The following is a 113975-nucleotide window of genomic DNA, read 5'->3' as shown; positions in this document are numbered from 1 at the left end:
CATATTAACATTGATAGGGCAAATCCTATTTTTCTTTGTCCAAACAATTTATGCCACAACAAACCCCGGAAAGCTGAAGGTTCTGAGTTTGTTTGTCGAAAAAGAAATACTATACAATGAGTCCACTCCTTTGGATAGTGTCATAGCATGGAGCGAAGACGTTCTTTCCGACATGAGTCCCACAGAGCACAAAGATCTGTATTTCCTGCTGCAACTACAATTGGCAGAAGCATATACCCTGCGCGGAGATATCAGCTTAGCTTCAGACAGAGCACAGCAAATGTATGAAGAAGCTCAGGCATCCAATAACCGGTTTGGCATCGCCATCGCCAATCAGGCTATAGGCAACGCCTATAACACGATAGCCCAATTATGCTCCAAAGCATTGGAATCATATCAAGACGCCTTATACGAACTTTCACAGGCATCGGACATCCCGGTATACAAAATGCGCCTACTGCTAAAGATTTCTCATACCTTGCAGTGCCAAGGACGCATAGAAGAAGCCCGAGAAGTGTTGAAAGAATTGGAAACGATGCTGTCGCAGACGCCTAATTATCCGATAGAATTTTTCTTCAACCTTGTGCAAGCCGACTGTGCCATCTCTCACGGATTATCGGAACAAAGCCATTTGAAAGAAGCTGCTGCATATCTGCACAAGGCAGATTCCATCTACCGGTTATATCCGGAGAAGTTCTACCGTTTTCATCTGGATTGTGTCACTGCCGACTACTATCACCTCATGGGTAATAAAGATAGAACCTATTGGGATAAAGCCCAAAACATCTATTCCCACCTACAAGACGAATACAAACACAACAAACGCTCCATCTACTATCGCCAAACTGCTTTAGGAAAAATAAACTTGTACTATGCGCAAGGGAAAAACGCCGAAGCCTGCCGCATCTATCAGGAGCTATATCCGCTGATCGACACGCTTGCTTCTCAAAGCTACATCCGACAAATCAATGTCATAAAGGCCAAATACAAGGTAGACAAAGTAAAAATAGCCAGCGAGAAGATGTATAATAAGGCCATAATCAGCATTGTGGGAGGATTCGTTATTCTGGCTGCATTGTTTTCACTCCTCGCCATCCAACTGCACAAACAACGAAAGAAGGTAAAGCTATCTACCCGAAAGTTAGACCTATCGCGCATCAATGCAGAGAATGCCATACGAACCAAAAGCATGTTCCTCTCGAACATGAGCCATGAAATACGCACGCCCCTCAATGCCCTGTCCGGTTTCTCCGGTTTGCTGACCGAAGAAAGCCTGGACGCGGAAACTCGTCTTCAGTGCAACGAAATCATTCAGCAAAATTCCGAATTGCTGCTGAAACTCATCGGCGATGTCATCGATCTGTCGAGTCTGGAATTCGGCAAACTACAATTCAGCATTGCCAAACACGATGTCGTAAGCATTTGCAACAATGTGATAGACACAGTGAACAAGGTAAAGCAGACACAAGCCGATGTCTTGTTCATTACAAAACTGGAATCCATGGAGATAGAAACCGATAAATCGCGCCTGCAACAAGTACTAATCAACCTGCTGATAAACGCCACCAAGTTTACCCGGCAAGGCAGCATCACGCTGGAACTGAAGAAGGAAACCGATGAGATGTTGCTGTTCTCTGTGGCAGACACCGGTTGCGGCATTCCAAAAGAAAAACAGAGGAATATCTTCCGGCGCTTTGAGAAAGTGAACGAAACCGTTCAGGGAAGCGGCCTGGGACTCTCCATAAGCCAACTCATCATAGAACACATGGGCGGAAGTATCTGGATTGATACCGATTATACCGAAGGGGCAAAATTTTGTTTCACACATCCCATCAATCAATCTGAAACAAACGGAAAGGAGGCAGGAAAATGAAACGGCTCTTTCTTATATTGCAAATGTTGTATTGGCTGTTGTCACCATTATTATATGCAGGAAATCACCAATCGCATACCAAAGACAGCTTGCTGCGTATCTATCTTTCCACCCCACCTGACTCTACCAGACTGCAAGTTTTGTATCGGCTGGTCGTATTAGAACAGCTGTCTCCCACTTTCCTATACTATGGAGACAAGCTGCTGAAAGAAGCTGCCGCACAGAAAGACTCGTATTACCGACAGAAAGCTGTCTTTGCGCACATCGCTTATTATTATAACCAATTAGACCGGAAACACGCAGAACAATGGATGCTCCGATTGGAGAAACTGGCCGAAGAAGAGAACTCATACGATTTTTATTTCAAAGGAAAGAAAATGATGATAGAGTTCGACCTCTTCAACCAACAAATAGAGTCGGCTTATGTAGAAGCCGAAGAGATGCTCCGGAAAGCCACAGAAATCAATAGTATCAAAGGACAGCGCGAAGCCCATCTCGCATTGCTTGGCGTATACTTCGACACAAACCGGTACAAGGACGGGGTAGCCGCATTGAATAAAGCCCTCGAATTAGGTACTGACAACATAAGCCTCGCAGACAAGAAAGACCTGCTGGTGAAAGCTGTGCTGGTTTACTCACTCCTTCGCGACAATGACCAGCTCTTGAACTATACAGACCAATTAAAAGCCGTAGTAGATGCCATGCAAAAAGACGGCGGTCACAGTATTGCCAATGGCCTCAGAAATGTCAATTTATTAATTGAGGTAAAGTATGCCTATTATTTTATACGTAGCGGTCAAGCAACAAAAGCATGGAAACATTTGCAATCGGCAGAAAAATACCTGAACTCTAAAACATTCATCCCTTATCAGATGCAGCGTCTCGGTGCCTATGCCGAATATTACCGGCTGATTGGGGAAAATGAGAAAGCATTGAACCATCTGAATGCAGCTATCGACCTTACAACCCCGATTTCGCTCGAAGACGCTTTGAGATATCAACTGCAAAAGGCCGATTTATTAGTGGAAATGACACGAACAGACGAAGCAATATCCCTTTACCAGCAGACTGCAAAGAAGAAAGATTCGTTATTCGCCGTTTTCTCTGCCACACAAACGAAGCAGATTCAAACATCATATAGTATCAACAGACTGATTTGGTATAAAGAGCACCGACAAAGAATCATTAACTATATCTTCCTGTTTGTGTCCATTGTTGTCGTCATAGCACTCTTACTCTATAACCTGCACATGTACAAAAGCCGTAAGAAGCTGAAATTCGCAGAAAAAGAAATGCGCAGGCTGGCAGATGTTGCTGAAGAAGCCAATGAAGTGAAAAGCCGCTTCCTTGCCAATATGAGCTACAACATCCGCATTCCTTTGAACAATGTCGTAGGATTCTCCCAATTGCTATCCAATGAAAACGAAATAAGCGAAGAAGAACGAGACGAATATACCGGCATCATCCAAAGTAATGCACATGAACTAATACAATTAGTAAACGACGTGCTGGATCTTTCGCGTCTGGAAGCCGATATGATGAAGTTCCAGCTACAAGAGTGCAACTTACAGGAGTGGTGCAACGACTTACCGGGCAGAGTGCGGATGCAGAGCGAAGGTAACATCCACCTGAATATGCAAGCTGAAACAAATGATGCAAACATACATACAGATGTGAGACGTCTGACCGAAATCATGATGTCCATGTTGCTCTATCCTGTTGATTGCAACGAACAAAGGGATATAGAGATGGATATCATTCATCACACAGAAAACAAATTTGTAGAGTTCCGTATAAAAAACAGTCCATTGGCCGACCCGGTCTTTTCCTCCTCCAAAGTAACTGTAAGACGAAGAATCGGACAGCTATTCTTCGAACACTTTGGCGGAACATGCCTGATAGAGGAAGGAGCGGAAATCAGATGCACATATCCTGCAAATCAAGAAACTGCATAATTCCGCCCCTGCCTGTGTTATTTAGACTGCATACAAATTAGCGGTTTTTAATGAAGAACAGCAACAACCAACGGGGAAAACTGTTACTTTTGTCGAACTAATTAGTACTAATAACAATTTAAATCTAAAAAAAATGGCTTACGTAATTAATGACGATTGTATTGCTTGCGGCACTTGTATTGACGAGTGTCCGGTAGGTGCAATTTCTGAAGGTGATAAGTATTCTATCGATCCTGAAGCATGTACAGAATGCGGAACTTGCGCAGATGTTTGTCCGTCTGAAGCAATTCATCCGGGAGAATAATACACACCTCCTTAAAAAACAGAAGGCTCGGTTTCTTGCGAATCCGAGCCTTTCTATTTTTGCAATAAAACATTATTTCAATTCTGCCAATGCCTCCTTCATTCTACGAATAGCTTCAACTATATTCTCGTCACTGGTGGCATAGCTCATACGGATGCATTCGGGAGCACCGAAAGAAGCACCACCCACACAAGCTACATAAGCCACCTCCAATAGGTACATGGCCAAATCATCCGAGTTATTGATTGTACGTCCACCCGCAGACTTTCCAAAGAACGAATCGCATTTGGGGAACAAATAGAAAGCTCCTTCCGGTACATTCACCTCGAAGCCCGGAACTTCTTTAGCCAGTTTCACTATCAAGTTGCGACGACGCTCAAATGCCTTGCGCATATCTTCTACCGGTGCCTGAGTACCGTTATAAGCGGCTTCGGCAGCTTTCTGAGAAACAGAGCAAGGACCGGAGGTATATTGTCCCTGCAATTTATTACAGGCTTTTACAATCCATTCCGGTCCGGCAATAAAGCCGATACGCCAACCCGTCATGGCATACGCTTTGGAAACACCATTCACAATAACAGTGCGCTCCTTCATTTCCGGAAACTGTGCAATACTTTGATGTTTACCGATGTAGTTGATATGCTCGTAAATCTCATCAGCAATCACGATAACCTGCTGATGCTTTACCAATACGGCAGCCAGCCCTGCCAACTCCTCCTTACTATAAACAGATCCTGTGGGATTGGAAGGAGAACAAAGAATCAAAGCTTTTGTCTTCGGAGTAATGGCAGCCTCCAACTGCGCAGGCGTAATTTTAAAATCCTGATCGATGCCGGCAGTCACAATGACCGGCGTACCTTCGGCCAACTTCACCATTTCGGGATAACTAACCCAATAAGGAGCAGGAACAATCACCTCATCTCCCGGATTCACCAATACCAAAATCGCATTGCAAACCGACTGCTTGGCACCATTAGCACAAGAGATTTGTGCAGCAGTATATTCCAGACCATTTTCTTTTTTCAACTTTTCTACGATTGCATTACGCAAAGCCGGATAGCCGGGAACGGGAGAATAGCGAGAGAAGTTATCGTCTATCGCCTTTTTCGCAGCCTCTTTAATGTGGTCAGGAGTATTGAAATCCGGTTCTCCCACACTCAGGTTGATTACGTCTACGCCTTGAGCCTTCAGCTCGGCGCTCTTTTGAGACATAGCCAGTGTCGCAGATGGCGACAAACTGTTTAAACGATCTGATAATTGGTTCATTTTGTTTCTATTTAATGGTTGTTTTGCTAATTCAGCTACAAAATAAGCGTTTTTATTCGACATATTAAAACAAAAAGACAGTTACTTATTAAAATGAAGCGTATGCCCCATACGTTCCTTTTTTGTACGGAGGTAACGTTCGTTATACTTATTCGGAATCGATTCAACAGGAACATTCTCCGTAATTTCCAATCCATAGGCTTCCAAACCGACGCGTTTCACCGGATTATTGGTCAGCAAGCGCATCTTATGCACACCGATCTCACGAAGGATTTGTGCTCCCACTCCATAATCGCGCTCATCGGCCAGATGGCCCAGACAGAGATTGGCATCTACGGTATCCAGTCCATCTTCCTGCAATTTATACGCCTTCATTTTTTCCATCAGACCAATGCCGCGTCCTTCCTGATTCAGATAAACAATCACACCTTTACCGGCTTTCTCTATCATCTCCATTGCTTTATGCAACTGCTCACCGCAATCGCAACGTTTAGAACCAAAAATATCTCCCGTCGCACAAGAAGAATGTACACGCACCAAAATAGGTTCTTCCAACTCCCATGTACCCTTGAACAAAGCTACATGCTCCAAGCCATTTGACTTCTGACGGAAAGGAATCAAACGGAAATGTCCATGCTCAGTAGGCATATCCACCTCCACACCTTTCTCTATAATAGATTCTTGTTTTAAACGATAAGCAATCAAATCGCGAATAGAAATCAGTTTCAAACCAAACTCATCCGCCATCTTACGTAATTCGGGCAAACGCGCCATGGTTCCGTCTTCATTCATAATTTCCATCAGTGCACCAGCCGGATATAGTCCCGCCAGACGAGCCATATCAATAGCAGCCTCAGTGTGTCCGGCACGCCGAAGTACCCCTTTTTCTTGAGCATACAGCGGGTTAATATGCCCGGGACGGCCAAATGTGGCAGGAGTAGAAGCCGGATCGGCCAATGCGCGAATAGTAGCTGCACGATCGGCAGCAGAAACACCGGTAGTACAACCTTCCAGCTTATCAATTGTCACAGTAAAGGGAGTGCCCAGCACCGAAGTATTATCCGACACTTGATGCGGCAGGTCCAGCTCCTTGCAACGTGAAACAGTAATCGGAGCGCAGAGTACGCCACGAGCATGTTTCAGCATAAAGTTCACTTTCTCCGGAGTTATCTTCTCCGCCGCAATTATCAAATCGCCCTCATTTTCACGGTCTTCATCGTCTACTACGACCACAAAATTACCGGCCTTGAAATCTTCAATGGCTTCTTCTATTGTATTCAATTTTACATTTTCCATAATCTATATCTTTTTTATCTATTTTCTCTTTTTTCTATTATCGCAATGACCTCCTCGTTCGTCTTGATAATCCGCTCCATATCCTTATTCAAGCGAATACGGAATATCCAGATACGGAAGTAAAAGAACAAGCCTATCGGGAAAAGCACTCCACAGAGCAAATTCAACCAATAACTACGAAACGGGCGGACATGTGCATGAATAGGAATAATGGGATAGTTGTTCAACTCAGTCAGCAAAGTGATAGATTTCGTATTCGACATTTCATCTATCAAGGTTTCCAGCCGTTCGTTAATCTTCTCCATCACCTCATCCCTATTACCGGCCATCCACAACTTAAAATAATTAGACGCACGCTTCAGAGCTTTCTTCTCGGCATATGCGCGACAATCAACCGACAATGCCCGTAAATCTCCGGGGATGCGTACATAATCAGGATCATGAATGATGACTTCCTTGCGAAACAGATGGCGCACATTACGAATCCCCACTACTTTCTTGAACCAATTTATATAAGCATCTGCGTTCAACACCACAGAATCGTTATTCGATTTATAAGTAAGGAATGCCCCCAACGGCGCCAATACAGCCGTACTGGTCCACATTCCCATCCATACAACCCACTTACCGTCACGAGCCATCTTATAGCCCGTGTTATTGATTATATAATAAACAATGAAAATCAATACAGAAACAACTACCGGCATTCCCAACCCACCTTTACGGATAATTCCTCCAAGAGGAGCACCAATAAAGAAGAAGATAAGGCACGCCAACGAAAGAGTCAGTTTTTCGTGCCAGGAAGTCATGTGCCGACGAAGGTTATTTTCTGTCATCGATATATCGTTGCTTTTAAAACTCCAATCGCTTCCGGCGCCTTCAGCCCGACCAATAGCTGTAGAGATGATCTTCTGTTTCTCTACTAACGTAGCCATATTGAATATACTGTCCACACTGTACTCGCCCAAATGAACTTTTTCTATTTTCAATGTATCTTCCTTGGTCATGCCGGCCGTAACCCTATATGTTCCCCGCATAGCCTCTTCGTAATATACACGAGCCAGACTGTCATTCTGAACTTGCATTGAATCAATGTCCGTCTGCAGTTTCTTCATGTTCTTACTATTGGAGTAATTGCTCATGATACCGGCATCTACCATATTAAAATCCGAGTCAAACTCAATTATTGCATGTTTCTCACGAAAAGCCTCCCGGCGATAAGGCACATTTCTTTGATCCATGCTCTGCGACTTCAGGTTTTCAAACTGTTCGCCACTATATAAGTGTAAATACAAATGTTTCTTATCAGCAGTCATTTCCAGACGTCCCGAATCAGCTTTTATAATTTGGGCATTCTCAAAGCCTTTCTCAAAGTTATATATAAGGACATCATACAACATTCCCGTGTCACGATTCTTCCGTTTCACATATAGATTATAACCATCTATTTCATCATAGAATACTCCTTCAGGGATATCAAGTTCAGGCGCTTTCTGCTTCATGGAAATAAGCAAAGTACCTAAATCAGTCTGGGCTTTAGGCCCTATCACATTTTGGAAATAAAAAGACAGACAGCAAATAAATACGATAAAGATGATCAGAGGCCGCATGATTTTCAGCAACGAAATGCCGGCCGCCTTCATGGCAAGCAGCTCAAAGCGTTCTCCAAAATTACCGAAAGTGATAAGAGCAGCCAGCAGAACAGCCAGCGGCAATGAAACAGGAACCAAGGTCAGTGCTGAATAAAAGAAGAACTGTGCCATGACAGTCATCTCCAAGCCTTTCCCGATCAGTTCATCCACATACCTCCACAAAAATTGCATCATGAAGATAAAAAGGCAGATGAAAAAAGTCCCTATAAAGAGTGTGCAGAAACTCTTCAGGACAAATATATCTAACTTTTTTATGCGCAACATTTTACTTGTTTCATGCAATAAGAACACAAAAGTAGCATAAAAAGGGGAGTAGAGGAAATTTTTAATCGAAAGTTAACTAAAAACCGCAAGTTCTACGCAAGGTATCTACTTGAGTCTCCCATAATTCACACAAATCAGCTACCTCGTCCGCAGCCGCAAAGTCGATTATTTCCAAAACAAAATCGTTAGTCAACTCATTATTGGTCATTTTCAGTTCAAAGAACTCGCGCTCATTCTCATCATCCATCCATTGAAAACGAATAAAAGAATAGGCTCGTACAGCCACAATCTCCGCATCTCGTTTTTCCGTCTTTCCCCAAAAGAAGGTGACAGTTTTGTCGTCCGATTGAACCCTATCGGCAAACCAGCCCTCCAAACCGGTAGGAGTACTTATCGCTGCCCAAAGAATGCTTTTAGAAGTTGCATTCAAGAGAAACTCCAAATGTATTTTTTCCCTTTCCATAGTGTATTCGTCTTTGTTATTGCGCCAGCCAAGATAAAAACTTTTTTCTAATTACAAAAAACAAATCCTCTATTTTATTTAGGTTTATCCTCCCTTGTAACTGTAACCAACTGACAATGTTCCACAAAGCTCCTTTAAAAAAGAGTATATATAATATAATCTCTCTCTCCGACGAGAGAAAAGAGATAAAAATCCCACAAAAGTTTTGGCATTTTAAATAAAAGCTCTATCTTTGCACCCGCAATCGAGAAACGATGGCGGGATAGCTCAGCTGGTTAGAGCGCATGATTCATAATCATGAGGTCCCCGGTTCAATCCCGGGTCCCGCTACCAAGTAAGATTTAGACTGTTGGGAGGCTTCCACTCTTGGCGGTCTTTTTTTCTTTTTATCCCTCGTTTGGCGTTATGGTGGGGCAATCAATTACGCCCCCTCCGCTTACAAACTCTCTCGGTTTTATGCCGAACTGTTTCTGAAAACATTTTGCAAAATAAGACGGACTATTGAAACCCACCATGTAGCATATTTCACTAATCCGGTATTGATTCTCCATAAGCAATGCTGCCGCTTTCTTAAGCCTTACAATCTGAATCAGTTCATTGGGGGTAACATCTGCCAACGTTTTGATTTTTGCAAACAGCCCGGAACGACTTATGCACAACCGCTCTGCCAAAAAATCGACAGACAACTCCGGATTAGAAAAGTTCTGCTCTATAATCTCATTGATGCGAGTAAGAAATTTGTTATCCATCGTATTGCTCGCAACGCTGGTCAATGGTATCATAGGCATTTTCGAGAATTTGTTACGCAACAAATTACGCAAATCAAGCAGATTCTTGATACAGGCCTCCAGATATTGCACGGAAAAAGGCTTCTCTATATAAGCGTCCGCCCCGCAATCCAAGCCTTCCACCTTAGAGTCCACATCCGTCTTAGCAGTCAACAGAATAAGGGGAATATGGCTTGTGGTTTGATCAGCCCGTATCTTCCGACAAAGCTCTATTCCATCCATACGAGGCATCATCCAGTCGCATACAATCAAAGCCACATCATTCTCTTTCATCTTTTCCAATGCATCCAACCCATCTTCTGCAGTCAAAACAATATATTGCCCGACAAAACTATTCAAGAGAAAATGCCGCATCTCCTCATTATCATCTACAATCAACATCACCGGCCTATCTTTGGGGGCAATCACCTCCGGCAATCTTTCTGAAAGAATATCCTCCGGAATTGCAGGGTTAAGGATATCCGAACTTCCGTTCCCCGCCTCTGTCTTGCTTTGTTCTATAGGGAGCGTCACAATAAAGGAAACCCCTTTGTTTACATTCGATTCCACCTCTATGCAACCATTATGAGCTTCTACAATACTCTTCACGATGCTAAGACCGATGCCTGTGCCCGGCTTATTGTCCGCAGCCTGATAGAAAGGTTTAAAAATCCTCTCTTGCTCTTCCTTGCTGATGCCGATCCCATTATCCGTCACTCTGATGACAAACGTGCGCTGTTCGGGCTGTATCGTGCAAGATAAGAGCACCTTGTCTTCCGTATATTTACTGGCATTAGTCAATAGGTTGCTTATAAGTTTTGTAATCGCTTCGCTATCCACCATAGCCACAAAATCCACATCTGGATATTCCACGTCCAGCCGGACACCATGATGAGAAATAAAAGGTCCAAACCGTTCGCATACAGTTTCCAGCAATTGACGTATGTTTTGCCAAGCAAACCGAATAGTCATACCCTCTTGCTCCACCCTGCGAAAGTCTAACAACTGATTCACTAAGAATAACAATCTTTGGCTGTTACGGTTTATTATGTTCAAATCGTTACGTACTTCCATTGGGATCGGAACGGTTGACTTCATGATTTTCTCCAAAGGTCCTATGATAAGCGAAACCGGAGTACGTATCTCATGAGCTATCATTGTAAAGAACTTGATTTTAGCCTCGTGTACTTCCTTCTCCTTGGTCACTTTCAACCGGTTGATTTCCTCCGTATGTTTCTTCTCTGTCCATTTCAACAGAAAACGTATGAAGAAGGTCAACACGAAACATACTAATATGGAATAGATGATTTTGGCAACCATACTCCAATAAAAGGGCGGATAGATGATTATTTTTAGGGTGGCTTCCTTGTCACTCCAAACCCCATCATTATTAGTCGCCCTTACCCTGAATATATAATCTCCTGCGGGCAGATTAGTATAAGTAGCCTTATTTTGGGCCCCCACATAATTCCATTCCTTGTCAAACCCCTCCAATTTATAGGCATATTGATTCTTCTCCGATGTGCAATAGCTCAACGAGGCATATAAAAGACTGAAAACATCCTCTTTATAAGAAAGCTCCAATTCCGTCATCGCACTCAAAGCCTTCGGAAGCAACCGGTCTCCTATTCTCATTTCCTTATTAAAGACCTCCAGACCGGTTATAACCACCGGCGGGAGTACTTTGTTAATCTTTATCTGATAAGGATAGAAAGCATTGAAGCCATTCACCGAGCCGATGTAGATTTTCCCATCTGAAGCTTTCAATACCGCATTTGGCAAAAACTGTTCACTCTGCAACCCATCACTGACAGAAAAAACCTGAGTTCCCTCTCCCGGTACATAACGAACCAGCCCTTTGGCAGTAGTCAGCCATAATACTCGCTGTTCCTCCACTATTCCACAAATATTACTGCTGGGAATATTCAAAGGAACAGCCTCAAACGCATCATGTTTCACATCATATCGACATAGACCATTCATCGTTCCAACCCACATATTCCCGTCACCGTCAATCAAGGTACAATTCACCTGATCGCTGAGTAAAGCACCAGAAATGCCGTCGTGTACGTAGTTCTTCCAAGTTTGTCTGTCCGGATTATATCTGAACAACCCTTTCCCTTGTGTAGAGAACCAAATGTCCCCATTCGCATCCTGATCTATATCAATGGTCAATGAACCTAAGTCCATCACTCTTGTAAAATTATCCGTTTTCCGATTATACAAATTTACTCCGGACATAGATGCCACCCAAATATTCTCATCACGGTCTCTGAAGATAGCGTAAGAGCTCGTTCCATCAAGCGTTGACGGATTATTCCGATAAGAAACATAGACTTTAAAGATTCCTGTCTGCAAATTCAGCACATTTACTCCTCCTGTATAAGTACCAATCCACAGATTATCATCGTCCATGCACAGTGCATGCACATTATGATAAGAAAGACTGTTTTCCTTGCCGCTTGCCCGATAACAAATAAATCTTCGCTCTTCCGGCACATAACAATTCAACCCTCCATCATCCGATGCAATCCATATACGTCCATATCTATCTTCACAAAAACGCCCGATAATAGTTCCATTCACCGAATTGGAGAAACGAGAATGAGCAAAGCTCTCAAATTGCCCCGTATTGGGCGAAATGTAATTCACTCCACCGTAATAGGTACCTATCCATACCCCTCCCTCACGGTCTTTCACAATAGGATAAACAAAGCGGTTGGAAATGGAATGAGGTTCTGTCTCATCTTCTGCAAACAAATGATGTTCTCCAGTAAGCGTATTGAACAATAGTAGTCCATCATCCGAACCTATCAAAAGCTGGTGAGGAGCATATTCCATCAAGGAATGGATATGCGATACTCCTTGCCCGGTTGACGGATGCAGGAACGTTGTCACTTTTCTCGTATACCTGTCCACTTTCTGCAACCCGCATTCCCAAGTTCCCAACCAAAGCACACGCTCCATGTCTTCCATAAGAGCCAATGAATTCGAACTCTGTCCATCCGTCTCATAGACAAGCTGATAAGGTTCAAACTTGTTTTCCGCCTTGTTCAACTTAGTCAGTCCTGCTCTTCCCCAATTTGTTACAGTCCATATCTGATTGTCCGCATCTACCATAACGGCAGCTACCAGATTATCCGCATCTCGAAACTCATATTGTTCCAAATAGCATTTGTTCGCATTATACTTGAAGACTCCTTGCCCCACAGTCGAAAACCACAAGTTTCCATCTTTGTCTTCCGCAATGCAACTGACAGTAGTCTTGAGGCTTATCCCACGCAAAGTAGTAACATTAAAAGCTCTTAGGGATTCCGTCTCATAATCATAGATCAAAACCCCTTTATCCGTTCCCACCCAAATCCGATCTCCCGTATCATACAACGCCGAAATGTATTCATTCTGCCCTTGCGGATTAGATTTATAGACTTTTATGTTAATTCCGTCATAACGGTTCAATCCATCATCACTTCCAAACCACATAAAGCCATATTTATCTTGTATGATGGCACGTACAGTATTAGAAGATAATCCATTCTCCACAGAGAAGTGGCGAAATCTAAAGTCTGCTGAAGCTACGACCGATACGCAAAACACGATTAGAACCATTATGATAAGAATCTTTTTTTTCATTCCTTTATTTATAAGATTTCGCTTCCCGAAATTTTAATGCAATAAGATCACCGAGCATTCTCCTTACCATTTCCCGGATTAATCCTGTGTCCGGGCAGGTATCTCCCATCGCGACCAATCATAAGTTTGTCGACAGGCTGTCTTTCGAGAGTGTAAAAATAATGCTTTCCTCATTATGTTTACACATTTCTTCATAAATAGATTTTCTATCTGCTTTTTCAGTCCCACATATGGGCAAATACACCGTTTTCCCTCTATGCCATCTCTGCATTACCTGAGTTCGGGATAAGAAACAGGTCGATAGTCTCATCCGCCGGCTTGTGTTCCAAAGCTAAACTCCACTGGTTATCAATAGTTTACATCTCCCTTGTCAGACACTTGCCTCTGACGGCTCAAACACTTGTGTCTGTCACGACAAAGGCTTGCGGCTGTCAGACAGGGGGAGAGAGCGGTCGGCCTGAAAGGCTCTCTTCTCTTCTGCCCAATCACCGTAAACCGGTGCATCCGGGAAATATCCGCCCGGCAGGATGCAGCACCGCATCTTTAGCAAAAGTAACCACTTATCCCGAACCCAGGTCTGTATTAGAGCAGTATTCACTCCGTATAAAGAGACCTCTATATGTACGAAGTAAGTACGGGATCTGCCCACAGCCTTAGCTGATACAGGTACTTCATGAGACAAACTTAAAGTGCTACCACGAACTCCAATTAAGTCACAACTAAAAAAACATAAAAAGTCATCGTTCATTGTTCCACCACTATTTTCAAACGAACTATAGCTGTCTCTATCATATCTTTTGTCCCACTACCGTCAGCTACGTATTTCATAACCATTCGAGCGTACTCCACAGCTTTTTTCAGAATCGGTTCGGTGGAGTCATCCACCGTTCCCACACGCCTTAACAAGGCTGATAAAGGACGTAAATCTTCCATCTCCGGCAAGTTGCCCGGACGCATTGCATTGATGGCCATATTCAGTGTTGCAGCCGCCGCATCAACTTCTTCTTGCGAATAAATCCTATCTTTATTATCATAGATATTTTGTGCTTCTTTCAGTGTATGTTGTAGACGAAGGAAGCCGAAATGTGCCCAAGGCGCATGCTCCGGAACTTTTACGGCAAGAGCTTTCCACCTCTCCTGCTCAGCTATCCGCTCCATACCAACATTCAGAAGTTCTTTCAGCGAACTCTTATCTACACTGCCTGCCATCACCAGAGCAGTAATAACATCTTTCAGAGCCAATGTTCGGCGATCGATTATCTCCTGCTGATTACCGCTATCCATCACCTCGTAAGCCGCACTAAGCTCTGTCTGCAAAGCTTCAAAACTGACCGTAGTATAAAGAGAAGAATCTTGGCCTTCGGCAGAACGAATAGCCGCTTGCAGATTACTTTTATCCAACCTGAAAGCATTCAATCCTTTTACTGCTTCGTCGATAGCCGCCATACTTGTCGAGATTTCGGTTTCCGTAACCATAAGTTTTCCCATTATTTTTTCTCCTTCTTTCATAGTCTTCTCCAGGTGTTTGAAACTTGCTTTAGTATAATTCTTCTTATTATAAGCCGTAAGCTCCCTCAACTTAGTAAATAAAGCCATCTTCAATTCCGAAGATGGAGAATCGATATGATTAATACGGAAATAATGGGTTGAATGGTCATGGCGGTAATAGTCCGGCAGGAATACGTGTCCACCCTGAGTAAAACTATATAAATTACCATCAGCGCCAGCCCCTACACCATCCGATTTCACTGTCACAATAGTAGCTAAGCGAGAATCGATATTCAAGGTGGCTTCCGACCAATTGTTTATATTGGTGGCCGTCATAGCAAATGGCCCATACATTAATGTCCCCACCCAAGAAGCTTCCGGTTGTGTTCCGCTCTGACCGGCTAACTCGACAGGAAGTTTATCAGGCCCATAGTCTATGTGTTTAGTGAACGGCATGGTTATTTCCACAACATCTCCTTCTTCCCAATGACGAGAAGGAATTACCACATAAGTACAAGGTTGATAATAACCGGCCACCGACACCCCGTTTACTTTTACGTTAAATCCCTCGGTTGCCCAATAAGGTACACGCAGCTTCATCGAAAAGTCGGCTTTTCCACTCACCACCTTGACTGTAGAACTCTCCGCCGGCCATAAGCATTCCTGTTTCAACGTTATTCCTTTCTCTTTCCATTGAAGAGTGGTTGGCATGTATAAAGCCACCCATAATGTATTATCCGAGACGAAGCACGTAGCTTCCTGATATTTCACATGATTTTCAGATCCGGTACCTCCGCAGCAGGTAGATTGCGGCGTCTTGTTACCCCAAGGCTTAGAAGCATCCAGCCCTACCGCATACTGGTAAGTGGTCTGATAGCATGTAGGATGCAACGAACCGATAATCTGGTTATAAAGAGTACGCTCATAATAATCCATATACCGCGCATCGTCAGGGTTAAAGCAGTTTAGTTCCTTGGTCAATTTCAGCAGATTATAGGCACAACAAGTCTCATTGATATTTGGGTTCGGACGACTCTCTCCTTCAGAAACCCCATTCATGGCCATACTCAATATCTGGGAATAGGGTTGACGGAACATTTCTCCGTTACCCACACCACCGGTAGAATAGCGGTAGCGACCTTGTATCAAACTCCAAAAATTCTCAGACAAATTGTAATAGAAGGGGTTGTTATTGGTCAGATAACTTCTCAACGCACCGATAATCATCGGAATATGCTGATTGGCATGCCGGTTACGTATATCATCGATGTTTTTCGATAAAGGTTCATAAAAAGCCGGACTGTCAAAACAATTGGAAGCTTCTATCAAGCGCATACGCTCTTCCGGATTATCAACCATCTCTGAAAGACGTGCCAGAGATTCCCCGATGCCGCCTACCTCTCCGGCAATGTACATGTTCCACATTTCATAGCGATTGCCCGGGCGTGCCCTACGCTCATTTTGCGTACCATCTGTTTTTACATAAGTGCGATAGTGCATTCTGTTCCATACCCACAACCCCATGTCCTTGGCTATCAAAAGAGCCTTGTCGGCAACGGCCTTGTCATCCATGTAAGTGGCTATATCTATCAGCCCGGCCAATTGTTTGTGAATGGAATAGTAAGGCGCCCACACCCAATCGGAGTTGTTGTAGGCGCGATACATCTCTATAAGTGCCGGATGATGAGCCGGAATGGCATTCAGGTAACCATAGCCATAAGTGGCCCATTGAGTCTTGTACTTATCAAAGTCCTCCCACGTTCCTTTCATTTCCTTTAGCATCTCCTCGGGAGCAAAGTCACGTGCTTCAAGATACCTTCCCAATTCCTTGCTCCATACAAAAGTACGTTCCTGACATTCACGCAGTTCATCAACCATTCGGGTGATATTTCGCCGCAAAACAGACTTTTGCGCGGTGTCCGCAACAACAGCGTAGGCCAACGCCAATGCTGACATATAATGCCCCGAGCCGTGTCCTTTCAACTTGATATCCGGCGAGTCCCATCCGTCGGAACGAGTATACCCTTCCGTACTCAGTCCATATGTATCTCGATAATTATACAACTGCTGAGTAACATCCCAACCTACAATCTCTTTGATGGCCAAATCACGGTTCGACACCAACCGATTATTGCCGTCAATAATCACATCAGTCAACGGAAGGGTGTTTGCAATGGGTCTGGTAGGAGTTTCGTACCCTTCGCTTATCACTTCTATTCTTGCAGAAATAGGATAACCGTTAGCTGTTGTATCGTCGCCTATGATATGACCATTTATCATATATATGCTTCCAGCAGGATGAGTGCAAGCATCGGCCTCTTGCAGCTCCGTGGCAAGTGCGGCGTTGCTCCATTTGGTTTGGCGAAATCCGGCCTGCCCATCCGAATAAGTCACCCATACTTGATAGGGCAGTCGAGGCACCGTCCCTACAGGGCAATGAACAACTATCTGCTCTACCGAGGCGATGGTCCGCATCCCAGAATCACTTGTTTGTATCATCTTATAAATATCAAGCTCTCCCAAGCTCAAGGCAAATATATCAGCTGAGATTGCCCATAAGCATAATCCCATTATGAAAGAAAAAGATTTATTCATTCTTTTCTGTTTTTAGTAAAAATCAGTATAAGCCCAATCTCAATAAGCAAAATCGGGCTTTTACACAACATCAATTAATCATGTATCAATTCTTTTATCTGCCGGCATAACCCGGATTCTGTTGCAGATTAGGATTTTTATTCAAATCTTCCAAATGGATAGGAAATAAAATAGAATTTCCATTCAGATCATTCTCTACTGGGGCATGATTAAACCAACTCTTTTTTTGGAAAGTTCCAAACCGAATCATATCAATACGACGACGAGCCTCGGCTGCAAACTCCCAACCCCATTCATCATAAAGTCCACCTAATTCTACAGGATCAGTATTGCCTACGGAATCAATATTACCATTCTCATCAAGTGTGCCATATTGTATATGCGTATCTCCCTTCAACCAAGCTGCATCAACCATCGCTTTTTCCGGATGGGCTGATTCACGGAACGCACGTTCGCGAATTTGTGATACGAGATTAGCGGCTTCCGCTTCATTCTGTCTTAAACGGAGTAAGCATTCTGCTTTCATCAGCAATACCTCTGCGTAACGAAAATATGGGAAGTCATTGCTCAGCAAGCTTTTGGCTCCTATTTTAATTTCATATTTACCTATACGATAACCGTCATCTGTCCCTGTCTTATAGATACTCGGCAATCTATTGGGAAATGTTGTAATCAAGACCCCGTCGGGGCTATACTGGTCACCTTGCAACCAAGAGTATTTCAAACGCATATCACTCTTGTCATAGCTATTGATAAACTGGGGATTTGCAGCTGATCCTCCCCAAGGTGTGGACTGCATATTGAAAACTTTACGACTGTTTGAAGACAAGAACTTCATGTGTGCCCCGAATACCGGACCATTGTTGGTACCTGAATTGTAAACCTCATCGTATGGAATGGCGAAAATAGTTTCCACACAAGTAGCATTGTCTGTCTTGAAAATATCCGCGTAGTTCGATTCCAAACGGAATAAATTGCTATTGATAATCTCATCACATTGTTCCAGGCACTCACTCCACATCGGAGTACCTGTATACACACTGGCATTCAAATACATACGGGCCATCAGGCATTTGGCTCCCCACCTGGTAAGTCGTCCATAAGTAGTCTTATCTACAGCAGCAGACAAATCCGGTATCACCTCTTTCAATTCCCTGATAATGAAATCAAAAACCTCTTTACGGGCAGATTGCATAGGAATATCCTCACTGAATGCGGTCTGAATCGGGACATTTCCGTGAGTGTCGCAAAGAATCGAGTACCAGAGCGCACGAATAGCCCTTACTTCAGCCACGACTTTCGGTTTGCTATTTTCCGCAAAGAAGCCTTCATCGGCACGTTTTAATATCTTATTGGCATTGGCAATACCCTCGAAGCACACAGACCAAGTGCTTTGAGGTTGCCCCTGTTGGTTATCCCATGTATGCTTGTGCATCTGTTTGTAGGTACCGCCATCGTCCCATCCGTTGGGGCGAGTAGGGGTGACAATTACGTCAGCAGGCTCTTCTTGCAGGTCGAACAAGCCATACCAGTCCATAACATAGCGAAGTTTGGAATATGTGGTAGCCAACAGCGAGACTTCGTCGGCTTCAGTCGGTACATATTCTTCTTCAACAATTTCCGAATAAGGTGTCTCATCCAAGTTAAAGCAACCGCTCATGCCGAGCATTGCAGATGCGCAGAGTGCATAAGCGCTATATTTTAATCGTTTCATGACAGTTCTCTCTTTTATGTATGATTAGACTTAAAATGTAAGGTTAACGCCGAAAGTATACGTGCGATTGGTAGGATACTTGTCTCGGTTGTCCGTGCCAGCATCCAGCAATCCATAGCTGCTACTGCTCAATGGGACTTCAGGATCCATGCCTTTATAACCGGTGATGGTAGCCAAGTTCAGAACCGACGCATATACACGTAGATTTTTGACAACCTTTTGTTTGGGCAGCTTGATGGTATACCCTAAAGTTACATTGTCTATTTTCCAGTAGTCTCCATCTTCAATGTAATAACTTACATATCGTTGTTCGTCTTTCAGCTGTTTTTTTCCATAAACTTTGTCGAAAGCGGAATTCAAGCGGTTGTATTGGATTTCCGGCTTTGCATTTTCGTAATACATACGTTGAAAATTCAATATCCGGAAGCCAAAAGCCCCACGCATGTTTACGCTTAAATCAAAATTAAAAAAATTGAAAGTATTGTTCCAGTTCAGATAATGTTTGGGAATGCCGTTACCCAGAACCTGCCAGTCTGTAGCATCAGCCTCTGTTGCCTGCACATGTTCTCCTTTCTTGTTTTCAACCAGCCATAAGCCATCTTCAGTAATATCAACCGATTTCAAACCATAGAATGTGCCGATTGCCCTGCCTACCTGTACAATATGGGTGGTTGTCTGGATAGGCTCACCTGTATAACCGGAATAGAAATAATCCTGTGTCATGGAAAATTTATCGCTCGACAAAGCAACGATTTTATTCGTATTGGTAGAATAAGAAACGTTGGTATTCCAAGTAAAATTATCTGTCTGCACAGGAATGGCGCGGACCAGAATCTCCAGTCCCTTATTTTCCATTTCCGAGGCATTGGCCAGCATGGACGAAAACATAAAAGGCGGAACAGGAACAGGATAATCCCAAAGCGCATCTTTGGTTTTACGGACGTAATAGTCGATAGTACCTCCCACCCGTCCGTTCAATATATCCCAATCCAAACCGATGTTGAACTCATGCTTCTTTTCCCAGCGCAAATCCGCATTATTATTTCGAACCGTCTCCAGCGCTTTTACCCATGTGCCTTTATATAAGAAAGCGCCTTCATAATTCAATCCGGAAAGCGATGTGTAGGGAGCTGCCACATTGATGCCGGTCACGCCGTAACCCACACGGAACTTCAAGTTGTCCAGCCAATTCAAGTTCTTCATAAAGTTCTCCCTATCAATTCTCCATCCTAAAGAAATGCCTGGAAAATTACCCCATTTATGATCTTTACCAAACTTGGAAGAGCCTTCGTGACGAAGAGAAGCCATCAATAAATAACGATCATTGAAATTACAGCTGACGCGTGCAAATACGCCAATCAGTTTATCGGAACTCTTATAGCTGCTCATGGAGGCCTCGCCACGCTTCAATGCCATGCCAGCCTCCATTTTATTATACGAATAAGCATCTGTCGGGAAATCATAGTTAGTCATTGACATGTTGGAATTCGTATTGTCCTCATAATTGTAACCTACCAATGCACTGACATTATGCTTTCCAAAAGCTTTCTGAAAATGAGCCGTCAATTCTACCAAATTATTGTCGAAATCAGAATCATAGCGGTAGGCATAACCGTTACGGCCGCTCTTGGTGGTAGATACATGTTTCTTTGTCTGGTAATATCCGTCAGTGGTTGTTGTGCTACGACGGGCATACATAGCTTTCAAAATCAAAGACTCAACCGGTCGAAAAGTCAAGCCGCCATTGAAACGAATATTTTTACGCTTCATTTCACCAATCGTTTCACAGATATAGCTTACAGGGTTATCGTAGAAATACAAATCACGCTCAAACCAGTTACCCTCTTCATCTTTTATCGGCTCCGTCGGATTATGAATTAAAGCTTGCCGGTAGGCGTATGTATTCCAACTGCGAGGCATTGTATGCTGGCTCACAAATACACTGACGTCAGCAGTTAACTTATTGTCGTACATGGAATGACTGATGTCCATTCGGACATTCATAGCTTCAAAGTCTGTTTTTATAAAAGTACCTTGACGCTTGGTATAATTGGCCGATGCCGTATAGTTGGTGTTTTTGCTACCTCCTCTCAAAGACAAATTATGCGAATGAGAGACTGCCGTACGAGTCAGCTCTCCCAACCAATCGGTATCAGCACCGAAATCTTTCAGGTTGGCACCATTGAAAGCATACCCTTCATTCCATTTCTGACGAAGATCATCGGCGCTCATAAAGTCCGGCCTCTTTAAAATATTTGAGACAGACATGTATCCGTTATAATCAATAGTAGGAGGCATTTCTTTACGGCTTTGTTTCGTTGTGATAATAATTACACCGTTTGTACCACGAGTGCCATAGATAGCTGTTGCTGAACCGTCTTTCAATACATCTATGGATTCAATATCTTCCGGTGCTACCGTATTCAGACTGCCGGGCACTCCATCTACCAGCACCAATGGAGAAGTTCCTCCCTTCAAAGATGAAATGCCACGAAGCATTATTTGGGAATTTCCGGTAGGGTCTCCTGAAGGTAAAGAGATGTTCAATCCGGCCACTTTACCTTGAATCAGCTGTCCGGCATCAGTCACTGCTCCTTTTACGAAATTCTCGGCTTTCACGCTTGAAATAGCACTTGTCACATCCCCTTTCTTCTGAGTGCCGTAACCGATAACCACTACCTCATCCAGAAGCTCCGTATCATCTTGGAGTGTGACATTAATCTGGCGGTTATTCCCGATAATGATTTCTTGAGTCTTATAGCCAATATAAGAAAAGGATAATACAGAATCTGCATTCCGTACTTTCAGCGTGTACCGGCCGTCTATATTGGTTATCACCCCATTGGTCGTCCCTTTTTCAAGCACGTTGGCGCCAATGATTGGCTCTCCGTTCTTATCTTTCACAACACCTGTAACTGTAACAGATTGTTGCTGCACAGCCTCGACACCCATCGTTCTCACCGTTTCCGCGAAAATTTGTACGGGAGTGATTCCGACGCCTGTCACAAGAAAAAGACCAGTTGCAACCCGTAAGACAGCTCTGCCGAATAAGGCTCGTTTCTCATGTGTCTTCATATTACATCATCGTTTTAAAGGTTAATATTTCATTTTCAACTATTCTCCCGTCATCTCTAACCTAATATTGAAATTGTTATAGCAATCCATATCGGTGTAGCACAAAGAAAGAACTTTTTCTTTTAACAAAACGCAACAATAATCCACAAGAGTAGTAAAATAGTCGAAAAAACAATGCAGTAAAGTACTTTGGGAATTGTATCATCGGTTTGGACTATTTTTTAGTCAACGGAAAAGCAACTATCCCGACTCTGTTACAACGAGGATACCATGCTCTGATGCTTTCATACCAACAACTATCAGACGCATTCTCTCTTTGGGGGACAATTCTTTCATTATACTACCTGAGCTCGGGATAGATAGTTCCTTTTGCTAAAGATGAGGGGCTGCATCCTATCGGACGGATATTTCCTGAATGTACCGGTTTACGGCGATTTGGCAGAAGAGAGCCTTTTACGCCGACCGCCCCCCCTGTCTGACAGCTACAATCCTTTGTCGTGACAGAGGCAAGTGTTCAAGCCGACAGACACTTGTGTTTGACGTGACAGACACTTGTGTTTGACGTGACAGACACAAGTGTTTGAGCCGTCAGAGGCAAGTGTCTGACAGGGCAGGGATAAACAACTGATAATCAATGAGCATTGACTTTAAAACACAGGTGCCGGGTGAGATTATCGACCTGCTTCTTATCCCGAATCAGGTATTATACTATTCAGTCCCTTCGTTCACTCTTTTTTTCACTTTCTTTGCAACAGAAAAAAGTTATCCTATTATGAAACAGCATTTGCATAAAAAGCATCGTAATCTCTTTATTATTATACCTCGGACACAATCCGCTTGGCGCAACTCCGGAAAAGAATTATATGCTTGTCTCGCCCAATGGCAAGCTGAAAGTAGAAATCATCGCAATCGGTGGTCTTTCCTATCGGGTGACGCATGAAAACGATACAATACTCCCTCTTTCCAAAACAGGAATGATGCGGAAGAAAAAACCTATACCACACGTAAAGAAGTGTGCATCAACCGACCGCTAAAAACGTTCCATGACTTCCATGCACATCCGTCCGTTGTGATAGGGACATTTCCAGAAGCCAGCTTTATCATCATCGGTGTTTATCGTACCATCTATGCGTACGCTCCAATGCCACTCTCCGTTCTTGTAATCAATCAGGTTCTTTTTGATGAACTCCCAGCAGCGGAGTGCTTTCTGCATGGCAACCTCGTCACCAAAATGCTGGTAAAGGTTTACATGGCCTACTATGTTCTCTGCCTGCACCCACCAATGGCGGTCCGCCTCATCTTGCTTCTTGTCCAAGAATGTTTCGTAGATCATACTTCCGTCGGACATCAGACCTTCGTCTGCAGCGGCTGCAATATATTCCACTAAAGGTTCTACTTTTGCCAGCACCTCCTTGTCGCCGAGCACAAGCGCTGCTTCATGTATCAGCCAAGATGCCTCGATGTCGTGCCCATAAGATACAATGCGATACTTACTCACCCAGTCTTCATTGAAAAACAAATCAAGATGACCGGTCTTGATGTTCAATATCTTATCTACAAAAATAGAAATCAGATTACGAAGTTGCTTCTCCAGCTGCGCGTCCTTCCATACTCTGAAGAGGTTTGTGTAAGGTTCCAGAATATGCAGATGAGTATTCATCGTTTTACACTCGTTCGCATCCTTGGCACTCAGGCGCATGTCGGCTATCTCACCCCACTCACGAGTCAAAGCTTCGCAATAACCGTTTTTCAAAGCATCAAAGCTGTGCCTCTCAATGCTCCCAAAAAGACGGATTGCATAGTCCAATGCTTCTTTATCGTCCGTGGCACGGGCATATTCGCTCAAGCCATAGATGGCAAAACCTAACGCATAAATCTGCTTCTTCGTGTCGAGCGGACGGTTTTCATTATCGAGCGACCAATAGACTCCGCCAAACTCACTGTCGTAGAAGTGGTCGATGATAACACGCTTGGCACGTGTGGCTACCTCCAGATATTCAGGTTTTCTCAACAAACGATAGGCTGCCGAGAAAGTCCATAGGATGCGTGCATTCAAGACTGCTCCTTTCTCTGCTTCGGGCTTCAGTTCATCCATTCCGGTGATGCGTCCATAGAAACCGCCATGCACTTCGTCCGTCATCTTTTCCATCCAAAAGGGAAGGATGTTCGAAACCAACTCCTTCGCCATCTCCTGCTTTATATTCTTTACATCCATTGATTTCGGTAAGCATTTATTTTCTTCTTTCTTTCAATTCGGCATTAATGGCCGCCATCCGGGTGTTGTTCAGCGGATAGATGAACATCACCAATGTGGAGAGTGCCGCAATAGCGGCAGGAACAAAGCTCATCAAATACTTCAGGCCGTCCATAGCTTCGGGAGTCTGCACGGCGTCTTCGGCTGTATTATAACCGAAAAGAGCCAGCAAGGCCATCACCGCCCAACCGGCAAATGCACCTCCGAACTTCTGTGCCATAGAACCTGAAGAGAATATCAGCCCCGTAGATGCCGTACCGTCCTTTTGCTCGGCATAGTCCGCCACATCGGCGTACATACTCCATACAAGCGGAGAGATGATACCGGTACAGATGGATATGAGGACTTGGAAAACCATCATCAACCACCACCCCGCTTCATTGTTCGGAACAAAGAAGAAGAGTATGCTGAACACTACCAAGCCAACCAACGAGAGGATATAGGCGGGTTTCTTGCCAAACTTCATCGAAAGGGGCACAGCCAGCGCCACACCAATCATGTTGCACACCTCGCCCACCATGAGGAACAGTCCGGCATAAAGCATCAGATTGAAGATGCCGAAATCGAGGAAAGCCGTGGCGCTGACATAATCCTTGAAGAAATAGGCAGCAGTGGCGCCACGCACTGTGTTAAAGAGGTTGGAAAGCAAGGCAGCACCGTTCAATATCCACCACGGAGAGTTGCGGAGAAGAGAACCAACATCCTTACTCACAGACTTGGAAGCAACGTTCTTGACGTGCTCGCGCGTCATACTGAAACAGAGCAAAAAGCCCAAGAAGCAGAGCATTGCAATACAAATCATGGCATATTGCCAACTGATGGAATTGCTGTAATTCATTCCCTTAAACCAGTTACACAACGGTTCCCATGCCCCTAACGCAATGAAACTCCCTCCATAGGCAAAGAACATGCGGTAGGAAGAGAAAACCGTTTTCGTATTCGAGTCATCGGTCATTACTCCCAACATAGCTCCATAAGGCACATTGATAGCGGTATATACGGTCATCATCAGGATGTATGTGACATAAGCCCATATCAACTTGCCCGTCGTACCCATATCGGGAGTCGTAAAGAGTAAGATACCCGCCACGGCAAACGGCGCTGCAACCCACAACAGATAAGGGCGATACTTGCCCCACCGCGTTTGAGTACGGTCGGCAATAACACCCATCATCGGGTCCGACACAGCATCCCAAATGCGTGTCACCAGCATGAGCAGTCCCGCATCGGCCAGACTCAATCCAAAGATATTCGAATAGAAGAACGGCAAATAATAGGAGAATATCTTCCAAAACATGGAAGATGACATGTCTCCAAAGCCATAACCGATTTTCTCTTTTAATGTTACCATAGTTTTTTGATGTAAGATATAAGATGTCAGACTTTAGACGTAAAGCATTAGATGAGATATAAGACGTTAGATTTAGACCTCTAAAACTCTGTTCTTTAAAGCCCAGAGGTTCTAACGCCTTATGTCTAAATTCTAACGTCTAATACCTTTCAAAAGATTTTTATCTATAAGTTTCTTCAAAGTCTCTACTGATGCCGATGAAGACAGACCGTCGGCAGGGGTATTCATGCAATAATCCACCAGTCGGTCGATGGTAGAAGTTACCACATGCATCCGGGTATCGGAAGAAGCATAATAGATGAATACCTTTCCATCTTCGTCGGCAATCCATCCGTTGGTGAAAAGCACATTGCTTACGTCACCGATACGTTCCTCACCCTCGGGTACCATAAAAGCACCGGCAGGAGCAGCAATCAGCTTGGTCGGGTCTTCCAAAGATGTCATATACATGTAAAGCACATAACGCAATCCGGCGGCGCAACCGCGAACTCCATGAGCCAGATGCAGCCAACCTTTCGGGGTTTTAATGGGATGCGGACCTTCACCATTTTTCACCTCCTTGACGGTGTGATAGTAACGTTGGTCTATTATCTTTTCCTCCTTTACTTCGGCATGGGTTATATCATCCACCAATGCCCAACCAATGCCTCCACCGCTTCCGGCATCGATGAAGCCATCTTGCGGACGGGTATAAAGAGCATACTTGCCCTGCACAAACTCAGGATGCAACACCACGTTGCGCTGCTGGCTCTTGGTCTTCAGGTCGGGCAACCGTTCCCAGTTTTTCAAGTCCTTGGTGCGGGCAATGGCAGCCGTGGCCGTGGCCGACGACAAATCGCCGGCAGGTGCCTTGTTGTCGTGGCGTTCGGCACAAAAGATACCATAAATCCATCCGTCTTCATGGGCCGTGAGACGCATATCGTAAATATTCGTTGCCGGAATCACGTCTTCGGGCATTGTGACGGGATAGTCCCAGAAACGGAAATTATCAATGCCGTTAGGACTCTCGGCCACAGCGAAGAAAGATTTACGGTCAGCGCCTTCCACACGCACCATCAGCAGATACTTCCCGTTCCACTTGATGGCACCCGAATTCATCGTGGCATTCATGCCGATACGCTCCATCAAATACGGATTGGAAACCTCATCCAAATCATAACGCCAAAACACAGGCGTATGAGCCGCCGTCACTACCGGGTATTCATATCTGGTGAAGATACCATTTCCGCCTTCTATCGCCACATTCTTCCTTGTGATTAACTCTTCATGCTTCTGAAAAAGCTCCTCTACTTTTTTCTTAAAAACATCCATCTCTATTATCAAGTTTATATATTTTTATTCGATTATTTGCCATGGGGCTTCATTGATACAGATTGACATCTGCCGAAAACAGGGTTTTGGGATTGTTGTAAAATTCCACAAAATCTTCGGCCGACGTTTGCCTCGGATAGGGGGCATAATAGTGCGTCGTCTTCTCACGGGCATTACGCCACACCAGTACATAAGCCACCGGATATTTCTCCAATGCAGGGAGCAAGGTTCCCGTCCACCATCTCGCATCGGGAATGCCTTCATACCCTATTTCGGTCACAGCAATCACCTTATCGTGTGCTTTGGCCACTGTGTCTGTAACGGCAAGCGCCCTGTTCAATCCGGCCAAAAACATATCACGGTCAAACTGATATGTATCGAAACCTACGACGTCGATCAGTTCATCTCCCGGATAACGCTTCAGATATTGTGCCGTATCTTCGGGCTCTGCACCCGGAGAGTAGGCATATAGCGCATTGTTCACCCCTTTTGCCCGCAAGCTGTCTGCCGTCATATGCCACAAAGCCTTGTATTCTTCGGGTGTGCATAAGTTTTCTCCCCACCAGAACCAGCTTCCGGTATGTTCATGCCACGGACGGAAAAGAACAGGCACTTTGGTTCCTTCATCTGTTTGCAGCGAATTGAGAAAACTTGCCACCCCATCCAACCAAGCAGCAAATTTCGGGTGATTCTCTCCTCCCGGCAAAACGGATTTTACTACCGTATTATCCGAAACATCCCAGGCATCGCCTCCGGTCTTAGGATTACGCGCATGCCAACTGAGCGAAACCAACCCTCCTCGCCGATATTGGTTGACAATCTCTTGTCTGATTTTTTCAAAGGGAACTTTATCCAGATTGGTTTCATTCCCCAGTTCCAATTCTCCCAAATCAAAACTGATGACGGCCGGATAATCGCCGCACACACTCTTCACATCCGAACGGCCTTCGTCGCCTTCCCAGCCGATGCCGTAGACCGTATCATCATGATGACCGAACATGATGCCTTTTGAAGAAATTTTCTTCAAATTAGCCAGTAATTTCTCTGTTTCGGAAGTACGTGCGGAAGCAGCCTCTTCGTTCATCGCTTGTTTTTTGGAAGAAGGGCTGCAAGCGGCAAACATGCCTGCGGTAAGAAGCATTGCGGCAAATTTAAGTTTTTTCATATCCATGTTTTTCTATCTTGTATTGCAATAGGTATAACATTTGAATCTTTAGTGCAAAGATAACAGATTGCAGTAAGAGAAAATGATACAATTTTATCTCTTTGCTATATTTCCCTGACGAATAATCGATATACAAAACAATGGGGTCTGTATGAAAAGCTTGCCTGCGATTTATATACTCAAGATTTACATCGCTTAAAGTGCAAGGACAGCTTCCTTAAGGTGCGGGCTTACCTTCCCTGAGGTGTGGGCTTATGCCTCCTAAAGTGCGGGCTTACGCCTGCTGACGTGTGGGCTTACGCCTGCTGACGTGTGGGCTTACGCCTGCTGAAGTGCGGGCTTATGCCTGCTGAAGTGTGGGCATATACCTTCCCCGTTGCATGCACACAACTACGCAAGCGTAAAGCACTGAAAATCTTAATGCCTCACTCTTACCGGAACACGCTTTGCAGAAACAATCTCCCGCTCCGCTTTCCGACGTTCCAGCTTCACGGGTTCGCAGGTGAAATCGGGTACATTGTACGAATAGGCCAAGCGGTCATAGTATTCCCACGGATTCTTTTGAGGCAACAAGAAAGGTTTGCTTATCATCCCGTTCTCGTCCATGCTTGCCAGATAAAGGCGGGTATAAAGCCCATCCCCTCTGCGGCTACTGAACACAAACCAGCGCGAATTACTGCTCCAATTATGAAAACTCTCCGTATCATTGCTGTTTACCTCTCTTATCGGGCGCACTGCACCATCTTGCAAATCCAGCAGCCATAGGTCGGCTTCTTTGTGCCAGATTGAAAAGTTACCGTAATCCGACAAGGTAAACATGATATACTTTCCGTCGTACGAAGGTCTTGGGAAAGAGATACTTTTTTTCATTGCCGCCGCATTCACCAGCGTATCCACCTGTTCGCCGAATGTCCCGTCTTCGGGATTAAAACCGATGCTGCACAGGTTGTAGCGTATCTCTTTGTATTCTGCCGGTATCTGTCTGGCCTCCGCAGCACAGAAATAAAGTTTACGTCCATCCGAGGAAAACACGGGAAATGTCTCGAAGACCTCTTTTTTCTGCAACAGAGGAGAACGCAAAAGCTCGTGTGTTTCCGGATGATACACCAGTACGTCCGATGCCAAGTCGAGAACTTCCACACGCTCCTCTTTCACCGTATGAAACGATTGACGCGTATTGTTGACCGAATAAGCGATATACTTCCCGCCGGGATGCCAATAAGGATATACGCACGCCGAAAGCGTAGAGTCCGTTTTCGTATTCAGCATTTCGCGTTTTCCATCAATCTGCATCAAGGTTCCGCCATTCTTTCCGCGAATGTGCAGGCTCAAATAATCGGGATTGGTTTTATTGAAAGCATGGCAATTCAGGCACATCCCGGTTACCATTGTATTCTCCAGCAAAGGACGCTCGTCGAAAGATGAAAGATTGCGCTCGTAAATGCCCATCTTGCTATACACCTCATAGCCCGGCGCCAACTTACGATATACCACTCCATAATCTATCGGATAAGGACTGACATACATAGGGAAAGGGCGGTACTGCCTCCATATTCCTCCTTGCCTGATACATACCGTAAACAAAAGGCTGTCTCCCTTGTTTGCTTCCAAAAGAGCCCGCCATTCGTCTTGCGAGAATGATACTTTTTTACCATCGATATGTATTCTTCCCGATTTCCCTCCGGCCACCGTCACATCCACACGCTCATGCTCTCCACCGATACAATCGAAGTTCATGGGAGCAATGGTTGCAGGGATAGTCACACCGATGTAGTCGGGATAAATGACCGGCCATGCATCCACCTTTTCCGGATTGGTCACCGGGTCACTGCAAGCGGCAAACCACAATATGGTCGTTATGCAAGCAACTACTCTTTTCATCTCCGTTCTATTCCTTTAATAACAAATAATTCCAGTATGTATTGCCGAAACGTGCCTGCAAAAGCTGTCGGGCATTTTGTTGGGAAGTATATATGCGCGCAAAGTCGGTTACGCGCTGTATCACTCCGGGCGAGATGCTCCAAGGCATCCCTTGGAAGTTTTTGTGTGTCTGCGTCCATACATATACCAACGCTTCTTGGTAGCTGCGGGGAATATGCTCATAACCGGCATCCCTGCCCAGAGGATAATATTTCATGAACCGTTCCAAATCGCGCTGTTGCAACACGTATGCCAGCATATACTCAAAAGCCATCCGGTTACGATGATTCTGTTGATACAACAGTCCCAACATAACGTCTATCTCCCGGTTACTGAACAAAAAGTCTTCCGTATATCGTATCTGCCTCAGCCAGCCCCATTCTTTATGAGCATTGATTCTCTCTTCATTATAAAGGTAGGTCATGGCATCTTCCGCCCACTCTCTATAAAAGAGCGTTTTTCTCAATGCCCGCAAATATTTGGCAGCAACCTCATACTGCCCGTTAATCAGGTTCGTTTCCGCCAAGCGCTTGTAGCAACGCCCGCTCTTATTGAAGTTGGGTATCGCTTCCATTGCTTCGAAAGCATGACGTTGAGCCGTATTGATCATTCCTAAATGATAATATGCCTCACCGGTGGGCAATGGAGAAGTGAAGTCACGTTGAAATTCCGGCAACAGCCCTTCCGTACCGTTCTGGTAGAACTCAAACATACGGTCTCCCATCTGTCCGGTCTTTGCCAAAGCAAGATTCAGGCAGGTTACGGCAAAAGGCGAGGTAGGCGATTTCTTTTCAGCCGTCTCTACAACCTTCCGCCACTGTTTGTTACGCACCAGCTGGTCGTATCTCATCGCTTCTTCCTTGTCCATATCACAACCGGCGGCAACAAAGTAACAGCCGAACAAAGCCACCAATACCGACTGCACCCCGCCATATAACATCCGTTTCTTCGGCACAGGGAGAGCAGCCAATAGGAAAGGCATAAGAACCAGTAGAAAGGCAAGGCCTATCCCCACCCAAGGTATGACAGCCGGAAAACGGTAATAACCGATACCTGTCATCAATCGGGATATGGGGTACTGTGCCCAGATACTTGCCAACAACGGACAAGCCACTCCCCACAATCCAATTCCCGGAATCACACCCATACCGATCCGGAGATGCCTGTTTTCAGAGTTCGGACAGAGCTCACGCATCATCACCCAACTCATAAAGATGAAATGAACCGCCCCGGCTGCCCAATAGAGCAATGGAAGAACTACCAGAACATAAGCTATGCGCCCCTTCCTACCTTTCAAACGAGCATATGAATAGCATGCAACCAACGTAAGCAATAAAGCCACCACAAATGAGAGCATCACATTTTCGTCACCCATGAAATGCCACAAAACAACAACGGGCAAGAAGCTGAGCGGATAATAGACATCGGCCGTTCCTTGTTCCTTTGCCAATGCCCAAACCAAGCGCTGCAACAGCACATACAAAAAAGCCAGAATACAGGCACCTGCCTCTATATAATAATAGAACTGCGTCAAATATTCGGCGACATAGTCGGCCGGTCCGCCCGGCACAGCCATCCGTTCCTGCCAATAATCCATATCGAACAAGAAGAGCTGAAACTGCTCCTGATAGGAAAGGTGGGCAGGATAAACGTATCGCCAGAAAAGAAATACCATCGCACCGAAAAGGATCGACAGTCCGATCTTCCAGATACTTGCTGCCATATATTTTTTACCGAAGACTTTCATCCAATCGTTTTTGTTGCTCTTCCGTCAAGGTACTTCGTAAAAAGTTTTGCATGAATCTCCCCAACGTATTGTTTCCTTGTTCCTCCAAGAAGAGGAAATTCATCTCCCGTTCCTGTTCCCTTAAACTATCACAGCGCCGTACCATTTGTAACGAATCTTCTCCGGTAGCTGTCGGCAGCCTCTTCCGAATAAGACGATAGTCCATTTGCATCTTTTCCCTCTCTTCCTTCCATCTTTGCAGTGCATCGTTCTGCGGAGTCCCCGCCACAGAACCGAGTGTATCAGCCGTCACGTATATCGTACCCGGTTCTGTCACTACCAATAACTCTTGTATGTCGATACGCAAAAGAGGCCGTACGCGCAATACCTTCATTTCCTCTCCTTGTCCGGAGAAGGAGAAAGAGGCGTTGGCTATTTTTACGGAGTCTACCCGTCCCGGAGCATTCTCCATAGGTACGAGATATATCCATTCGCCATCGTACTTCACCGAGGGCAATGTACCTTCAATCACATAGCCATGTTTGGTATTTCCACAACCGGCTCCTAACAGGCATCCTATACACAAAAGAAATCGGAAACACAGTTTCATCATATCATCCGGATTAAAGTTCTCTTACCGCCATACATTCCATCTCGACCAGCCATCCCGGACGGCAGACGGGAGCCAGCGTAATCATTCTCGGCACATTAGGGAAACGCATGTCGAACATTTCTTTTACCACGGTATAATCGGCCATATCGCGCAGATAAACAATGATATGCCCCAAATCCTCAAAGGAACAACCGGCCTCTTTCAACAAAGCTTCCACATTTTCCCACATCCGCTGCGTCTGCCGACGAACATCACCGGCATGCATTATTTCTCCACGGTTGTTAATGCTTGCCGTGCCGGAAATGAGCACCAACCTGCGGCCTTCATAATCCACAGCCGTGCCTCGTTCAAAGCTGACCCCATATTCGTAAGTGGGGCTGAGGTGGGTACGGGCATACAAATACTTGATTTGTCCGGGCTTCAACCCCTCTATGGCAAAAGCATCGAGCATCACCAATATTTTCGGGTCGGCATGCCGCCCGCCGATACCGGTGCTGGCAATGTAGTGTGTCTTTTCCGTCAGGTTCTGAGTAGCGAATACTTCATTGCGCGCCTTGACCACGCCGGCATAGTTGCAATCTACATTCTGCACAAATATCCAAGTACGCAAGCAGTTATCAGCCAAAGAACAACCTTGTTCCATCAACTGCATGACATAATCATTGAACAGCAACCGCGTCTGATATTCCGAATTGGCTGCACGGTTAAAGCTGCCTCCCATCCATAGTTGACGGTATGCTCCGTGCCTTACTTCATAAAGTCCGTTCGACAACACTTTGGTCTGCACATTGGTTTGCAGATACGCCCACAAAGCAATTTTAGTTCCCCCCAACGGCGGTTGCTCCACCACAGACAGGGCGCAATCGGAGGTTTCCGCCATAGTAGCGAGCAACAGTTCCGACTGATTGGCAGTGTCGCTCAAGAAGAATCTTTTGAATACGGCTATGGCACCGGGCAACTCATTCTTCACTAAAACAGCATACGTATCCAGCACAGCATTCATCTGCTCGCAATAAGTCTGCTTCGGCTCGATGGCATGTATCATCACGTGATATTCTGTCACTCCGCCATCTACAACAAATGCAGATACTTCGGCTCTACCGGAAGGATAAGTGTATGAGGTATATTTCATATAGTTGATTCAATGTTATTTACCTACAAATATAGCCAATTATTACTGCCTGCTAAAACTTTTTCCGGATATTCACGGGACATTCTACTTTTTCTTCAATGCATCACGGCGTTTAAATGCGTCCAAGTAAGCCGATAAGCCCACAACTTCACTTTTCAGCCCTGCTGCTCTTTTATTCCCGAATGTCTGTTCGCACGGCACGAATATCTGTTCGCACGGTGCGAATGTTTATCCGCAGGTTGCGTTTTTATGTTCGCACGGCGCGAACAGAGATTGATTCAAGTTGCAAACAAGTTTACTGCTTGCCTCGCGCAGTTTTTTTCTTTGATTCCAACAACTTTATTCCTTATATCCAACGCATCAATCCATATAGGGGTCGCTGAGACTTAAAAGTGCATAGGCTCGGTATTTGCAGTATCTGTCGACAAGCATCGTGAACTGGATTACGAAACAGTAGGTTCTCCAAGATGCCCATCTCTCGGCTACCGGATTAATTCAGATTTATCATGGGAGGTTGGCGCTTACTTTTATAATAAAGAATGGCTGCATCTATTCACTGGCTTTGCAGGGACTGTCGGCATACGTTTGAAAATTTAGCATACACCAATAATAGCCAATATTCCATAAAGAGAAGAAAATTCCGGAAAAGAAGTGAAAAGGTGAATCTCACGACTCACCCTTTCCTGTTTTAACCATAAAAAACTTGTATCATTCGATTTTTCTTCTGCAAACGCCAAGTGCCACGAACGACCATAGGACGAGTGTAACAACAAGTGCTTGCACAGAAATAGTCCGATTGACAATTCCCTCTTCTGACTACTTTCTCTTGAAGTTCCAGAACCAAGCAGTTCCCCAATCTCCGGCTCCCGGCTCGCCGGCACAAAGCCTGAGATGTTCGCCATCGGCTTTCAGTATCTGATAAACATACTGGGGAGTGTTTCCATGGTTTACCATAATCCCCATCAAAGGATAAGTGCCGCTGAAAGTCATGGTACCTTTGTCCCAACCGGCCTTAATCACGTCCTCACTCACTTTGACGGAACCTTTGTCGCCACGGCTCATCTCTACTCCGGTCAGGCTGATCTTCATCCATCCGTCCTTGCCGTCTTTGGGTAAACCTTTACCTGCGGCCTGTTCATCAATGTCTTTCAACTGAACAACCCACCAGCTGGGGCCGCTATTTTGCAGATAACCGCCATTACCCCATACACCATCGCCGGCAGTATCATCCCATACCCATGTATGGGTGGTAAACCCGCCGTTTCCATCGCCAAAGATGTCATTAAAGATGGCCGGCAGGTCGGTAAATTCCTTCACATTGATGCTTTTCGTTTCGGATTTCGTAATGGAGCCGTCCTGATTCATCGTAGTGATATAGAAATCAAGGCTGCGCGCAGGAGGCACAATCTGGCAAGTAGGTGCAGTGCCCATAGCCACACAGATATCGGTGCTCGCATCGTAAACCTTTACATAACGGGTGGGAGAAACATTGAACGTCAAGTTGTTATTCCCCTCGCTCTTGGCAGAGATAGTAAATGAATTAGTTAATTCTTCAGCGGTTATATTGCTGTTCTTTCCTATCTCGTCCACTATCGGGTCGCAGGCAGCAAAGAACAAAGACAACAACGGAGCTGCAAATAATATCTTTTTCATATCGTAAATTGCTTATTAAGATTAAACATTCGGTCGGGTTCTATTTCCATCCGGTGTACTCGCTATCGGCACCCGTCCAACCCTCATTCTGCACAACGCTTCCGATGGCAACTTGGCTTTCGGGCATCTTTTGGAAACCGGCCGTAGCCTTATAACGAACCGCATATCCTCCATTGTGGGCCGTATTCTTATCGGGCTGACCGCAATAATAAACCGGCTGATTATCTTGTTTGGAAAGTGCCTCGGCTGCAATATGCCAACGACGGATATCATTCCAACGAATACCTTCGAGAGCCAATTCCCAACGACGTTCGTTCTGCAAGGCCTCGAGCGAGTAAGAAGCAATGGGGGCGAGTCCGGCCCGTGCACGCACGCGATTGATGCCCGCCACATCCTCTTTCAGCTCGCTCTGCATCAACAATACATCGGCAAAGCGAATCAAAACCAAGTCATGGATGTTGTTAAGCTGCATATTGTTGGCTCCTTGAGTCCATCCCGAAGCACCATACATCAGATTCTCAAAGCAGCACACATACGGATTGTCTTTTACCGGAATCAAATTCTCCTGCGAACCATCGTTTATAGCAGAAATCGGCGACCACTTCTTAGAATAATAGTCGGTTTCCTGCACGAAGTCTGCCCAACCGCCCTTTACATAAGTGGTGCTTTTCGACCAATCCACAATAGTGGCTTCGCGACGGATATCTTTCTCATCACGGTCGGCACTTTTCCAGTCGTTCACCAAATTGGGAGCCACAGGGCCTGCCCCCCAACCTTGCCCGAAGGGGAAAGTCTTATCATAAGACTGACCACCGCGCACACCCATGTGCAGAGCAACACCGTTGCCATAACCGATGGTAGTTTGCCAGTCGGCCAACTTATTGAACTTGATGGCGAACATCGATTCGGGATTAGCGGCATTATCGTCCTCTGCCCATTTCAGACCTTTCCCCTTGGTATAATTATAATCTTCCACCGTATAGCGGTTGGTATAAGCCCAGAGGTTGCGGAAATCGGATACAAGTTCATAACCGGAGTTGTTCACACAATCGTCTACATAGGCTATAACGTTCTCTTTGGTCAGCGTCGTGCCATCGGGCAATGCCACCGAAGTAAGCGGTTTGTAAGTAGTGCTGGTCAAAGCGGCCATATCAGTTCCGTTGCCGTACATACCGGTGTAGAATAAGAAAATACGAGCCATCAAAGCCTCTGCCGTGTACTTGTCTACGTGCCCGTCAGTCTTACGTGTGGCAGACATCATCTCAACGGCATCACGCAAATCCTGCAACATCTGTCCGTAAAGCACCGCCACATCACCTTGTGTCACCAGTTCGCCTGAAGGAACAGTCATCAAAGGCACATTGCCATACATGCTTGCCAAATCGAAGTGATAGTAAGCGCGCAGGAAGAGGGCCTCACCCAGGAATTGCTTCTTTATCTCTTCATCCATAGCCGTGTTCGGCAAAGCAGTAATCAATGTGTTAGCCCGGTTAATACCTTCATAACGCAACACCCAGAAATTGTTAGTCATGTCGGCATTATAGTTCGTAATCAAGTCCATGGCCTGCATCAGTTTATCATTGGTTCCGCCACCGCCAAGCGCATCGTCGCTGGCCAGTTGCGCATAGTATATAAATGACTCCTGCGGATACGCATGCGTGGCATTCAAGTTTTGATAGACACCTGCCAAGGCTGCAATACCGTCGGCTTCGGACACGGGGAAGTTCTCTGTGGAAAGCTCACCCATATTCTCCACATTGTCGATGTCGCAAGAGGCCAATCCAAGTGCAACACAAGCCGAAGCGAATAAGTAGGTTATATTTTTCATATATAATCAGTTTTAGAATTTAACATTAACACCAAACATATAGGTACGAGGAGTAGGATAGTTGCCTACATCGACACCGGTCAGCCAAGGTTCTTTGCTGCTAAGAGCACGGCCGTTCTCCGGATCCATTCCCTTATAGCCGGTAATGGTGAAGAGGTTTTGCGCTGCAGCATACACCCGTAACTGCTGGAACGGACAATTCTTCCAAATACGCTTAAAGTCGTAACCCAAAGTCAGATTTTGCAATCGGAAGTAGTCTGCATTTTCCACGTAAATGTCAGAAATAGACTGCCAATTCACGCCTTCATTCATACGGGCCAGCAAAGGATATCTATTTGAAGTACCCTCGCCATTCCAATACTGATAAACCTCGGTGGTGTAATTTTCTTGTTCGCCGTCGGTGAACTTACGATAAGAACGGGCCACTTGTTGTCCCAATGCAGCGAAACTTGTCACAGAGAGGTCGAAGCCCTTGTATCCGAAGTTAAGGCTGAGTCCCATCGTCACATCGGGATGAGGATTACCCAAATCGGTCTTGTCGTCGGCATTGATAACACCGTCTCCATTCACATCCACAAATTTCAGGTCACCGGGTTTCAGCGTATTACCTTGCAGCGAGTTGGCAGCGTTTTTATCTTTCAATCCTGCTACGTATGCAGCCAAATCTTCTTGATTCTGAATAACACCGTCGGTCTTATAACCCCAGAAGTAACCTATGGGATGTCCTTCCTCGAAGCGTGCCATATAGCCGGTTCCTTGCGCAAGATTGTCAAGCCCTCCATTGTTATACTTGCGGGTACTATTTACTTTGGTCACCTCATTCTGGTTGTAGGCAATGTTCCAGTTTATACCATAAGTAAAGTCTTTACCCACATGGTCATTCCAGTTAAGAGCAAGTTCTACACCACGGTTGCGAACCGTACCTGCGTTTTTCAGCTGTTCCGAGAATCCGGTAGTGGGTGTTACGGGAACCAGCAGTAACAAATCTTTAGTGGTCTTTTGATACCAATCGAAAGTAACGCCCAAACGACTGTTCAAGAAACGGGCGTCGAGGCCCATATTAATCTGTTCGGAAGTTTCCCAAGTTATATCGGCATTGGCCAAACGAGTAGGAGCGGCACCCGAAGTATAACCATCCTTATTATTTCCGAACGAGTAATTGGTCTTTGCATTGTAACCGAATGTTGCCTGATAAGCAAAGTTATCAACAGCATTCTTATTACCGTTTTGTCCCCATCCGGCACGAATCTTCAGGAAATTGAGCCAGTCTTGTGCTTTTTCCATAAACTTTTCGTTCGAAACCACCCATCCGGCAGAGAATGAGGGGAAGTAGCCCCAACGCTTGCCCGGTGCGAAGATTGAAGAACCATCGGCACGGATAATGGCACTGAACATATAGGTTTCGTTGAAGTTGTAGTTCAAACGGCCAAAGTAAGACATGCCGCGAGAGTCACCATACGGACTTCCCGATACGGTAGCCAATGCCGTATTGTTCTTCATGAAACTCATATAGGCGTGTTTCAAGTCACCAAATACCGAATTAGTAGCCGTAGCATTCAATGAGAATCCGTAGTTGGGACGCGATTCGCCGTATTCGGTCCCGGCCAATACATCAAAATCGTGTCTGCCTACATTGAACTTATAATTCAATGTATTGGTGGTGCTCCATCCCCAACCTTGTCCTATCTGGTTGGTGGCTTGGTCGATGGAACGACTGTCGCCTTGATCATTCAGCTTGTAAGCGGGAAGATAGCTGCGCCATGACCATGAGCTTTGATTGTAGTTTAACTGACCGCGATAGGTCAACCCTTTGACGGGTTGTATTTCCAACCAACCGCTAACGTTAAGTCCGTAGCTGATACTTTTATTATTGGCACTTTGTCCGTTCATCATCGAAGCAATAGGATTGGTTGTGTAAGAATTAAAATTAAACCAGCCTTCCTTACCCGATTTCTTCAAATCCTCATAACCGAAGTATGCACCGTCTTTGTTATAAATAGGAATCAATGGGTTGGCCCGCAACATATTCGACAACATATTTCCATATTGATTTCCGTTGTCAAGGCCTTGTCTTTGAGAGTGCTGATAGTAAAGATTCTGACCGATCTTCACTACATCGAGCCCCGCATCGTTACGGTAAATTACATGCTCGGCATTCATGCGCAAAGTGAAACGACGATAATCGGATTTCGCCATATTGCCAAATACACCATCTTGATATTGATAACCCACACCGGAAGAAAACTTAGTGCGATCGGTACCGGAAGTGATATTCAGTGAATGGCTGGTGGTAACGGCATTCTTGTTGCGAATAGCCTCAACCCAATTCGTTCCCTCGTTCGCACCACTTTGATAAGCAGCCAACAAGTCGGCATCTACAAACCGAGACCAATCGTGCGCATCCACGCCACTATTGAAACGAACCAAGTTCTGTATCTCCATATACTGTTTGGCATTCAGCATATCAGGCAACTTATAGACATTTTGCCAACCGATATTACCATCGTAGCTTACCTGAATTTTGCCTTCTTTGCCCTGTTTGGTTGTCACCAAGATTACGCCATTGGCGGCGGCAGAACCATAAATGGCACACGAAGCGGCATCCTTCAACACGTCTATACGCTCAATGTCGGCAGGGTTCAGGTTATTGATATCGCCTCCCACGCCATCGATGATATAAAGGGGTTTGGTATCGCTATTCGTACCGGCACCACGAATGGTTACTTTAAAACCATCACCCGGCTGACCGGAAACAGCTTGAATATTCACACCGGGAGACTGGCTCTGCAAAGCCCCCAAAGCCTGAGTCGTATTCAATTTTGCAATATCCTCTCCTTTCACTTCAACCGTAGCACCCGTCACCAGCTTCTTTTTCTGTACGCCGTAACCCACCACGACTACCTCGTCCAACAATTCGGAATCTTCTTTCAACCGGATATCGAAGTTAGCCTGATTACCTACCACTATTTCTTGTGATTGATAACCGATAAAAGAAACGACAATAACAGCTCCCGGCTGAACATTCAATGTAAACTTGCCGTCAATATCCGTAATAACACCATTAGTCGTACCTTTTTCCAAAACATTGGCACCGATAACCGGCCCCATTGCATCTGTTACAGTACCTGTGATTTTTTTCGCTTGCTGCACAGCTTCGATTACATCAATCGACGCGGCGAAAAGTTGTGGAGTATAGCCGAATCCCAAAGTCGAACATACCCCTACGAGCAGCGCTGTTTTTCTGAAATTAAAATTCATACTTGTATCTTTCTTAGTTAATGAATTGGCGTTGCCACATCGGCAACAAATGTTTTTATATAAGGTTAAACTATTCTTGAGAAATAAATAGTCCTTATTAAATAAGGCTGGTGAATATTTATTATTCCTTTCTCATAGGCATTTTTCATTTTGTTAATGGTTCGTTAAACAGTATATGATGAGTTTTATTTCACTTTCCTTCGCGAATACAAATGTAAATTTTCAGCCTGAGACAAACAGACATTATTTTATCACATAATGATACTTCTTTAACATCCGTTATTATTTCACTTTCAGAAACGCCCCATCCGGCACTTTACACAAAGCGGTTATAGCCGAAACCCGTCTTTTCAAAGCAAGTTTTTGGCAATAGAGCAAAAGAATGATTGATTTAGCGTGAACGGGCAAGCGTCATTTCTTCAGTTCATCACGCACCATACGTCCCCACTCTTTCAAATCTCTCTCTTCCCAGCTTCCTTCCGAAGAGGCCGTAGGATAGAGCATGGAACAAGTTTCATCTTTATCGGAAACAGACCACGCCACCCAGCTGATGGAATGCCGTTGCATCCAATCCAACCAATTCCGCCATTCTTCAGGATTTAGAGGGCCATCTCCGCTGGCTTCCATACCCGCACATTCGGAAACGAAAACGGGAAGCCCCTCGGACATGGCATAATCAGCTCTGTCGCGTAGCCATTGCCCATGGGTGTTGGCATAAAAATGAAGTGTGTACATGATGTTCTTGTATCCGGTGATAGGGTCGTCCGCAGCCAGATGTATATCTTGATCCCAATGCGGACTACCCACAAGAATAACCGCCTCAGGCTCTATGGCACGAATTGCCTTGATGACTTCAATGGAATATTCCTTATCCTATAAAGAGCATCAGCCAGCATACCGCCACGACAATTATCCAACTATTTTTCATTGTATTTCAATTTTTGGTTTTCCTCTTTGATTATTTCAATAGTACTATCCGTAGCAAAAACAGAGTTCAGCCCTTGCTCCTCTTGTGCCGGATCACCGGTATAATCATCTCCTTTTTCCCAAAACACATGTCCGGGATTCTGTTCGGCAAAACCTCCCCATGCCCAGAAGTTGCATCCGGCAAACAGGCCGCCGCTTTCACGGTCTTGACGGATGAGGTCGAACACGTAACGATAATACTCGTCACGTGCCGTAGTCGGCACTTCTTTAGAGAACCGGAAACCGTCACGCGGAAAGCCGAATTCCTCAAGCACTATCGGTTTATGGAGTTTTCGGGCGACAGTCATGTGTTCGTCTATGTATTTCTTGGTATTTTCTTTGGCACGCGGAAGAAGTTCCGCCAGACTGTCCGCCTTCACCCATCCCCAATTATACGGCCAGATGTGAATATTAAGATAATCAATATTGGAGTCCGCATGGATTTTTCCGAAAAGCGCGATGTCGTTCTCGCATCCCCAAGCGCCTTCACTGCCCGAAGACACCATGTGGTTCGGATCGAGCGACTTGATTTGTGCAGCCACATCGGCCATCCAATGCGCAAAAGTTTCTTTGTTTTCCTCGGCAAAAGCGCGAGGCTCGTTGCCAATCTGCCAAGACATGATGGTGGGATCATCCACATATCTTATCTGATTATACCTATTTGTTCTTGTCACAATATACTTGACGTGATTGGCAAACAAGGCCTTCGCACTGTCCGACTGCGGAAACTGCTTTACATATTCCATATAGGCGGGCCATCCATCTATGGCAGGCACCACGGCATCTCCGTGCCCCGTCCACTGCAGGTAAACGGAATAACCTCCGCTCCATTCCCACGAATTGTTCAAATAAAGAACGGCTGTCATGTCGCGTTTGCGCAATTCATTCATGAAATAATCCAGTCCGGCTAAAACAGTATCGTTGTAGACGCCGGGAGCTGTTTGCAAAGAGGGTTCTACCCGTGTCTTCACGCCGTTTTCACCATCGGCTCCCACCAATACGCGGAGGTTGTCCACGCCGATGCTTTTCAAGAAATCCAGTTCTTTGTGCAAACGCTCTCGATTTCCGCCTTCGCCTTCCGAGCCAAGAATGGCACCGTACCAGAAGTTGGCACCAATGAAATAATAGGGCTTTCCGTTGCGGACAAACTGTCCATCGGGACTGACCGTAATAAACGAATGTTCCGTATGTCGGGGAGTACACGAGAACAACAGGAGAAAGAGAAAAGACAAAGCTCCTCCTACCCCTCGTCTCTTTCTTCTCTCACAGAGAAAAGAATGAATGCTGTCTTGATTAGTTATCTTCTTCATGCGATTATTTTTATTCATATACACTTTCTATTGATTCTGTTTTATATCTGCTTCCGCATTCTCATCTTCTCGTACAGATTGCCAAGACATCATTAATATCATAATGCAAGAAGTTTTTTTCGCAACCACTCCAGCCACTCGTCCCACTGCTCCTGATACCAGTAATGACCGGTTTCAAGATAAGGATGGAGTTCTTTCGAAGACGAAACCACATTATAGGCGGCATACATGGAGGTAGGAGGACAGACATCATCATTATATCCCCAACTGAACCAAGCAGGCACAGTCAACAAACGGGCAAAATTCGCCGTATCATAATAACGAACCGTTTCGAGTTCTTTCACATCGGGAGCACCTCCATAATAGAAATAATGAGGCCATCCACAAGCACGTTTTTGGAGGGAAGCCTCATGGTCGCACAAAGCAGGATGAACAACGGCCAAAAAAGTGACACGTGAATCGAGAGCGGCAGCTATCACGGACAAAGCGCCTCCCTGGCTGGCACCTGTGACACCTAAAGCCTGTCCGTTATATTGCGGCAGAGAGCATATAAAATCCACTGCACGCAAAACGCCCACAGTCACACGGTTATAGTAAAAGGAATCTTTATTGTCGCGACAGAAAGTCCAGTAATTATTCAACGCGCCGCTTGCCAGCGCATCATACACCGATTGCTCCATCGTCACGGGAATGCCGTGAATCCCTACTTCCAGTGTTATCACTTTTCCGGGAGCGGTATAGGTATCGCCCATATAGGGGCGCACACCCGCACCGGGCACACGCAGCAATGCCGGATATTTCCCCTCTTTCTTAGGGATGCTGAGGACACCGTAAAAACGGCCTCCCCACTCCTTGGTGCGGAAACTCACCTGATAGACATTATCTGTCATCGTACAACGTTCGGGAAGTAAAGTCATCACAGGCTCCAGCGGAGTGTTGCGCGCCTGTTTCAGGGTATTTGCCCAATAATCGCGGAAGTCGGCAGGGAGTTCGGCAACCGGCCGTAACTGTTCGGGGGCATAAGCTGCAGTCGCCATGCCTTCGTAAGTGCATCCGCCCACATGTGCTTTGACTTTACAACGAAAGAAACCGGAAGTTTTCATCACTCCTTGAAGTTTCAGTGTGCCGTCTTTCAGCAACACATCCTTTTTTGCCTCGGTGGGATACATCTCCGGCCCCAGCTCGTAGTCGATCCTTACATCAGACAAAAGATTCCGGGCCTTTATCACCCTGACAGTAAACGTACACTTCTCATTCAGCCTATAAGTCCAGTCGGTACGATCGGGTGAAACCACCACACGAATTTCATTGCCACGTATCTGCGCAATAATAGTCAGCCCACAGAAGAGAGACAGTAAAAACAGACAAATTCTTTTCATAATATCAAATCTTTCTAATTGCAAAGATACTAATCTGCAATAAAGGAAAACGATACTATTTTATCATATTACCATCTTCTTCTTTCTATAATTCTCACGAAACTCTTTCGGGGAGCATCCTTTTTTCCGCTTGAACATCCTGTTGAAGTTGGAAAGATTATTAAATCCGCAATCATAGCAAATCTCGGCAATGGTACGGGTGGAATCGACCAACATACGAGTGGCAAAGCCCAAACGGAAATCTATAAGATAGTCAGAAAGCGTCTTACCGGTACGCAGCCTAAAGAAACGACTGAAGGAAACGGGTGTCATACCCACCATGTCTGCCAACGTATTCAGCCGTACTTCCTCCTGATAATGCTCGGCGATATACTTCTGCACTTTCTGCACGCGACGGCTATCGGAGAAAGTCTCTATTTTGGCAAAGGAAGACGAAGACAACATCCGTGCATCACTATACAGCGACAGCTCGTAGAGAATACGCAAGAAACTCATCACCGCATAAAACCCTTGTTCTTCAGAAGCCAGTTTGTCCAGCCAATTGTACACTTTCATGATGGCCTGCATGGGGAAACAAAGACCGCATTGAGCACGCTCCAACATTTGACGGATACTGTCGAACTGACTCTTATTGATAAAGTTCCCGAAGAAGAGATTCGAAGAAAACTGTATCGTAATCTCCCGGATGTCCTTAGAAGTACATTCGTGTTGCTCCCACACATGCTCCAATTCCTTGCCGGTAATCAGTACCAAATCATAATCTCCGATGATTTCAGCCGAATCGCCCACTACCCTGCGCACACCGGAGGCATGCTCCGTGAAGTTCAGTTCGTACTCGGCATGGCAATGAATGGGATAAGTGAATTCCGTTTTATGCCGATCGGCTATGTAAAAACAATCACGCTCGGATAGGGGCGTAATCTCTCGCATTATATAACTTTGGTTCTCCATCATGACTACAGGTTAATCTTGTATCATTTATATTCCGGTTCTCGCTTGCCGTTACAAAAATCTAAGGTATTGCAAAGATAGCCATTACTTACAATACCGGACAGCATTATTTGTTTCTTTCAGATGGAGAATTTGTTATATATTCATGCAGCATTCCTCTCAGAATCCGCTTATTCCTGCACCTTCAGCACGAAGGATGCGGCAGGTATATGCTCCGCACCGACTGTCAACACGGCTTCTCCCGCCTCGCCGGTACTTTGCAACAGAATTTGGGCAAGCCCGTTAAAGGCCTTCACCTGAAAAGTACGGGCAGAAGCATCCATAGGACGTTCTGCATCCTGATAGGCAGGGTCGCCATTGCCCACACCAAGAATGCGTACCGGGCCGGCAACGGTAATCGCCAACTCATCGCAGGCAGTGGGCACAAAACGTTTCTTCTTGTCCTGCAACTCTACACGAATAACGGCTACATCCCGTTTATCTGCCCGGATAACCGTACGGTCGGCCGTAATGGAAATACGATTCGCGGCATCGGCAGTTTCAACCTTTTCCGTCAACATCTTCCTGCCGTTTTTGTAGCCCACGGCTTTCACCGCACCGGGACGATAAACGGCTTTCCAAGCAAGGTGTCCGTTTTTCTCCATCGGTTTGCGCCCCATACTTTTACCGTTCACAGCCAGTTCCACTTCGTCGCAGTTGCTATATACCCACACGTCGATACTATCCCCCTCATGTCCGTGCAGATTCCAATGGGGCAGAATGTGCAATACCGGTTCGTCCGTCCACCAAGATTTCAGATAGTAGGCTTCATCTTTGGGGAATCCGCAGTAATCCAACAGGCCGAACTGCGACCCCGTGGCCGGAAACTTCATGGGATTAGGCTCTCCGCGATAGTCGAACCCGGTCCAATAGAAAAGGCCGGCCAGATATGGACGTTCGTCGTAGAACTTCCAGCCCCGCTCAATGCAATTCAGCAGACTGTCCGGCCCGTTTGGCTTGCGGTTATGGGCCATCATGTGCCCTCGGTCGTGAGCATCGAAATAGATGCCTCGCGTGCCGCAACCCGTGGTTTCTTCCGAACCGAGCGCCCGCCGTTGCGGATAGTCCTTGCGGTGCTGCTCCACGGGATGTTGGAGGATATAATTGTAACCGGCCACATCGGCGGGAATCAGAATAGAAGGGCCGCTGCTCGATGCAACCGTCATCGGGCGCGTAGGGTCGAAGCGGTGGCAATACTCACGCATTGAAGCCGCAATGCGTGTTCCGCTCTCTTCCCATTCGATGCCCCATTCTTCGTTGCCCACGCTCCAAAGGATGATGCAAGGATGGTTGCGGTCACGCTCCATCATGCGCCTCAACAGGCGGATGTGTTCTTCGTTGACTCCCGTCAGGCGGTTCTCCTCAATGACAAGAATGCCCATCCTGTCACACGCATCCAGCATTTCGGGTGTCATCGGATTGTGGGACGAACGATAGGCGTTGCATCCCAAAGCCTTCAACTGCCTGAGGCGGTACACCTGCAAGGCATCGGGAAGTCCCGTTCCCACTCCGGGATGGTCTTGGTGCATATTCACGCCTTTCAGCTTCAAAGGCTCACCGTTGAGAAGAAAGCCTTTGTCGGCATCGAAACGCACCTCGCGGATGCCGGTTGCAGTGACGAACGCATCTACCTGACGGCCACTCTGATACACCTCTGTCTGCAATGTATATAAATAAGGTGTATCCACACTCCAAAGAGCGGGGTCATCCAATTCCATCTTGCCTATGCTGAGCTTCCGCTCCTTTGGCAACACCTGCCCTCCATCGGTTTCACAACGCGCAACTACCTTGCCTTCGGCATCTTGAAGGACGTGGCAAAGGCGATATGTTCCCGCTTCTATTCCTGAATTCTCCACCGTTGTTTCTATCGTCAGCACGGCCTTGTCAAAAGCGGGAGAAAGCTTGCTATGCACAAACGTCCCGAAAGGAGCCACATGCAAAGGAGCCGTTTTGTTGAGCCACACATGCCGGTAGATGCCCGCCCCTTCATAAAACCACCCCTCTTCGAGCGTAGCGTCGGCGCGGACGGTTATCAGATTCTCACCGCCATAGTTCAGGTATTCCGTGATGTCATACGTCTGTGTGGCATAACCGCTCGGCTCGTGTCCCAGATAGAAGCCGTTTATCCAGACACGGGCATCACGGAAAATGCCGTCGAACTGAAGATAGAGATGCTTTCCAAGGTCTTCTTCGGGAATGGTGATGGTCTTCCGATACCACCCCACGCCGGTTTCGGGATATTTATAACCCACCGTCTTATAACCGTGGCTGTGGCTGGCTTCGGCTGCATAAGGCAAGTCCACCGCCCAATCGTGCGGCAGGTCGACACTCTTCCATTCCACACCCCATTTGGCGGCATCGAACTTCAAAGAATAAGGGCCTTCATTATGGATAGAAGCCGCTTTTGTCAGATAGTTGAAATATTCCGTTCCGCAACCGAAATCCTTCTGCGAAGAAGCGGCATTGCCGAAAGCAAACTGCCAGCCGTCGTCCAGCAATATGCGTTCGCGAACGGATTGGGCGGAAAGAGAAAGTGAAGCAGCGCAAAGCATCAGCAAGGCAAACAAGTGTCCCATAGCAGTCATTTCTATTTAAAGTTCTCCCAATAGACATCGTTCCGGAACATTCTCAGGGAGATTTCGAAGCCGGCCCATATCACCTCCCTGCCACCTCCGTATCCTATAAGTACGGAGCAGATACGGAGGTGGTATAGGGTTGGTCTATCGCAAAGATAGAGCAACCCTGCCGGATTCGTCTGTATTTTTTTATCTTTTTCTGATACAGAAGCTCTTGAAGCCGGAAAAAGCCCTCCGGCAACTTGGGGCAATCGGAGAAAAGTTTATAAATTTGAACCGCTTTACCTTCCGGAAAGCACAAGAGCCTGCCGGGGCTTTGTCCGGCATTGGTTTGCGTCTGCTTCCGGAGGAAACGGCAAACAAGATTTAAAGGTACACAGATTGTTTCATCAACCCCTACCGCAAACGTATGGAAAACAAAAGATTCGGATATTTCGACGACCAGAACCGCGAATACGTCATCACCGACCCCAAGACTCCCTGGCCATGGATCAACTATTTGGGCAACGAGGATTTCTTCTCGCTCATCTCCAACACCGCCGGCGGCTATTCTTTCTACAAAGATGCCAAGTTCCGCCGCATCACCCGCTATCGCTACAACAGCGTGCCGATGGATAACGGCGGGCGTTACTTCTACATCAACGACGGCGGCACCGTATGGTCGCCGGGATGGAAACCTTGCAAAACACCGCTCGACAGCTACGAATGCCGCCACGGCATGAGCTATACCCGCATCAGCGGAGCAAAGAACGGCATCGAAGCCTGCCTGCTGTTCTTCGTTCCCCTCAAGACATGGGGGGAGGTGCAAAAGCTGACACTGAAAAACCTCACCCGACAGACGAAGCGCATCAAACTGTTCTCCTTTGCCGAATGGTGCTTATGGAATGCGGCCACGGACATGGAGAACTTCCAGCGCAACTTCTCCACCGGAGAGGTGGAGGTAGACGGCTCGGTCATCTATCATAAAACGGAGTACAAAGAACGCCGCAACCACTATGCTTTTTATAGCGTCAATGCTCCCGTCGACGGTTTCGATACCGATCGCGAAACGTTTATCGGACTGTACAACGAATTCAGCCTGCCCGAAAAAGTGAGCGAAGGCAAGGCCGGCAACAGCATAGCTCACGGTTGGAGTCCCGTGGCTTCGCATTACATCGAGGCAGAGTTGAAACCGGGCGAAAGTCGCGACTACATCTTCTTGCTGGGCTACGTAGAGAACGGGCAGGACGAAAAGTTTGAAAGCAACGAAGAGAAGACCGCCCACCACAACCCTATACTGCAAAGCGTATCGAGTGGCGCGCTTATCAACAAGAGCAAAGCCGAAGCCATGATTTCGGCACTGGACACCACAGCCAAGGTAGATGCCGCCTTTGCCGAACTGAAAGCTTATTGGGACAGGCTGCTGGACGTCTACGTGGTGAAGTCCCACGAAGAGAAGCTGGACCGCATGGTCAACATCTGGAACCAATATCAGTGCATGGTCACTTTCAATATGTCCCGCTCCGCCTCCTTCTTCGAGAGCGGCATCGGACGCGGCATGGGTTTCCGCGATTCCAATCAAGACCTCGTGGGGTTTGTGCACCAAATTCCGGAACGCGCCCGCGAACGAATCATCGACATTGCTTCCACCCAGTTTCCCGACGGCGGATGCTACCACCAATACCAACCGCTCACGAAGCGCGGCAACAACGACATCGGCGGCGGATTCAACGACGACCCGATGTGGCTCATCTTCGGCACAGTGGCCTACATCAAGGAAACAGGCGATTTCGGCATCCTGCAAGAGCAGGTTCCGTTCGACAACCGCGAAGGCTCCGAGCTGTCGCTCTTCGAACACCTGCGCGTATCCTTCAACCATGTCATTGAGAATCTGGGACCGCACATGTTGCCCCTCATCGGCCGTGCCGACTGGAACGACTGCCTGAACCTGAACTGTTTCTCGTGGGATCCGAACGAGTCGTTCCAAACCACGGAGAACATGACGGAAGGTTCCAAGGCGGAATCGCTGATGATTGCCGGCCTGTTTGTGGTGTGCGGACGCGACTATGCGGAACTATGCCGCCACATAGGCTGCAACGAGGAGGCCGCACGGGCGCAAACCTGCGTAGACAGCATGGTGGAGGCCGTGAAGAAACATGGCTGGGACGGCGATTGGTATCTGCGTGCCTACGACTACTTCGGCCGCAAAGTCGGCTCAAAGGAGAATGAGGAAGGACAAATCTTCATCGAGTCGCAAGGATGGTGCTCCATGGCGGGCATCGGACTGGAAGAGGGCATGGTGCAGAAAGCGCTGGATGCCGTGAAAGAACGGCTGGACTGCGAGCACGGCATCGTGCTCAACAATCCCGCCTTCACCAGATACGTGGTCGAATATGGAGAAATCTCCACTTACCCTGCGGGCTACAAAGAGAATGCAGGCATCTTCTGCCACAACAACCCGTGGATCATCATCGGCGAAACCGTATTAGGTCGTGGAGACCGCGCTTGGGAGTATTTCCGCAAGATATGCCCGTCGTACACGGAAGAGCGCAGCGCCCTGCACAAGGTAGAACCGTACGTCTACTCGCAGATGATTGCGGGGAAGGATGCCGCCCGTCCGGGCGAAGCCAAAAACAGTTGGCTGACGGGAACTGCCGCATGGAACTATTACGCCGTCACCCAGTTCATCCTCGGCATCAAACCTGCCTACGAGGGCTTGGAAATCAATCCCTGCATCCCGGCCCATTGGAAGAGTTTCAGCGTAAAGCGCAAATTCCGGGGAGCGGAATACCACATCACGGTAAAGAATCCCGACGGCGTCTGCAAAGGAGTCAGGACAATCATCGTCGATGGCCGGCCGGCAGAGGGCAACACGGTGAAACACCTTCCGGGCACACACAACGTGGAAGTAATAATGGGATAAAACGAGAAAAAGGATTCTACAATAACACGTTCGATATCACATGTGCCGTAGCTTCTACTATCCGATACCTACGGCACACCTCGAGGACTATTTTCTGCGAGATGTCCGTCACCATCGGCCGTGTCCTTCCGTCTTCGCCGGTCACGTGCCGGAGGGGCAGTTGCGGGTATATGGCGTGCAATATCAGGGCCGAGCGGTCGTAGGCCGTGAACGCCTCTCCCTTCATGTCGATGTTTATAAGGCTGTTTTTGCGGAATTCCGCCGCTTCCTGCATTCTTTTGCTGATTCGATAGGATTTCATGGATAATGGCGCGATTAGTGATGAGTGATGAGCGGTTAGTGATAAGTGGTGAGTTGTCAGCGGTGAGCGATTAGTGCTGTCCGTGTGGCTTCGAGGCTTTCTGTTTTTCACTCACCACCCACTAATCGCTCACCACCGGCAACCAACCGCTAACCGAGCGGATTCTCTCCTTGGCCGCCCGAGCCGCCGGGAGTACTGCCGCCCGTGCCGCCCGGTGCAGGCGTGGGCAGTCCTTTCGCTTTGCGATAATCCGCCAGCGAGGCGTAGTTCACGCCGGCTTCCAGCACGCCGCCGTTCTCGAAGCTAAGGCCGTGCAGAATCTTGTCTCTCAGTTCTTTGGCGGGGGTGAATACCACACGGGGCGATTTTATCATCAGCCCGGCGTTGAACTTGTCGATGTCCTCCACGCCGTCGCTCTTGAAGGTGAGGCGGAATGTACCCATTCCGGGCACGTTCACCGTGTGGCCCTGTTGCAACTGTTGGGGGATGAATGCCGCCAGCAGCTCTATGGCCGCCTCCAGTTCGATGGGCGCGGTGGTGGTGTTTGCCGTGGCCGCGCGGGTCAGGGCTTTTTGCTCCAACGGCCGTGAGCTGTTGGGCACGGCATACCACTTGACGGGTTCACTCTTCTTGGTCGGGTGCTTCTTCTGCACCAATTTGTAACTGATACTCATGTTTTACAAAGTTTTAAATGTTTGATGATTAATGATATGATTCTCGTTCGGCGCATTACCGCCTTATTCTTTACATGCCCTGTCGGGAGGCCTCCGGCAGGGGTGGTGTTCTCTCGCCGTATCGACGCCGCCCATGTCGCTATAATGAGGCTGCCTGCCTCACTATGGCGACGTTGGTTATCTCGCCATAGCGACGTTGCCTGCCTCGCTATGGTGACGTCTCCATGCTCGCCATAGCGAGGCAGGCAGCCCCGCCGCGACAATGCTCTCATGCCTGCTATGATAGTATAAAAGGTGAATGAATTCCACGCGGTCGCTTCGCTCCCTTTTTATTCTTGGGCCGCCCTCACCCCGAAGCCGTAGCACCGATGGTAGTTGCCCAGCGGGTACACGCTGCCCGGGTAGAAGCTCAGGGACCTCCCGTAGTACGTGCCGTTCGGCCCCGCCGCCCAATAGTAGGCGTTGCTCCCCACGTTGTAGGGCACTGCGGAATTGTCGTACCGATAGCCCGAAGCGGGGAAAAAGACGGTTTGGGTCTTACTTGGGTCGCAATAGAAGTTCCAACCGTGATTCCAAGCACCGCTTACATTGAATTGGCTGGAAGTACTTGTATTGCTTCCGGTTGTAGTGAAGCCGGTGTAGACATTGCTTGGCGGCATTGTGTAACCTGCGGGGCAAGGGTCGTAGATAGTCTTAACAACAGGGTTGTCGTTGGCGGAAATTGTGTTGTTGTCTGCGCTCCAAAGGTTATAATATCTATTGTCCATGTAATAATTCACACAGAACGTATTAGGATTGGTGATGCCTGAGGTGATGCAGGCATTTTGGTATGAGAAGCTGCCTGTCGGAGGAAGCTGGTTGGTCTTAACATTCCCATCGGCGTCATACCATGTCTTATTCTTAGTTGTGGAGCCGTCGAGTATACCCCCCACGAACGGGTCTTTGCGCCCCCACTGATAATAGGTATTGTTGCCAAGCTCTGTAAAGGTATGCGCTTTCTGCTTCACGGTAAACGTCTTTGTCGCCGCCGGCGTGTATCCTGCCGTAGGCTTTTGCTTGAAGCGCACCTGCACGGTGCGTTCGGCGTAGGTCTCCTCCTTTCCGTCGCACCAACCGAGGTTGACGGTCATAATCTTATAAGGTTTACCCTGGCGGTTGGTGATTTCCTTGTCGGGTGTGGTTGTCCCCGTTGTGCCGGGCCTGTAGTCCGTCACCCAGATGTGCCAGCTCCAAAGTATGGTGTTCGAGGCGTCGCGCACCGCCACTACGGCGTTGCCCTGCCGGATGGTGGCCTGCCCCACGGTAAACTCGAGGTAGTGCCCGTCGGAAGAGAGGGATATGTCCGTAACAAGGTTCGGCTCGTCTTGCCAAACCAGCGTGCAACTTGCCGGTGTACAATAGGTATTGTTGTAAATATACGGGTCGGTAATACCTGATCCACGGTGGTTGATAAAGGGACTCAATATATTGCTGCCACTTGCCCCGGCGATATATGCCGATGTATTCTTCCCCGTGCCGGGCACCTTGACGTAATCCACCGCGTTTCCGTACACCAGTGGTAATTTATACCTCCCGGCGGCGTTCACTATGTAGCAGTTGGCCGTACGCATGGGGGCGGTATTGCCCTGCCCGTCGTGGGTGGAGAGGTCGTATATGTCGGCGTTTGTCCCGTCGTTCACCGGTGCGGCGTTTTTCAACGCCTCGTTGTGCGGGTCGGCCGGGGCGCTGTTCACCTGCGCCGCCACGGTGGCGGTATATGTAGAGGGCGAGGTTCCGCCCGCGCCGCTTTCGGTGAATGTCGTGAGCCATGTGGGCTTGGTGCTGTTCCAGCTCACCCCGTCTTCGGAGTATTCCACTTCCCAGGCTATGGGCACGTTCGCCGTGCTCCCTCCGCCCGACACGGAGGCGTAGCTCTTCACGGTGTAGCTGCCGTTTCCCCCTTGGTAGGTGTAGTCAGCCGGCGGTGTCACCTCCAATGTGGATGTAATCACGATGCTGCTCGTGCTGATGCGGTAGGTCACCGTCTTTCCCATGGGCCAGGTCTTTCCGGCAATATTCGCCGTAAGGGTGCGCTGCGTGTTGGTCAGGCCGTCGGTGTACCTCACCTCTATCTTCGCCCCGGCAGGCAGCGTTTGCGGCAGCATCATAAAAGTGGCCGTTTCGGGCGTCAGAGGCGTATCCGGCGCTTGCGGGTCGGGCGCCACGGCCTCGGGCGAGAACGTCTGTGCGAAGTCCCTCGCCCCGCCCAAATCATACCATGCGGCCGAAGCCTGCAGGGGCAGCCTGCCCGTACTATGCACGCCTTTCAGCGTGATCTTCGATACCGTTCCGGCCAGCATGTCGTCGCCCGTGACGAAGCGCACGGCCGTCAGCGCATGCTTCATCGTCAGCGGCTCGGCGGCGTTCGTGTTCCCCGGTTTGTCGGTCGAGGCAGCCACCAAGAGGTCTTTCTGGTCGGCAACATCGGCAGGCACAGCATAGCTCAGGTAGGGCAGCGTGCTTCCCGAGCCGTCGGTCAGCCTTGTCAGCCCCGGGCTGTCGTAGGGCGCCACGGCGAAGAAGGAGATTCTGCGCGCAGCTCCCGGCCAGCGGTACTCGGTGCTCCAGGCATCGCTCTTCTTCACCCTGACGGTGCGCATGTAGCTTGTGGCGCTGCCGCCCGTAAAGGCCGCCGGCCAGCTCTGCACCACCGGATAGACGAAGGCCGTGACGCACATCTCGTCGTACATCGTGGCATTGTCCACGGGTGCGGCCTTGGTACGTGCACCGCCGGTTTGCGGGGTTGCGTCGTCCCCGATGCCGTCCGTAGTCACGGCGTGCAGGTAGAGCGGCTCCATCTGCCCGGAGCCGTCATCTTCCAGGGCGATGACGCTCACGGCGGGCAGCGTGTCCGGCTGCGTTGCACCGCCTTTTGTCTGTGCACCCTTTGTCAGTGCGGCCTGCGCCGCATCCCCATCTTTCCGGAGGTCGACCGCAAACCCTATCCTCCCTCCCGGGGAGGGAATCTCATCCCGCCCGTCCGTGCAGCCGGCAGGAAGCGTCGAGAACAGCAATGCCGCCGCACCCGCGGCAAGCATACCCATGAAATGTTTCTTTTCCATATTATTTGGCGTTAATGATTAGTGATTAGTGATTAACGGTTAGTGATTAGTGGTTAGTGATTAACGGTTAGCAGTTAGTGATTAGTTGTTCACGGTTGGCAGGGCGCAGCCCGCCGGCCACTCATCGCTGACCACTAACCGCTATATTACGTGGACGGAAAGGTATGGAGGGCTTGCGCGCATTCCCTGCGCCGCGCCCTCCCCGGAAAGACTCACAAAGGTCATCGGATAAGAAGAAGTCCGTTCCGGTCCCGACCTTTCCGCCCGGTTTCGTGATGCGGGTTACTCACGCGGCCTTTACATGTTCACGCTCTCCGACTGGTCTGTCCAGTTATCCACGGTAACGGTGAACTTGATGGGCTTGTCCAGGATGGGGTCGCCCGGCGTGCTCGGGTTGGGAGGCGTCGGAGGCGTAGGAGGAGTAATCGTCGGGTCGTTCGGGTTTTCCTGGTTGGGCGGAACGATACCGCCGCCGTCGCCGAAGGTCAGCGTATAGATGTACTTCTTGCCCGGCAGCCACTCGGTGTCGATGCCCACGGCAGTAAAGGCGTAGGCGTTGGCATTTCCGCCCGGATAAATCTGCGTGAGGTTGCCCTCGCCGTCGTCGCTGGAGATCTGGCAGAACACACCGATGTACGCCCCTCCGAGCTTGGTCTTGCTGAAGGCCTCCAGCTGCTGGGGAATCATCAGGAAGTTGTCCGAACCGAACATGATGCTTTGTGCAGCAGCAGTCAGCGTCAATCCGGTGCCGGCAGCGTCTTCGGCCAGATAGTCCTTTGGAGTGGACAAGTTCGACCAATTGGCGCGAGGTACGACGTAAGCTGCGGCTGTCTCCGTCTGCGGGAAAGCGAAGTCCGCCTTCGAGTTGACCGCTCCCAGCTTCACGCCCATCACCTTCACCTTGAGGTTGCCGTTGGTACATTTGGCCTTCACCTCTATCTGCGAGAGGGCATGCTTGAAGTTCATCGGCACGCCCGTGGCTCCGTAGGTGGTCTTGCCTCCGGCGTTGAAGGCCACCACGATGTCCTTCTGGTCGGCCACTTTCTGCACGGGCGAGTAGGCGGCTATCTTCTGCCCGTCTTTGTCGATGGTCACCAGCGTTTTGATGTCGACCGGTGCGTAGGCCGTGAAGTTCAGTGTCCCTGCGGGCCAGTAGTAGGTAGCAGCGGTGTTCCAGGTGGTTCCGTTGTCGGGCGAGGCCACCTCCAAGTTGGTGAAGTAGTTGGTCCCTCCGGTGGGGAAGGCCGTCACGTTGAACTTACCCATGTTGGCCTTGGTGGTCACGGCACGGGTGGCTTTTCCCAGCATGGTGCGGAAGCCGATGGCACCGCTTCGATCCGCCCGGGTGGTTTCGTCCTGCGAGCAGGCGGCCAGCGCCAGAAGCGCGAGGCCCGCGCAGAACAGTTGTCTCATTGTCTTTATAGTTTTCATACTTTCATTCATTTAGAGTTAGTTGATTGATTATTTATTTATTCACTTATTATCGGGCCGGAGGCCCGCATCACGATCTTGTTTATCTTTTACATCTTCAGCTCTTCGTTTTCCGTCTCCCACTCGTCCACGTCGGGATGGAACCCTCCTCCGTTGACGATGGGCTTGGGCAGCGTGAGGCCCTCGAGCAGGATGTGCACGTTGCGTTTGTCGGGCGCATTGTTCACCCGGTCGCTCACGTCGAAGCGGTAGTAGTGCTTGCTGCCGTCGGCCAGGATGAAGACGAGGGTGAGGGCGCGCGAGGTGTCCGTACCCGTGGATGCCCCGAAGACGAACGTACGGCCCGTGACCGTCTCCTTGCCGTCCGATGCCGCGGGAAAAGGAACCATGCTCCGCCCTTCGGCGGGCTTATCCCCGCCAAGGAAGAGCGAGCCGGCCGTTCCGGAGAAGGCGGCGCTCACGGCAGAGGCGTATTTCAGGTTCTTTATCCCCTTCAGCTCGAAGCTGTAAGTGCACACCCGCGGGTAGACGGGCAGCACCAGCGTGTAGGTCTCCGCCCCGGGCTGCAGGTCGATGTCTGTGCGGCTCCCTCCCCACACGGCTTCGGGAGCCAGTACCACGGGTTCGCCCGCCGGGTTGGCACCCTCGGGCAGCGTCCCCGGGAGGTTGAGCGGTTCGAGCAGCCTGCTCGGGCGTGTGTACAGCTCGAAGGTGGCGTACTTCTCCGTCCCCCGCATCAGGATGGTCTCTGTGTCGTTGTTGATGTAGAGCGCCCGGTAGCGTCCCCACGGAACGGTGACGGTTCCGCCCTGCGGGTTGTCGAAGTCGTAGGGGATGGGCTTCCCGCCCTCTTCGGGGAAGAGCCAGAGGGCCATTCCCGAGACTTGGGCTCCCGTAGCCCCGCTCCAGTCGAAGCGTACGCTCACCTGCGCCCCTTCTGCGGCGGGTATGCCCAGCTCCTTGTGCTCGCACGAGCAGAGCGTGCAGGCAACGAATGCGGCGACGAGCGCCGCGCAGGCCGTCAGTATGGCGGCGGCAGCCACGGCCTTCATTGTTTCCATCATTTCCTTCGTTTTCATCGTTTGCCTCCTTTCTTTTTGTTTACGTTATCGTGCCCCAGCAGCCACACCAATGACACCTCGGCCTTGGTGGGGCCGAACCAGCGCCTCTTCTTGGTGGCTTTCCACACGTAATGCCCCTCCTGCGGGACGTACTCGTAATACTCCCCGTCCAGATAGCCGATGCCGAGGGTGAAGTCGAGGTTGAGACGGCGTCCGACAGGCGCGGAGTAGCCGTAGGAGATGCCGCCTCCGTAGCTCCAGCGGTCGCCTAAGTAGCCCTTGCCGCCCCATTCGAGGTCGTAGGTCAGCAGCAGGCCGTAGACGCCCATGTGGTGCCCCGTCAGCGGCTTGCGGCCGTAGCTCAGCCAGCGCCGCACCTCGAGGTCGCCGCCGTAGACGCGGTGGTAGCGGTAGCGGTTGTCATCCTTGATCCATGTGTACATCCAGTTGCCCGCTATGGACCAGCCCCGTCCCAAGTAGAACTCCAGCCCGAGGTTGGGAACCACGACGGCGTCGTAGAGCAGGTTCGTCTTCACGGCCATGTGGAAAGGCTTGCGCGGGGCGGGGAGCGGGCTGTCCTGCGCGGCGGGCGCCGTGCCGTAGAAGCTGTTGTTGACGGCCGTGTTCCCCCCGGCGGGCACGGGTACGTACACCGTGTCCCGCTGCCTCTCCGGCTCGCGGACAGGCAGGGAGATATAGAGCGTGTCGCGCGCCGCGGCCGGCTGTCTGTCCGACTCGTACCACACGTGCAGGGTGGAGGCGCGCAGTTCGGGGAAGAACCACCTGTCGAGGTATCTCCACACGGAGCCTCCGTTCATCAGCATCAGGCGGTGCTTGCGCCCGTCCGTCACGACGCCTCCCTGCGTAATCCACTCGGGCGTGTGGCGGAGCATTTCCAGCACCTCGTAGCGGTAGGGGATGGAGTGGTCGGCATCCACCAGCCGTTCCAGCCCTTCCCAGTCGATGCCTTTGGGAACGGTGGCAAGCCAGCCCACCTCACGGGGGAAGTAGTCGTACACTAACCTTCGGATGGCTTCCGCCCTCTCCTCGGAGAGACGGCGGTTGATTACCGTGCTCCCTTCAGGGGAAGCCCCGGCCGTGACGCGCAGGCCGAGGATGCGACGCGAGGGGTCCTGAAGCAGGGTTCGGAAACGTTCGGTGAAGGCATGCAGTCGCGTACCGTTCTCCCGGAAAAGCGGGTCGAGGGTCGATTCGCCCTGACGGAAATAGACACGGACGGAGTCCGTACCCCGGCGAGTGCCGGGCTCCTGACCATGGGAATGCCCCAGGGTAAGCAGGAGAAGCAGAAGAATAAAGGGTCTTTTCATTGCCTGTGAATAAAGGGTTAATACATGTATTACAGAGACTTGCCTCTTGCTAAGAGGGAGGGGAGGATAGCGCATCGCCGAAAGCGGGAAGAAAACGCTCCCGGAACCCGCCTCTTGCTAAGAGGGAGGGGAGGATAGCGCATCGCCGAAAGCGGGAAGAAAACGCTCCCGGAACCCGCCTCTTGCTAAGAGGTGTGGAAGGAAGGGCCAAAGCGGGAGAAGGAAGGCCTTACAGACAGGCGGAACAAGCCGGAGCGATGGTGGAGAAAGCGGTCGGGCCTCCAAGGAAAGAAGGTCGGATGCACAGGCGAAAGGAGGGGAATGGAAAAGGGTATGGGGATACTCGGATATGGGTACCCGTGTGAAAGAATATACAAGTTTCTGTCAAAAAGCTTGCTTGTATGGAATAAAAGACGTTAATTTGCAGGCGCTTACAAAGATTGGTACACCTCTTAGCAAGAGGTGGCATCGGAAAGCCTGTTCAGCAGTTCACGGTTGGCCTCCGCCAGCCGTTCGTCTTTTATCCCTTCGATATATATGAGCGTGGTCTTGGTATCGGTATGTCCCAGCGCTTTGGAGATGACGGGCAGGTCGACGCCTTGTTCGTAGGCGATGCTCGCCCAGGAGTGGCGCGCCACGTAGGAGGTGAGGTTGACCGTAATCCCCGCCTGCCGGGCCAGCTGCTTCAACGAGCGGTTGTAGCGGCGCAGGGCGCAGGGATAGGAGACAGGGCATATCCGTCCATCCTTCACCTTATATAATATAGGGAAGAGATAGTCCGTGCCCTCCGCCTTGTACTTCTCCAAGATGTCGAGCATGCACTTTTCGAGTTTCACCCTCACCTGCCGTCCCGTCTTGCAGCGCCGGTAGGTCAGCACCCCGTCCTTTACCTGCCGCTTCCTCAAATGCGCGAGGTCGGTGAAGGGCATGCCCATGGCGTAGAAGGAGAAGAGGAAGAGGTCGAGGGCGGAAGCACCCGGAGCCGGTGCGGCCTCTTTCTCCTTTCCTCCCCCGCAGGGAGGGGGAAAGGGGGTGAGGACCAGCCTGCGCATCTCCTCCGCCCCGATGCTACGCTTGACGGTGCGCTCGTTGCCCGTGAACAAGCCCTTGAACGGCGCCCTGTCCTTCACGAGCCGCTTCGAGGCGGCTTTGTTGTGGATGGCGCGCAGCGAGCGCATGTAGCAGGAGGAGGTGTTGGGACATACGCCACGATCCTGCAGCCACCGCTCGTATGCACGCACGGTGTCGGCGTTGAGTGCGGATAGCGGTATGTCCCTGCCGCCGTTGAAGCGGACGAACGAGCGCACCGCCGTGCGGTAGTTGTCGGCAGTGGAGCGGCTCACGCCACGGGATGCCGCATGGACAAAGCTTGAAAGCGTGGGCGAGCACCTCTGCGCCTTGCTCATCCGCTCCGCCTTGTCTGCTTTATCCGCCCTCTTCGCATTATCGGCTTTACCGACCTTTTCTGACTGACTTGTTTTTTCCGCTTTACTTACTTTACCGGCTTTATCCGCCTCCGGTTGCTCCGTACTTTGCTTCCCGATGAAACCCGCCCGCGTGAGATAGGATGAAATCTTGAACATGTGCATTACGTTATTTTAAATTAGTTGATTTGCACACAAAGATACTACAACCACGTCTTTCCATCGGAACACAAAGGAAGCGGGTTGCCCATAAGAGCCACAACGTAACGGATAATATTACTTGCTCCCTTCTTCAGAAACACGGGGCAACAGCGACTTATACATCGCCTCCTGAATCCGTGTCCGGATATCCAACTGCATCAGTTTGTTGTTCCACGCATTCGGATATATACGGTTGCAGAGGAACACATATACCAGATTATTCTCCGGATCTACCCAAGCACAAGTACCGGTGAAGCCCGTATGCCCATAGACGGAAGCAGGTGCAGATTCCGCACAAGGGCTGTTCTGCGGATTACGGGTATCCGGCTTATCAAAGCCTAAACCTCGACGGCTGATTTTAGAAACGGTCGTGGTGAAAACCTTGCAAGTGGCTTTACTTAAATAGCGTTTTCCATCCAGCTCGCCGCCGTTCAGCAGCATCTGATGAATCTTCGCCACTTCTCCGGCATTAGAGAACAAACCGGCATTGCCCGACACGCCGCCCAGAAAAGCCGCGGATTCATCATGTACAAAACCTTGCAGAGTTGTTTTCCGTAAAAACGGGTCGATGGAAGAAGGTACGATCTCGTCCTTGTTTAAGAAACGCAAAGGCAAGTAGCCCGTATGCTTCAGTCCCATAGGCATATAGAACTCCTTGGCAAGGAACTCACTCAATGCCATTCCCGTACGTGCTTCGACCAATTGCTGCAACAAAATGAATCCCACGCAACTGTAACGATACACTTTCCCCTTCAGAGGTGCATCAGCTATCTTTTGCAGATATTCTTCTTTGAAAGAACGATTCAGCCATAGGCTGTCCGCTACTTGCATGGTGCACTCCGTTGTTTGTTCCTTCGAGGTCAATCCTGCCCGGAAACGGAATTTCGGATTGGCCCACGTCCGGCTGCCAATGCGCAACGGATGGCGGGCATCCTGTTTCCCCCGGAACAGGCTGCCGGAATAACTCTTCGAATCGATGGCATCCTGATAGAACAACAAAGTGGAAGGCAAACCGGATTCATGCAGCAGCAAATCGCGCACCGTGATGTCTTTCTTATCCGTATTTCGCAAGAAAGGCAAATAATCGGAGACACAATCCGTCAAGCTGATGCGTCCCTTATCATATAGTTTCATCACAGCCAGCAAAGTAGCCGTAGTCTTGCTCAACGAAGCGACGTCATATACATCCGTCTTCCGCACCTGTTGCGGACTATTTGTTGCTACCCCGCCTCTGGTATGCGTACCGAAAGCCTTGTTGTACATTTCCCTGCCGTCTTTCAGTATCACTACCTGACAACCGGGATAAGCTCCTTTGCGAATGCCTTCTTCAGCTATCTCACCTATCTTGGCCAGCAGGCGAGAGTCCATGCCATACTCTTCGGGGACAAAGTGCGGTACAGAATGAGGGCCTAAAGTTTCTCCCATCCCGGCCGCAAACAATCCGCCTATCGCAGCAGAAAGACGTCCATCCGCCCCGGCACGGCCATACAGCACTCCGGCCACCTGTTGTTGAACCTCTTCATCGGCAGAGTGAGCCAGCACCACAGCCTCTGCCGCCGAGATGCCCCGATGTATTTGCAAGAGCTGCTTTCCGGGAATAAAGGAGAGGTAAACCACCGGCACTTCCGGTGCAAACTTGGCAAAGAACGCCTGATAAGCAGCCAACTTCTGCTCTGTGATACAAACCAATATGCGTTTGTAATGCACCAAACTGTCGCGCAACTGCCCATATTCCGCTTCCGGCAAATTCTCGCCCAATTGATGCACCACAGGATGAGTATATCGGGAAAGCTCTTTCAGGAAAGGTGCCACCGTCTTAGCATCACCCACATTAAGCACCGCCACATCCTTAACGATAGGATCTAATGGCAACACGCCCGTTTGATTGCCCAACACGGTAATCGCCGCCAGATTCAGACGTTTTATCAAGGTCTGTGTAGCCGGTGTATTGATGCGATTTTCCAAACCTGCCAGACGGACATGAGGCCTTCGGCTCAATCCCAATGCATATTTGTACATCAATACTTTCCTGCATTTCTCATTGATGTATTCCTCTGCCAACTCTCCACTTCTCACCGCCTCTACCACACTCTCCAATTCCTCCTTGATACGGCGGGGCACCAGCAGCAGGTCATTGCCCGCCTTCAAGGCTTGCAAGCAGACCGACGAATTGCCCGAAACTCCTTTCATGGCAAGTGCATCTGTGAAGATAAGTCCTTTGAACTTCAACTCATGCGTCAACAAGTCATAAACCACATTACGGGAAAGGGAAGACGGCAAGCCACTTCGTGTCTCAAACACCGGTACCTCAAGATGCCCCACCATAATGCCGCTCAGCCCGGCCGATATGGCTTGTTTGAAAGGGTACAGCTCCACACTGTCCAGACGCTCGCGGGTAAAAGATAAAGTAGGCAATGCTTTGTGGGAATCCACATCCGTATCTCCATGTCCGGGAAAGTGTTTGCACACTGAAAGTACTCCTCCCTCTTCCAGCCCTTTGGAATAGGCAAAGACTTTGTTAGACACTCTGACCGGGTCTTCGCCAAACGAGCGGGTATTAATCACCGGATTCTGAGGATTGATGTTCACATCCGCTACCGGAGCGAAGTTTACTTGAATGCCCAATTCCTTGCATTGGCGGGCCATTTCACGGCCGTACTCATATACCAGACTGTCGTCTTCAATGCAGCCCAACACCATATTTCGCGGAAAAGCCGGCGTTCCTTGCAGGCGCATGGACAATCCCCACTCTGCGTCAGCAGTAATCAGCAAGGGCACATCAGCCATTTGTTGCGCCTCGTTTGTCAGCATGGCCTGATTTTGCAGCAGTCCGCCCGAAAAAAGCAGCCCGCCTACTTTATACCCATCCACCACTTTGCGCAAGAGTTCACGGTTGCGCTTGTCGCGTTGAGGCGCAATCGTATAAATAAAAAGCTGCGCGACGCGTTCTTTCAGGCTCAATCGTTGCATAACGGAGTCGGCCCATTCACTGCACTTGGAGTCATTCAGGTAAGGCCGCATCAGTATGGTCTCTACCGGCGGCACCGGAACAGGTGGTGCAAGAGGACGCTTGCCATCCGTAACAAAGCGGGCGGAACAAGCCACAACAAGCAATGCAAACAAAAAGGCTCTTCTCATTATTTTCTCAGACTTTCATAAATCAACTCCTGTATATTCTTTATTATATACATATCACCCAATTTTGTATTCCACGCATCGGGACAAAGACGATTACTAAGAAATACATATATAATCTTGCTGTCGGGATCTACCCAAACAGCTGTTCCGGTAAAACCGTTATGCCCGTACACGGATACCGGAGCGGATGCGGAACACGGACTGTTCTTCAAGACAGAAAGGTCCGGTTTGTCGAATCCCAATCCACGACGACTGATGGCTGACTTTTCCGTCGTAAACAAGCGGCAGGTGGCCTCACTTAAGAAGCGCTTGCCATTGAACTCGCCTCCGTCAAGCAGCATTTGATGAATCTTGGCCACCTCTTCGGCCGTGGAGAACAACCCAGCACTGCCGGACACGCCACCCATGCAGGCGGCTATTTCGTCGTGCACATATCCGCAGAGATCCTGACGACGCAGGAAATCATTGGCTGCGGTGGGCATGATTTCGCTCTTGCCAAACTTGGTCAAAGGCAAAAACAAGGTACGTTGCAACCCCATCGGGACATAAAACTCTTTGTCAAGATAGGCATCCATGGGCATCCTTGTACATGCTTCCACCAACTGCTGCAAAAGCACGAAACCCAGGTCGCTATACACATAGCGTTTTCTATCCAAGTCCGATTTGGCAATCCGCTGAAGGATGGTATTTTTAAAATTCCTGTTCAACCACATGCCATCTGCCATGTGCAGGCTGTGTTCCGAAGTCCGTCTGGAGGAAACCATGTTCCTCTTGAATTTGAAGTCGGAACTATAATAACCATTTTCGCTCACCCGGGTAGTGTGCCACTTGTCTACCCAACTCTGCAAATACGGGCCATGCACAGAGTTCGGCTCAATGAGTTCCTCGTAAAAGCGCTCGTAAGGACTCAATCCCGACTCATGGAACAACAGCTCACGGATGGTGATATGCTGTTTGTCGCCGGCACGCAGGAAAGGCAAATAAGCGGATACTTTATCGTCCAACCTTATTTTCCCCTCGTCATACAACTTCATGACGGCAAGCAGGGTGGCGCTTGTTTTTGTCAAAGCAGCCAAATCAAAAAGATCGGAAGGGCGAACAGCCGTGGTGTCTTTGTCGGAATGAGTTCCGAAACGCTTGTCATATACCGGTTGCCCGTCTTTCCATACCAATACGCAACAACCGGGATAGGCGCCCGCTTCCAATCCCTTCCGCACAATGCCGTCTATCTTTTGCAGCACGTACGATCTCATGCCGCAGTCTTCCGGGATGTTTCTTCCCGGCTCCATGCCCGATTCAATCGCACAGCCTGTGCCTGCCGGGAAAAGTCTGCCGATGTCTACCGGTATCTTGCCATTGGCCGGTGCTTTTGCAAAGAGCACATCCGCCACATATCGCTGCAAATCGGCGTCTGCCGTATGGGCCAAGACCACAGCACTCGATTTGGCAAGTGCCGGAGTAAAAAGTTGCAACGTGCGATGGGAGGTGAAGCATGTATAGACCAAGGGAGCCTGCAAGTGCAGCCCCTCGAGGAAAGCCATGTCGCGCTCACCGATATAGACCTCTCCCACAACGCTGACAACCACGCGGCGATAAGCCCTCAACTGCTCGGCTACCACCTGCCTGGCAGCCTCATCGGCATCTCCCGATAAATAAAAATGATCAATGCCGACATGCTCCTTCATGCGTTCCACAAAAGGAACATCCCGATGCCGCTCTCCAATACTGAGGATGGCCATATTGCTTTCTACAGGAGTCAATGGGAGCACATCGAAATAGTTGCTCAACACCGTAACCGCCGAACGACTCAACTTGCCGGCCAAGACCCGCGCCTCTTTCGTATTGACACGATAGCTCATGCCGCTGACCTGAATCTGCGGTTGCCGGTTCCGCAAACCCAACCTATATTTATAAGTCAAGATTCTGCGACACTTGACCTCCAGCTCTTTGGGGCTCAAACGACCTGTCGCCACGGCAACAGCCAACTCGTGCGTCGCCTGCTTCACGTCGGATTCTACCCGCACCACATCGTTTCCCGCCAGCAACTTTTCAACCACTTCATGCGAATTCTTACTGAAAGACCGCACATGCGCCACAGGTTTCAATAAGTCCGCATCGGCATTCACATCAGGTGCAAGATTCGCATGTATTCCCAATTGACGGAACTGGCGGGCTGTCTCACGCCCGTATTCCTCTACTAACTCCCTGTCTTCAATACATCCCAAAGCCACGGTGCCGGGATATTCCGGACTATCTTTCAGCCGTACGGATGCCCCCCACTCTCCATCGATGGCCATCATGACAGGAACTTTGGACTCCTTTCGGGCTATATTGGCCAGGATGGTCTGCTCTTCCGGTGTTCCTCCGGAGAAAAGCAAACCGCCCACCTTGTATTCCCGCACCCATTCGCGTACCTGCTTTTTGGCCGCTTTATCCACTTCGGCCGGCATAGTGGCAACAATGAGTTGCCCCACCTTCTCTTGCATGCTCAAACCGGAGAAGACCGAATCGACCCATTGGCGGCACCGGTTTTCTGCGTCCAAAGGCGAAATAGCAACTTTCGTCCTGGCATAAAGAGAAGATGTGCCTATGACAAAGCCTAAAATGCACAATAAAGATTTGGTTGATTTCATTGTTCTTAGAGGTTTCGAGATAATCCACAGGTTATTTTGGGGTCAGGGTAAGTACCATTTCTCCTACGAAAATACCATTTCTTCCGGAATGCAACAAGGAGACATTCTCCCCGTTGGCATTCAGATATACCATCGGCTTCTCCATAAAGGTGTGCGTATGTCCGCCCAAGATGACATCAATGCCATGCGTCTTGGCCACCAACTGCTCATCATCTACATCGCCGGGCATCAGTCTTTGCAAGCCCAGATGCGACAAACAAATCACGACATCGCACCCTTCCTTTCCTCCGAGAAGGTCGCTCATTTCCTGTGCCACCGCTATCGGGTCTTTATAAACCACCCCTTCGCTTTTATCGGCTTGTACCAAGCCCTCCAACTTCGGAGCCAGGCCGAAAACACCAATCTTCAGACCCTCACGCTCCAAGATGATATAAGGTTTCACCAACCCTTCAAGAACCGTACCCGCCACTTCATAATTGGAGCAAACTATCGGAAACCGAGCCAGACGAAACAAGCGTGCCATATTTTCCAATCCGAAGTCGAACTCGTGATTCCCTATCGCCATAGCGTCATAGCCCATGAGATTCATCATCTTGATTTCCAATTCACCTTGAAAGAGATTATAATAAGGTGTGCCTTGCGATATGTCTCCACAATCCAACAACAACATATCGGGATGCTTGCCACGAAACTGTTTCACAATTCCGGCACGGCGCACTGCCCCACCCATTCCGGCGTACTTGTCGGCAGCTTCCCGACTGATAGGTTCTATGCGACTGTGTGTATCGCTGGTATGCAGAATGAACAATTGCTTCTCCAAAGCGCCGGATTTTCCTTGCTGCGCCGATAGCGAAAGGGCCAAAAGCAGTAGAACTGCTAAAGAATATATACGTTTCATCGAACTTCTGTTTTTTAAATCCTTATTCTTTTATTATCACTCTCCCCTCCATGCGCGAGGTTATCTTTTTGCCGGCCGCCGCATGCCTCTCTACATATTTTGTGAAAATGTCGCGCACAGTGGCTCCTTGAGGACACACCCTCTTGTCGGCCTGCATGAATGCCGTCAACCCATCGTTCCCGTCGGCCAGATAGTCCACGGTGGCAACCGTATATGTCCGGTCATCCTCAACCGGTTTTCCGCCCACGAGCGCACGCAGCACCTTACCTTCTTTGGTTATTTCCAGCTCTATGCCGCTCACTCCTTCACCGCCCCGCACGGCTATATTATCAAACAAGAGTTTCATGGCAGTGCCTTTCATGGTGAGCACGCAAAGAGAGTTTTCAAAAGGCAGCACTTCAAAAATGTTCTCAATGGTAATGGGGCCTTCACTCAAAGAGTTACGAATACCACCCATATTTATCAGCCCCATGTCGGCAGGTGCGCCCTGCACCTCCATAGCCACCTCACGCAACACGTCCGCAATCAAGTTGGACAAAGGACTTTCCGGCCTGAATCTGTCCATAGATACTTCGGCACTTCCAATCACACGCCCCATTACGCTGTCTATCTGCTGTTTATAAGGAGCCAGCAAAGCCATTGCTTCGGCATCCGGCTCAACGTCCCACGTAGAGTCTACGGGAATTCTACCACCTTCCATCCGGGCCACTTTGTAAGAAGAATGGCAGGAAGCCAACAAAAGCGCCACAGTCATTATCCCTCCGGAAAGGAAACGGAAAATTTGTTTTTTCATACATCTTCAGTTTTAAACTGCTACAAATATACTTCTCTTTTATGATTGAACCGCATAAAAGAAGATTAAAATGGAGATTAACGATAAGCGATTAACGGTGAGCGTAAGTGATGAGCGGTAGGGTATCGTTTGGAAACGGGAGAAGGAAATCTCTCCGTTTTATTCGTCACACAGCCCGCCATGGCCCGCCTGAAAACAGACCAAGAACTTCAAAACAATGCCTCGAAGAAAGATGAAATAAATCCTAAGCAGTTTCTTATTCATCAACATTTTTCAAAGCAGAAACTTCCGTGATCCACCCCATTCAGAACATGCCACAGCAGGGGGCAGTGTCCGACACCAAGATACGATGGTTCCTCACCGGGGAACGACCTCTTCCTCACCGAGATCCGATGCCTTCCTCGGTGAGGAAGAAAACGAGTCGTTTCAGCATATCGCTGTTTGTAAAAAGATTTGGATTGCCAAAACACTACATAAAAAGCGGCTGCCCCACAAAAAAGGAATTGATAAACGGACTTTATTCCTCCTCCAATATAAGCGCAAGCAAATCCCACCACAAAACGCCCATCACAAAAAAGCGGGTTAACGCTTGTGTATCTGACAAATAATTCGTTTCTTTGCACCGCTTTCGCGCAATCGCTGTCAGGAGAAAACTGAGAGAAGCCTGGTATGTTGCGTTGTAACGATCAAACAATTTAATAATAAAAAGACAATGGATTTAATTAAAATTGCAGAAGAAGCATTTGCTACCGGAAAACAGCACCCGAGCTTCAAGGCTGGTGACACAGTGACAGTAGCATATCGTATCGTCGAAGGTAACAAAGAGCGTGTACAGTTGTACCGCGGTGTTGTTATCAAGATTTCCGGACACGGAGACAAGAAGCGTTTCACAGTACGTAAAATGTCTGGAACCGTTGGCGTAGAACGTATTTTCCCGATCGAATCACCGGCTATCGACAGTATTGAAGTGAACAAGGTTGGTAAAGTTCGTCGCGCAAAATTGTACTACCTCCGCGCTCGTACCGGTAAGAAAGCAAGAATTAAAGAAAAAAGAGTTAACGGATAATTCCAAACTCCTATTTCGAAATAAAAAGGGAAGCCGGCGTAGCGTCGGTTTCCCTTTTTTATCTAAACCTCTTCCATAAAATTGCCCCCGCAATAAGGCCAAACAAAAGCCGCAACAATCTATCAAGTAAGATGTTGCGGCTTTATTGTGTGACCCCGGTGCGATTCAAACGCACGACCTTCAGAACCGGAATCTGACGCTCTATTCACTAAGCTACGGAGCCGAATGCGGACGCAAAAATAGAAAAAATACCGGCATCTTCCTAATATTCCTTTTGGTTTTTCTAACAAGCCCGACTTTTTCCACCCACATTTTATTCCATTGCATTGTTATTTTGCGAGCAACACGCAGTCACAACCAAACATTATGCTATTTTTTCATCCAAAACACAAACAAGTATAAATATTATTTCTATCTTTGCCTCGCAATTTAATAGAAGAACAAATAAGTTTATGAGTTATCTAATAAAACCAGAAGGGTACAAACCTTTACTAGATCTGAAACAAACGGAATTAGGAATTAAACAAATCAAAGATTTTTTCCAATTAAACCTTTCTTCCGAGTTACGCCTGCGCCGTGTGACAGCCCCTCTCTTCGTCTTGAAGGGGATGGGAATCAACGATGACCTCAATGGCGTGGAGCGTGCAGTAACTTTCCCTATCAAAGATTTAAAAGACTCCAAGGCAGAAGTGGTACATTCTCTTGCCAAATGGAAGCGTCTTACGCTTGCTGAATATCATATCGAACCCGGGTATGGCATCTATACGGACATGAATGCCATTCGCGCCGATGAAGAATTGGGAAACCTCCATTCACTTTATGTAGACCAATGGGATTGGGAACGGGTCATCACTGCCGAAAATCGTAATGTGGAGTTTCTGAAAGAAATCGTAACCCGCATCTACGCTGCCATGGTACGTACGGAATATATGGTATATGAAACATACCCGCAAATCAAGCCTTGCCTTCCTTGCCCCCAAAAGTTGCACTTCATCCATGCGGAAGAGCTGCGCCAACTGTATCCGAACTTGGAACCCAAAGACCGCGAACATGCCATCTGCAAAAAGTTTGGAGCCGTATTTATCATTGGCATCGGTTGCAAACTGGGTGATGGGAAGAAGCACGATGGACGCGCCCCCGACTATGATGACTACACCACCCCCGGATTGAATGGTCTGCCCGGTCTGAATGGCGACCTATTGCTATGGGACAATATTCTACAACGTAGCATAGAGCTTTCGTCTATGGGTATTCGCGTGGACAAAGAGGCATTGCTACGCCAACTCAAAGAGACGAATGAAGAACGTCGTCTGGAGCTTTACTTCCACAAACGCCTGATGGAGAATACACTTCCGCTTTCCATCGGTGGCGGTATAGGCCAATCGCGCCTGTGCATGTTCTACCTTCGCAAAGCCCACATCGGAGAAATACAAGCCAGCATCTGGCCGGAAGACATGCGTCGGGAATGCAAAGAGCACAATATACATTTGATTTAACCGTAAATCAAGACAGACATGTTTTTTAAGATCGACAAAGAAAGCTCTTTCGGGAACTACCGAAAGAAAGAATAAAGAAGGAGCGTTTCATTTTCTCGGATTGAAATGCTCTTTTTACTTTTTTATTTCGTACTTTAGCAGTCTGAATCCATTAAGAAAAGGACCTTTATGAATGTTCAAATAGAAGATAGCTGGAAAGTCCGCTTACAATCAGAATTCGAAAAAGACTATTTCAAGCACCTGACAGATTTCGTACGTAATGAGTACGGAACGTATGCCATATATCCGCCGGGGAGATTGATCTTCAATGCATTTAATCTATGCCCTTTCGACAAAGTGAAAGTGGTGATCATCGGCCAGGACCCCTACCACGGTCCGGGACAAGCGCACGGCCTTTGCTTCTCCGTAAATGACGGCGTTCAATTTCCGCCGTCTTTGATCAATATTTTTAAAGAGATAAGAGATGATATCGGTACCGAAACTCCTGCCACCGGCAACCTGACACGCTGGGCAGAACAAGGTGTATTACTGCTGAACGCCACTCTTACTGTCCGTGCCCATCAGGCTGGTTCTCACCAGAATCGTGGCTGGGAAACTTTCACAGATGCTGCCATACGAGTTCTTGCAGAAGAAAAAGAGCATCTTGTGTTTATTCTTTGGGGAGCTTATGCCCAACGTAAAGGAGCATTCATTGACCGAAGCAAACACTTGGTGCTGACCTCCGCACATCCTTCTCCTCTTTCTGCCTATAACGGCTTCTTTGGGAACAAGCACTTCAGCAAGACAAATGAATATCTAAAAGGACATGGAGAAAAAGAAATATATTGGTAACAGAGGATGTTATTACTCCGGTTGAAGCACCTCACCCTAATACCACTTAATATTTGTCTGAGTCTGGCTTCTTTGCTCCCATTTCAAGTCTTGCAGAATCTGTGCGGTAGCACGAATGGTGAAATTATAATATTTATACATTCCAAAAGGAGCAAGGCTGGCAGTCATCGTAAAGCAGTGCAAATCACGCGTGATATTAAAGACCGTATTTGTTATCAGCTTTGCATTGAAATCATAACCGGAGTTGAAATTTACCGCCCACTTATTGCTTAGCTTGACATTTCCATTGATGTTAAGAGCATTCAAGCCGATTTTATAGGGGTAACGCATATTCTTCCGATTGATAGGCTTATCCCTATCTTCCGTTATATTGAAGCCGGTACTCAAAGATACAGACCACGGCATTTTGAAAGCCTGATAACCATCGGCATCGGCCGTTGCTTCTTTTGTTTTCTTCGCCGGCATGCCCACACCCGAATTTTCAGCATCAGCCCCCTCTTCATCTCCACCGTTCTCAGGTTTATCTTTTTTCCTTTTCTCTTCAGCCTCATCCTTTTTGCCGAAAAGTTTCTTGAAAGTGTCGTTATTCAGCGTATAGCTAAAAGAGGTGCCATAACCGGACCAACGCCCGAAACGTCCATACGACCACTCCGTACGGTCACCCACCACCACTTCGCCTTTTTCATTGAACTCATAAGCATAAGTGGCAAATGTAGAAGCCATACTGAAAGTATAGTTTTTGCCCAACTTCAGGCGAAGGTTCACATTCAAGTCGCTCCATGGCCTTGTCTCCGCCGCCATATTATAGCTGATACCGGCACCTAATTCATCTATCAGACTCACTTTACGAATAGAATCGTTTTTGTCTTTGAACTTCATCTCCAGATTGTTGGAAATACTGAAATTGACACTTCCTTGCTTTCCACCGCTCGGCACGCCGAAAGGTTGCCCGGAATAATAAGAGTAGCGAACCTCTCTACGTTCTCCATTCTTTCCTTCTTCAATATAGGAGTCATAATAGCCATAGTGAGACGTAGTGAAGTCCGGCGCCGCACTGATGCTCACCGAAGGTGTGATGACATGACGGATTTGTATTTCTTTCTTGGGCAGAAACAACGGTTTGTACATGCCATAAATCTTGGTATTAATGCCCAGACTGGTACTATAATTATACACACGGTGGAAACCATATATTGTATCGTTCACCACTTTTTGGCTCGGGATATCCCAATCTTGCTTTATTTTTCTCGTGTACCAACGTTCCGTATAATTAAACGTAGGAGTCAAATTGAAGTATTTGAATAAAGTAAACGTTGCACTGATGGGAATATCGTGTTGCATACCGTTTTCCCAATCCCTTACCAAATTGGATTTGAACAACCGGTCATCCTTTGTCCTAATGCTGTTCTTCATTCTACCGGTATAGCGAATTGAAATCTTCTCATACCACTTTTCATCTCCCACAGCACGCTTCCGTTTGAAAGGGAAAATGGTACTGAGTGAAATATTGAGATCGGGCAAAGTTACAGCAATCGAAGAGTCTCTCATGTTCTGGGCAATATTTCCCGAAGCAGAAATATTCAGTTTCTGATCCGGAAAGTTTCGTGAGTAGCTGACGCTTGAAGTCTTCGTGTTCTGCGACATTGCCTGCACATTATACAGATTACCAATATTAGTCTTCTCGTAACTGCTCGTAGCAAAATTCACACTGGCCGAAAAGTTTGAGTTGGGACTGGCTTTGGGGTCTTGACGATGAGACCACACCACTTTAAAGTCTTTGGCAACCGAATAGTCGGGCAATCCTTTATCACCGGTCTTGGTTACCTGATAACTTGCCTGAAACAATCCGGAATATTTATAACGCTTCACGTAATTTGATTCCGCATTCAATGCCCACGAGCCTTTTGTAAAGATATCCGCCTTCAATTTCAGATCCATCTGTTCATTGATGGCAAAATAATACCCTCCATCCGTCAAGCCGAAACCACGGTTGGAGTCATCCATATAAGTAGGCATCAGAAAGCCAGACTGATAACTGCTGGAGAACGGGAAGAAGAAGAATGGCACAGCAATAGGAAGTGGAACATCTTCCACGACCAAATAAGCCGGTCCTGTCACTACGTTTTTCTTAGGCCGTACTTTAGCATAAGTCATCTGCATGTAAAAGTGAGGGTGATCATGATGGTCGCAAGTGGTATAGCGTCCGTTTTTCATATAGAGCTCGTCGTTATGACCCTTCTTCGCATTATTACCGGTCACGTATCCTTCGCCTTGCTGGCTGACCACATTACTGATAATTCCTCTCTTGCTCTTAAAATTATAGCGAATAGTATCTGTTTCGTAAGAAGTGTCTCCATCCTTAAAAACGGGCCGTCCTTTCGCCGTACCTAACGAATCGATCACACCACGGGCAAAAACCGTGCTATTATCCATGTCCATAGAAATAACATCGGCGGCCAGATCAGCCCCCGGATAGGTCACCTTGCCTTGCCCGTAAAGATGAGCAAAACCACTTTGAGTAAAAACAATGGAATCGTTGGCTTCATAAGTCACCGGAGCATCCAGTTCTGTCTTCTTGGGAGGAGGAACTGGCACAGTATCTCTCTGCAAAGAATCACCAATATGTAAAGAGTCTATCCGCTGTTTGCCCGAAGACGCCACTCTCTCTCTGCGACGTTGAGAAAGAGCCCCGTCGGAAAGAAGAAGCAAAACGAATAATAATATAAATGCTATGAATGAATTTGCTTTCAATGGCGTCATTAACTAATAGTTTTACGCTTAGGATGGCAAAAGTACGTATTTTATGCGTATAATCTCCCTTTTTAAAGAAATTTAGATTGCTACAAGAACTGTTCGCACCAATGTTCAAAGCGCCTTAAGCCCTCTTCGCCGTAACGTTCCAAACTTTTCCGGGCTTTATCTATGCTCTTTTCTTTCTCCAAATGAGTTTTTGAATAGAACTTATCGGCAAAACAGATGACTTGTTCTTCCAGACTGACAGGAAGCATTTCGCGATGCGGAATCGGCAGGCTTTGTGTTACGATCTCTGCCAATGAAAGTCCGGCTCCGGTATGCCTTTCGCATACCAACGCATGTCGGGGATAGCCTTCACCACGTAGTAAATCAGCACCCAAATAACCATGGCAGATATACGGTCTATCGCCAAAGCAATGAATGCCGGGAGCATCGGTAAGGAAAATACCGATATCATGCAACATAGCTGCCTCGTATATAAATTCTTTGTCCAAAGAAAGCTCCGGATGGCATTCAGCAATCTGCAATGCTTTATGGGCAACGGCATGGCTATGAATCAGCAATATATGCTTCAAAGGACTCTCTTCGGGATAATATTTGTCAATCAGCGACTCAGGAGACATAATGCTTTTGCGTTTATTGTTTGCATAAATAGTTCTTTATTCATGCTATTTTTGCCGTCAAAAATACGAATTATTCTGCAACAATGGCTAACTTTGCCACATATAACACCACAAAAGTATGATTCTATTAAGTTTTGACACAGAAGAATTTGACGTCCCCCGCGAACATGGAGTAGAGATCTCCTTGGACGAGGCCATGAAAATTTCAGTGACCGGAACATGCAAAATTCTTGATATATTGCAGAGCAACAGCGTAAAGGCAACATTTTTCTGCACCACGAACTTCGCAGAAAATGCCCCGCAAGTGATGCAACGCATCATCAATGAAGGGCATGAAGTTGCAGCACATGGGTGTGATCATTGGCGTCCACAAGAATCTGATGTACATCTTTCCAAAGCAACCCTTGAAAAACTCCTCCCGATCACCGTCAGCGGATACCGGCAGCCACGTATGTTTCCCGTATCCGATGAAGAAATCGAGAAGAATGGCTACACCTATAATTCATCCTTAAACCCAGCCTTCATTCCCGGACGCTACATGCACCTGACCGAACCGCGTACCTACTTCATGAAAAACAATGTATTGCAAATCCCTGCTTCGGTGACGCCTCTGTTGCGCTTCCCCCTATTCTGGCTTTCGTGCCATAATCTGCCAATGAATCTTTATTTATGGATGACCCATAGGGTACTTCGGCATGATGGTTATTTCGTCACCTATTTCCATCCTTGGGAGTTCTTCCCGTTAGGTAAACATCCTGAGCTTAAAATGCCCTTTATCATAAAGAACCGTTCGGGCGAAGGAATGGAAAAACGACTCGACACCCTCATCCGCAATTTAAAGAGCAAAGGTTATCCGTTCATGACTTATAACGAGTTTGCCGCCATCAAAATAGCAGAACTTAAAAACAAACAAAAATGATTAGACTGGCCATTGTCTGCCCTTGCTACAATGAAGAGGCAGTACTTCACCAGTCAGCAAAATTGCTGACTGCTTTATTGAATGACTTGATTTCAAAACAGAAAATCACTCCAGACAGTTTTGTGCTTTTGGTAAATGACGGTAGCCAAGACCGCACTTGGCAAATTATCCGTGAGCTGTACAGAACAAACCCTTATATGAAAGGAGTAAATCTCGCACGCAACGTAGGGCATCAAAATGCCATCATGGCCGGAATGATGTCTGCCAAAGCATGGAGCGATGCGGTGATCACAATGGACGTCGATTTGCAAGACGACCTTAATGCAGTAGAACGCATGATAGATTTACACGCCAAAGGTTTTGACATTGTATATGGCATAAAAGTACAGCGGAGCGCCGACCCTATGCTGAAACGGGTTTCGGCTATGACTTTCTATAAACTCCAGAGAAAAATGGGTGTGGAAAGTTATTATAACCATGCCGACTTCCGTTTATTAAGCAAACGCGCCCTCGATCTGCTGGCCGGCTATCAGGAAAGGAACTTATATTTGCGGGGAATAATTCCTTTGTTGGGACTTCCATCGACTACCGTAGATGACGTAATCAAGGAACGCACTGCCGGCGTCTCCAAATATACCTTAAGAAAGATGTTGAGTCTGGCGCTGGACGGCATTACATCGTTCTCCGTGAAACCCATTTATTGCATTGTATACTCAGGAGGAATCTTCATCTTTATCAGTATTCTTATAGGTATCTATGTACTCTACTCCTTGATGTCCGGAACCGCCGAACACGGATGGGCTTCGCTCATACTATCCATCTGGTTCGTGGGAGGCGCTGTACTAATCTCCATCGGCAGCATAGGCATATATATCGGAAAGATTTATAAAGAAGTTAAACACCGCCCGCTCTACAACATTGAAGAAGTGCTGCATGAGAATAAAAAGGATGAATAAGATCAAGGCATTCTGGAACAGTCACCCCGAATGGCAAGAGAAGTTCTGGCAAGTTGTTCGGTTTGGCATTGTAGGTACAATCTCATCGGCCATCCATTACGGGGTGTACTGTCTGCTTTTGGAATTTGTCAATCCCAACTTTGCCTTTACCGGAGGATATATCGTAGGCTTTATATGCAACTATTTCCTCACCACGTTCTTTACATTCCGTTCTCATCCTTCATCGGCCAATGCCGCCGGTTTCAGTTTCAGCCACATCGTAAACTATTTATTGGAAATCGGATTATTGAATCTCTTTCTGTGGATGGGGGCAGGAAAACTGCTCGCCCCCATATTGGTTATGATAATCGTAGTACCTATCAATTTCCTGATTCTCCATTTTGTATATACCTATCGGAAGAAGGGGAAGAAGCAGATTCCTTCGTAAACCGATAGACTTCGGCAATCTGGCCGACTACTTTTTTGGAAGACCGATATCGTTTTTCAAAACGATATCCTTCTTCTTCAAATTGCGGGAAGAATTTTTCCACATCGTCCACCCTTATCAACAGAAAACCATCTGTGGGACGCTCCTTATAAAAGTTACCGATGCGGTTACGAAGATAGAAGTTCACTTCAAAGAAATGCAAAGGGTCACCTGCCGCAAAAACTCCTTCAGAAATAAACTCATACAAAGTCCCCTCTTCTTCGGGTGCTACTTGGTTTATTTCCGCCGCAATACCCTTGACAGATTTCACATTAAGCACAGCAGGCTGATAAGCTCCATCCAAAGAAAGATAAATACTCATAAGTAATGCCACCAAGAGAACCAACGTTTTATTTTCTACAGAGTGTCTGCAATATATCCACCAAGCAACAGCCAACAATGCAGGAATGGCAATCAACAGCCAGGACAATCCGCCAACGGCTTGCAAAGCATGAAGCATCTGAATGTTCTTGTCCGCATGCCTGCCATGAAATATGGTATCGGGAATCAGTCCCAGCTTAATGACCAAGAAACAAACGAACAACAAAAGGGCGACTACAGCCAATGTTCCCCCGTAAGCCTTGATCACCCACTTTTTCTTCTCTGCCAACAAGAATATATAACGGGCAATAAAATAAGCGATGAACGGATAGATAGGCATCAGATATACACTGCGCTTACTCTGAGGGAAGCAATAGAACAGGAATATGATGATAATAGAAGTGGCGGCAAACAAATCTACCGGTTCCATCTGTCGTATTTTCTCCACCGTCCACTTCCACCACCGAAGAGGTTTCAGCGGCACACGGCATTTACGCCACGACAACGTGAAAAGTGAAAATAAGAGCAACAGTGTCCAGGGCACATAACCCGCCACAAGGGTGATAAAATTATAGTACCAAGGATTAACACACGATTCATAACTCATCGTATTAGTCATGCGCCCGAAGTTTTCTTCCATCACCAATGCCAGAAACTCTTCTCCACCTTGTTGGTAAGCGGCTACATACCAGCCTAAAGGCAATAAGAGAGAGCAGGTTCCACAAGCCAACATCCATAAGAAAGCACGTAAAAAAGAAACATTACGAAGCAACAAGAACACACCCATGACCAAACAGGGAATCAAGCTGCCTACCGGTCCCTTGGTCAGCGTGCCCAAGCTCATCAACAAGACAGCCAGCCAAGGAATTCCATGCATTCCTTTCTCATACCATCGGTAGAACGCATATAAGGCCCCAACAGTCAATGCTGTAAGAACCATATCCACCCGACAGTTCATCCCCGCCCTATGAAGTTCGAAGTTTGTCAAAGAAATAAAAGCAGCCAATAACGCTACTCCCATGCCTGTTCTTTTGGCAAAAAACAAAAAGCCGAAGAAGGCCATGGCTATCAGTGCAATGGCAGAGGGCATACGAGAGGTCATTTCGGTAACTTCGCCCCCATTCAGTAGAGAGAGGGCGGCCACCGACCAATGAAAGAAAGGAGGTTTATAAGCCAGTTCACCACCATTGTTTCGGGGTGATATCCAATTTCCGCTTTCCAGCATGGAAAGAGAAACAATCGCCTCGCGAGGTTCACCCTTCGTGTGGTACTCTGACAGTCCTAAAAACGGGATGATGGTTACAATACTGATTAACAAGAGCCCTAACGCTACATTACGCAATGAAAATGACTTCATTTTTGATGTTTTTTGTTTATTTATTCCGATTCAAAGACAAAAGTACGAAAAATCCCCACAAAACACTCTGGGACAGTCTAAAATTCATCCGAGATATTTATTAAGCGTTTACAAAAAGCCGTCTGTTCCGCATACCCTCCGCATCAACTCCGTATATCCTCCGTACCAACTCCGTATCAACTCCGCATCAACTCCGCTCCCATAGATGCGAAGGAAACACGGTGTTGATACGACCTTGATACGGCCTGGGTATAGCTATGACGGTAGGAATGCATTAGTTTGCGACATGTCGGTTCTCATCTTTCGGCTTCTATCTCTTTCTTCCTCTTCTTCCACAATTGCCAGCTATTAATCATATTTTGCCATATATTATACACATAACATCATACATCCCTTATTATCAAAAGAAAAGCCCACCAATTACTAATAGCGGGTAACAAAATAGTAACAAAAAAAACGAAGAAATCGCTTTGCGGTGGGCTTCATGTGCAAAGGTAACAAAAGCCCTCTAACCATAAAAATAAAACTGGCGAAAAGAAAATATAGTATTCTTCTTTTCGCCAGCATATATATTTTGCTGGCAATAGAAATAAGTTTAGTTCGTTTTGGATATATAGACAAAGGTACAAACTAAACTTTTTGCAAAGAGTAGGATTCTACCTTGCATTTTAATTGCCCTAATAATTCAAAAGTAGTCATATATTCTAAAAATGCAGAGTTATAATATGTGATTTGCGCTGTTCTTTATATTTTTGCATGAAAATGTAAAATATTGATAATGGACAATATAATAAGAAAAATAAAATCATACTATCCAATTTCAGCAGGTTCATTGGACGTACTAAAATACCACTTCAAACAACATTCTTTTCCAGCCAAAACTATTATTATACAAGCCAATCATTTAGATAAACAGATTTATTTCATTGAAAAGGGCATAACACGTTCATATATCCTGCACAATGGGAAAGAAATAACAACATGGTTTTCTATGGAAGGTGATGTCACTTGTGGTTCATGGGATTTATATCATAACAAGGCTGGATTTGAGTATGTCGAGACTTTGGAAGAAACATTAGTCTATTCCATTGCCATAGAAGTATTAAATAGTCTGTATAAGTCGTACATTGACATTGCCAACTGGATGAGAGTACTGCAACAAGAGAACTTTCTCAAATTACAGGATACACATATTTCTCGTCTGATTTTATCAGCCCAAGAACGTTACGAAAAATTAGCACAAGAATATCCAGATATTTTCTCACGAGTCAATTTAGGGCACATTTCGACCTTTTTGGGTATAACACAGCAGTCCCTTAGTAGAATTAGGGCTTCATATTAGATTTATTTTTTCACATAGGGTAAAATTTAAGCAGCCACAACCACGTATCTTTGCAATAAATACCCTAATAAAATCATAAGAATGAAGTAGTTAAGAAATATTTTTTTTATAATTCTGAATACTTCCGCTGTTATTACAGTTGGGTTAGCAGAAGTATTCTTTATTCAAATATGCGATATGAAAACAGAATTGGAAAAATGTTTAGCAGGAGAAGTTTTTAATGGTGATGATAAAACTTTAGCAGCAATGACCTTAAATGCCAAAAGGCTACTGAAAGAATTGAATAACACGGATTATGCGGATATGGAATCAAAGAAAAATATCCTGCAACAACTGTTTGGAAGAGTAGGTAAAAACATCCATTTGGATATAGATTTCCATTGTGAATACGGGAAACATATCTTTGTGGGAAATCAAGTCATAATCAACATGAACTGCACCTTTGTGGATAACAATATTATTGAAATAGGCGATAATGTTTTAATCGCTTCCAATGTTCAGTTATATACAGCTACCCATTCTACTAAGGTATATGAAAGAATCGTAGAAGATTGGGGCAAAGGAATAGGTATTTGCAAAACTTATGCACTCCCTATAAAAATTGGTAACGGTGCGTGGATTGGTGGGGGAGCAATCATACTTCCGGGGGTAACCATTGGAAAAAATAGCGTTATCGGAGCAGGCAGCGTTGTCACCCATTGCATACCAGATAATTGCGTAGCTGTTGGAAATCCATGTAGAGTGATTAAACACATTGATAATAAATAGAATGAGATTAAAACTTTAATCTACTAATATTTTACCATATGGATAAAACAGTACAACCACAATGGCTTGAATGGGCAAAAGAACTGCAATTCATTGCCCAAGGGGGATTGACATACTCCAAAGATGTATTTGATATAGAACGCTTTGAACGCATTAGAGAAATTGCAGCAGAAATGCTTAGTCTGCAAAGTGAAATACCCATAGAAAAAGTAAAGAATCTGTTTTGCAATGAAACAGGATTTCAAACTCCTAAATTAGATACACGAGCTGCTATATTCAAAGATGATAAAATACTGCTTGTGAAAGAGAAAAATGGAACTTGGTCTTTGCCCGGTGGTTGGGTCGATATAAATCAGAGTATCAAGACTAATACGGAAAAAGAAGTAAAAGAAGAAACAGGATTAAATGTAAAAGCTATCCGGATAATAGCTATGCAAGATAGAAATTTGCATAATATTCCCCCCTATGCCTACAATGTTTGTAAAGTTTTTGTTCTTTGTGAGATTGAAAGCGGATATTTCCGACCCAATATTGAAACGGATGAGAGTGCCTATTTCGGATTGGAAGAATTACCTATTCTTGCAAAAGAGAAAAATAACGAAGAACAAATTAAAATGTGCTTTTCAGCTTACTACGATAGAAACTGGCAAGTATTATTTGACTAATAAATCAACACATGAAATATAAACATATCGTATTCGACATAGACGGTACATTGATAGATACGGAATATGCAGTCATCAACTCTTTAATAAAAACAATTACAGAAATAACAGGAAGCGCACCTCAATATGAAAGTCTGAAATTTGCTTTAGGCATTACCGGAAGAAATGCGTTGGAATTACTCAAAATACCCGACATAGAAGATGCATTGAAACGATGGGATAGGAATATGAAATTGCTCCAGCACACTATTCAACCTTTTCAAGGTATCAAAGAATGCTTGCAATCCCTTTTATCAAGAGGCTATATTTTAGGCATTGTAACCTCCAAAACATATCAAGAATATTATTCTGATTTTGAGCCATTAGGGTTAGCGGACTATTTTTCCACAATTGTATGTGCCGATGATACTGATGAACATAAGCCCCAAGCAGCACCCTTAGTTGCATATTTGGCTAAAGCCCATGTAAGCCCCGAAAACGCTCTCTACATTGGTGATAGTATTTATGATATTCAATGTGCTAACAATGCCGGTGTTGATTCCGGATTGGTTTTATGGAGCAATAATGTATCTAATCCTATACGTGCAGACTATTATTTTAAGACACTCAATGATATAAGTAAAATTCTATAAAAGACGAACCAACATAATTCTCTTTTCTAATAACATCACTTGTATAGTAGTCCAAATAAATAGACTGGTTACCATTAGCAAGCTGCTTGAATCTAATCCTTACAGGTTCTTTCAATTTAACTTCTTGTTTTTTCTTCGCCATAATTACGTTCCTATTTTGTTACCGATGCAAATATAACTATTTGTTTTGTTACTCCAACGAATACGAGTAACAAAATAGTAACAAAATAAATGTATTTATTAGACTAAACAAGAAAACAAGGAAAATAAAGGGAATATCGCAAAACAAGCACAAATCATTAAATATCAACATCTTATATTTAATATTTTATCTTATCTTTTCTCTTCTTCCACAATTGATAGCTGTTGATTATATTTTGCCATAAGACATAAGAGCCGGGGCCTACAGACGACAGCGGATTAAGATAGGTATATGCCATCCAAATGGCTAATACCGTATTTTTCTGTCCCAACGCTTGTCCTCCGCTGATGCGTTCTCTATAATGCCCTCCAATGCTTTTCCCTAAATAAAACTGCACACAACATGCCAACAATCCGGCAAAAGCAATCAATATCTCTACCCAAACGGACGCCTCACTGTTCACTAAAGAACGTACTGTCTGGCCTGAAACAATAGCCAGCGCCACTGCCCATAAATAAAAAGCCACATCCCGAGAACCAGACAGCAAACGATGTATCTTCGGCGCATATATACGCAAAGCGCAAGCTAAAAAGAAAGGGAGCAATAACAAGGGAAATACTCTGCTGAGAATTTTCTGAAAGGCGGCAAAAAAACCAACATCCACATGAGGCTCTACCATTGGAAACACCAAAGGGACAATGATAGCAGCCAACAGATTGGATAACAAAGTATAGGTAGTGAGACTTGCCGCACTGCCGCCCAATTTATGCGTGATGACGGCGGCAGCTGTTGCCGTAGGGCAAATCAGGCAAACCATCGTCCCTTCAAACACAACCCGATAAGTTTCTCCCATCGACAAACACAACAACAGTGCTACAAGCAGCAGGCAAGAGAACATCTGAAACAACAACAGCCATCCATGCCATGCTTTAGGCCTCAACTCATGAATTTCTATCTTGCAGAAAGTAAGAAGCAATTGGGCGAAAATCAGAATCGGAGTAAGTATAGTTACCAGACTGTTGACATAGGGTCTGACCGGCTCGACGAGCGGTATCCTCGCCAAGAAAAGATATCCCAGAGTCCCTGCAAGCATTGCCAGCGGTAACGTCCAGTTTCTTATGAAACGAATCAACATACAGGCTACCTTACACTTTTTCTATCAGCACGGCGACATAAGCCGAAATACCTTCTTCCCTACCCGTGAAGCCGAGTTTTTCGGTAGTGGTGGCTTTGATGGATATATCATCTTCACTTATCCTCATCACGGCAGCAAGTGTTCGTTGCATCTCGGGAATATGAACTTTCAATTTAGGACGTTCAGCACAAATCGTAGCGTCAATATTGCTGATAGAATAGCCCTTATCTGCTAATAGTTCCACCGTCTTCTTCAGTAAAATCTTACTATCTATATCTTTGAATTCACCAGCCGTATCGGGGAAGTGATAACCGATATCGCGCATGTTCGCCGCCCCCAGCAGTGCGTCACAAATGGCATGGACAAGCACATCGGCATCCGAATGCCCCAACAAACCTTTTTCGTGTTCCAAGCGAATGCCACCCAGCCACAATTCACGTCCTGCCACCAATTGGTGAACATCAAAGCCGAAGCCTACACGCATTTTCATATTGTTTCTTCTTTAAATATCACACGAAAGTACGGAAAATAAACGAAAATACAAGATAAAAGCCAGGAAGGCTCTTATCGGATATGGAAGTCAAGAACTTTTTCTTCTCCAAGGTAACCTTGCAAATGCTGGCCTATACTGACGGGGCCTACTCCTGCAGGTGTTCCCGTAAACAACAAATCACCGATTTTCAACGTCATGAAACGACTGACGTAAGCAATGATCTCGTCTACCCGGAACAGCATGTTTGATGTATTCCCATGTTGCACTTCCCGCCCGTCAATCATCAAACGGAAATCCAAACGCTGCACGTCACCACCCGCTTGTTCCAAAGGAATAAATGTACCGATAGCGGCGGAGTTGTCAAAACCCTTGCAGAGTTCCCAGGGATTGCCTACTTCACGAAACCGGCGCTGCAAATCGCGGGCCGTAAAATCAATGCCCACCGTCACCGCATCATAATACCGGTTTGCAAAACGGGGAGCGATATTTTTTCCCAATCGGCAGATACGCACCACAACTTCCGTCTCATAATGCACTTCATTGGAAAAGTCGGGAATAAAGAAAGGCTTGCCGTCTTTCAAGATAGCCGAATCCGGTTTCATGAAAATCACCGGCTCTTTATTCACCAACGTATGTCCCAACTCTTTGTTATGCAGGGCATAGTTCATTCCTACAGCAATAATTTTCATTACTTGATTTCGTTAAAGTTCAGTCTGTTAAACATCAGTGCCAGATGGGCATAAAGGGAAGTATTTTGAACAACGATATCTTCCGGAACGCGGATGCGGAAAGGGGTAAAATTCCAGACAGCCCTGATGCCGCCAGCCACCATATAATCCGTTATTTTTTGAGCAATCTCAATAGGAACCGTCAGCACACCGATATTGACGTCATATTCAAGCATCTTCTGTTTGAATTCATCCGAATGGAAGATGGGAATACCACTCAGGGTAGTACCTACCAATTCAGGGTTCACATCGAATGCAGCAACTATCTCCAGTCCGAAGTGGTTCAAGCCCGAGTCGCGCAACAGAGCTGCTCCCAGGCTTCCCACACCGAAAAGAAACGCTTTATGGATATGGGTAAATCCAAGAAAGTCTTCCAATACGGCTATCAGCGTATCCACTTCATATCCCACACGCGTACGTCCCGATATATTTACATAGGACAAATCTTTGGCTATTTGCGAAGCATCTATATTGATTTCTTTGGAAATCTGGGTAGACGAGACGAAACGCTCTCCTTTTTGTTTCAGCAACTTTACATTGGAAAGATACCATGGAAGCCGGCGCAAGGTAGGTTCCGGCACCTTTATGGTCTCTTTTTGCTGTAATGAATTGCCCATAGTCTCTTATCTAAATTCTCATTATTATTGGTGTTGACAAAAATACAGTTTTTTTTCTAATCAGTCATAAGCAAGCCTCAAAAGCTTAACATAATTTCCACAAAAGGGTTATTTTAAAGCAGAACGCAACAGAGGAAGGCTGAAGGAAATACCTACTGCACGAAACTTCAGGCAATCTACTCCAACAAACACTCCCACACGGCCTACCGTGGAAAGGCCAATCGAATAGCCTAATTCAGAATAAGGCTTCCGCTTGAATATCGCTATGGTACGAAGATGCAAAGCCTCGTCAAAGAACTTGTCCGACAGGAAAGGCAGTCGTTTCAATATCAAATAAGGTGTATACCATGACATATTAACTTGTGTCCAACGGGTGTTTGTAGACAATGCATAATTGCCCATCAAGTTGAACCCTGCATCGAACGAGCGCTCCGTGACCGGAATATCCGTAGATGCAAAATGTTTGAAATCAGGAAACTGCACATTCTTTTTATCAAAAAGCATACCGGCTTCGGCCATCCAGAATAAACGATTGAACATACCGAAGTTCACTTCTTGCTTTGCCGAAAATTGTATCAAGTGATAAGACGTCAGATAACGGCCTCCCTTCAACGGGAAAGCACGTTCGTATTTCAAGGCAAAGGTAGGATAACGAGAATCTTCATACACTTTTCTGCCTTTAGACATATGGTAATAATACGCCGGGGTATATACCATTCCGAGAACGGTTTTCAGCACATCATTTTCAGGCATCGGTCGAAAATCATCATTTGCCGGCAGATTTTCTTCAACCGCCTTTTTGAACCAGTTATGATGAATTCGGTTTTCCACCATCTGCCTGCGCTGCCAAGAGAGCGAAGATGAAAAAAGTAATCCATTGAGAGGTTCTATCTCGTGACTGACAGTGAAGAAGGTTTTCTCGTAAAGTTTCACATGATTATGACCGAACAGTGAGCTGGACAGTGCATTAATCAAACGGGACTCTCCACTCTCACCATTATAGTCGGCAGAGGTGAATCCACCGGCAAGCGTCAGCCTACCACGGTTACGAGGGGCATAGTTCAATACCAGTTCGCCTTGCCCCATCCAGTTTTTGCACGCAGTGGCATAGTAAACAAAAGGAGTAAAACGAAGAGAAGAAGAGGGAGATAAGTCAATACCCATCTTCAATCGGACTCCCAGCCAGAATCCATCTACGAGATTGTATTCAGGAACGTAGGCAGGTAGCCCCGGAAACGTGATCCAAGCTTTCTTATCGGAAGTAGCAAACGTCCGTCCGAACAGAAAAGTATTTACAATACCGCCCAACACATTTTGTTTATGAGGGCTCTTTTTATCAAGAGAATCTTTTTGCAACATCTTCTGTTCCTTGTATTGATAACTTTGCTGTTCGTCCGGCTTTAATGGCACACTACGCACCGTGGCCCAGTAAAGGGAATCTTTTTTGTCAGCCAATGAATCTACTTCGGTATTGGCACGAACCATACCGGCAGGACGCTCATATTTATGTTTTCGTCGTTCCATCGTTTTCTTTGCCTGTACAGCCGTGGTATTATCAACCGCAACATGTGGCATCGACCTTACATCCTGATTTAGTTCTGTCTTCACACTCGTGTAATGCACTGCCGCAAGATAGGATGCTTCTGCCTTGAATCCCATCACATCAATGGAGGTAAACGAAGTGGTGGAAACAGGTAGAAATATACTCGGCTGTACCTCTTGGCAGATTACTTTAATGGTAGCCTTCATGCCGTTTCCACGAATCTCGGCATTTGCTGCCGACACGCTCCACAAATCTTCCACAATAAACCAATCCCCCTCCAGCAGACGAACATCGGGTTTCTTGGGTATAACCCGAATTTTATTTATCATCCGGCCGTTTTCCATAAAATAACCGTCAAGCCGAAAACGATAGTACGAAAAAGCATTTTTATTCAAAGGGGATATCCTCCCGAATATTTCCGGTGCGTAGAAGTTTACTGTTGTCAACCCCAAGTCTATCTGTACACTCTCCGGAAAGGAATTCTTACGGGCCACCACCCGCTTGCTCCAAATGTTGGGGGCTTTGAAAGTTATCACTTGTTGTTCTTCCATCAAAAACAATTTCCCAAGCGACTCTTTAGATTCTTTCCTTATCTCCTTAGAAAGTTTCAATATTCCCGGAATAGAAGTCCCTTTACCTGTCCCTTTCAGATAGGTGCCCGCCGTAAACTCCTTTACCAAGGTGCGATAATAAGAGGCTCTGGCTATAGCCTTGCGTATCACAGCATAGGCAGGATCTTCCGCATTTTTTGTAACATTCACTTCCGGCAACGAATAGATACGCTCGGTAAGCACCACATTCTTTTCATAATCATGCCCGGACATCCGGAAGGAAAAGCTTTGAGACACAAAGCCTAAAGATGAAACCTCGCAAGTATAAACTCCGGCTGCCAAGTTTGTCCGAAACCGTCCTTGCTCATCGGTGGTGAAACCTGATTTAGTTTCTCGCAAATAGAAGGCTGCGTGAGGCACCGGATTACCGGCATCATCAACAACTGTACCTTTGAATATTTGTGCGGAAGAGAAGATTGTCATGAGACATAATAGTAACAATCCGATAAATCTTTTCATACGTGTTTTCAGAATTAAATGCAGTTTTTATTTCCATTAGACGACAAAAGTGGTAAAAAACTGCAATATTCCATGTAAAATAATTACTTTTGATTGCTATAAACAAAAACAAGATATGAAAAAGAACGACTGGAAAGAACGGCTGAATATTATTTATTCTACCAACCCCGACTATAATTATGAAATGACTGATGACGAAGAGCAAACCACCCTCCCACCCTCGCAACAGCGCCTGCGCATACAGCTGGATCGCAAGAACCGCGGTGGTAAAGTTGTTACCCTCGTCACCGGCTTTGTGGGTACAGATAATGACCTCAAGGAATTGGGTAAATTATTGAAAAGCAAATGCGGTGTAGGCGGCAGTGCCAAGGACGGCGAGATTATAGTGCAAGGAGACTTCAAATTGAAAATAATAGAACTTCTCAAGAAAGAAGGATATACCCAAGTCAAACCGGTAGGATAACAGATGCCTGAACGATATACAGTTTGTTCACACGTCCCCTCCCGATCCGCACTTATACTTGCGCTAAAAATGAAACAATCCGATAGCCTTGCGAACGTCTCCTCCCCTTGTTTGTAATTCATAGAGGGTCAGCATCTTATGTCTGCACACAAGTAAGGCCTAATTTCAGCGGGCATAAGCCCACACTTTAGCGAACCTCCCCCCGCACTTTAAGAGGGCTAAGCCCACACTTTAAGGAAGCTAAGCCCACACTTTAGGAGAGGTAAGCCCACGCATTAAGGAAGGTTAGCCCGCACTTTAGGAAAGCCTAATCGACAGGTTATCCACAGCATCAACCGGGAGACATAAAAAAAGTGACCATTGAGGAATCCCCCAACGGCCACTATGGTATCTATGAAATCACGTTTAAATTATTCGGCACGCAAAGTAAAGCGCTTGAAGTCAACGATCTTCAATTCCGGATCAGCTTCTTTCAACACTTCTCTTACTGTCTTCTTTGCATCCATGATGTCTTCTTGATTCAGCAAGCATACTTCTTTCAAGAACTTGCCCAAGCGACCTTTTGCAATATTCTGAATCATCTGCTCAGGCAGATTGGCTGCTTTCTCAGTAGAAACGGAAGCGATGATTTCCTTTGCTTTTGCCACATCCTCTGCTGTAATCCAGCCTTTGGCCATGTTGCTTTCCATGTGGTCTTCGCTGTCTACGTGAGCAGGGTTGATGCCCGCTTTCTTCAAAGCAGCCTCTACAGCTTTCTGCACTTGTTCTGCTTTAGTCTTTTCGATAGCCACTTCAATCTCTTTCTGCTTCACCTCTTCTGAAACACCGTCTTCGTCAATTGCAAGCGGATTCATGGCAGCAATCTGCATAGCTACCTGCTTGGCCAACTGTTCGTCAACATTCTTGTTGAAAGCAGCAATGGTACAAAGGCCATTTCTATTCATGTGATTGTAAACAACAGTGTTTACTCCCTCTACCACCATGTAACCATCAAGTTCCATCTTCTCACCTGTAATACCGCTACGGTCGACCACTGCATCCTGTACAGTACCATTACCCATCGGCAACGCTTTTACTTCGTCCAACGTCTTGCACTTGTTAGCCACAGCCAAGTCAAGAATATCCTGAGTCAGCTTCACGAAATCGGCATTCTGAGCCACGAAGTCAGTCTCACACTTCAAGGCAAGAATAACGGCAAAATCGCCGGTTGTCTTAGCCAAGACACAACCTTCAGAAGCCTCGCGGTCTGAACGCTTAGCAGCAACGGCTTGTCCTTTCTTACGGATAATTTCCATCGCCTTGTCAAAATCGCTTTCAGCCTCAGTTAATGCGTTCTTACAATCCATCATACCAGCACCGGTCATTTTTCGGAGCTTGGTTATATCAGCCATTGTTACAGCCATAATATCTTTGTATTTTAAATTGTTAGTAATATATTTTATAAAGAAATGAGAGCCAAGAATAGAGAATTGAGAATTGCCGTAAAGTAACTCTCAACTTTCAATTCTCAACTCTCAACGATATGATTAAGCCTCTTCGTCTTCCTTCATGAAAGCAGCAGCCTTAGCAGCATTGATTGCCTCCTCGTCAGACTTGTCGAGTCTTGCTTTTGTAGTTTTCTTCTTACCCTTGTTGGCAGGAGCTTCACCGGCAGCTTCCATGTCTACCTTTTCAGCCTTACGTTCTTCCAATCCTTCCAGCATAGCAGCGCAGCAAGCATCGAGAATCACTTCTACTGATTTAGTAGCATCATCATTTGCCGGAATCACGAAATCAACATTCGTAGGATCGGAGTTCGTATCAACGATTCCGAATACGGGAATACCCAAACGATTGGCTTCGCGAACAGCGATGTTCTCCTTCATTACGTCAATAACGAACAAAGCAGACGGCAGACGAGTCAGGTCAGCTATAGAGCCCAACGTCTTGTCCAGCTTAGCACGTTGGCGAGAAATCTGAAGAATTTCTCTCTTGGAGAGGTTAGAATAAGTACCATCGTTAGTCAACTTATCGATAGTAGCCATCTTCTTAACAGCCTTACGGATAGTCGGGAAGTTAGTCAACATACCACCCGGCCAACGCTCGATTACATAAGGCATATTTACAGATGCAGCCTTGTCGGCAACCACCTGCTTTGCTTGTTTTTTAGTAGCAACAAACAGGACTTTCTTTCCTGATTTAGCGATTTGCTTCAAAGCTTCGGCAGCTTCGTCTATTTTAGCAACGGTTTTGTTAAGGTCAATGATATGAATGCCATTGCGCTCCATGAAGATGTAAGGAGCCATTGAAGGGTTCCACTTTCTTTTCAAGTGACCGAAGTGGCAACCGGCTTCCAATAATGTATCAAAATTTGTTCTAGACATTTTCTTTTAAATTAATCGTTTACTTTCTTTTTTGTTTCTTCTAAACCAACCGCCGGGTAGTCTGAATCTGAAGAGTCCCGGTAGTTTAGATACTAAACGCTCTATCAGTTGAGAGTTGAGAGATGAAAGTTGAGAATTATACAACTTGTCCGCCCCAACCGTTCTCCAACTCTTAACGTTTACTGAACTGGAATCTGCGACGAGCCTTCGGACGTCCCGGTTTCTTACGCTCAACTGCGCGCGGGTCGCGGGTCATAAAGCCTTCAGCACGGAGAGCAGGCTTATCCTCGGCATTGATCTTCACCAATGCACGGGCAATTGCCAAGCGCAAAGCCTGAGACTGACCAGTGAAACCACCACCGCAAAGATTCACTTTGATGTCATACTTTTCAGCAACACCCAGTTTGTTCAACGGCTGTTTAACAACATACTGAAGAATGCTTGATGGAAAGTACTCTGCGAGGTCTCTCTTATTAATAGTAATCTTTCCGGTACCTTCGCTTACGAAAATACGTGCAACTGCACTTTTACGTCTGCCTAATGCATTTACTACTTCCATTATTTCTTATTTAAGTACGTTAATATCAATCATTTTCGGGTTCTGAGCATCGTGTTTGTGCTCACTGCCGGCATACACATACATATTACCCAGCAATTTTGCGCCCAATTTGTTTTTAGGCAACATACCCTTTACTACTTTTCTCAGCAACTTGTCATCACCGTTCGGTTTAGCCTGCAAACGAGCAGGAGTGATTTCTCTCTGACCGCCGGGATAGCCTGTGTATGACAGATATACTTTGTCATTCCACTTGTTACCGGTTAATTTTACTTTGTCGGCATTGATAATGATTACATTATCGCCACAATCTACATGAGGAGTAAAGTTTGGTTTATACTTCCCTCTCAACAGTTTCGCAACTTTTGCGCCCAGACGACCCAATACTTGATCTGTGGCATCCACAATGACCCATTCTTTAGTCACCGTAGCCTTGTTTGCAGAAATGGTCTTGTAACTTAAAGTATCCACTCTTAATTGTTTTTTTTTTAAATTGTTACTACTAAAATATTTCCTTCACCACAAGCCATTCACCCCGGACAATGAGTGATTAACTTGCTATGAATTAATTGCTTATCCTTTTGAGATAATAATCGGCTTGCAAAGGTACGGATTTTCTTAGAATTGGCAAACCTTTTCCTCTTTTTTTTAGGAAGCCACTTGGCTGATATACAATAGACAAAGTACCCCACAAGGGCGTTTGCTCCCTTGCAGGGCAACTTCCGGTTCGCATCTTCCGTTTGCTGGCTATTGCGCAATAGCCACCTGGCAGATACCAGAACATGGAGGCGTACTCCGTCAACGCACAATATCTTCGGGAAACTTTGCAGGCATGTTTACCCGCTTCCAGGTTTCATGAAACCACGTATTCAGTTCATTCCCATTCAGGTCTTGAGCAATAAAGAACTTCAAATACATAACTCCATCATCCCCCATTTCAAATTCCAAAATATTGTCTTTATGATCCAGCATAGGCAGGTGGATATTCCTCTCAATACTTTCCCTATAAGAATTATCCGTCAGTTGTTGATACGTTCCATAGCCCGTAATGATGGCATCTGAACCCGGAATAATCGTAAAGTTGACAATACGACCATCCTCGCTCAGCACCTTGAAGGTATTACTCGGTTTCAATACTCCGGGAACATCCGGAATTTCGGATACATAGTGGCATAACTGCCAAATTCCCGCTAAATTTGCAGGCTTAAACTCGGTTTTCTCCTGTGCATTGACTCCTGCCGCAAGCAACGCCGCTGCCAGCATGGCAAAGAAATAGCTACGTTTCATATTCGTATATATTGGTTAACGTTATGCCTTTTCCGTCTGATACAAATATAACGATTTATTTTGAGAATATAAGAGTACTCCCTGAGTTATTTTCAAACCAATTCCCAACATTTTGCGCACAAAAAAAGGCCTGCACAAACGAATGTCTGTACAGGCCATGAGCTTATTTATATCCGCCGATTAAAACTCAGCGTTGCGAGGCGTGCGGGGAAAAGGTATCACATCACGAATATTCGTCATACCCGTAACGAACAGCAGCAGCCGCTCAAACCCTAAACCGAAACCGGAATGAGGACACGTACCGAATTTACGGGTATCGAGATACCACCACATATCTTTCATCGGAATGTTGAGTTCTTTAATACGATTCATCAACTTGTCATAATCTGCTTCACGTTCGGAGCCTCCGATAATCTCACCAATCTTGGGAAACAGCACATCCATGGCACGCACAGTTTTCCCGTCTTCGTTCTGCTTCATATAGAAAGCCTTGATCTCCTTTGGATAGTCAGTCAGGATGACCGGACGCTTAAAAAGCTCTTCCACCAGATAGCGTTCATGTTCGGAAGCCAGGTCAACTCCCCAGTAAATGGGAAATTCGAACTTATGCCCCTTAGCTACGGCTTCTTCCAGAATACGGACTCCTTCCGTATAGGGCAAACGCACGAAGCTTTCTTTCAGCACTCCTTGCAGACGTTCAATCAAGCCTTTATCAAACATGTCATTGAGGAATTTCACATCATCAGTACAATTATCCAAAGCCCATTGCACACAATATTTAATGAAATCTTCGGCCAAATCCATATTATCGGCAATATCATTGAACGCAACCTCCGGTTCAATCATCCAAAACTCAGCCAAGTGGCGGGGGGTATTGGAGTTCTCAGCACGGAACGTAGGACCAAATGTATAGATTGCCCCTAATGAGGTGGCGGCAAGTTCGCCTTCCAATTGACCAGAAACCGTCAGGCTGGCTTGTTTTCCAAAAAAGTCATCATCGTAAATGATGGAACCGTTCTCATCTTTCTTCAAGTCATAAAGATTCTTGGTGGTCACTTGAAACATCTGTCCGGCTCCTTCACAGTCGGATGCCGTGATAATCGGAGTATGAAAATAGAAGAAGCCTCTTTCATGGAAGAAACGATGAATGGCAATCGCCATATTATGACGAATGCGGAACACTGCGCCAAACGTATTGGTGCGAGGACGCAAATGGGCTATCTCGCGGAGAAACTCCATGGAGTGACCTTTCTTCTGCAACGGATATGTATTGTCACAAGTTCCCAACACTTCGATTTCACGGGCTTGCAGCTCGGCTTTTTGCCCGGAACCGACCGATTCGGTCAGCACACCGTTCACACTCAGACAAGCACCAGTAGTGATTTCCTTCAGCATCTCCTCATCGAAATTTGCCAAATCAACCACAATCTGCACATTATTTATTGTAGAACCGTCATTGAGCGCAATAAAGTTTACTTGCTTACTACCTCTGCGGGTACGAACCCAGCCTTTCACGTTGACCATAGCGCCAAAGTCTTCGCGCTTCAGGAGGTCAGCCACTTTCGTTCTACTAATCTTTTCCATAAAACAGTTTTTATACCTTATTATATATATTACTCAAAAGAACCCATGCGCAGGAAATTTACTTCCGGCTCTGAGAGATAACGCCACTCGCCGCGACGCAATCCTTTCTTGGTCAGACCTGCGAAGAACACACGATCCAACTTCACCACTTTGTAGCCCAACGATTCAAAGATACGACGCACAATGCGGTTCTTGCCCGAATGAATCTCAATACCGATGTCGTTTTTCTTTTGCTCATCCGTATAACTGATGGCATCTGCGTGGATTTCTCCATCGTCCAATTGAATGCCGGACGCAATCTGTTCCATATCGGCTTTTGTCAGGTTCTTATCCAAATGCACATGATATATCTTCTTCTTCAGATACTTGGGATGTGTCAGTTTGGAAGCCAAATCACCATCATTCGTCAGCAGTAATACCCCCGTAGTATTACGGTCGAGACGCCCCACCGGATAGATACGCTCGTCACAGGCCCCTTTTACCAAATCCATCACCGTGCGACGCGCTTGCGGATCATCCGAAGTAGTCACAGTGTCTTTCGGTTTATTGAGCAGAACATATACCTTACGCTCTATGTTTACGAGCTGATCATGGAACTTCACTTCATCGCCACGTTTAATCTTGGTACCCAATTCGGTCACTACTTCTCCATTCACCGAAACCACTCCGGCCGTGATAAACTCATCAGCCTCACGACGTGAGCAAACACCGGCATTCGCCAAAAACTTGTTCAAACGGATGGGTTCGTTAGGATCGACAAACTGCTCTTTATACTCCATCTGCTTCTTCTTGCTATATTTAGCATTCGGATCGTAGTCGGCCGAGCGACGAATAGGACGGCTATAACTATCCTTGTTACCATATCCACCCGGTCTGCCAGAACCTGGATTAAAGCGTGGACGATAAGGACGGTCACCCGTAGGATTTCCATAAGGACGTTGCGGACGGTCATCGCCTTCAACATTCGGGTTAAAGCGCGGACGATAAGGACGATCGTTGTTATAAGGACGCTGCGGGCGGTCGCCACCTTCGGCATTGTAGCGCGGACGATAAGGACGGTCGCCGTTCTCGTTGTTATAACGCGGGCGGTATGGACGGTCGCCTGTGGAGTTTCCATAAGAACGTTGCATGTGCTCTCCACCTTCAGCATTATAGCGCGGACGATACGGGCGATCGCTGTTATAAGAGCGCTGCGGACGGTCACCGCCTTCAGCATTCGGGTTAAAGCGTGGACGATAGGAACGCTCGCCACCGTAAGGGCGTTGCGGACGATCACTGTTCTCACTCGCAAATCTGGGACGATAGGGACGCTCACCACCTTCACGGTTATAAGACGGACGACTATAATTCCCTTCTCTGTTAAATTGGTTACCATCACGGCCGGCCTCTGAGTTCTCCTCTGAGGAAGAAGCATCACGCCAGATTTCATTTTCTGTACTCATTGTTTTTATTCGAATAAAATTAAACCTTAGCCTCACGGCCATTCATTGTCTCTATATAATATATCAAAAATAATTGTATCTACCAACATATATAGGAACAGAAATAAAAGATTTTCTTCAGCTCCCTGCCATTACTTATTCTAAATCCCCGTATAAGTATGGGGAGTGATAGCACGCAATTCTTTCTTTACCTCTTCGCTAACATTCAGTCCTTCTATAAATTCCTTTATCGAAGCTTCAGTGATAGCTTGATTAGTACGCGTCAAAGCTTTCAAAGCTTCATAAGGATGCGGATAAGCTTCGCGGCGCAAGATTGTCTGAATAGCCTCGGCCACCACACTCCAGCAGCCTTCCAAATCACGATGAATAGCCGGTTCGTTCAACAACAGCTTACGCAGGCCTTTCAACGAGCTCTGCATAGCAATGAGCACATGTCCGAAAGGCGTACCCACGTTGCGAAGCACAGTAGAGTCCGTCAAATCTCGCTGCAAACGAGACACCGGTAACTTCACCGCCAAATGTTCGAAAATAGCATTGGCCATGCCAAGGTTACCCTCTGCATTTTCAAAATCAATGGGATTCACCTTATGTGGCATCGCACTGGAACCCACTTCACCCGCTTTGATCTTCTGTTTAAAATACTCCATAGAGATGTACTGCCAAAAGTCGCGGTTCATATCAATCATCACCGTATTGATGCGTTTCATAGCATCAAAAATGGCAGACAAGTTATCATAATTGGATATCTGAGTGGTATATTCCTCACGTTCCAAGCCAAGATTCTCGGAGACGAACTTATTGCCAAAAGCCTTCCAATCATATTCGGGATAAGCCACATGGTGAGCATTGTAATTGCCTGTAGCTCCACCAAACTTTGCCGTCATTGGACAAGCCTTCAACATAGCCAACTGACGTTCCAGACGATAGACAAAAACCATCACTTCCTTTCCCAAGCGAGTGGGAGAAGCCGGTTGTCCATGAGTCTTGGCAAGCATTGGGATAGCCGCCCACTCTTCTGCATAAGTGCGAAGCTGCGCTATCAACTCTTCAATCAAAGGATAATAAGCCTGTTCCAAAGCCTCCTTTATCGACAAAGGAATAGATGTATTGTTAATATCTTGTGAAGTAAGGCCAAAATGAATAAACTCCTTGTAGTCATCCATTCCTCCCAACTTGTCAAATTCTTCTTTCAAGAAGTATTCTACAGCTTTCACATCGTGATTGGTCACTCCTTCGATGGACTTGATACGTTCGGCATCCGTTTCAGAAAAATTACGATAAATATTTCTCAAAGTCTCAAATATACCCTTATCCACACCTTTCAACTGCAGCAAAGGCAATTCGCACAGTGCAATGAAATATTCTACTTCAACTTGTACACGGTATTTTATCAAAGCAAATTCTGAAAAATAAGCGGCCAAAACATCCGTTTTACCCCTATATCGACCGTCAATCGGAGAGATTGCGGTAAGTAAATCAAGTTTCATACGTCGTATTTATGATGATAATTATCAGGGTGCAAAATTACTGTTTTTTTCTGAGTAAAAAGCCATAAAGAGCGAAGAATTTAGAACTCACCCCCTTCATGAACAAAAAAACGAGCCAATGCACATTGCATCAACTCGCGACAAATAATTTCCAACCGATTATGTTTTGTGGGCGTTGACGGATTCGAACCGCCGACCCTCTGCTTGTAAGGCAGATGCTCTGAACCAGCTGAGCTAAACGCCCTTCTGCAAACGAAAGTGTTGTATTTTTGTGGGCGTTGACGGATTCGAACCGCCGACCCTCTGCTTGTAAGGCAGATGCTCTGAACCAGCTGAGCTAAACGCCCGTACACTTTCGTTTCAAAAGCGTTGCAAAGGTACAGCTTATTTTGACACTACCAAAACTTTTGCGCTCTATTTTGAAACTTTTTTTTCACATATTCTCACTCATTCTGTTTTTCAAGCAGTTAGCGAACTCTCTTTGACGCTTGGTTTGTCCGAATAACTTTGGCAGGATTACCAACAGCAACACTGTCAGATGGTATATCTTTCACCACCACACTACCGGCACCGATAATACAACGATCGCCAATCGTCACACCCGGACACAAAATGGCACCACCACCAATCCAGCAGTCTTCGCCTATCGTCACCGGATAAGCATACTCTTTTTCCATACGACGCTCCATGTAATCCATTGGATGATGAGGAGTGTATATTTGCACACAAGGACCTACCAACGTATGAGTTCCTATCGTGATATACCCTCCGTCCAGAAAGGTACAATTGGCATTGATGAAGACATGCTCCCCCAAGCGAATCCCGTCTCCATGATCGCAATGAAACGGTGGACAGATAAGAGAAGTAGCAGGAATACCCGGCACCAGTTCTTCTAACACATCTCGATAGGCATCATCATAAATACTCATCATACGCATCCTTGCCAACAATCTCTTGGCATGCTCAAACTTCACCTGAATCTCCGGAGCAGACATGTCCGCCAACCGGGAACTACGCATTTTTTCTACCTCATTCATAAAACCCTTCATTTGCATATTATCAAACAAAGATATATGATAACCTTGAGTTTTCACATTAGGATCATAAAAAATCGAACAGACTCCCAAGGTTAAGCAGACCTCTCGGAAATCTGTTCGATTTTTTATGATATGCTCTCTTAATATTTAGAACTTAAGAAACACACCTTCATATATCTCAGCCCGTCTTATTCAGGACGACTGTAGTTCGGCGCCTCGCTGGTGATGGAAACATCATGCGGATGGCTCTCCAACACACCCGCGTTGGTAATGCGAGTGAATTTAGCATCATGCAGCTGCTCGATATCGGCAGCACCGCAATAACCCATACCGGCACGCAGACCTCCAACCAACTGATAGATTACCTCGTACAAGGTTCCTTTATAAGGTACACGAGCAGCAATACCTTCCGGAACCAATTTCTTCACATCATTTGTACCACTTTGGAAATAACGGTCTTTAGAACCATGCTCCATCGCTTCCAAAGAACCCATGCCCCGATAGGATTTGAATTTACGGCCATTAAAGATTATCGTTTCGCCCGGCGATTCTTCCGTTCCGGCAACCAGCGAACCAATCATCACGCTATAACCACCGGCGGCCAGAGCTTTCACCACATCGCCGGAATAGCGCAAACCGCCATCGGCTATCAAAGGAATGCCTGTGCCCTTCAAGGCTTTTGCCACATCATATACGGCCGACAACTGCGGCACGCCTACACCGGCAACCACACGGGTTGTACAAATAGAACCCGGACCAATGCCCACTTTCACCCCATCGGCACCGGCCTCGACCAATGCCCTTGCCGCTTCACCGGTAGCAATATTGCCTACCACGATATCAATATTCGGAAAACGTTTCTTGGCCTCTTTCAATTTTTCAATCACAAACTTGGAGTGCCCGTGAGCCGTGTCAATTACAATAGCATCTGCCCCTGCATCCACAAGAGCCTGCATACGCCCCAACGTATCATTCGTCACCCCCACTCCGGCAGCAACCCGAAGACGGCCTTTGCTATCCTTGCAAGCCATCGGCTTATCTTTGGCCTTGGTAATGTCTTTATAAGTAATCAGCCCTACTAATTTGTTGTCTTTATCAACAACCGGAAGCTTTTCTATTTTATGTTCCTGCAAAATTTGCGCAGCAGCTTCCAAATCCGTAGTCTGATTGGTGGTAACGATGTTCTCCTTTGTCATTACTTCATCGATACGCTTGTTCAGTTCCCTCTCAAAACGAAGATCACGGTTGGTAACAATTCCCACCAGATACCCCTCATCATCCACAACCGGGATACCACCGATCTTGTATTCACTCATCAGAGCCAAAGCGTCAGAAACGGTAGATCCCCTCTTGATAGTTACCGGATCGTAAATCATGCCGTTTTCCGCACGCTTCACGATAGCAACCTGACGTGCTTGTTCCTCAATGGACATATTTTTATGGATAACTCCGATACCGCCTTCGCGGGCAATGGCGATGGCCATTTTCGCTTCGGTAACCGTATCCATTGCAGCAGTTACAAACGGAATTTTCAACTCAATGTTGCGTGAAAACTTAGTCGAGAGTTCGACTGTTTTGGGAAGGACTTCAGAATAAGCGGGAATTAACAATACATCATCGTACGTCAACCCATCCATTACAATCTTATCAGCAATAAATGACATAGGGCTATGCGTTTAAAATTTATTGCGTGCAAATATACGGTTTTTATTCCATTCCGTATATCTGCACGCAATAAATTTTCTTTCTCCGACCAACAAAAACAATCAGTTCGCCATCTCTGAAATAAACTTGATACGCACCAGACGAACTTCTTCTTCCGTAAAGTCATCGCCCAATTCATCCAAGGCGTCATCAATCTTGTCGGTAGTAGACTCCTTGAAGTAATCATAGATATCAAGCATGTGATCTTCGTCCATGATGTCCTCCAAAAAGTAGTCGATGTTCAGTTTGGTCCCCGAATAAACAATCGCCTCTATTTCATCCAGCAGTTCCTCAAATTCAATGCCCTTCGACATGGCAATATCATCCAATGCTACTTTGCGGTCGATGGCCTGAATAATGGCCACTTTCATTTTCGACTTATTGGCTACGGTACGCACGCGCAAGTCTTCCGGACGTTCTATCTCATTTTCTTCGCAATGACGTTTTATCAGTTTGCAGAACTCTTCGCCGTAGCGTTTGGCCTTGCCGGCTCCCACACCGGGAATGTTTTGCAATTCATCCAATGTCACCGGGTAGATCGTAGCCATTGCCTCCAAAGAGGGGTCTTGGAAGATGACATAAGGCGGCACTTCCAACTTCTTGGACAGTTTCTTGCGCAGGTCTTTCAGCATGGAATACAATGTAGGGTCTACGGCACACGTGCCCCCTCCGCGTGCAGGTGCTTCTTCCTCAGCCTCTTCAAAATCATTGTCTTCCACAATCTTGAACGACTTGGGATGTTTGAGGAATTTCCTACCATCCTCCGTCACTTTCAGCAAGCCGTAGTTTTCAACATCTTTACTTAAATAACCAGCAATGAGAGCTTGGCGAATTACAGCATTCCACGTTTTATCCTCTTCGCCCATACCGGAGCCGAACACTTCGAGTTCCTCGTGCAGATGAGCCTGCACCTCCGACGTTTCCCTGCCTTGTATAACATCTATAATATAGTCCGCTTTAAAATTTTCTTTTACCGAGAGAACCGTTTCAATCACGGTACATAATAATTCTTGGGCTTCCACTTGTTTTTTGGGGTTTAAACAGTTGTCACAATTACCACAATTATCCTCCGTATATTCTTCACCGAAATAATGAAGCAATGCCTTCCGGCGACATACGGAAGATTCGGCATACGCAGCCGTTTCCAGCAGAAGCTGCCTGCCTATTTCCTGCTCTGCAACAGGCTTCCCTTGCATAAACTTTTCGAGTTTCTGCAAATCCTTATTGGTATAAAAAGTAATACACTGTCCTTCTCCTCCATCTCTTCCGGCACGTCCCGTCTCCTGATAATATCCTTCCAGGCTCTTGGGGATATCGTAATGGATGACATAACGCACATCAGGCTTATCGATTCCCATGCCAAAGGCGATGGTAGCCACAATCACATCGGTCTTCTCCATCAAGAAGTCATCTTGATTCTGTGTTCGCGTGGCAGAGTCCATTCCGGCATGATAGGCACGGGCATTGATTCCGTTCGCCTGTAAAATTTCAGCAAGTTCCTCCACCTTCTTCCGGCTCAGACAATAAATGATGCCGGACTTTTCGGGATTGTTCTTGATGAACTTGATGATATCCTTATCTACGTTTGCCGTCTTAGAACGCACCTCATAATAGAGGTTCGGACGATTGAAGGACGACTTGAACACTTGCGCTTCCACCATACCCAGGTTCTTCTGAATATCGTGCTGCACTTTAGGTGTGGCCGTCGCAGTCAGTGCAATCAGCGGAGCTTTTCCTATTTCATTGATGATAGGACGGATACGGCGATATTCAGGACGGAAATCATGTCCCCACTCGGAAATACAGTGGGCTTCGTCTACGGCATAGAACGATATCTTTACCGTCTTCAAGAACTCCACATTCTCTTCTTTCGTCAGAGACTCCGGAGCCACATACAACAGTTTTGTCTTACCGCCGAGAATGTCTGCCTTGACTTGATCTATCGCACTTTTATTAAGGGAAGAGTTGATAAAATGAGCCACTCCGTCTTCTTCACTGAAATTACGCATCGCATCGACCTGATTTTTCATCAGAGCTATCAAAGGAGAAATCACGATGGCCGTGCCTTCCATTAATAAGGAAGGCAGCTGGTAGCACAAAGATTTTCCTCCACCGGTAGGCATCAGCACAAAAGTGTCGTTGCCTGCCAGCAGATTCTCCATTATTGCTTCCTGATTTCCTTTAAATGCGTCGAATCCGAAGTATTTCTTCAGCTGGTCTGTCAAATTAGTCTTCTTCCCTGCCATGATTCATTAGGTTGTTGTTATTGGGTTACTTCTAAGCAGACTTCGTGTACTTCTACACGAAGAATCCTAACAAAGTTAAAAACAACTTCTTAAATTTCAAGCATAATCCGCCGAATATTTTTCCATAAAAAGATAAAAGCTTGTCGCTTCTCGCATTACTTTCTGATTTTAAGCACTTTGAAGTTTCGCAATATTCGACTTTTCCAACTGATGCTTGGCATAATCCAACGTCACAACAAAGCTTTCTTTGTGATCTGACGGAATCTCGAACATGGCATCCATCATGATAGTCTCCACAATAGAGCGTAAACCACGGGCACCCAACTTGTATTCTACAGCCTTATCCACAACATATTCGAAGACTGCATCTTCAAAAGTGAGCTTCACGTTGTCCATCTCGAACAATTTTATATACTGCTTGACGATTGAGTTCTTGGGTTCCGTAAGGATGGCACGCAATGCAGAACGGTCCAAAGGATTAAGATAAGTCAATACCGGAAGACGACCGATGATTTCGGGTATCAAGCCAAACGACTTCAAATCCTGCGGAGCAATGTACTGCATCATATTGCTTTTGTCTATGACGGCAGTATTGCGCGCAGCATTATATCCCACCACATGGGTGTTCAGTCTTTGGGCTATTTTCTTCTCGATACCATCGAAAGCTCCGCCGCAAATAAACAGGATGTTCTTTGTATTGACCGGAATCATCTTCTGGTCAGGATGTTTACGACCGCCTTGAGGAGGAACGTTTACAACAGAGCCTTCCAGCAATTTCAACAATCCTTGCTGCACACCTTCGCCGCTCACGTCACGGGTGATGGAAGGATTATCGCCTTTGCGGGCTATCTTGTCTATCTCATCGATAAATACAATTCCCTGTTCGGCTTCGGGCACATTGTAGTCGGCTACTTGCAGCAAACGCGTCAGTATGCTTTCGATGTCCTCGCCCACGTAGCCTGCCTCGGTCAACACCGTTGCATCAACAATGGTGAAAGGCACATGCAGCAGCTTGGCAATAGTACGTGCCAACAACGTTTTTCCGGTACCGGTACTACCCACCATGATAATGTTGGATTTCTCAATCTCCACATCATCCCCACCGGCTTTCTGCAACAAGCGTTTATAATGATTGTATACTGATACCGACAAAAAACGCTTGGCATCGTCCTGTCCTATCACATACTGATCGAGGAAATTCTTAATCTCTATGGGTTTAGGGAGTTCTTTCAGATTCAACTTCGTGGCGCCTCCTTTTTTGTTTGCCCCCAAAGCCTCCTGAGTGATTTCATAGGCTTGAGTGGCACAACTGTCACAGATATAGCCGTTCAACCCCGTAATGAGGAAGCCGACTTCATCTTCCGAACGCCCGCAGAAGCTACATCTATTTTTATTCCTTTTTGAATCTGCCATATTTATTTTTTTATCAATACCTCATCCACCATACCATATTCCTTGGCCTCCTGAGCGGTCATCCAATAGTCGCGGTCAGAATCCGCCCACACTTTATCAAAAGGAGTATGAGAATGGTCGGCGATAATAGTATAAAGTTCTTTCTTCAGCTTCTGGATTTCACGCGCCGTGATTTCGATATCCGAAGCTTGTCCTTGTGCGCCGCCCATCGGCTGATGTATCATCACACGCGAATGTGTCAGGGCCGAACGTTTCTTCTCTGCACCTGCCACCAGCAATACGGCCGCCATGCTTGCCGCCATGCCCGTGCAGATGGTAGCCACATCGCTGCTGATAAACTGCATGGTATCGTAAATGCCCAAGCCGGCGTATACCGAACCGCCCGGCGAGTTGATATAAATAGAGATGTCTTTACCCGGCTCCACGGAATCCAAGTAAAGCAACTGAGCCTGCAACGTATTGGCTGTATAGTCGTCTATTTGAGTACCGAGAAAGATGATACGGTCCATCATCAGGCGGGAGAATACATCCAACTGGGTAACGTTAAGTTGACGTTCTTCAAGGATATAAGGATTCAGATAGCCGGCTTGCGACTTTATCACATCGTCCAACACCAAGCTGTTCATGCCTAAGTGTTTAGTTGCATATTTCTTAAAATCATCCATTTCTTTCTGTTTTTTTATTGATATAAAGTGCAAAGTAACAAAAAAGAGCACAGAGACACAAAAAAACACAGAGTTATAGTTTGTCAAACTCTGTGTTTCTTTATAAAATATAGCCGTAAGGCTATCGAATATTATTCGAACATCTTGTTGAATTCTTCGGCAGAGACGGCTTTATTGTTCAATTTAACCTGAGTCTTCAATGCTGCGGCCAGTTTGGCTTCGACCACACGGTTCACCAAGCCTTCCACACTTTCTTTCTTCTTCAGCATCTCCTTGGAATAGTTCTCTATAATCTCTTCGGGCACGCTCATCATGCCGTATTGGGCAAACTGTGCGCGAGTGGCTTCCTTAGCCATTTCGACAATGTCGTCCTGCTCAACCTTGATGTCATTGGCTTTCACCAACTGCTCCTTTATCAAGTGCCAAGTCAACTCCTCGATGCTCTTGTCGTAGTTGTCCTCTACGAACTTTTCATCTTTATCGGGATTGTTCAAGCGCATGATGCGTTTCAGCAGCGCATCGGGGAACTCCAATTTGCCAACTTTCTCCATCAACATCTTGCGTGCATCGATCAGGAATTTATAGTCGCTATCGGCCACAAACTGTTTGGCAACTACTTCTTTTACTTTAGCACGGAACTCTTCTTCGCTCTTCACCGTATCTTTGCCAAAGACTTGGTCGAAGATTTCCTGATCCAAATCGCCCGGAACGAAACGAGTAATCTCCTCGATCTGGTAGCTGAAATTCGATTTCATTTCGGTTGCAGCCTCTTTCTCAATATCCAACAAAGAAGCTAGTTCTGCTGCATTGCCATCCCAAGCAGTGTGAGGATTGAACACAAGTACGTCGTTCACCTTTGCACCGGCGAAAATGGCTTTCTGCTCGTCGTTCTTCATGTACGAGGGCATCATCACGGCGCCTTCCACCTGAATGCCGCCTTCTTTCGTGTTGCCGTTCTCGTCCAGTTCGGCAAGCAAGCCTTTCAGCATGTCGTTGTCTTCATAAGCGTCTGCCTTATCATACTTGCCGTTACGTTGAGTGTAAGCCTTCACTTGGTTGTCCACCATTTCGTCGGTCACTTCAATCTCGTAATAGTCCACTACGTCTTTAGCGCTGACTTCGGCTTTGAACTCAGGTGCCAGAGCGATGTCGAACAAGAATTCGAATTCTTCCATCGTATCGAAATCAATCTCCTTCTGCTTGTCTTCGTTAGGCAGAGGCTCGCCCAATATGTCAACCTTATTGTCTTGTATATACTTATATACTGTTTCGGACAGCACTTTATTCACTTCTTCGGCCAATACAGCCTTGCCGTACATCTTCTTAACCAGACTCATGGGCACCATTCCTTTACGGAAGCCGGGAATCTGCGCCTTCTGACGGAATGTCTTCAAAGACTTGTCCACTTTTTCCTGATAATCGGCTTTCTCAAGCTTCACAGTAAGCAGCGCGCTTACTTTGTCAATGTTTTGTAATGAAACGTTCATTCTGACAATTATTTATTTGATTTATACTTTGTTCCACATCTCAAATGAGCGTGCAAAATTAGCGTTATTCTTTCAAATATCAAAAGACATTGCCGAATTATTTCTTTTACAAGGACATTCCTTAATCCGTGAAAGAATCCTGCCAGAAATTTGAAACATACCGTGCGCACATCTGTTCGCACGGTGCGAATACTTATCCGCAAGCTGCGGATTTGTGTCCGCACGGCGCGAACAGAGTTCGGTTCAGGCAGTAAACAGGTTTGCTCCTTGCCACGCACGGCTTCTCTCCTTGCTTTTACGGCGTTTATCCCTTGTGTTCAAGGCGCAAACCCATAGCGTACGCACCGCAGGCTGCTTGTAGATATTGACGGAACCGCCTCTTTCTTGGCAGAGGGCGAATGTCCCTCCGGCCAAGGTATTCTTCCGGTTTATGTCCGTTCTCAACAACACTGCGGCACAGACATTCAGCCGGCACGAAGCGCCTTTCGGCCTCCCGTCCTTCCCCGTGCCTGAAAGAAAATGTAAAATAAATAGCAAAAAGAGTTGTAAATCCGAATATTATGCGTTTCTTTGTCGCGGATTGAAGGCATTTTAGTTTTCTCGATTTCTATTGCATAGTTTTTACTCCGTTTCAAGAAACGCTTTTGTAAACTCTCTGTCGTTGTAATCTTTTTGATTATTCAGCCTTCTTTCCAAGAGAGTTTTATTCATTTATTTATTTTTATCATTTTCATTATGAACATTTATGTTGGAAACCTTAACTACCGCGTTAAGGAGAGTGACCTTCAGAAAGCCATGGAAGATTACGGCACGGTAACTTCTGTAAAATTTATCAACGACCGCGCGACCGGACGTTTCAGAGGCATTGCTTTTGTAGAAATGGAAGACAGCGCCGCTGCCGCCAAAGCTATTGCCGAACTTGACGGAGCCGAATTCTTCGGACGCCAGATGGTAGTGAAAGAAGCAAGACCTCCGAAATATTAATCATAGCAGATTCAGGAGAAATAAAAAAAGACCGCTTCAATGAGGCGGTCTTTTTTTATCGGCAATATTCCGTGGCTTGGTGCATCACTTCATAAAATCCTTGCGGCGAAGCACGAAACTGTTACTCAGGTATTTTTCGCGCACAATCTTATTTTCGGCCAACTCTTCGGGCGTGCCTTGAAACAATATCTTACCTTCGAACAGAAGGTAGGCACGATCGGTAATACTCAAGGTTTCCTGCACGTTGTGGTCGGTAATCAATATACCTATATTCTTGTCTTTCAGTTTCCATACAATCTGCTGGATGTCTTCCACAGCAATGGGGTCTACACCGGCAAAAGGTTCGTCGAGCATGATGAACTTCGGGTCGATGGCCAGACAACGGGCAATCTCCGTACGTCGCCGTTCGCCACCCGACAGTTGGTTTCCTTTATTCTTCCTCACCTTCTGAAGACGGAATTCGGCAATCAGACTCTCCAGCTTGTCTTTCTGATACTCCAACGGCTTGTCCGTCATCTCCAGCACAGATGTGATGTTGTCTTCCACACTCATCTGACGGAAGACGGAGGCCTCTTGTGCCAGATAGCCGATGCCCGTCTGCGCCCGTTTATACACCGGATAGTTCGTAATCTCCAGATCATTCAGGAAGATGCGCCCCTCGTTCGGAGTAATCAATCCCACGGTCATATAGAAAGAGGTCGTCTTGCCGGCGCCGTTAGGACCTAACAGCCCGACAATCTCGCCCTGCTTCACGTTGATGGATACATGGTTCACCACAGTACGCTTTCCGTACTTCTTCACCAAGTCTTCCGTACGCAGCACCATCTTCTCGTCCATCGCGCCTGCATCGGCAGAAGCGGTTATCGGCTCTGTGTGCAGAATTTCCTTAACTTCCCCTACATTGTCCTTTATGCCTTTTTCTTCTTCCATACTCTAAAGGTTTTCGCCGCAAATGTAGCAAAAATAAGCTGAAATAGTGTACATTTGCACTCAAATACTTAAAGTTATGTTCAAAGCACTCAAGACAGTAGGCAGATACATCATGCTGATGGGACGCGTGTTTGCCCGACCCGAACGCATGCGCATGTTTTTCCGCCAATACGTCAACGAACTGGAGCAGCTCGGTGTCAACTCCATCGGCATCGTATTGCTGATATCGTTCTTCATCGGGGCTGTAATCACCATACAAATAAAGCTGAATATAGAAAGCCCTTTCATGCCCCGGTGGACGGTGGGATACGTCACCCGCGAAATCATGCTGCTGGAGTTTTCGTCCTCCATCATGTGCCTGATTCTGGCCGGCAAGGTAGGCTCGAACATAGCCTCGGAACTGGGCACCATGCGAGTGACCCAACAGATAGACGCCCTTGAGATTATGGGCGTCAATTCTGCCAACTACCTGATTCTGCCCAAAATCATCGCCATGGTGACCACTATCCCATTGATGGTGACATTCAGCATATTCTCCGGCGTCATAGGAGCTTTCTGCACCTGCTGGTTCGGCGGCATCATGTCGGCCGTAGACTTGGAATATGGCCTGCAATATATGTTTGTCGAATGGTTCATTTGGTGCAGCATCATCAAGTCCTTGTTTTTTGCATTCATCATAGCCAGTGTATCGGCTTTCTTCGGCTACACGGTCGAAGGAGGCTCCATCGAGGTAGGAAAGGCTTCTACCGACTCCGTCGTGTGCAGTAGCGTACTCATCCTATTTGCCGACCTGATATTAACTCAACTTTTAATGGGATGATTGAACTTAAAGGATTATGCAAGTCATTTGATGAGAAAGAGGTGCTGAAAGACATCAACGCCACTTTCGAGAATGGGAAGACCAACCTGATCATCGGGCAAAGCGGCTCAGGAAAAACCGTACTGATGAAATGTATCGTAGGTTTGCTGACTCCGGAAAAAGGAGAACTGCTATACGACAACCGCAACTTCCTGGCTATGGGCAAAAAAGAAAAGAAAATGCTCCGACGGGAAATGGGAATGATTTTTCAGAGCGCTGCCCTGTTCGACTCCATAACGGTATTGGACAACGTGATGTTTCCGCTCAACATGTTCAGCAACGATACGCTGCGCGACCGTACCCGCCGTGCCATGTTCTGCCTGGAGCGTGTCAATCTGCTCGAGGCCAAAGATAAATTCCCCGGAGAAATCAGCGGAGGCATGCAGAAGCGAGTAGCCATTGCCCGTGCCATCGCCCTGAATCCTCAATACCTCTTTTGCGATGAACCGAACTCCGGTCTGGATCCCAAAACCTCCATCGTGATTGACGAGCTGATACAAGACATCACCAAAGAGTACAACATGACCACGCTCATCAATACCCATGACATGAACTCCGTAATGGGAATCGGAGAGAAGATCATCTACATTTACGAAGGGCACAAAGAGTGGGAAGGCAACAAAGACGTCATATTCACTTCCACCAACAAACGCCTGAACAACTTTATCTTTGCCTCCGATTTATTCCGTAAAGTAAGAGAAGTGGAAAGGCAGAATATCGAAGGGTAAAAGGAACACAAAAACAAGTGTTGTACCACTCTCCCATCTGCCTTCTTATATACTGCGGGCATACCTCCTCCAACGTGTGGGCTCATCTTCCCTAAAGTGCGGGGTCAGCTCCTTTAAAGTGTGAGCATACGCTCCGCCAAGTGCGGGATTACAATCGCGCAAGTGAGAGCTTACAGTACGACTTAGGTCAAACTTACAGTGCGGCAACAGTCGAACTTACAGTACGGCTTCAGTCGAACTTACAGTACGGCAATAGCCGAACTTACAGGACGGCTTAGGTCGAACTTACAGTGCGACAACAGACGAACTTACAGTTGCACAAGTATAAAACCGGAAATTCTTTGTATCAATAGACAGGACGTTTTACCTGCAGGATTTTCGGGTTATTCCTTTATAAACAGAAAGCCCGAGTGGAGGGAAGCGTAAAAACACAAAATGTGACACGGAGCCTTTTCATGCCGGTTGTCAGGCTTCGTGTCACATTCTGCATACCGCATTTGTCCGGCAATGCTTTATTTCTGCCGGATATAAATATTGACAGGTGTCCCGGTCAGGTTCCACTTTTCACGCATTTTGTTTTCCAAGAATCGCCTGTACGGTTCTTTCACATATTGCGGAAGATTGGCGAAATAAACAAACGAAGGAACTTGCGTATTGGGCAACTGCGTGATGTATTTTATCTTGATGTATTTTCCCTTGATGGAAGGAGGCGGATAAGCCTCGATAAGCGGCAACATCTCCTCATTCAGACGGGCAGTCGGAATACGCGTCATACGGTTTTCATACACATTGCGCGCCTCCTCCAGCACCTTCAGGATGCGTTGCTTCGTCAGTGCCGAAGCAAATATGATGGGAAAATCGACAAACGGCGCCAGACGGTTCCGGATGGCATTTTCAAAAGTCTTCATCACTTTCACGGTCTTGTCTTGCACCAAATCCCATTTATTCACCACAACCACCAATCCTTTGGCATTCTTCTGAATCAAAGAAAAGATATTCAAATCCTGACTCTCGATGCCGCGTGTGGCATCTATCATCAATATACACACATCGGCATTTTCAATGGAACGAATGGAACGTATCACAGAGTAGTACTCCAAATCCTCATTTACCTTGTTTTTCTTGCGGATTCCTGCCGTATCCACCAGATAAAAGTCGAAACCGAACTTATTGTAACGCGTGTAAATGGAGTCGCGGGTCGTTCCGGCTATCTCCGTCACGATATTGCGTTCTTCTCCGATAAAGGCATTCACAATGGATGATTTGCCGGCATTGGGACGTCCCACCACAGCAAAACGAGGAATCTCTTCATCCAATATTTCGTCGGATTCTTTCTTAAAATTACCGACGATAAGGTCCATCAGATCGCCTGTCCCACTACCGGTCACAGCCGAAATACAATAAGGATCACCCAAACCCAAACTATAAAATTCGGGAGCATTGTATCGCAATTCGTTGTTGTCAGTCTTGTTGGCCACCAGCAATACCGGCTTCTTGGCACGACGCAATATGGCAGCCACCTGTTGGTCAAGGTCCGTCACTCCGTTCATCACATCTACCACAAACAGAATAACATCGGCTTCATCCACAGCCATCAACACCTGCTTGCGAATCTCCTTTTCAAAAATATCGTCGGAATTCACTACCCAGCCACCGGTATCCACTACCGAGAACTCGCGCCCCAACCACTCTGTCTTTCCATATTGGCGGTCGCGAGTTGTTCCCGCTTCTTCATTCACAATAGCCTGACGCGTTTTGGTCAGACGATTAAATAACGTAGATTTTCCCACATTGGGACGTCCTACAATTGCAACTAAATTTCCCATAGTTCAACACTCTTGTTTTACGACTGTCACAGTCGCATGAATAAAACTCTTAATCCGGTTGATAACCGAAATTACGCAGTTCCTTATCCGAACTTCTCCAATCTTTGTCAACCTTTACAAACGTCTCCAGAAAAATGGTTTTTCCAAAGAATCTCTCCAAGTCACGGCGTGCCTCGGTAGCCACCTTTTTCAAAGCCCTCCCTTGCTTACCGATTATAATACCTTTTTGCGAATCACGTTCCACGTAGATTACGGCATTGATGTGTATCTTCTTTGCCTCTTCCTTAAACTGCTCCACCGCCACTTCTACCGAATAAGGAATCTCCTTATCGTAGTACAACAAAATCTTTTCGCGAATAATCTCGGTCACGAAAAATCTCGCCGGTTTGTCCGTCCATTGGTCTTTATCGAAATAAGGAGGCGAATCGGGCAAAAGTCCCTTCACCCGCTTCAACACATAATCCACATTGAATTTCGTAGCAGCCGAAAGAGGAATAATCTCCGCCTTTGGCAGCAGCTCCTTCCATGCTTCCACCAATTGCGCCAGTTTTTCCTGATTGCTCAAATCTATTTTATTGATCAGCAGCAACACCGGCACTTCCATGGCAGCAACCTTCTCTACAAAATCATTATGCTTGTCGGGTGTCTCAACCACATCCGTCACATACAGCAACACGTCTGCATCCGTCAATGCCGACGTAGAGAAATTCAGCATAGATTCCTGCAATTTATAGTTTGGTTTCAATACGCCCGGCGTGTCCGAGAACACAATCTGCATGTCATCCGTATTATAGATGCCCATGATCCGATGACGCGTAGTTTGCGCTTTGAAAGTAGCGATAGAGATGCGCTCACCAACCAAAGCATTCATCAATGTAGACTTGCCTACATTGGGATTTCCCACGATATTAACAAAACCTGCCTTATGCATGACGCTTGTTTTTAAATTGAGACAAAAAAACGCATCGAATCGAGATAGGATGCGTTTATTATATTATTTAGACTGAAACTCCATCAGTGCTTCATTTCTTTCCGTCATAGCCCCACTTCACGTACACGGCTCCCCAAGTAAATCCGGCGCCGAATGCCGTAAAAATCAGGTTATCGCCTTTTTTCAGTTTCTCTTCAAAGTCCCAAATACAAAGGGGCAACGTTCCGGCACTCGTATTACCATAACGTTCTATGTTAATCAGAACTTTTTCATGAGGAACCTCCAAGCGGTGTGCCACAGCATCAATGATACGAAGATTAGCTTGATGCGGAATCACCCAATTGATTGTTTCCTTGGTCAAGCCATTCTTTTCAGCAATAGCCGCACTAACGTCCGACATGTTGGAGACAGCATACTTGAACACTGTACGTCCTTCCTGATAGACATAATGCATGTGGTTATCTACTGTAAAATAAGAAGGAGGACAAACAGAACCACCTGCCTTCATATGCAGGAACGGAAGCCCCTTGCCGTCTGTTCTCAAAATCGCATCCATGATACCAACATCTTCTGTCGTCGGTTCCAGCATAAAGGCCGCAGCTCCATCACCGAAAATAGGGCAAGTAGCACGATCGGTATAATCAACCACCGACGACATTTTATCAGCTCCCACAATGATAACCTTCTTATATCTGCCTGAACGGATAAAATTGGCTGCCGTTTCCATCAGATAGAGAAACCCACAACAAGCTGCCTGCAAATCATAAGCAAAGGCATTCTTCAATCTGAGTTTATCACATAAAATGGAAGCCGTAGAGGGGAAGTGATAATCTGGAGTAGAAGTAGCAACGATAACCAAATCAATGTCGTCAGGATCGGCACCTGTACGCTGCATCAGCTGTTTTACAGCCTTACGTGCCATATATGAGCTACCCAATCCTTCCTCATTCAGAATACGCCTTTCCTTTACTCCGATACGAGTCATAATCCATTCATCGTTGGTATCTACCATTTTTGAGATTTCGTCATTCGTTAGAACGTAATCCGGCACATAGCCACCGACTCCTGTAATTACTGCATTTATTTTTTCCATTAAATTCTTGTTTACTTATAAGAGCCAATAGTACTAGCAACCCTTTGTCGGTTTTCTCTCTTTATCCAAAAACCATAGGCTAAACTCATATAGGCTCTAAAACCTTAGAAATAACGGTAGTCCCAAAAGGATTTGTTCATTTTCACATACAAATCCTTTTAGACATTCGGTATTCAAGTATAATTTTTAGTCAAACCAACCGCAATTATACGGCAGCTTCTTTTTCGATAGCAAGCTTACCTCTGTAGTAACCACATGCACCACATACAGTGTGATACACATGCCATTCGCCACAGTTCGGGCAAATAGCCAATGTAGGAGCTACAGCTTTATCATGAGTTCTTCTCTTTGCAGTTCTTGTTTTTGACTGTCTTCTCTTAGGATGTGCCATTTTCGTTAATCTTTAATTGTTATCTAATATTTTCTTTAATTCTTCCCAACGCGGATCAATCTGCGATTCTTCCTCATCATTCATCAGGTTTGTTTCCTCCTCAGAAATAAAGGCTTCCTCGCTCTCGTCATCTGGGGTAGTACGCAGATGTTTGCTCAACTTGCTAGTCATCGTTTTATTACATTTGCCGGGAGCATGTACATGCTTCATCGGTATGGCTAAAGCAACAAACTCGTACATGAACCATGCCACATTGATCTCACCCTCTTCTTCAGGTATCACAATGAGATTATCACCTTCTTCAGCATATTCACGACCAAACTTAACGAGTAACTTGTCTGTTGAGTCAACGGGTTGCTCCATATCTTCCAAACAGCGGTCACATGGTACCCATACCACACCTTCCGTCTGAAAGTTCAATTCAAAAGCGCGAGATGTTCTCTTTACAAGCAACACCACGTTCACTTTGCCTTTCTGAACCTCCGGTCCATCAATATTGGCAAAGAAAAGGTTATCCAACACGAACTCATACTTGCATGTATCCGTCCGCATTCCTTTTAGGTCTATTTTGTATTTATCAAACTTTCCCAAAGCTCCTCCCATTTATTCGGGCGACAAAGATACAAATAATTATCCTGATTATGTAGTGTTTAGAATAAAATCTTCTTTCATATATTGTTTTTATCCCCAATTCAGCACCCATGCACCAGTAAAGGAAGCTATAAGGAACCTGAATTCCCAGGCTCTCCCTGTCACCGGACTATCCAAAAGGAATAAAAGCGGAAAGCCCCTCCATCCGTATTAAATACGTATATTTTCCTTTTTATCAGATTGCTGCCAAAAATACGAAAATCAATTCAATATTAGATGGTAAGAAAGGAAGAAAAGTTTGTCGTTTTTTAAAAAAACAGCA

84 protein-coding genes, 4 tRNA genes and 2 pseudogenes are annotated in these 113975 nt (G+C 46.6%); 20 read left to right on the top strand and 70 right to left on the bottom strand.

Annotation, left to right across the window (positions count from 1 at the left end):
- Positions 1 to 172: 172 nt before the first annotated feature.
- The 3 genes from C3V43_RS00005 (at position 173) to C3V43_RS14645 (ending at position 4132) form a co-directional block, all read left to right on the top strand.
- A complete protein-coding gene (locus C3V43_RS00005) occupies positions 173 to 1873 on the top strand; it encodes a tetratricopeptide repeat-containing sensor histidine kinase (RefSeq protein WP_235655911.1) in 1701 nt (566 codons plus the stop codon).
- Positions 1870 to 3828, top strand: a complete 1959-nt coding sequence (locus C3V43_RS14650) for a sensor histidine kinase (RefSeq protein WP_106070369.1) — start codon at positions 1870 to 1872, stop codon at positions 3826 to 3828. The genes C3V43_RS00005 and C3V43_RS14650 overlap by 4 nt, the downstream gene beginning before the upstream one ends.
- Positions 3829 to 3961: 133 nt before the next feature.
- Positions 3962 to 4132, top strand: coding sequence for a 4Fe-4S ferredoxin (locus C3V43_RS14645; RefSeq protein WP_106042007.1), 171 nt, complete (start codon positions 3962 to 3964; stop codon positions 4130 to 4132).
- Between the two features lie 72 nt (positions 4133 to 4204).
- On the opposite strand, the gene C3V43_RS14640 is transcribed toward C3V43_RS14645, so the two are convergent.
- From C3V43_RS14640 to C3V43_RS14625, 4 genes are all read right to left on the bottom strand, one after another.
- Positions 4205 to 5398 (bottom strand): pyridoxal phosphate-dependent aminotransferase, encoded by a 1194-nt coding sequence (locus tag C3V43_RS14640; protein ID WP_106070368.1) that lies wholly within the window; start codon positions 5396 to 5398, stop codon positions 4205 to 4207.
- 81 nt (positions 5399 to 5479) lie between these two features.
- Entirely contained in the window at positions 5480 to 6694 is a 1215-nt protein-coding gene (locus C3V43_RS14635; RefSeq protein WP_106070367.1) for a bifunctional 3,4-dihydroxy-2-butanone-4-phosphate synthase/GTP cyclohydrolase II, read from the bottom strand.
- A gap of 14 nt (positions 6695 to 6708) precedes the next feature.
- Positions 6709 to 8610, bottom strand: coding sequence for an LptF/LptG family permease (locus C3V43_RS14630; protein ID WP_106070366.1), 1902 nt, complete (start codon positions 8608 to 8610; stop codon positions 6709 to 6711).
- A gap of 76 nt (positions 8611 to 8686) precedes the next feature.
- The gene (locus tag C3V43_RS14625) at positions 8687 to 9073 is read right to left on the bottom strand and encodes an START-like domain-containing protein (protein ID WP_106070365.1); all 387 of its coding nucleotides are present in this window, start codon (positions 9071 to 9073) and stop codon (positions 8687 to 8689) included.
- 256 nt (positions 9074 to 9329) lie between these two features.
- Between C3V43_RS14625 and C3V43_RS14620 the strand changes: the two genes are divergently transcribed.
- Positions 9330 to 9406, top strand: a tRNA-Met gene (locus C3V43_RS14620).
- A 53-nt stretch (positions 9407 to 9459) separates the two neighbouring features.
- On the opposite strand, the gene C3V43_RS14615 is transcribed toward C3V43_RS14620, so the two are convergent.
- The 5 genes from C3V43_RS14615 to C3V43_RS14600 form a co-directional block, all read right to left on the bottom strand.
- The gene (locus C3V43_RS14615) at positions 9460 to 13473 is read right to left on the bottom strand and encodes a hybrid sensor histidine kinase/response regulator transcription factor (protein ID WP_106070364.1); all 4014 of its coding nucleotides are present in this window, start codon (positions 13471 to 13473) and stop codon (positions 9460 to 9462) included.
- A gap of 409 nt (positions 13474 to 13882) precedes the next feature.
- On the bottom strand, positions 13883 to 14023 hold the full coding sequence (locus C3V43_RS14845) for a hypothetical protein (RefSeq protein WP_164996261.1): 141 nt from the start codon (positions 14021 to 14023) through the stop codon (positions 13883 to 13885).
- Positions 14024 to 14217: 194 nt separating this feature from the next.
- Positions 14218 to 17460 (bottom strand): beta-L-arabinofuranosidase domain-containing protein, encoded by a 3243-nt coding sequence (locus C3V43_RS14610; RefSeq protein ID WP_235655865.1) that lies wholly within the window; start codon positions 17458 to 17460, stop codon positions 14218 to 14220.
- A gap of 190 nt (positions 17461 to 17650) precedes the next feature.
- The gene (locus C3V43_RS14605; RefSeq protein WP_106070362.1) at positions 17651 to 19270 is read right to left on the bottom strand and encodes a RagB/SusD family nutrient uptake outer membrane protein; all 1620 of its coding nucleotides are present in this window, start codon (positions 19268 to 19270) and stop codon (positions 17651 to 17653) included.
- Positions 19271 to 19300: 30 nt separating this feature from the next.
- Positions 19301 to 22222 (bottom strand): SusC/RagA family TonB-linked outer membrane protein, encoded by a 2922-nt coding sequence (locus tag C3V43_RS14600; protein WP_235655864.1) that lies wholly within the window; start codon positions 22220 to 22222, stop codon positions 19301 to 19303.
- A gap of 986 nt (positions 22223 to 23208) precedes the next feature.
- On the opposite strand from C3V43_RS14600, the gene C3V43_RS14870 reads away from it, so the two are divergent.
- Positions 23209 to 23379, top strand: coding sequence for a hypothetical protein (locus C3V43_RS14870; protein WP_217349954.1), 171 nt, complete (start codon positions 23209 to 23211; stop codon positions 23377 to 23379).
- Here C3V43_RS14870 and C3V43_RS14595 read toward each other — a convergent pair.
- The 16 genes and pseudogenes from C3V43_RS14595 to galA all read right to left on the bottom strand — a co-directional run bounded on the left by C3V43_RS14595 (position 23376) and on the right by galA (position 47777).
- A complete protein-coding gene (locus C3V43_RS14595) occupies positions 23376 to 24560 on the bottom strand; it encodes an AGE family epimerase/isomerase (RefSeq protein ID WP_106070360.1) in 1185 nt (394 codons plus the stop codon). The genes C3V43_RS14870 and C3V43_RS14595 overlap by 4 nt on opposite strands.
- Positions 24561 to 24576: 16 nt before the next feature.
- The gene (locus C3V43_RS14590; protein WP_106070359.1) at positions 24577 to 25950 is read right to left on the bottom strand and encodes an MFS transporter; all 1374 of its coding nucleotides are present in this window, start codon (positions 25948 to 25950) and stop codon (positions 24577 to 24579) included.
- A gap of 132 nt (positions 25951 to 26082) precedes the next feature.
- Positions 26083 to 27261 carry a glycoside hydrolase family 130 protein gene (locus tag C3V43_RS14585; protein ID WP_106070358.1) on the bottom strand — a complete coding sequence of 393 codons (1179 nt, stop codon included), beginning with the start codon at positions 27259 to 27261 and terminating at the stop codon, positions 26083 to 26085.
- Positions 27262 to 27310: 49 nt separating this feature from the next.
- On the bottom strand, positions 27311 to 28426 hold the full coding sequence (locus tag C3V43_RS14580) for a glycoside hydrolase family 26 protein (RefSeq protein WP_106070631.1): 1116 nt from the start codon (positions 28424 to 28426) through the stop codon (positions 27311 to 27313).
- Between the two features lie 417 nt (positions 28427 to 28843).
- Positions 28844 to 30307 carry a TolB family protein gene (locus C3V43_RS14575; RefSeq protein WP_106070357.1) on the bottom strand — a complete coding sequence of 488 codons (1464 nt, stop codon included), beginning with the start codon at positions 30305 to 30307 and terminating at the stop codon, positions 28844 to 28846.
- Between the two features lie 7 nt (positions 30308 to 30314).
- Entirely contained in the window at positions 30315 to 32069 is a 1755-nt protein-coding gene (locus C3V43_RS14570) for a DUF6057 family protein (protein ID WP_106070630.1), read from the bottom strand.
- A gap of 7 nt (positions 32070 to 32076) precedes the next feature.
- Entirely contained in the window at positions 32077 to 32685 is a 609-nt protein-coding gene (locus tag C3V43_RS14565) for a DUF4369 domain-containing protein (protein WP_235655863.1), read from the bottom strand.
- 10 nt (positions 32686 to 32695) lie between these two features.
- Positions 32696 to 33817, bottom strand: a complete 1122-nt coding sequence (locus tag C3V43_RS14560) for a Rid family hydrolase (protein WP_106070356.1) — start codon at positions 33815 to 33817, stop codon at positions 32696 to 32698.
- A gap of 816 nt (positions 33818 to 34633) precedes the next feature.
- Positions 34634 to 35470: a hypothetical protein gene (locus tag C3V43_RS14555; protein WP_106070355.1), complete on the bottom strand. Its 837-nt coding sequence runs from the start codon at positions 35468 to 35470 to the stop codon at positions 34634 to 34636.
- Positions 35471 to 35510: 40 nt separating this feature from the next.
- Positions 35511 to 37298, bottom strand: a complete 1788-nt coding sequence (locus C3V43_RS14550; RefSeq protein ID WP_106070354.1) for a RagB/SusD family nutrient uptake outer membrane protein — start codon at positions 37296 to 37298, stop codon at positions 35511 to 35513.
- 12 nt (positions 37299 to 37310) lie between these two features.
- Positions 37311 to 40556 carry a SusC/RagA family TonB-linked outer membrane protein gene (locus C3V43_RS14545; protein WP_106070353.1) on the bottom strand — a complete coding sequence of 1082 codons (3246 nt, stop codon included), beginning with the start codon at positions 40554 to 40556 and terminating at the stop codon, positions 37311 to 37313.
- 411 nt (positions 40557 to 40967) lie between these two features.
- Positions 40968 to 41426: pseudogene (locus C3V43_RS14540) on the bottom strand (cellulase family glycosylhydrolase); the annotation flags it as partial.
- A gap of 47 nt (positions 41427 to 41473) precedes the next feature.
- Positions 41474 to 42850, bottom strand: coding sequence for a glycoside hydrolase 5 family protein (locus C3V43_RS14535; protein WP_394336144.1), 1377 nt, complete (start codon positions 42848 to 42850; stop codon positions 41474 to 41476).
- Between the two features lie 80 nt (positions 42851 to 42930).
- Positions 42931 to 44211: an acetylxylan esterase gene (locus tag C3V43_RS14530; protein WP_106070352.1), complete on the bottom strand. Its 1281-nt coding sequence runs from the start codon at positions 44209 to 44211 to the stop codon at positions 42931 to 42933.
- A gap of 63 nt (positions 44212 to 44274) precedes the next feature.
- Positions 44275 to 45162, bottom strand: coding sequence for an AraC family transcriptional regulator (locus C3V43_RS14525; protein ID WP_164996267.1), 888 nt, complete (start codon positions 45160 to 45162; stop codon positions 44275 to 44277).
- A gap of 170 nt (positions 45163 to 45332) precedes the next feature.
- Positions 45333 to 47777, bottom strand: coding sequence for a beta-galactosidase GalA (galA, locus tag C3V43_RS14520; RefSeq protein ID WP_106070350.1), 2445 nt, complete (start codon positions 47775 to 47777; stop codon positions 45333 to 45335).
- A 409-nt stretch (positions 47778 to 48186) separates the two neighbouring features.
- On the opposite strand from galA, the gene C3V43_RS14515 reads away from it, so the two are divergent.
- Positions 48187 to 50679 carry a glycoside hydrolase family 94 protein gene (locus C3V43_RS14515; protein ID WP_106070349.1) on the top strand — a complete coding sequence of 831 codons (2493 nt, stop codon included), beginning with the start codon at positions 48187 to 48189 and terminating at the stop codon, positions 50677 to 50679.
- 16 nt (positions 50680 to 50695) lie between these two features.
- Here the strand turns inward: C3V43_RS14515 and C3V43_RS14510 are convergent, their stop codons facing one another.
- The 12 genes from C3V43_RS14510 to C3V43_RS14460 all read right to left on the bottom strand — a co-directional run bounded on the left by C3V43_RS14510 (position 50696) and on the right by C3V43_RS14460 (position 67662).
- On the bottom strand, positions 50696 to 50980 hold the full coding sequence (locus tag C3V43_RS14510) for a hypothetical protein (protein ID WP_129588774.1): 285 nt from the start codon (positions 50978 to 50980) through the stop codon (positions 50696 to 50698).
- Positions 50981 to 51129: 149 nt separating this feature from the next.
- Positions 51130 to 51654 (bottom strand): HU family DNA-binding protein, encoded by a 525-nt coding sequence (locus C3V43_RS14505; RefSeq protein WP_106070347.1) that lies wholly within the window; start codon positions 51652 to 51654, stop codon positions 51130 to 51132.
- Positions 51651 to 51926 carry a hypothetical protein gene (locus C3V43_RS14715; RefSeq protein WP_129588773.1) on the bottom strand — a complete coding sequence of 92 codons (276 nt, stop codon included), beginning with the start codon at positions 51924 to 51926 and terminating at the stop codon, positions 51651 to 51653. The genes C3V43_RS14505 and C3V43_RS14715 overlap by 4 nt, the downstream gene beginning before the upstream one ends.
- Before the next feature lie 57 nt (positions 51927 to 51983).
- A complete protein-coding gene (locus C3V43_RS14500) occupies positions 51984 to 54755 on the bottom strand; it encodes a fimbrillin family protein (RefSeq protein ID WP_106070346.1) in 2772 nt (923 codons plus the stop codon).
- 297 nt (positions 54756 to 55052) lie between these two features.
- Positions 55053 to 56186 (bottom strand): fimbrillin family protein, encoded by a 1134-nt coding sequence (locus C3V43_RS14495; protein ID WP_235655861.1) that lies wholly within the window; start codon positions 56184 to 56186, stop codon positions 55053 to 55055.
- Between the two features lie 89 nt (positions 56187 to 56275).
- Positions 56276 to 57265 (bottom strand): DUF5119 domain-containing protein, encoded by a 990-nt coding sequence (locus C3V43_RS14490; RefSeq protein WP_106068717.1) that lies wholly within the window; start codon positions 57263 to 57265, stop codon positions 56276 to 56278.
- On the bottom strand, positions 57262 to 58575 hold the full coding sequence (locus tag C3V43_RS14485) for a DUF3575 domain-containing protein (RefSeq protein WP_106070345.1): 1314 nt from the start codon (positions 58573 to 58575) through the stop codon (positions 57262 to 57264). Before C3V43_RS14485 ends, C3V43_RS14490 begins: the two co-directional genes overlap by 4 nt.
- Before the next feature lie 452 nt (positions 58576 to 59027).
- On the bottom strand, positions 59028 to 60158 hold the full coding sequence (locus tag C3V43_RS14480) for a tyrosine-type recombinase/integrase (protein WP_164996260.1): 1131 nt from the start codon (positions 60156 to 60158) through the stop codon (positions 59028 to 59030).
- Positions 60159 to 60275: 117 nt separating this feature from the next.
- Positions 60276 to 63338 carry a serine hydrolase domain-containing protein gene (locus C3V43_RS14475; protein ID WP_106070343.1) on the bottom strand — a complete coding sequence of 1021 codons (3063 nt, stop codon included), beginning with the start codon at positions 63336 to 63338 and terminating at the stop codon, positions 60276 to 60278.
- Positions 63338 to 65971 (bottom strand): serine hydrolase, encoded by a 2634-nt coding sequence (locus C3V43_RS14470; RefSeq protein WP_106070342.1) that lies wholly within the window; start codon positions 65969 to 65971, stop codon positions 63338 to 63340. Before C3V43_RS14470 ends, C3V43_RS14475 begins: the two co-directional genes overlap by 1 nt.
- Positions 65972 to 66002: 31 nt before the next feature.
- Positions 66003 to 66869: a bifunctional metallophosphatase/5'-nucleotidase gene (locus C3V43_RS14465; protein WP_106070341.1), complete on the bottom strand. Its 867-nt coding sequence runs from the start codon at positions 66867 to 66869 to the stop codon at positions 66003 to 66005.
- A 22-nt stretch (positions 66870 to 66891) separates the two neighbouring features.
- On the bottom strand, positions 66892 to 67662 hold the full coding sequence (locus tag C3V43_RS14460; protein WP_106070340.1) for a 5'-nucleotidase C-terminal domain-containing protein: 771 nt from the start codon (positions 67660 to 67662) through the stop codon (positions 66892 to 66894).
- 712 nt (positions 67663 to 68374) lie between these two features.
- Between C3V43_RS14460 and rplS the strand changes: the two genes are divergently transcribed.
- Complete coding sequence (gene rplS, locus C3V43_RS14455; protein WP_106070339.1) at positions 68375 to 68728, top strand: 50S ribosomal protein L19; 354 nt, start codon at positions 68375 to 68377, stop codon at positions 68726 to 68728.
- Positions 68729 to 68878: 150 nt separating this feature from the next.
- Here the strand turns inward: rplS and C3V43_RS14450 are convergent.
- A tRNA-Arg gene (locus tag C3V43_RS14450) sits at positions 68879 to 68951 on the bottom strand.
- A 229-nt stretch (positions 68952 to 69180) separates the two neighbouring features.
- On the opposite strand from C3V43_RS14450, the gene asnA reads away from it, so the two are divergent.
- The gene (gene asnA, locus C3V43_RS14445) at positions 69181 to 70224 is read left to right on the top strand and encodes an aspartate--ammonia ligase (protein ID WP_106070338.1); all 1044 of its coding nucleotides are present in this window, start codon (positions 69181 to 69183) and stop codon (positions 70222 to 70224) included.
- A 168-nt stretch (positions 70225 to 70392) separates the two neighbouring features.
- Positions 70393 to 71055, top strand: coding sequence for a uracil-DNA glycosylase (gene ung / locus C3V43_RS14440; RefSeq protein ID WP_106070337.1), 663 nt, complete (start codon positions 70393 to 70395; stop codon positions 71053 to 71055).
- A 36-nt stretch (positions 71056 to 71091) separates the two neighbouring features.
- Here ung and C3V43_RS14435 read toward each other — a convergent pair whose 3' ends face one another.
- Both C3V43_RS14435 and C3V43_RS14430 read right to left on the bottom strand, forming a co-directional pair.
- Complete coding sequence (locus tag C3V43_RS14435; RefSeq protein WP_106070336.1) at positions 71092 to 73815, bottom strand: putative LPS assembly protein LptD; 2724 nt, start codon at positions 73813 to 73815, stop codon at positions 71092 to 71094.
- 80 nt (positions 73816 to 73895) lie between these two features.
- Complete coding sequence (locus tag C3V43_RS14430) at positions 73896 to 74432, bottom strand: HD domain-containing protein (RefSeq protein ID WP_106070335.1); 537 nt, start codon at positions 74430 to 74432, stop codon at positions 73896 to 73898.
- 118 nt (positions 74433 to 74550) lie between these two features.
- Between C3V43_RS14430 and C3V43_RS14425 the strand changes: the two genes are divergently transcribed.
- Genes C3V43_RS14425 through C3V43_RS14415 form a run of 3 tightly spaced genes read left to right on the top strand, consistent with a single transcriptional unit; the run spans position 74551 to position 76734 of the window.
- Positions 74551 to 75351 (top strand): polysaccharide deacetylase family protein, encoded by an 801-nt coding sequence (locus C3V43_RS14425; protein ID WP_106070334.1) that lies wholly within the window; start codon positions 74551 to 74553, stop codon positions 75349 to 75351.
- A complete protein-coding gene (locus tag C3V43_RS14420; protein WP_106070333.1) occupies positions 75348 to 76307 on the top strand; it encodes a glycosyltransferase family 2 protein in 960 nt (319 codons plus the stop codon). The genes C3V43_RS14425 and C3V43_RS14420 overlap by 4 nt, the downstream gene beginning before the upstream one ends.
- Complete coding sequence (locus C3V43_RS14415) at positions 76300 to 76734, top strand: GtrA family protein (protein ID WP_106070332.1); 435 nt, start codon at positions 76300 to 76302, stop codon at positions 76732 to 76734. Before C3V43_RS14420 ends, C3V43_RS14415 begins: the two co-directional genes overlap by 8 nt.
- On the opposite strand, the gene C3V43_RS14410 is transcribed toward C3V43_RS14415, so the two are convergent.
- Entirely contained in the window at positions 76667 to 78451 is a 1785-nt protein-coding gene (locus C3V43_RS14410; protein ID WP_106070331.1) for an ArnT family glycosyltransferase, read from the bottom strand. The two genes, C3V43_RS14415 and C3V43_RS14410, sit on opposite strands and share 68 nt — an antisense overlap.
- A 778-nt stretch (positions 78452 to 79229) precedes the next feature.
- On the opposite strand from C3V43_RS14410, the gene C3V43_RS14405 reads away from it, so the two are divergent.
- From C3V43_RS14405 to C3V43_RS14390, 4 genes are all read left to right on the top strand, one after another.
- Positions 79230 to 79793 (top strand): Crp/Fnr family transcriptional regulator, encoded by a 564-nt coding sequence (locus C3V43_RS14405; protein ID WP_106070330.1) that lies wholly within the window; start codon positions 79230 to 79232, stop codon positions 79791 to 79793.
- Positions 79794 to 79970: 177 nt separating this feature from the next.
- Positions 79971 to 80561: a sugar O-acetyltransferase gene (locus tag C3V43_RS14400; protein ID WP_106070329.1), complete on the top strand. Its 591-nt coding sequence runs from the start codon at positions 79971 to 79973 to the stop codon at positions 80559 to 80561.
- Positions 80562 to 80599: 38 nt separating this feature from the next.
- Positions 80600 to 81226, top strand: coding sequence for an NUDIX hydrolase N-terminal domain-containing protein (locus tag C3V43_RS14395; protein ID WP_106070328.1), 627 nt, complete (start codon positions 80600 to 80602; stop codon positions 81224 to 81226).
- An 11-nt stretch (positions 81227 to 81237) separates the two neighbouring features.
- Positions 81238 to 81858: an HAD family hydrolase gene (locus tag C3V43_RS14390; protein ID WP_106070327.1), complete on the top strand. Its 621-nt coding sequence runs from the start codon at positions 81238 to 81240 to the stop codon at positions 81856 to 81858.
- Here the strand turns inward: C3V43_RS14390 and C3V43_RS15020 are convergent.
- The 6 genes and pseudogenes from C3V43_RS15020 to C3V43_RS14360 form a co-directional block, all read right to left on the bottom strand.
- Positions 81842 to 82000, bottom strand: a pseudogene (locus tag C3V43_RS15020) (site-specific integrase); the annotation flags it as partial. The gene C3V43_RS14390 and the pseudogene C3V43_RS15020 sit on opposite strands and share 17 nt — an antisense overlap.
- Positions 82001 to 82178: 178 nt before the next feature.
- Positions 82179 to 83135 carry a transporter gene (locus C3V43_RS14380; RefSeq protein WP_106070326.1) on the bottom strand — a complete coding sequence of 319 codons (957 nt, stop codon included), beginning with the start codon at positions 83133 to 83135 and terminating at the stop codon, positions 82179 to 82181.
- A gap of 10 nt (positions 83136 to 83145) precedes the next feature.
- Entirely contained in the window at positions 83146 to 83625 is a 480-nt protein-coding gene (gene ispF / locus C3V43_RS14375; RefSeq protein WP_106070325.1) for a 2-C-methyl-D-erythritol 2,4-cyclodiphosphate synthase, read from the bottom strand.
- A gap of 74 nt (positions 83626 to 83699) precedes the next feature.
- Positions 83700 to 84317: a fumarylacetoacetate hydrolase family protein gene (locus tag C3V43_RS14370; protein WP_106070324.1), complete on the bottom strand. Its 618-nt coding sequence runs from the start codon at positions 84315 to 84317 to the stop codon at positions 83700 to 83702.
- Positions 84317 to 84973: a redox-sensing transcriptional repressor Rex gene (locus tag C3V43_RS14365; RefSeq protein ID WP_106070323.1), complete on the bottom strand. Its 657-nt coding sequence runs from the start codon at positions 84971 to 84973 to the stop codon at positions 84317 to 84319. Before C3V43_RS14365 ends, C3V43_RS14370 begins: the two co-directional genes overlap by 1 nt.
- Before the next feature lie 108 nt (positions 84974 to 85081).
- Positions 85082 to 87586, bottom strand: a complete 2505-nt coding sequence (locus C3V43_RS14360) for a DUF5686 family protein (protein WP_106070322.1) — start codon at positions 87584 to 87586, stop codon at positions 85082 to 85084.
- Positions 87587 to 87701: 115 nt separating this feature from the next.
- Here C3V43_RS14360 and C3V43_RS14355 point away from each other — a divergent pair, with 115 nt between their 5' ends.
- Positions 87702 to 88049, top strand: a complete 348-nt coding sequence (locus tag C3V43_RS14355) for a translation initiation factor (protein WP_106070321.1) — start codon at positions 87702 to 87704, stop codon at positions 88047 to 88049.
- Between the two features lie 410 nt (positions 88050 to 88459).
- On the opposite strand, the gene tsf is transcribed toward C3V43_RS14355, so the two are convergent.
- From tsf to C3V43_RS14270, 17 genes are all read right to left on the bottom strand, one after another.
- Positions 88460 to 89452 carry a translation elongation factor Ts gene (gene tsf / locus C3V43_RS14350; protein WP_106070320.1) on the bottom strand — a complete coding sequence of 331 codons (993 nt, stop codon included), beginning with the start codon at positions 89450 to 89452 and terminating at the stop codon, positions 88460 to 88462.
- 123 nt (positions 89453 to 89575) lie between these two features.
- Positions 89576 to 90412 (bottom strand): 30S ribosomal protein S2, encoded by an 837-nt coding sequence (gene rpsB / locus C3V43_RS14345; RefSeq protein WP_106070319.1) that lies wholly within the window; start codon positions 90410 to 90412, stop codon positions 89576 to 89578.
- A 172-nt stretch (positions 90413 to 90584) separates the two neighbouring features.
- Positions 90585 to 90971 (bottom strand): 30S ribosomal protein S9, encoded by a 387-nt coding sequence (rpsI, locus tag C3V43_RS14340; RefSeq protein ID WP_106070318.1) that lies wholly within the window; start codon positions 90969 to 90971, stop codon positions 90585 to 90587.
- A 6-nt stretch (positions 90972 to 90977) separates the two neighbouring features.
- Positions 90978 to 91439 (bottom strand): 50S ribosomal protein L13, encoded by a 462-nt coding sequence (gene rplM, locus C3V43_RS14335; RefSeq protein WP_005829602.1) that lies wholly within the window; start codon positions 91437 to 91439, stop codon positions 90978 to 90980.
- 327 nt (positions 91440 to 91766) lie between these two features.
- Positions 91767 to 92255, bottom strand: coding sequence for a DUF4488 domain-containing protein (locus C3V43_RS14330; protein ID WP_106070317.1), 489 nt, complete (start codon positions 92253 to 92255; stop codon positions 91767 to 91769).
- Between the two features lie 180 nt (positions 92256 to 92435).
- The gene (gene asnS, locus C3V43_RS14325) at positions 92436 to 93839 is read right to left on the bottom strand and encodes an asparagine--tRNA ligase (RefSeq protein ID WP_106070316.1); all 1404 of its coding nucleotides are present in this window, start codon (positions 93837 to 93839) and stop codon (positions 92436 to 92438) included.
- A gap of 29 nt (positions 93840 to 93868) precedes the next feature.
- Entirely contained in the window at positions 93869 to 95281 is a 1413-nt protein-coding gene (locus tag C3V43_RS14320; protein ID WP_106070315.1) for a pseudouridine synthase, read from the bottom strand.
- 140 nt (positions 95282 to 95421) lie between these two features.
- Positions 95422 to 96768 carry an adenylosuccinate lyase gene (purB, locus tag C3V43_RS14315; protein WP_106070314.1) on the bottom strand — a complete coding sequence of 449 codons (1347 nt, stop codon included), beginning with the start codon at positions 96766 to 96768 and terminating at the stop codon, positions 95422 to 95424.
- Positions 96769 to 96937: 169 nt separating this feature from the next.
- Positions 96938 to 97012 (bottom strand) — tRNA-Val (locus tag C3V43_RS14310).
- Positions 97013 to 97040: 28 nt separating this feature from the next.
- Positions 97041 to 97115 (bottom strand) — tRNA-Val (locus tag C3V43_RS14305).
- Between the two features lie 120 nt (positions 97116 to 97235).
- Entirely contained in the window at positions 97236 to 97805 is a 570-nt protein-coding gene (locus C3V43_RS14300) for a sugar O-acetyltransferase (protein WP_106070627.1), read from the bottom strand.
- Between the two features lie 188 nt (positions 97806 to 97993).
- Positions 97994 to 99469 carry an IMP dehydrogenase gene (guaB, locus tag C3V43_RS14295; RefSeq protein WP_106070313.1) on the bottom strand — a complete coding sequence of 492 codons (1476 nt, stop codon included), beginning with the start codon at positions 99467 to 99469 and terminating at the stop codon, positions 97994 to 97996.
- A 102-nt stretch (positions 99470 to 99571) separates the two neighbouring features.
- Positions 99572 to 101755, bottom strand: coding sequence for a DNA helicase RecQ (recQ, locus tag C3V43_RS14290; protein ID WP_106070312.1), 2184 nt, complete (start codon positions 101753 to 101755; stop codon positions 99572 to 99574).
- Between the two features lie 168 nt (positions 101756 to 101923).
- The gene (gene clpX / locus C3V43_RS14285) at positions 101924 to 103168 is read right to left on the bottom strand and encodes an ATP-dependent Clp protease ATP-binding subunit ClpX (protein ID WP_106070311.1); all 1245 of its coding nucleotides are present in this window, start codon (positions 103166 to 103168) and stop codon (positions 101924 to 101926) included.
- Between the two features lie 2 nt (positions 103169 to 103170).
- The gene (gene clpP / locus C3V43_RS14280; protein ID WP_106070310.1) at positions 103171 to 103833 is read right to left on the bottom strand and encodes an ATP-dependent Clp endopeptidase proteolytic subunit ClpP; all 663 of its coding nucleotides are present in this window, start codon (positions 103831 to 103833) and stop codon (positions 103171 to 103173) included.
- A 131-nt stretch (positions 103834 to 103964) separates the two neighbouring features.
- A complete protein-coding gene (tig, locus tag C3V43_RS14275; RefSeq protein ID WP_106070309.1) occupies positions 103965 to 105320 on the bottom strand; it encodes a trigger factor in 1356 nt (451 codons plus the stop codon).
- A 243-nt stretch (positions 105321 to 105563) separates the two neighbouring features.
- A complete protein-coding gene (locus tag C3V43_RS14270) occupies positions 105564 to 105857 on the bottom strand; it encodes a hypothetical protein (protein WP_125239715.1) in 294 nt (97 codons plus the stop codon).
- 198 nt (positions 105858 to 106055) lie between these two features.
- Here C3V43_RS14270 and C3V43_RS14265 point away from each other — a divergent pair, with 198 nt between their 5' ends.
- The gene (locus C3V43_RS14265) at positions 106056 to 106304 is read left to right on the top strand and encodes an RNA-binding regulator (RefSeq protein ID WP_106070626.1); all 249 of its coding nucleotides are present in this window, start codon (positions 106056 to 106058) and stop codon (positions 106302 to 106304) included.
- A gap of 84 nt (positions 106305 to 106388) precedes the next feature.
- Here C3V43_RS14265 and lptB read toward each other — a convergent pair whose 3' ends face one another.
- Positions 106389 to 107141, bottom strand: a complete 753-nt coding sequence (gene lptB, locus C3V43_RS14260; RefSeq protein WP_106070625.1) for an LPS export ABC transporter ATP-binding protein — start codon at positions 107139 to 107141, stop codon at positions 106389 to 106391.
- A 169-nt stretch (positions 107142 to 107310) separates the two neighbouring features.
- Between lptB and C3V43_RS14255 the strand changes: the two genes are divergently transcribed.
- Together C3V43_RS14255 and C3V43_RS14250 are read left to right on the top strand one after the other, a co-directional pair.
- Positions 107311 to 108054, top strand: a complete 744-nt coding sequence (locus C3V43_RS14255) for an MlaE family ABC transporter permease (RefSeq protein WP_106070307.1) — start codon at positions 107311 to 107313, stop codon at positions 108052 to 108054.
- Entirely contained in the window at positions 108051 to 108821 is a 771-nt protein-coding gene (locus C3V43_RS14250) for an ABC transporter ATP-binding protein (protein ID WP_106070306.1), read from the top strand. The genes C3V43_RS14255 and C3V43_RS14250 overlap by 4 nt, the downstream gene beginning before the upstream one ends.
- A gap of 512 nt (positions 108822 to 109333) precedes the next feature.
- Here C3V43_RS14250 and der read toward each other — a convergent pair.
- From der to C3V43_RS14225, 5 genes are all read right to left on the bottom strand, one after another.
- On the bottom strand, positions 109334 to 110647 hold the full coding sequence (der, locus tag C3V43_RS14245; protein WP_106070305.1) for a ribosome biogenesis GTPase Der: 1314 nt from the start codon (positions 110645 to 110647) through the stop codon (positions 109334 to 109336).
- A gap of 49 nt (positions 110648 to 110696) precedes the next feature.
- A complete protein-coding gene (gene era / locus C3V43_RS14240; protein ID WP_106070304.1) occupies positions 110697 to 111578 on the bottom strand; it encodes a GTPase Era in 882 nt (293 codons plus the stop codon).
- A 91-nt stretch (positions 111579 to 111669) separates the two neighbouring features.
- A complete protein-coding gene (locus tag C3V43_RS14235) occupies positions 111670 to 112671 on the bottom strand; it encodes a beta-ketoacyl-ACP synthase III (RefSeq protein ID WP_106070303.1) in 1002 nt (333 codons plus the stop codon).
- A 205-nt stretch (positions 112672 to 112876) separates the two neighbouring features.
- Positions 112877 to 113062 (bottom strand): 50S ribosomal protein L32, encoded by a 186-nt coding sequence (gene rpmF, locus C3V43_RS14230; protein ID WP_002562387.1) that lies wholly within the window; start codon positions 113060 to 113062, stop codon positions 112877 to 112879.
- A 12-nt stretch (positions 113063 to 113074) separates the two neighbouring features.
- Positions 113075 to 113653, bottom strand: a complete 579-nt coding sequence (locus C3V43_RS14225) for a YceD family protein (protein ID WP_106070624.1) — start codon at positions 113651 to 113653, stop codon at positions 113075 to 113077.
- Positions 113654 to 113975 lie beyond the last annotated feature (322 nt).

The sequence above is a fragment of the Prevotella heparinolytica genome (assembly GCF_002998535.1).
Lineage (GTDB): Bacteria > Bacteroidota > Bacteroidia > Bacteroidales > Bacteroidaceae > Bacteroides > Bacteroides heparinolyticus.
Note: the sequence above shows the minus strand (reverse complement) of the source record. Positions and strands in the feature narration are given on the sequence as shown.

Bases quoted from the DNA above. Each gene is read 5' to 3' on its own strand.
- C3V43_RS00005 (WP_235655911.1), top strand. From the start codon at position 173: ATGAGTCCCACAGAGCACAAAGATCTGTATTTCCTGCTGCAACTACAA.
- C3V43_RS14650 (WP_106070369.1), top strand. From the start codon at position 1,870: ATGAAACGGCTCTTTCTTATATTGCAAATGTTGTATTGGCTGTTGTCA.
- C3V43_RS14645 (WP_106042007.1), top strand. From the start codon at position 3,962: ATGGCTTACGTAATTAATGACGATTGTATTGCTTGCGGCACTTGTATT.
- C3V43_RS14640 (WP_106070368.1), bottom strand. From the start codon at position 5,398: ATGAACCAATTATCAGATCGTTTAAACAGTTTGTCGCCATCTGCGACA.
- C3V43_RS14635 (WP_106070367.1), bottom strand. From the start codon at position 6,694: ATGGAAAATGTAAAATTGAATACAATAGAAGAAGCCATTGAAGATTTC.
- C3V43_RS14630 (WP_106070366.1), bottom strand. From the start codon at position 8,610: ATGTTGCGCATAAAAAAGTTAGATATATTTGTCCTGAAGAGTTTCTGC.
- C3V43_RS14625 (WP_106070365.1), bottom strand. From the start codon at position 9,073: ATGGAAAGGGAAAAAATACATTTGGAGTTTCTCTTGAATGCAACTTCT.
- C3V43_RS14615 (WP_106070364.1), bottom strand. From the start codon at position 13,473: ATGAAAAAAAAGATTCTTATCATAATGGTTCTAATCGTGTTTTGCGTA.
- C3V43_RS14610 (WP_235655865.1), bottom strand. From the start codon at position 17,460: ATGATACAAACAAGTGATTCTGGGATGCGGACCATCGCCTCGGTAGAG.
- C3V43_RS14605 (WP_106070362.1), bottom strand. From the start codon at position 19,270: ATGAAACGATTAAAATATAGCGCTTATGCACTCTGCGCATCTGCAATG.
- C3V43_RS14600 (WP_235655864.1), bottom strand. From the start codon at position 22,222: ATGGGTGTCGAGGCTGTGCAGCAACAATCTGTTACAGTTACAGGTGTT.
- C3V43_RS14870 (WP_217349954.1), top strand. From the start codon at position 23,209: ATGCTTGTCTCGCCCAATGGCAAGCTGAAAGTAGAAATCATCGCAATC.
- C3V43_RS14595 (WP_106070360.1), bottom strand. From the start codon at position 24,560: ATGGATGTAAAGAATATAAAGCAGGAGATGGCGAAGGAGTTGGTTTCG.
- C3V43_RS14590 (WP_106070359.1), bottom strand. From the start codon at position 25,950: ATGGTAACATTAAAAGAGAAAATCGGTTATGGCTTTGGAGACATGTCA.
- C3V43_RS14585 (WP_106070358.1), bottom strand. From the start codon at position 27,261: ATGGATGTTTTTAAGAAAAAAGTAGAGGAGCTTTTTCAGAAGCATGAA.
- C3V43_RS14580 (WP_106070631.1), bottom strand. From the start codon at position 28,426: ATGAAAAAACTTAAATTTGCCGCAATGCTTCTTACCGCAGGCATGTTT.
- C3V43_RS14575 (WP_106070357.1), bottom strand. From the start codon at position 30,307: ATGAAAAGAGTAGTTGCTTGCATAACGACCATATTGTGGTTTGCCGCT.
- C3V43_RS14570 (WP_106070630.1), bottom strand. From the start codon at position 32,069: ATGGCAGCAAGTATCTGGAAGATCGGACTGTCGATCCTTTTCGGTGCG.
- C3V43_RS14565 (WP_235655863.1), bottom strand. From the start codon at position 32,685: ATGATGAAACTGTGTTTCCGATTTCTTTTGTGTATAGGATGCCTGTTA.
- C3V43_RS14560 (WP_106070356.1), bottom strand. From the start codon at position 33,817: ATGAAATATACCTCATACACTTATCCTTCCGGTAGAGCCGAAGTATCT.
- C3V43_RS14555 (WP_106070355.1), bottom strand. From the start codon at position 35,470: ATGAAAAAGATATTATTTGCAGCTCCGTTGTTGTCTTTGTTCTTTGCT.
- C3V43_RS14550 (WP_106070354.1), bottom strand. From the start codon at position 37,298: ATGAAAAATATAACCTACTTATTCGCTTCGGCTTGTGTTGCACTTGGA.
- C3V43_RS14545 (WP_106070353.1), bottom strand. From the start codon at position 40,556: ATGAATTTTAATTTCAGAAAAACAGCGCTGCTCGTAGGGGTATGTTCG.
- C3V43_RS14535 (WP_394336144.1), bottom strand. From the start codon at position 42,850: ATGAATAAAAATAATCGCATGAAGAAGATAACTAATCAAGACAGCATT.
- C3V43_RS14530 (WP_106070352.1), bottom strand. From the start codon at position 44,211: ATGAAAAGAATTTGTCTGTTTTTACTGTCTCTCTTCTGTGGGCTGACT.
- C3V43_RS14525 (WP_164996267.1), bottom strand. From the start codon at position 45,162: ATGGAGAACCAAAGTTATATAATGCGAGAGATTACGCCCCTATCCGAG.
- galA (WP_106070350.1), bottom strand. From the start codon at position 47,777: ATGGGACACTTGTTTGCCTTGCTGATGCTTTGCGCTGCTTCACTTTCT.
- C3V43_RS14515 (WP_106070349.1), top strand. From the start codon at position 48,187: ATGGAAAACAAAAGATTCGGATATTTCGACGACCAGAACCGCGAATAC.
- C3V43_RS14510 (WP_129588774.1), bottom strand. From the start codon at position 50,980: ATGAAATCCTATCGAATCAGCAAAAGAATGCAGGAAGCGGCGGAATTC.
- C3V43_RS14505 (WP_106070347.1), bottom strand. From the start codon at position 51,654: ATGAGTATCAGTTACAAATTGGTGCAGAAGAAGCACCCGACCAAGAAG.
- C3V43_RS14715 (WP_129588773.1), bottom strand. From the start codon at position 51,926: ATGAGAGCATTGTCGCGGCGGGGCTGCCTGCCTCGCTATGGCGAGCAT.
- C3V43_RS14500 (WP_106070346.1), bottom strand. From the start codon at position 54,755: ATGGAAAAGAAACATTTCATGGGTATGCTTGCCGCGGGTGCGGCGGCA.
- C3V43_RS14495 (WP_235655861.1), bottom strand. From the start codon at position 56,186: ATGAAAACTATAAAGACAATGAGACAACTGTTCTGCGCGGGCCTCGCG.
- C3V43_RS14490 (WP_106068717.1), bottom strand. From the start codon at position 57,265: ATGAAAACGAAGGAAATGATGGAAACAATGAAGGCCGTGGCTGCCGCC.
- C3V43_RS14485 (WP_106070345.1), bottom strand. From the start codon at position 58,575: ATGAAAAGACCCTTTATTCTTCTGCTTCTCCTGCTTACCCTGGGGCAT.
- C3V43_RS14480 (WP_164996260.1), bottom strand. From the start codon at position 60,158: ATGTTCAAGATTTCATCCTATCTCACGCGGGCGGGTTTCATCGGGAAG.
- C3V43_RS14475 (WP_106070343.1), bottom strand. From the start codon at position 63,338: ATGAGAAGAGCCTTTTTGTTTGCATTGCTTGTTGTGGCTTGTTCCGCC.
- C3V43_RS14470 (WP_106070342.1), bottom strand. From the start codon at position 65,971: ATGAAATCAACCAAATCTTTATTGTGCATTTTAGGCTTTGTCATAGGC.
- C3V43_RS14465 (WP_106070341.1), bottom strand. From the start codon at position 66,869: ATGAAACGTATATATTCTTTAGCAGTTCTACTGCTTTTGGCCCTTTCG.
- C3V43_RS14460 (WP_106070340.1), bottom strand. From the start codon at position 67,662: ATGAAAAAACAAATTTTCCGTTTCCTTTCCGGAGGGATAATGACTGTG.
- rplS (WP_106070339.1), top strand. From the start codon at position 68,375: ATGGATTTAATTAAAATTGCAGAAGAAGCATTTGCTACCGGAAAACAG.
- asnA (WP_106070338.1), top strand. From the start codon at position 69,181: ATGAGTTATCTAATAAAACCAGAAGGGTACAAACCTTTACTAGATCTG.
- ung (WP_106070337.1), top strand. From the start codon at position 70,393: ATGAATGTTCAAATAGAAGATAGCTGGAAAGTCCGCTTACAATCAGAA.
- C3V43_RS14435 (WP_106070336.1), bottom strand. From the start codon at position 73,815: ATGACGCCATTGAAAGCAAATTCATTCATAGCATTTATATTATTATTC.
- C3V43_RS14430 (WP_106070335.1), bottom strand. From the start codon at position 74,432: ATGTCTCCTGAGTCGCTGATTGACAAATATTATCCCGAAGAGAGTCCT.
- C3V43_RS14425 (WP_106070334.1), top strand. From the start codon at position 74,551: ATGATTCTATTAAGTTTTGACACAGAAGAATTTGACGTCCCCCGCGAA.
- C3V43_RS14420 (WP_106070333.1), top strand. From the start codon at position 75,348: ATGATTAGACTGGCCATTGTCTGCCCTTGCTACAATGAAGAGGCAGTA.
- C3V43_RS14415 (WP_106070332.1), top strand. From the start codon at position 76,300: ATGAATAAGATCAAGGCATTCTGGAACAGTCACCCCGAATGGCAAGAG.
- C3V43_RS14410 (WP_106070331.1), bottom strand. From the start codon at position 78,451: ATGAAGTCATTTTCATTGCGTAATGTAGCGTTAGGGCTCTTGTTAATC.
- C3V43_RS14405 (WP_106070330.1), top strand. From the start codon at position 79,230: ATGGACAATATAATAAGAAAAATAAAATCATACTATCCAATTTCAGCA.
- C3V43_RS14400 (WP_106070329.1), top strand. From the start codon at position 79,971: ATGAAAACAGAATTGGAAAAATGTTTAGCAGGAGAAGTTTTTAATGGT.
- C3V43_RS14395 (WP_106070328.1), top strand. From the start codon at position 80,600: ATGGATAAAACAGTACAACCACAATGGCTTGAATGGGCAAAAGAACTG.
- C3V43_RS14390 (WP_106070327.1), top strand. From the start codon at position 81,238: ATGAAATATAAACATATCGTATTCGACATAGACGGTACATTGATAGAT.
- C3V43_RS14380 (WP_106070326.1), bottom strand. From the start codon at position 83,135: ATGTTGATTCGTTTCATAAGAAACTGGACGTTACCGCTGGCAATGCTT.
- ispF (WP_106070325.1), bottom strand. From the start codon at position 83,625: ATGAAAATGCGTGTAGGCTTCGGCTTTGATGTTCACCAATTGGTGGCA.
- C3V43_RS14370 (WP_106070324.1), bottom strand. From the start codon at position 84,317: ATGAAAATTATTGCTGTAGGAATGAACTATGCCCTGCATAACAAAGAG.
- C3V43_RS14365 (WP_106070323.1), bottom strand. From the start codon at position 84,973: ATGGGCAATTCATTACAGCAAAAAGAGACCATAAAGGTGCCGGAACCT.
- C3V43_RS14360 (WP_106070322.1), bottom strand. From the start codon at position 87,586: ATGAAAAGATTTATCGGATTGTTACTATTATGTCTCATGACAATCTTC.
- C3V43_RS14355 (WP_106070321.1), top strand. From the start codon at position 87,702: ATGAAAAAGAACGACTGGAAAGAACGGCTGAATATTATTTATTCTACC.
- tsf (WP_106070320.1), bottom strand. From the start codon at position 89,452: ATGGCTGTAACAATGGCTGATATAACCAAGCTCCGAAAAATGACCGGT.
- rpsB (WP_106070319.1), bottom strand. From the start codon at position 90,412: ATGTCTAGAACAAATTTTGATACATTATTGGAAGCCGGTTGCCACTTC.
- rpsI (WP_106070318.1), bottom strand. From the start codon at position 90,971: ATGGAAGTAGTAAATGCATTAGGCAGACGTAAAAGTGCAGTTGCACGT.
- C3V43_RS14330 (WP_106070317.1), bottom strand. From the start codon at position 92,255: ATGAAACGTAGCTATTTCTTTGCCATGCTGGCAGCGGCGTTGCTTGCG.
- asnS (WP_106070316.1), bottom strand. From the start codon at position 93,839: ATGGAAAAGATTAGTAGAACGAAAGTGGCTGACCTCCTGAAGCGCGAA.
- C3V43_RS14320 (WP_106070315.1), bottom strand. From the start codon at position 95,281: ATGAGTACAGAAAATGAAATCTGGCGTGATGCTTCTTCCTCAGAGGAG.
- purB (WP_106070314.1), bottom strand. From the start codon at position 96,768: ATGAAACTTGATTTACTTACCGCAATCTCTCCGATTGACGGTCGATAT.
- C3V43_RS14300 (WP_106070627.1), bottom strand. From the start codon at position 97,805: ATGAATGAGGTAGAAAAAATGCGTAGTTCCCGGTTGGCGGACATGTCT.
- guaB (WP_106070313.1), bottom strand. From the start codon at position 99,469: ATGTCATTTATTGCTGATAAGATTGTAATGGATGGGTTGACGTACGAT.
- recQ (WP_106070312.1), bottom strand. From the start codon at position 101,755: ATGGCAGGGAAGAAGACTAATTTGACAGACCAGCTGAAGAAATACTTC.
- clpX (WP_106070311.1), bottom strand. From the start codon at position 103,168: ATGGCAGATTCAAAAAGGAATAAAAATAGATGTAGCTTCTGCGGGCGT.
- clpP (WP_106070310.1), bottom strand. From the start codon at position 103,833: ATGGATGATTTTAAGAAATATGCAACTAAACACTTAGGCATGAACAGC.
- tig (WP_106070309.1), bottom strand. From the start codon at position 105,320: ATGAACGTTTCATTACAAAACATTGACAAAGTAAGCGCGCTGCTTACT.
- C3V43_RS14265 (WP_106070626.1), top strand. From the start codon at position 106,056: ATGAACATTTATGTTGGAAACCTTAACTACCGCGTTAAGGAGAGTGAC.
- lptB (WP_106070625.1), bottom strand. From the start codon at position 107,141: ATGGACGAGAAGATGGTGCTGCGTACGGAAGACTTGGTGAAGAAGTAC.
- C3V43_RS14255 (WP_106070307.1), top strand. From the start codon at position 107,311: ATGTTCAAAGCACTCAAGACAGTAGGCAGATACATCATGCTGATGGGA.
- C3V43_RS14250 (WP_106070306.1), top strand. From the start codon at position 108,051: ATGATTGAACTTAAAGGATTATGCAAGTCATTTGATGAGAAAGAGGTG.
- der (WP_106070305.1), bottom strand. From the start codon at position 110,647: ATGGGAAATTTAGTTGCAATTGTAGGACGTCCCAATGTGGGAAAATCT.
- era (WP_106070304.1), bottom strand. From the start codon at position 111,578: ATGCATAAGGCAGGTTTTGTTAATATCGTGGGAAATCCCAATGTAGGC.
- C3V43_RS14235 (WP_106070303.1), bottom strand. From the start codon at position 112,671: ATGGAAAAAATAAATGCAGTAATTACAGGAGTCGGTGGCTATGTGCCG.
- rpmF (WP_002562387.1), bottom strand. From the start codon at position 113,062: ATGGCACATCCTAAGAGAAGACAGTCAAAAACAAGAACTGCAAAGAGA.